Origin of the sequence: Candidatus Symbiopectobacterium sp. NZEC151 (genome assembly GCF_025962655.1) — a bacterium.
GTDB lineage: Bacteria > Pseudomonadota > Gammaproteobacteria > Enterobacterales > Enterobacteriaceae > Symbiopectobacterium.
Window position 1 is genome coordinate 1 of record NZ_JAGFPE010000001.1, and the last position, 115,343, is coordinate 115,343.

100 protein-coding genes (1 of these 100 running past the window's edge) are annotated in these 115,343 nt (G+C 50.3%); 59 read left to right on the forward strand and 41 right to left on the reverse strand.

Features of this window, described 5'->3' with window-relative positions:
• Positions 1-182: 182 nt before the first annotated feature.
• Positions 183-1,184, reverse strand: coding sequence for an NADP-dependent oxidoreductase (locus J5067_RS00005; RefSeq protein ID WP_264650131.1), 1,002 nt, complete (start codon positions 1,182-1,184; stop codon positions 183-185).
• A gap of 81 nt (positions 1,185-1,265) precedes the next feature.
• Complete coding sequence (locus J5067_RS00010; RefSeq protein ID WP_264650132.1) at positions 1,266-2,069, reverse strand: SDR family oxidoreductase; 804 nt, start codon at positions 2,067-2,069, stop codon at positions 1,266-1,268.
• 108 nt (positions 2,070-2,177) lie between these two features.
• Here J5067_RS00010 and J5067_RS00015 point away from each other — a divergent pair, with 108 nt between their 5' ends.
• The 3 genes from J5067_RS00015 (at position 2,178) to J5067_RS00025 (ending at position 4,414) form a co-directional block, all read left to right on the forward strand.
• Complete coding sequence (locus J5067_RS00015) at positions 2,178-3,227, forward strand: aldo/keto reductase (RefSeq protein WP_264650133.1); 1,050 nt, start codon at positions 2,178-2,180, stop codon at positions 3,225-3,227.
• Between the two features lie 83 nt (positions 3,228-3,310).
• A complete protein-coding gene (locus J5067_RS00020) occupies positions 3,311-3,895 on the forward strand; it encodes a TetR/AcrR family transcriptional regulator (protein ID WP_264650134.1) in 585 nt (194 codons plus the stop codon).
• Between the two features lie 87 nt (positions 3,896-3,982).
• Positions 3,983-4,414, forward strand: a complete 432-nt coding sequence (locus J5067_RS00025) for a helix-turn-helix domain-containing protein (RefSeq protein WP_264650135.1) — start codon at positions 3,983-3,985, stop codon at positions 4,412-4,414.
• Positions 4,415-4,462: 48 nt separating this feature from the next.
• Here the strand turns inward: J5067_RS00025 and J5067_RS00030 are convergent, their stop codons facing one another.
• The gene (locus J5067_RS00030) at positions 4,463-5,314 is read right to left on the reverse strand and encodes an SDR family oxidoreductase (RefSeq protein ID WP_264650136.1); all 852 of its coding nucleotides are present in this window, start codon (positions 5,312-5,314) and stop codon (positions 4,463-4,465) included.
• Between the two features lie 271 nt (positions 5,315-5,585).
• Here J5067_RS00030 and J5067_RS00035 point away from each other — a divergent pair, with 271 nt between their 5' ends.
• From J5067_RS00035 to aroG, 3 genes are all read left to right on the forward strand, one after another.
• Positions 5,586-6,302 carry a DUF554 domain-containing protein gene (locus J5067_RS00035; RefSeq protein WP_222160046.1) on the forward strand — a complete coding sequence of 239 codons (717 nt, stop codon included), beginning with the start codon at positions 5,586-5,588 and terminating at the stop codon, positions 6,300-6,302.
• A gap of 167 nt (positions 6,303-6,469) precedes the next feature.
• Positions 6,470-7,198, forward strand: coding sequence for a nicotinamide riboside transporter PnuC (pnuC, locus tag J5067_RS00040; RefSeq protein ID WP_264650137.1), 729 nt, complete (start codon positions 6,470-6,472; stop codon positions 7,196-7,198).
• Between the two features lie 212 nt (positions 7,199-7,410).
• Positions 7,411-8,463, forward strand: coding sequence for a 3-deoxy-7-phosphoheptulonate synthase AroG (aroG, locus tag J5067_RS00045; RefSeq protein WP_264645965.1), 1,053 nt, complete (start codon positions 7,411-7,413; stop codon positions 8,461-8,463).
• A gap of 72 nt (positions 8,464-8,535) precedes the next feature.
• On the opposite strand, the gene J5067_RS00050 is transcribed toward aroG, so the two are convergent.
• The 9 genes from J5067_RS00050 to galE form a co-directional block, all read right to left on the reverse strand.
• A complete protein-coding gene (locus J5067_RS00050) occupies positions 8,536-9,678 on the reverse strand; it encodes a YhcG family protein (RefSeq protein ID WP_264645966.1) in 1,143 nt (380 codons plus the stop codon).
• A 304-nt stretch (positions 9,679-9,982) separates the two neighbouring features.
• On the reverse strand, positions 9,983-10,735 hold the full coding sequence (gene gpmA, locus J5067_RS00055) for a 2,3-diphosphoglycerate-dependent phosphoglycerate mutase (protein WP_264645882.1): 753 nt from the start codon (positions 10,733-10,735) through the stop codon (positions 9,983-9,985).
• A 207-nt stretch (positions 10,736-10,942) separates the two neighbouring features.
• Positions 10,943-14,074 carry an efflux RND transporter permease subunit gene (locus J5067_RS00060; protein WP_264645883.1) on the reverse strand — a complete coding sequence of 1,044 codons (3,132 nt, stop codon included), beginning with the start codon at positions 14,072-14,074 and terminating at the stop codon, positions 10,943-10,945.
• The gene (locus J5067_RS00065; protein ID WP_264650138.1) at positions 14,071-15,591 is read right to left on the reverse strand and encodes an efflux RND transporter periplasmic adaptor subunit; all 1,521 of its coding nucleotides are present in this window, start codon (positions 15,589-15,591) and stop codon (positions 14,071-14,073) included. The genes J5067_RS00060 and J5067_RS00065 overlap by 4 nt, the downstream gene beginning before the upstream one ends.
• Entirely contained in the window at positions 15,588-16,805 is a 1,218-nt protein-coding gene (locus J5067_RS00070) for a TolC family protein (RefSeq protein WP_264645967.1), read from the reverse strand. The genes J5067_RS00065 and J5067_RS00070 overlap by 4 nt, the downstream gene beginning before the upstream one ends.
• Before the next feature lie 73 nt (positions 16,806-16,878).
• Positions 16,879-17,259: a copper-binding protein gene (locus J5067_RS00075; protein WP_264650139.1), complete on the reverse strand. Its 381-nt coding sequence runs from the start codon at positions 17,257-17,259 to the stop codon at positions 16,879-16,881.
• A gap of 64 nt (positions 17,260-17,323) precedes the next feature.
• Positions 17,324-17,734, reverse strand: coding sequence for a hypothetical protein (locus J5067_RS00080; protein WP_264645886.1), 411 nt, complete (start codon positions 17,732-17,734; stop codon positions 17,324-17,326).
• Positions 17,735-17,873: 139 nt separating this feature from the next.
• A complete protein-coding gene (gene galM / locus J5067_RS00085; protein WP_264650140.1) occupies positions 17,874-18,917 on the reverse strand; it encodes a galactose-1-epimerase in 1,044 nt (347 codons plus the stop codon).
• A gap of 19 nt (positions 18,918-18,936) precedes the next feature.
• A complete protein-coding gene (galE, locus tag J5067_RS00090) occupies positions 18,937-19,953 on the reverse strand; it encodes a UDP-glucose 4-epimerase GalE (protein ID WP_264650141.1) in 1,017 nt (338 codons plus the stop codon).
• Positions 19,954-20,760: 807 nt separating this feature from the next.
• Between galE and J5067_RS00095 the strand changes: the two genes are divergently transcribed.
• Together J5067_RS00095 and J5067_RS00100 are read left to right on the forward strand one after the other, a co-directional pair.
• Positions 20,761-21,474, forward strand: a complete 714-nt coding sequence (locus tag J5067_RS00095; protein WP_264628080.1) for a PAS domain-containing protein — start codon at positions 20,761-20,763, stop codon at positions 21,472-21,474.
• Positions 21,475-21,526: 52 nt separating this feature from the next.
• On the forward strand, positions 21,527-22,243 hold the full coding sequence (locus J5067_RS00100) for a PAS and helix-turn-helix domain-containing protein (protein ID WP_264628081.1): 717 nt from the start codon (positions 21,527-21,529) through the stop codon (positions 22,241-22,243).
• A gap of 66 nt (positions 22,244-22,309) precedes the next feature.
• On the opposite strand, the gene modF is transcribed toward J5067_RS00100, so the two are convergent.
• Both modF and modE read right to left on the reverse strand, forming a co-directional pair.
• Positions 22,310-23,791 (reverse strand): molybdate ABC transporter ATP-binding protein ModF, encoded by a 1,482-nt coding sequence (modF, locus tag J5067_RS00105; RefSeq protein WP_264650142.1) that lies wholly within the window; start codon positions 23,789-23,791, stop codon positions 22,310-22,312.
• Positions 23,792-23,892: 101 nt separating this feature from the next.
• A complete protein-coding gene (gene modE, locus J5067_RS00110) occupies positions 23,893-24,684 on the reverse strand; it encodes a molybdenum-dependent transcriptional regulator (RefSeq protein WP_264650143.1) in 792 nt (263 codons plus the stop codon).
• A 237-nt stretch (positions 24,685-24,921) separates the two neighbouring features.
• On the opposite strand from modE, the gene J5067_RS00115 reads away from it, so the two are divergent.
• The 4 genes from J5067_RS00115 (at position 24,922) to modC (ending at position 27,766) form a co-directional block, all read left to right on the forward strand.
• Positions 24,922-25,071 (forward strand): AcrZ family multidrug efflux pump-associated protein, encoded by a 150-nt coding sequence (locus J5067_RS00115; RefSeq protein WP_264645892.1) that lies wholly within the window; start codon positions 24,922-24,924, stop codon positions 25,069-25,071.
• A gap of 174 nt (positions 25,072-25,245) precedes the next feature.
• A complete protein-coding gene (modA, locus tag J5067_RS00120; RefSeq protein WP_264645893.1) occupies positions 25,246-26,022 on the forward strand; it encodes a molybdate ABC transporter substrate-binding protein in 777 nt (258 codons plus the stop codon).
• On the forward strand, positions 26,019-26,708 hold the full coding sequence (gene modB, locus J5067_RS00125) for a molybdate ABC transporter permease subunit (protein WP_264645894.1): 690 nt from the start codon (positions 26,019-26,021) through the stop codon (positions 26,706-26,708). The genes modA and modB overlap by 4 nt, the downstream gene beginning before the upstream one ends.
• Entirely contained in the window at positions 26,708-27,766 is a 1,059-nt protein-coding gene (gene modC, locus J5067_RS00130) for a molybdenum ABC transporter ATP-binding protein ModC (RefSeq protein WP_264645895.1), read from the forward strand. The genes modB and modC overlap by 1 nt, the downstream gene beginning before the upstream one ends.
• 32 nt (positions 27,767-27,798) lie before the next feature.
• Here the strand turns inward: modC and J5067_RS00135 are convergent, their stop codons facing one another.
• Positions 27,799-28,620 carry a pyridoxal phosphatase gene (locus J5067_RS00135; protein ID WP_264650144.1) on the reverse strand — a complete coding sequence of 274 codons (822 nt, stop codon included), beginning with the start codon at positions 28,618-28,620 and terminating at the stop codon, positions 27,799-27,801.
• 96 nt (positions 28,621-28,716) lie between these two features.
• Here J5067_RS00135 and pgl point away from each other — a divergent pair, with 96 nt between their 5' ends.
• Complete coding sequence (pgl, locus tag J5067_RS00140) at positions 28,717-29,715, forward strand: 6-phosphogluconolactonase (protein WP_264650145.1); 999 nt, start codon at positions 28,717-28,719, stop codon at positions 29,713-29,715.
• Positions 29,716-29,885: 170 nt separating this feature from the next.
• Here the strand turns inward: pgl and fdnI are convergent, their stop codons facing one another.
• From fdnI to metG, 4 genes are all read right to left on the reverse strand, one after another.
• The gene (fdnI, locus tag J5067_RS00145; RefSeq protein ID WP_264645898.1) at positions 29,886-30,524 is read right to left on the reverse strand and encodes a formate dehydrogenase-N subunit gamma; all 639 of its coding nucleotides are present in this window, start codon (positions 30,522-30,524) and stop codon (positions 29,886-29,888) included.
• Positions 30,521-31,411, reverse strand: a complete 891-nt coding sequence (fdxH, locus tag J5067_RS00150; protein WP_264645899.1) for a formate dehydrogenase subunit beta — start codon at positions 31,409-31,411, stop codon at positions 30,521-30,523. The genes fdnI and fdxH overlap by 4 nt, the downstream gene beginning before the upstream one ends.
• An 11-nt stretch (positions 31,412-31,422) precedes the next feature.
• Entirely contained in the window at positions 31,423-34,470 is a 3,048-nt protein-coding gene (fdnG, locus tag J5067_RS00155) for a formate dehydrogenase-N subunit alpha (RefSeq protein WP_264645900.1), read from the reverse strand.
• 343 nt (positions 34,471-34,813) lie between these two features.
• A complete protein-coding gene (metG, locus tag J5067_RS00160) occupies positions 34,814-36,841 on the reverse strand; it encodes a methionine--tRNA ligase (protein ID WP_264650146.1) in 2,028 nt (675 codons plus the stop codon).
• Positions 36,842-37,067: 226 nt separating this feature from the next.
• On the opposite strand from metG, the gene apbC reads away from it, so the two are divergent.
• Positions 37,068-38,177, forward strand: coding sequence for an iron-sulfur cluster carrier protein ApbC (gene apbC / locus J5067_RS00165; protein WP_264645902.1), 1,110 nt, complete (start codon positions 37,068-37,070; stop codon positions 38,175-38,177).
• Between the two features lie 287 nt (positions 38,178-38,464).
• On the opposite strand, the gene J5067_RS00170 is transcribed toward apbC, so the two are convergent.
• A complete protein-coding gene (locus tag J5067_RS00170) occupies positions 38,465-38,749 on the reverse strand; it encodes a GIY-YIG nuclease family protein (protein WP_264628710.1) in 285 nt (94 codons plus the stop codon).
• Positions 38,750-38,979: 230 nt separating this feature from the next.
• On the opposite strand from J5067_RS00170, the gene udk reads away from it, so the two are divergent.
• The 4 genes from udk (at position 38,980) to dcuC (ending at position 43,962) form a co-directional block, all read left to right on the forward strand.
• Positions 38,980-39,621, forward strand: coding sequence for a uridine kinase (gene udk / locus J5067_RS00175; RefSeq protein ID WP_196906238.1), 642 nt, complete (start codon positions 38,980-38,982; stop codon positions 39,619-39,621).
• Positions 39,622-39,658: 37 nt separating this feature from the next.
• Complete coding sequence (gene dcd, locus J5067_RS00180; protein WP_222160069.1) at positions 39,659-40,240, forward strand: dCTP deaminase; 582 nt, start codon at positions 39,659-39,661, stop codon at positions 40,238-40,240.
• 44 nt (positions 40,241-40,284) lie between these two features.
• Complete coding sequence (gene asmA, locus J5067_RS00185; RefSeq protein WP_264650147.1) at positions 40,285-42,135, forward strand: outer membrane assembly protein AsmA; 1,851 nt, start codon at positions 40,285-40,287, stop codon at positions 42,133-42,135.
• Between the two features lie 474 nt (positions 42,136-42,609).
• On the forward strand, positions 42,610-43,962 hold the full coding sequence (gene dcuC / locus J5067_RS00190; protein ID WP_264645905.1) for an anaerobic C4-dicarboxylate transporter DcuC: 1,353 nt from the start codon (positions 42,610-42,612) through the stop codon (positions 43,960-43,962).
• A gap of 58 nt (positions 43,963-44,020) precedes the next feature.
• On the opposite strand, the gene J5067_RS00195 is transcribed toward dcuC, so the two are convergent.
• From J5067_RS00195 to J5067_RS00205, 3 genes are read right to left on the reverse strand one after another with little or no spacing between them, the layout of a single operon-like run.
• The gene (locus tag J5067_RS00195; protein ID WP_264650148.1) at positions 44,021-44,422 is read right to left on the reverse strand and encodes a DUF86 domain-containing protein; all 402 of its coding nucleotides are present in this window, start codon (positions 44,420-44,422) and stop codon (positions 44,021-44,023) included.
• The gene (locus tag J5067_RS00200; RefSeq protein WP_264650149.1) at positions 44,419-44,802 is read right to left on the reverse strand and encodes a nucleotidyltransferase domain-containing protein; all 384 of its coding nucleotides are present in this window, start codon (positions 44,800-44,802) and stop codon (positions 44,419-44,421) included. Before J5067_RS00200 ends, J5067_RS00195 begins: the two co-directional genes overlap by 4 nt.
• Before the next feature lie 23 nt (positions 44,803-44,825).
• A complete protein-coding gene (locus J5067_RS00205) occupies positions 44,826-46,412 on the reverse strand; it encodes a TerC family protein (RefSeq protein WP_264645908.1) in 1,587 nt (528 codons plus the stop codon).
• Between the two features lie 594 nt (positions 46,413-47,006).
• Between J5067_RS00205 and wecA the strand changes: the two genes are divergently transcribed.
• From wecA to J5067_RS00290, 18 genes are all read left to right on the forward strand, one after another.
• Positions 47,007-48,095, forward strand: coding sequence for a UDP-N-acetylglucosamine--undecaprenyl-phosphate N-acetylglucosaminephosphotransferase (wecA, locus tag J5067_RS00210; protein WP_264650150.1), 1,089 nt, complete (start codon positions 47,007-47,009; stop codon positions 48,093-48,095).
• Positions 48,096-48,209: 114 nt separating this feature from the next.
• Positions 48,210-49,346: a polysaccharide export protein gene (locus J5067_RS00215; RefSeq protein WP_264650151.1), complete on the forward strand. Its 1,137-nt coding sequence runs from the start codon at positions 48,210-48,212 to the stop codon at positions 49,344-49,346.
• 26 nt (positions 49,347-49,372) lie between these two features.
• Positions 49,373-49,807, forward strand: a complete 435-nt coding sequence (locus J5067_RS00220; RefSeq protein WP_264645911.1) for a protein tyrosine phosphatase — start codon at positions 49,373-49,375, stop codon at positions 49,805-49,807.
• A gap of 15 nt (positions 49,808-49,822) precedes the next feature.
• The gene (gene wzc, locus J5067_RS00225; protein ID WP_264650152.1) at positions 49,823-52,000 is read left to right on the forward strand and encodes a tyrosine-protein kinase Wzc; all 2,178 of its coding nucleotides are present in this window, start codon (positions 49,823-49,825) and stop codon (positions 51,998-52,000) included.
• 195 nt (positions 52,001-52,195) lie between these two features.
• Positions 52,196-52,621 (forward strand): FdtA/QdtA family cupin domain-containing protein, encoded by a 426-nt coding sequence (locus tag J5067_RS00230; protein WP_264650153.1) that lies wholly within the window; start codon positions 52,196-52,198, stop codon positions 52,619-52,621.
• Positions 52,614-53,060 carry a GNAT family N-acetyltransferase gene (locus J5067_RS00235; RefSeq protein WP_264628770.1) on the forward strand — a complete coding sequence of 149 codons (447 nt, stop codon included), beginning with the start codon at positions 52,614-52,616 and terminating at the stop codon, positions 53,058-53,060. The genes J5067_RS00230 and J5067_RS00235 overlap by 8 nt, the downstream gene beginning before the upstream one ends.
• A 2-nt stretch (positions 53,061-53,062) precedes the next feature.
• Entirely contained in the window at positions 53,063-54,001 is a 939-nt protein-coding gene (locus J5067_RS00240; RefSeq protein WP_264650154.1) for a GNAT family N-acetyltransferase, read from the forward strand.
• On the forward strand, positions 53,994-55,106 hold the full coding sequence (locus J5067_RS00245) for a DegT/DnrJ/EryC1/StrS aminotransferase family protein (RefSeq protein WP_264627468.1): 1,113 nt from the start codon (positions 53,994-53,996) through the stop codon (positions 55,104-55,106). The genes J5067_RS00240 and J5067_RS00245 overlap by 8 nt, the downstream gene beginning before the upstream one ends.
• A complete protein-coding gene (locus tag J5067_RS00250; RefSeq protein WP_264650155.1) occupies positions 55,103-56,353 on the forward strand; it encodes an O-antigen translocase in 1,251 nt (416 codons plus the stop codon). The genes J5067_RS00245 and J5067_RS00250 overlap by 4 nt, the downstream gene beginning before the upstream one ends.
• Before the next feature lie 33 nt (positions 56,354-56,386).
• A complete protein-coding gene (locus tag J5067_RS00255) occupies positions 56,387-57,325 on the forward strand; it encodes a glycosyltransferase (RefSeq protein WP_264627470.1) in 939 nt (312 codons plus the stop codon).
• Positions 57,326-57,635: 310 nt separating this feature from the next.
• A complete protein-coding gene (locus J5067_RS00260) occupies positions 57,636-58,613 on the forward strand; it encodes a hypothetical protein (protein ID WP_264627471.1) in 978 nt (325 codons plus the stop codon).
• On the forward strand, positions 58,613-59,773 hold the full coding sequence (locus tag J5067_RS00265; RefSeq protein WP_264650156.1) for a glycosyltransferase family 4 protein: 1,161 nt from the start codon (positions 58,613-58,615) through the stop codon (positions 59,771-59,773). The genes J5067_RS00260 and J5067_RS00265 overlap by 1 nt, the downstream gene beginning before the upstream one ends.
• 120 nt (positions 59,774-59,893) lie before the next feature.
• A complete protein-coding gene (locus tag J5067_RS00270; RefSeq protein ID WP_264627473.1) occupies positions 59,894-60,307 on the forward strand; it encodes an acyltransferase in 414 nt (137 codons plus the stop codon).
• A gap of 21 nt (positions 60,308-60,328) precedes the next feature.
• A complete protein-coding gene (locus tag J5067_RS00275; RefSeq protein WP_264627474.1) occupies positions 60,329-61,093 on the forward strand; it encodes a glycosyltransferase family 2 protein in 765 nt (254 codons plus the stop codon).
• Positions 61,090-62,052 carry an NAD(P)-dependent oxidoreductase gene (locus tag J5067_RS00280; protein WP_264627475.1) on the forward strand — a complete coding sequence of 321 codons (963 nt, stop codon included), beginning with the start codon at positions 61,090-61,092 and terminating at the stop codon, positions 62,050-62,052. Before J5067_RS00275 ends, J5067_RS00280 begins: the two co-directional genes overlap by 4 nt.
• Positions 62,053-62,110: 58 nt before the next feature.
• Positions 62,111-63,277 (forward strand): nucleotide sugar dehydrogenase, encoded by a 1,167-nt coding sequence (locus J5067_RS00285; protein WP_264627476.1) that lies wholly within the window; start codon positions 62,111-62,113, stop codon positions 63,275-63,277.
• A 114-nt stretch (positions 63,278-63,391) separates the two neighbouring features.
• The gene (locus J5067_RS23255) at positions 63,392-63,589 is read left to right on the forward strand and encodes an ash family protein (RefSeq protein ID WP_369076097.1); all 198 of its coding nucleotides are present in this window, start codon (positions 63,392-63,394) and stop codon (positions 63,587-63,589) included.
• Between the two features lie 26 nt (positions 63,590-63,615).
• Positions 63,616-64,077, forward strand: a complete 462-nt coding sequence (locus J5067_RS00290; RefSeq protein WP_264650157.1) for a hypothetical protein — start codon at positions 63,616-63,618, stop codon at positions 64,075-64,077.
• Positions 64,078-64,260: 183 nt separating this feature from the next.
• Here the strand turns inward: J5067_RS00290 and rfbD are convergent, their stop codons facing one another.
• From rfbD to rfbA, 3 genes are all read right to left on the reverse strand, one after another.
• Positions 64,261-65,118: a dTDP-4-dehydrorhamnose reductase gene (gene rfbD / locus J5067_RS00295; protein WP_264650158.1), complete on the reverse strand. Its 858-nt coding sequence runs from the start codon at positions 65,116-65,118 to the stop codon at positions 64,261-64,263.
• Positions 65,118-65,651, reverse strand: a complete 534-nt coding sequence (gene rfbC, locus J5067_RS00300) for a dTDP-4-dehydrorhamnose 3,5-epimerase (protein WP_264627988.1) — start codon at positions 65,649-65,651, stop codon at positions 65,118-65,120. Before rfbC ends, rfbD begins: the two co-directional genes overlap by 1 nt.
• A gap of 83 nt (positions 65,652-65,734) precedes the next feature.
• Complete coding sequence (gene rfbA, locus J5067_RS00305; protein ID WP_264627986.1) at positions 65,735-66,610, reverse strand: glucose-1-phosphate thymidylyltransferase RfbA; 876 nt, start codon at positions 66,608-66,610, stop codon at positions 65,735-65,737.
• Between the two features lie 192 nt (positions 66,611-66,802).
• Here rfbA and J5067_RS00310 point away from each other — a divergent pair, with 192 nt between their 5' ends.
• The 7 genes from J5067_RS00310 to adrA all read left to right on the forward strand — a co-directional run bounded on the left by J5067_RS00310 (position 66,803) and on the right by adrA (position 74,968).
• Entirely contained in the window at positions 66,803-67,705 is a 903-nt protein-coding gene (locus J5067_RS00310) for a sugar phosphate nucleotidyltransferase (protein WP_264650159.1), read from the forward strand.
• 165 nt (positions 67,706-67,870) lie between these two features.
• Positions 67,871-69,277 (forward strand): NADP-dependent phosphogluconate dehydrogenase, encoded by a 1,407-nt coding sequence (gene gndA / locus J5067_RS00315; protein WP_264650160.1) that lies wholly within the window; start codon positions 67,871-67,873, stop codon positions 69,275-69,277.
• A gap of 407 nt (positions 69,278-69,684) precedes the next feature.
• Positions 69,685-69,981, forward strand: coding sequence for a hypothetical protein (locus tag J5067_RS00320; RefSeq protein ID WP_264645928.1), 297 nt, complete (start codon positions 69,685-69,687; stop codon positions 69,979-69,981).
• Between the two features lie 75 nt (positions 69,982-70,056).
• Positions 70,057-70,734: a YjbF family lipoprotein gene (locus tag J5067_RS00325; protein WP_264628788.1), complete on the forward strand. Its 678-nt coding sequence runs from the start codon at positions 70,057-70,059 to the stop codon at positions 70,732-70,734.
• A 9-nt stretch (positions 70,735-70,743) separates the two neighbouring features.
• On the forward strand, positions 70,744-71,523 hold the full coding sequence (locus J5067_RS00330; RefSeq protein ID WP_264628259.1) for a capsule biosynthesis GfcC family protein: 780 nt from the start codon (positions 70,744-70,746) through the stop codon (positions 71,521-71,523).
• Positions 71,523-73,691 carry a YjbH domain-containing protein gene (locus tag J5067_RS00335; RefSeq protein ID WP_264650161.1) on the forward strand — a complete coding sequence of 723 codons (2,169 nt, stop codon included), beginning with the start codon at positions 71,523-71,525 and terminating at the stop codon, positions 73,689-73,691. The genes J5067_RS00330 and J5067_RS00335 overlap by 1 nt, the downstream gene beginning before the upstream one ends.
• A gap of 215 nt (positions 73,692-73,906) precedes the next feature.
• Entirely contained in the window at positions 73,907-74,968 is a 1,062-nt protein-coding gene (adrA, locus tag J5067_RS00340; protein WP_264650162.1) for a diguanylate cyclase AdrA, read from the forward strand.
• A gap of 26 nt (positions 74,969-74,994) precedes the next feature.
• On the opposite strand, the gene J5067_RS00345 is transcribed toward adrA, so the two are convergent.
• Positions 74,995-75,588: a hypothetical protein gene (locus J5067_RS00345; protein WP_264645933.1), complete on the reverse strand. Its 594-nt coding sequence runs from the start codon at positions 75,586-75,588 to the stop codon at positions 74,995-74,997.
• A gap of 305 nt (positions 75,589-75,893) precedes the next feature.
• Between J5067_RS00345 and J5067_RS00350 the strand changes: the two genes are divergently transcribed.
• From J5067_RS00350 to J5067_RS00375, 6 genes are all read left to right on the forward strand, one after another.
• Positions 75,894-76,775, forward strand: a complete 882-nt coding sequence (locus tag J5067_RS00350; protein WP_264645934.1) for a MurR/RpiR family transcriptional regulator — start codon at positions 75,894-75,896, stop codon at positions 76,773-76,775.
• 213 nt (positions 76,776-76,988) lie between these two features.
• Positions 76,989-78,119 (forward strand): ABC transporter substrate-binding protein, encoded by a 1,131-nt coding sequence (locus J5067_RS00355; protein ID WP_264645935.1) that lies wholly within the window; start codon positions 76,989-76,991, stop codon positions 78,117-78,119.
• A complete protein-coding gene (locus tag J5067_RS00360; protein ID WP_264650163.1) occupies positions 78,119-79,249 on the forward strand; it encodes an ABC transporter ATP-binding protein in 1,131 nt (376 codons plus the stop codon). Before J5067_RS00355 ends, J5067_RS00360 begins: the two co-directional genes overlap by 1 nt.
• A complete protein-coding gene (locus tag J5067_RS00365) occupies positions 79,246-80,100 on the forward strand; it encodes an ABC transporter permease (protein ID WP_264645937.1) in 855 nt (284 codons plus the stop codon). Before J5067_RS00360 ends, J5067_RS00365 begins: the two co-directional genes overlap by 4 nt.
• Positions 80,097-80,900, forward strand: coding sequence for an ABC transporter permease (locus tag J5067_RS00370; protein ID WP_264650164.1), 804 nt, complete (start codon positions 80,097-80,099; stop codon positions 80,898-80,900). The genes J5067_RS00365 and J5067_RS00370 overlap by 4 nt, the downstream gene beginning before the upstream one ends.
• Positions 80,893-82,029 (forward strand): Xaa-Pro peptidase family protein, encoded by a 1,137-nt coding sequence (locus J5067_RS00375; protein ID WP_264650165.1) that lies wholly within the window; start codon positions 80,893-80,895, stop codon positions 82,027-82,029. Before J5067_RS00370 ends, J5067_RS00375 begins: the two co-directional genes overlap by 8 nt.
• 3 nt (positions 82,030-82,032) lie before the next feature.
• Here the strand turns inward: J5067_RS00375 and J5067_RS00380 are convergent, their stop codons facing one another.
• Entirely contained in the window at positions 82,033-83,034 is a 1,002-nt protein-coding gene (locus tag J5067_RS00380) for a class I SAM-dependent methyltransferase (RefSeq protein ID WP_264650166.1), read from the reverse strand.
• Between the two features lie 163 nt (positions 83,035-83,197).
• Here J5067_RS00380 and J5067_RS00385 point away from each other — a divergent pair, with 163 nt between their 5' ends.
• Positions 83,198-84,109, forward strand: a complete 912-nt coding sequence (locus tag J5067_RS00385) for a helix-turn-helix domain-containing protein (protein WP_264650167.1) — start codon at positions 83,198-83,200, stop codon at positions 84,107-84,109.
• A 75-nt stretch (positions 84,110-84,184) separates the two neighbouring features.
• On the opposite strand, the gene J5067_RS00390 is transcribed toward J5067_RS00385, so the two are convergent.
• From J5067_RS00390 to J5067_RS00405, 4 genes are all read right to left on the reverse strand, one after another.
• Complete coding sequence (locus tag J5067_RS00390) at positions 84,185-84,922, reverse strand: carbonic anhydrase (RefSeq protein WP_264645942.1); 738 nt, start codon at positions 84,920-84,922, stop codon at positions 84,185-84,187.
• A gap of 305 nt (positions 84,923-85,227) precedes the next feature.
• Positions 85,228-86,691 carry an AMP nucleosidase gene (locus J5067_RS00395; RefSeq protein WP_264650168.1) on the reverse strand — a complete coding sequence of 488 codons (1,464 nt, stop codon included), beginning with the start codon at positions 86,689-86,691 and terminating at the stop codon, positions 85,228-85,230.
• Positions 86,692-87,001: 310 nt separating this feature from the next.
• The gene (locus J5067_RS00400; RefSeq protein WP_264650169.1) at positions 87,002-89,374 is read right to left on the reverse strand and encodes a glycoside hydrolase family 31 protein; all 2,373 of its coding nucleotides are present in this window, start codon (positions 89,372-89,374) and stop codon (positions 87,002-87,004) included.
• 77 nt (positions 89,375-89,451) lie between these two features.
• Positions 89,452-90,759 carry an MFS transporter gene (locus tag J5067_RS00405; protein WP_264645945.1) on the reverse strand — a complete coding sequence of 436 codons (1,308 nt, stop codon included), beginning with the start codon at positions 90,757-90,759 and terminating at the stop codon, positions 89,452-89,454.
• Positions 90,760-91,090: 331 nt separating this feature from the next.
• Between J5067_RS00405 and J5067_RS00410 the strand changes: the two genes are divergently transcribed.
• Entirely contained in the window at positions 91,091-92,161 is a 1,071-nt protein-coding gene (locus tag J5067_RS00410; protein ID WP_264645946.1) for a LacI family DNA-binding transcriptional regulator, read from the forward strand.
• Positions 92,162-92,215: 54 nt separating this feature from the next.
• Here the strand turns inward: J5067_RS00410 and mgtA are convergent, their stop codons facing one another.
• Both mgtA and J5067_RS00420 read right to left on the reverse strand, forming a co-directional pair.
• Positions 92,216-94,924 (reverse strand): magnesium-translocating P-type ATPase, encoded by a 2,709-nt coding sequence (mgtA, locus tag J5067_RS00415; RefSeq protein ID WP_264650170.1) that lies wholly within the window; start codon positions 94,922-94,924, stop codon positions 92,216-92,218.
• A gap of 767 nt (positions 94,925-95,691) precedes the next feature.
• Positions 95,692-96,423 carry a GntR family transcriptional regulator gene (locus tag J5067_RS00420; protein ID WP_319801697.1) on the reverse strand — a complete coding sequence of 244 codons (732 nt, stop codon included), beginning with the start codon at positions 96,421-96,423 and terminating at the stop codon, positions 95,692-95,694.
• A 280-nt stretch (positions 96,424-96,703) separates the two neighbouring features.
• Between J5067_RS00420 and J5067_RS00425 the strand changes: the two genes are divergently transcribed.
• Positions 96,704-98,056: an adenylosuccinate lyase family protein gene (locus tag J5067_RS00425; RefSeq protein WP_264645948.1), complete on the forward strand. Its 1,353-nt coding sequence runs from the start codon at positions 96,704-96,706 to the stop codon at positions 98,054-98,056.
• A gap of 39 nt (positions 98,057-98,095) precedes the next feature.
• Entirely contained in the window at positions 98,096-99,517 is a 1,422-nt protein-coding gene (locus J5067_RS00430) for an anion permease (protein ID WP_264650171.1), read from the forward strand.
• Positions 99,518-99,601: 84 nt separating this feature from the next.
• On the opposite strand, the gene J5067_RS00435 is transcribed toward J5067_RS00430, so the two are convergent.
• Positions 99,602-100,927 carry a GGDEF domain-containing protein gene (locus J5067_RS00435; RefSeq protein WP_264650172.1) on the reverse strand — a complete coding sequence of 442 codons (1,326 nt, stop codon included), beginning with the start codon at positions 100,925-100,927 and terminating at the stop codon, positions 99,602-99,604.
• Positions 100,928-101,275: 348 nt separating this feature from the next.
• Here J5067_RS00435 and J5067_RS00440 point away from each other — a divergent pair, with 348 nt between their 5' ends.
• A complete protein-coding gene (locus tag J5067_RS00440; RefSeq protein ID WP_264650173.1) occupies positions 101,276-101,848 on the forward strand; it encodes a hypothetical protein in 573 nt (190 codons plus the stop codon).
• Between the two features lie 37 nt (positions 101,849-101,885).
• Here the strand turns inward: J5067_RS00440 and J5067_RS00445 are convergent, their stop codons facing one another.
• Positions 101,886-102,482 (reverse strand): DJ-1/PfpI family protein, encoded by a 597-nt coding sequence (locus J5067_RS00445; protein WP_264628602.1) that lies wholly within the window; start codon positions 102,480-102,482, stop codon positions 101,886-101,888.
• Positions 102,483-102,736: 254 nt separating this feature from the next.
• Here J5067_RS00445 and J5067_RS00450 point away from each other — a divergent pair, with 254 nt between their 5' ends.
• Positions 102,737-102,970, forward strand: coding sequence for a hypothetical protein (locus tag J5067_RS00450; RefSeq protein ID WP_264645952.1), 234 nt, complete (start codon positions 102,737-102,739; stop codon positions 102,968-102,970).
• A 13-nt stretch (positions 102,971-102,983) separates the two neighbouring features.
• Here J5067_RS00450 and katG read toward each other — a convergent pair whose 3' ends face one another.
• Entirely contained in the window at positions 102,984-105,182 is a 2,199-nt protein-coding gene (katG, locus tag J5067_RS00455; protein ID WP_264650174.1) for a catalase/peroxidase HPI, read from the reverse strand.
• 516 nt (positions 105,183-105,698) lie between these two features.
• Between katG and J5067_RS00460 the strand changes: the two genes are divergently transcribed.
• On the forward strand, positions 105,699-106,652 hold the full coding sequence (locus J5067_RS00460; protein WP_222160116.1) for a chemotaxis protein: 954 nt from the start codon (positions 105,699-105,701) through the stop codon (positions 106,650-106,652).
• A gap of 65 nt (positions 106,653-106,717) precedes the next feature.
• On the opposite strand, the gene J5067_RS00465 is transcribed toward J5067_RS00460, so the two are convergent.
• Entirely contained in the window at positions 106,718-107,611 is an 894-nt protein-coding gene (locus J5067_RS00465) for a DMT family transporter (protein ID WP_264628115.1), read from the reverse strand.
• 267 nt (positions 107,612-107,878) lie between these two features.
• Between J5067_RS00465 and J5067_RS00470 the strand changes: the two genes are divergently transcribed.
• Both J5067_RS00470 and J5067_RS00475 read left to right on the forward strand, forming a co-directional pair.
• Positions 107,879-109,291 carry a hypothetical protein gene (locus J5067_RS00470; protein WP_264650175.1) on the forward strand — a complete coding sequence of 471 codons (1,413 nt, stop codon included), beginning with the start codon at positions 107,879-107,881 and terminating at the stop codon, positions 109,289-109,291.
• Between the two features lie 80 nt (positions 109,292-109,371).
• On the forward strand, positions 109,372-109,761 hold the full coding sequence (locus tag J5067_RS00475) for a CesT family type III secretion system chaperone (protein WP_264627935.1): 390 nt from the start codon (positions 109,372-109,374) through the stop codon (positions 109,759-109,761).
• Between the two features lie 97 nt (positions 109,762-109,858).
• On the opposite strand, the gene J5067_RS00480 is transcribed toward J5067_RS00475, so the two are convergent.
• Positions 109,859-111,364, reverse strand: coding sequence for a Na+/H+ antiporter NhaC family protein (locus J5067_RS00480; protein WP_264650176.1), 1,506 nt, complete (start codon positions 111,362-111,364; stop codon positions 109,859-109,861).
• A gap of 349 nt (positions 111,365-111,713) precedes the next feature.
• On the opposite strand from J5067_RS00480, the gene J5067_RS00485 reads away from it, so the two are divergent.
• Entirely contained in the window at positions 111,714-113,435 is a 1,722-nt protein-coding gene (locus J5067_RS00485; RefSeq protein ID WP_264650177.1) for a SulP family inorganic anion transporter, read from the forward strand.
• A 9-nt stretch (positions 113,436-113,444) separates the two neighbouring features.
• Here the strand turns inward: J5067_RS00485 and J5067_RS00490 are convergent, their stop codons facing one another.
• Positions 113,445-114,494 (reverse strand): NAD(P)-dependent alcohol dehydrogenase, encoded by a 1,050-nt coding sequence (locus tag J5067_RS00490; RefSeq protein WP_264650178.1) that lies wholly within the window; start codon positions 114,492-114,494, stop codon positions 113,445-113,447.
• A 20-nt stretch (positions 114,495-114,514) separates the two neighbouring features.
• Positions 114,515-115,343, reverse strand: partial view of an aldo/keto reductase gene (locus tag J5067_RS00495; RefSeq protein ID WP_264645959.1) — the 3' portion only. Its footprint extends 161 nt past the window's final position; 829 of the gene's 990 nt are visible here — the last part of the coding sequence; the start codon falls outside the window, past its right edge; the stop codon is at positions 114,515-114,517.

A 115,343-nucleotide genomic window follows, 5' to 3' on the forward strand; every position in this document is an offset into this window, starting at 1 on the left:
TCGTTAGCTCAGTCGGTAGAGCAGTTGACTTTTAATCAATTGGTCGCAGGTTCGAATCCTGCACGACCCACCATTTCTTAGATATCCTCCTGAAATTCACCGTATTCACATTTTCATGCGCGCCTGTCGGGCTGGTAAGACGCTGCGCTCAGGTTCGAGCCGAGCGAAGCGCGACAGCAACGCTATTTCATGCTGATGACAACTTTACCTTTCGCTCTCCCTGTTTCGACGTAAGCCAAAGCGTCTGCTGTCATATCAAATGGAAATACCCGATCAATAATCGGCTTGATTGCGCCGGACTCAATCAGGGCACCTATCTCGCACAGTTGCTCTGCGTGGGCGCGCATAAAGACAAACCGATAGCTGATACCCAAACGTGCCGCTTTCTTTCGGATACGGTAACTGAGAAGCCGTATGACCTGCTGTAGCCACCAGGGCAGCCCTTGCTCTATGGCAAACGCAAGATCGGGCGGTCCAGAGATCGAGATAAGCTGGCCTCCGGGTTTTAGTACCCGTAGCGATTTCTCCAGGGTCTCATTGCCAAGGCTGTTGAGCACCACATCATAGTCATGCAAGACAGTGGCAAAATCCTGTTTGTGGTAGTCAATCACCACATCCGCCCCTAACGCCTTCACCCATGCCAGATTACGCGTACTGGTGGTGGTGGCAACGAAAGCGCCCAGATGTTTGGCAAGCTGAATGGCAATGGTACCTACGCCGCCGGAACCCGCATGGATAAGCACCTTTTGGCCTTTCTTTAGCTTCGCGGTCTCCACCAACGTCTGCCAAGCTGTCAGGCCCACCAGTGGAAGGGCGGCGGCTTCCTCCATGCTGAGGCCATGGGGCTTTACTGCCAGCGAATGTTCGTTCACCGCGATGAACTCGGCAAAAGTGCCGATACGCGCCTGATCGGGGCGAGCGTAAACCCCATCGCCGGGTTTGAATCGACTTACATTCCGTCCAACGCGCACAACAACGCCCGCAACGTCATTACCCAACACTAACGGCATGCGATAGGGCAGTATTAGCCGAAATTCTCCGTTGCGGATTTTAGCATCCAGTAGATTGACACTGGCTGCATGAATCTGCACCAGCACGTCATCGTCGTGCATCGTCGGTTCAGCAACCTGGCCCATTCTGCCAGCATTTTTCTTGCCATAGCGATCGATGATGTATGCCTTCATAGTCGGGCGATCTCCTTGATGAAGAGGGACATCTGCCGACATGCTGGATGGGGCGACGTCGGCAGAGACACTTTGCTGGTGTTATACGGCGTCAGGGTGGGGGTCTGTCCGATAACGTTCAGCGGCATGCTGTTGCGCAAAGCCTGACAGCATCGCTCCGCGTGCTGCCTGATAGGCTTCCCACTGTTCAACCTGATGCAGGGGCGGGATGGTGACGGATTCCCGCCGATCGAAACCGACTAATGCGGCATCAACTAATTCATCGACTTCCATCACGGCGGGAAGCGTATTCACATCTGTCCCAGAACGTTCCCAGATTTCCGTGCGCGTTGCAGCGGGAAGCACGGCCTGAACGTAGACTCCTTTCGGGGACAGCTCGAGGCTAAGTCCCTGAGACAAAAACAGCACGAATGCCTTGGTGGCACCGTAGACGGTCAGCCCGAACTCCGGCGCTAATCCAACCACTGAACCAATATTAATGATTGCACCTGCGCCAACGGTCGCCAGTCTAGGTGCGATCGCGCTGGCAAGACGCACCAGGGCAGTGGTGTTGAGTGTGACAAGCTTTGCTATATCGTCGGTTGTCTGTTCAACAAAGCTCCCCGCGATATTCATACCGGCGTTGTTCACCAGGATCCCGATGCGATCGTCATCGCGTAGCCGCGCTTCTACGGCAGCAAGGTCGTCGGGCTGGGTGAGGTCTGCGGGAAGGATATCGACGGCAACACCATGCTCTTGGCGCAGCCGGGTGGCCAAGGTTTCCATGCGTGTCTGATCACGGGCGACCAGTACAAGTCTATGGCCGCGACGGGCGAAGCGTTCAGCATAGGTTGCACCAATGCCAGATGAGGCGCCAGTGATGAGAACGGAAAGGCGTGTGTTCATAAATAGGCTCTCGTGTCTGATAAATAGAGGATGAATATCATGCTTGCATTATAGATGATGCATGACATATATTTTAAATGTCAATCGACATTTAAATGAGGTGCCAACATGAAATACACGACATTTGGTCGTAATACGGGTTTACGCGTCTCTGAACTGGCGCTTGGTACGGGCAACTTCGGTACGGGGTGGGGCTACGGTTCTGAAAAAGAGCAGGCGAAACAGGTTTTCGATCGCTATGTGGATGCCGGCGGTAACTTTGTCGATACCGCAGATGCCTATCAGTTTGGCGAATCTGAGCAAATGGTCGGGGAGTTTATCGCTGCCGATCGCGATCATTTTGTCGTGGCGACAAAATACACCCTGAGCGCCTTGCCCAACGCGGGTATCTCTCGCACCGGTAACAGCCGTAAGAATATGATTTCTTCGGTAGAAAATAGCCTTAAACGGCTGCATACCGATCGCATTGATGTGCTGTGGGCCCACTTCGATGACCAACTGACTCCCCTTGAGGAAATCGTTCGCGCTTTCGACGATCTTATCCGTGCAGGGAAAATCCAGTATGCCGGATTATCCAACTTCCCGGCATGGCGTATTGCACGCGCCGACACGATGGCGGAGCTGCGGGGCTGGTCGCGTATTGCTGGCGTCCAAGTGGAATACAGCCTGGTACAACGTACCGCCGAGCGAGAACTGCTGCCGATGGCAGAGGCGCTGGGGCTGGCGGTGACGCCGTGGTCGCCGCTGGGAGGGGGGCTCCTGACGGGAAAATATCGCCAAAGTTCAGAAGGACGATTGAAGGGGTTTGGCGGACGGTTGATCCACGTGGAGCAGGACACGGCCTTGCTGGATACCGTCTTTGCCATTGCACAGGAATTGAACGCGATCCCCGTGCAGGTTGCTATCGCCTGGCTGCGTTATAAAGCCGCCCGTGCCAGTACCAGCCTGATTCCTATTCTGGGCTCGCGCACGCTGGCGCAACTTAACGACACGCTGCTGGCCTTGGATATCACACTGAGCGACGCTCAGGCCGCACGGTTGGATGAGGTCAGCGCGATCTCACTGGGAACGCCACACCAACAGATTGCCGGTACGCGGCCTCGCGCGCAGGGCGGTGAGGGTGTTCACTATATCTCTGGGTGGGCACCTCGAGCCTGAGTGGATTATTGATGAAAGGCATCATCTATTGAGTCTTGTTTTTCCATCCCCTAAGATGATGCCTGACTGAAAAGGAGAACATCATGGCCCGTGTATCAAAACAGCAGATGGCGCGTAATCGCGAGGAAATTATTCAGGTTTCGTCGCAGCTTTTTCGTGAACGCGGTCTGAATGGGGTCAGCGTAAATGATTTGATGGCGGCTGCGGGATTAACGCATGGCGGTTTTTATGGGCATTTTTCCTCTAAAGATGAGCTGGCCGCGATTGCCAGCCGTAAGGCGCTTGATGATTCCGCCTCCCGCTGGCAGGAAATCAGGCATCAGTCACAGCATGATGATTTTCGCACGTTGGTGGAGGCCTATCTTTCCCCGACACACCGCGATGCGGCGAAGGATGGGTGTCCAATAACGGCGTTAGCCAGCGATGTTGCCCGCGAGGAAGAAGATAAACCGGTGCGCGACGTCTATCGTGATGGCGTCATGGCAATGCTGGAGCGGCTGGAGTCCGTTTCCGATAGCCAAGACGCTGAACAGCGCAGGCAGCACGCGTTGGTGCAATTATCCTTGCTGTTGGGCGCGTTGACACTGGCGCGAGCCACTGCCGGAGACGCATTGTCTGATGCGTTTCTTGTGTCGGCTAAAAAAGCCTTGGTCGGTGATGCGGTATAAACGCATCTGGTCAGATTGACGTTTGGGCAGCGACTGGCGTAGCATTCAATTACTTTTAGTTAGTACGAACATCCAGGTAAGCTAACCATGACCACATCTCCTACCCCACACGCTGATATTGATCGGCAAACGCTCACGCTCTCAGAGAAACTCGATCGCGGGGATGTATTGGCGGCAAACTGCCCTTCACGCGAGGTGCTTAAGCATCTCACCAGCCGCTGGGGGGTGTTGGTGATGATTGTGTTACTGCCGGGCACACAGCGCTTTAGCGCATTACGACGCGGCATTGAGGGCATCAGTGAGCGCATGCTGTCACAAACGCTACAATGGCTGGAAGCCGATGGAATGGTTCATCGACACGTCTACAACACCGTTCCCCCTCATGTGGAGTACACCCTGACGCCCTTAGGACGCGCAGCGGCGGAAAAAGTGCGCGACCTGGCTGATTGGATAGAAGTCAATTTACCGGCCATTTTGCAGGAACAGACGCCTCTGTCAGCGGAGAACCCGTTGAAATAGCCGGTAGTTGACCTGAACAGCCCTGCCGGGAAGGCAGGGCGGGTGACATCAGAGTGCTTTTAATGCCTGCGCTACCGAAACGGACAGCGGCGTGGTTGGGCGGCCAATCAGCGCGGAGAGCTGATGTGACGCTTCATATAACCCACCTTGTGATGCGCCCACATCCCACGATGCGATAGCGGCTGCGAACCCTTCCGGCAGGCCCGCGCCTTTCAGTGCTGCGGCGTAATCAGCTTCAGGAATATTGTTGTACGGAATCTGCTTGCCGCTCTGCTTGGTGACCTCAGCGGCCAGTTGCGCCAGTGTATAAGGTTCATCGCCAGCTAACTCATAGGTTTTCCCGCTGTGACCTGGCTGAGTGAGCACCGCCACAGCGGCTTCAGCAAAATCTTCACGTGCGGCGGAGGCAATTTTCCCCTCTCCGGCGCTGCCATAGAAAGCACCGTTAGCCAGCGCTGGGGCGATAGAGCCGGTATAGTTTTCGGTGTACCAGCCATTGCGCAGGATAGTGTAGTCAATGCCAGACGCTTTCAGCGCTTTTTCCGTCTCAGCATGCTCTGGTGCCAGATTGAGCGGCGAAGTGTCCGCGTGCAACAAGCTGGTATACACAATGCGCTTTACGCCGCTCTTTTTCGCCGCAGCGATTACATTGGCGTGTTGTACCGCGCGCTGGCCGATTTCATTCCCTGAGATTAACAGCAGAGTTTCTATACCGGATAAGGCGGCTTCAAGCGTGGCCGGTTGTGCATAATCGGCTGCGCGGGCGGTGACACCCAGGCTTTTGGCTTTTTCTGGGCTGCGCACTAACGCGACAATATTACTGCCAGCCGTTTTTTCTTTGAGTTTGGTGATAACTAACTGGCCCAGTTGGCCGGTGGCTCCCGTAACGGCAATCGTCATGATCCTACTCCTTCGCCGGATGGCGTGATTGATATAGAACTCACTATAAGGCCTTAAATAACTTTTAGTAAGTACTTACATAAACGTAAGTGCTCAATTATGATGACTCACCTAAGCGCGTCTGGTTGACTTATACCTGATATTGCATCCTGCCGGGGTCTGGTGGGAGTATAGTAGGTTCTTTGTATTTTTCTGCCCGCCTGTGATTGCCAGGGCAAACCCACTGAAGTCTCGTTGTCTGTAACACGCAGATGTGGGTGTAAGGAGTGTTATGATTGGTCCTCTGATTAACGGTTCCGCCATTATTATTGGCGGCGTACTCGGCATTTCCCTGAGTCGTTTTATTCCCCAGCGCCTTCGCGATGGTCTTCCCCCTGCGTTTGCCATGATCTCTATTGCGATGGGGATAACCTTGGTTATCAAGGTGCATCAATTACCCGCTGTTGCACTGGCAGTGGTGCTGGGTGTTGCATTGGGCGAACTGTTGCGATTGGAGCACGGTATTCAGCTGGCAGGCATCTGGATCCAACGGGTGTTAAGTCGTGTTCTGCCACCGCCCCGGCACAAACTGCCGACGGACGTGTATACGCAGAATTTCACTGCCTTAATCGTGCTGTTCTGTGCCAGCGGTACGGGGGTGGTTGGCGCGCTGACGGAAGGGCTGACGGGGGACTATCAACTGCTGATTATTAAATCGGCACTGGATGTGTTCACTGCGCTGATTTTTTCCATTACGCTCGGCGCAGCGGTAATTTCAATTGCTGTGCCGCAATTTCTGGTTCAGGCGCTGCTGTTTTTTTCCGCGCAATTGATCATGCCGTTTATGAATGACATCACCATGGGCGATTTTGCAGCCTGTGGCGGCATTATCATGATGGCGGTAGGCTTGCGTATTGCGCAGATCAAAATGTTTGCCGTGGTGAATTTCCTACCTGCGCTGTTATTTATTATCCCGTTGTCGATTTATTGGCATCGCTGGTTCGGTTAGTTTTATATCCGCTAAACAAAAGAGGATAATTAAACGTATTATTCATTATTTGTTTAGTATGAAAAACTTTAAGTGCCTTCTTGCTAACCGGCTGCTACCATATACCCCGCCTGGGAGTCTGGCAGAAGCAGGATTTCCTCATTTGATGATAAACATGGGGTGGCAAGATGGACTTTTTCAGTACCAGCAACATTTTGATTCATATCCCGTTCGGTACGGGAGGGTACGATCTTTCCTGGATTGAAGCCGTTGGTGCGCTGTGCGGCCTGTTGTGCATCTGGCTTGCCAGTCTGGAAAAAACCATTAATTACCTGTTTGGTTTGATCAACGTCTCGTTGTTTGCCGTAATTTTTTTCCAGATTCAGCTCTATGCCAGCCTGCTGCTGCAAATCTTTTTCTTTGTGGCGAATGTCTATGGCTGGTATGCCTGGACGCGGCGCACGGAACAGCAGGATATCGCCTTGAAAATACGCTGGCTGCCACTCCCCAGATTACTTGCCTGGTCAGTGCTGGGCGCACTCGCGATTGGTTTGATGACGGTCTACATTGATGCGGTGTTTGCCGCGCTGACTGGCGTCGCAGTGACCGTGATGCAGAGCATGGGCATTCAGGTGACCATGCCGACATTGCAGCCGGATGCATTTCCCTTCTGGGATTCCTGCATGATGGTGCTCTCCATGATCGCCATGGTGCTGATGACGCGTAAGTATGTAGAAAATTGGATACTGTGGGTTGTGATTAACATTATCAGCGTGGTGATCTTCACCTATCAGGGCGTTTATGTGATGGCGCTGGAATACCTGATTTTGACGGGGATTGCCCTCAACGGCACCTGGTTGTGGATCAAGGAAGCGCGCCAGCGTCCAACGCCATCGTACCTACAGCGTCGAGCGTAACCAACGCGTTGGAAAACGCGGCGTAGCGCTAAGCTAACAGCATTTTATCGCGTAAAATTACGCGATATTGTTGTGGGTACGCCATACGCTTGACTTATCATTTGTGCACTGCAATATGGACAGTTCCGTTTTAAACGCCAGGGTAATCACCCTGCAACCGTTTCCTATTGGCAAGATGTGGCATGTTCTGCGCAAGAATCGATGGATGAATGATGAATTACCAAAATGATGACTTAAGAATTAAAGAGATCAAAGAGTTGTTACCTCCTGTCGCGCTGTTGGAGAAATTTCCGGCCACCGCGCGTGCGGCAGAAACGGTCTCATTTACCCGCTCGGCAATTCACAAGATTCTGCATGGCACTGACGATCGTCTGCTGGTGGTGATTGGCCCGTGCTCGATTCATGATACCAAGGCTGCAAAAGAATACGCCGCACGTTTGCTCACGCTGCGCAATGAATTAAGCGACGAACTGGAAGTGGTGATGCGTGTCTATTTCGAGAAACCGCGCACTACTGTGGGTTGGAAAGGGCTGATTAACGATCCGCACATGGATAACAGCTATCAGATTAACGATGGATTGCGTATCGCCCGTCAACTGTTGGTAGAAATCAATGATAGCGGGTTACCTGCTGCGGGTGAGTTTCTGGACATGATCTCGCCGCAGTATCTGGCAGATTTGATGAGCTGGGGTGCCATCGGCGCACGCACCACGGAATCTCAGGTACACCGCGAACTGGCTTCTGGTCTCTCTTGTCCGGTTGGTTTCAAAAACGGCACCGATGGCACGATTAAAGTGGCGATCGATGCGATTAACGCCGCGAGTGCGCCGCACTGCTTCCTGTCAGTGACCAAATGGGGCCACTCTGCCATCGTCAACACCAGTGGTAACAACGATTGCCACATTATTTTGCGTGGTGGAAAAGCGCCTAATTACAGCGCCGAGCACGTTAGCGCCGTTAAGGATGGGCTGGAAAAAGCCGGACTGCGCCCGCAGGTGATGATCGATTTCAGTCATGCCAACAGCAGCAAACAGTTCAAGAAGCAGATGGACGTGGGGACGGATGTTTGCACGCAGATTGCTGGCGGTGAACGCGCAATCACCGGTGTGATGGTGGAAAGCCATCTGGTGGAAGGCAATCAGAGCCTGGAAAGCGGCGAGCCGCTGGTTTATGGCCGCAGTGTGACAGATGCGTGTATCGGTTGGGAAGATACTGAAACGCTGCTGCGACAGTTGGCTGCGGCGGTTAAAACGCGACGCGCGTAAAAAGTGGTTAACGAGCACATCGCTTGTTCCTGACCCCTGAAAGGGTCAGGAACGTCTGATGAATAGGAATGTTTACTTTTTGGCATCCGAGACGGGTTGTGTCACCCCGCGCGAGGCCAGCATACGTTGTGTATTTTCAAGCTCTTCTTGCAGTAACTCAGCATTTGGCAGCACCGTGCGAAAGTTTGCTGCCATCACCTTGGTAGGGAGTCCTTCCAAGGCATATCTTGCTAAAGCATGACCTCTGTCAGCACAGAGAATTAAGCCCACGGGAGGATTCTCGTCAGGCAAGGTCCAGTGTTCTTTGGCATAGTTACAGTACATATGCATCTGGCCTACATCCCCATGAGTCAGACTACCGAGTTTTAAATCAACGATGACCAGACAGCGCAACTGGCGATGAAAGAATAGCAGATCAACGCGATACCAGGTCTGATCAATGCGTAGTCGTCGCTGTCGTCCGATAAAGGTAAAACCATCACCGAGTTCCAGCAGAAAGTCCTCTAATCGATGGATTAACGCTTCTTCCAGATCGGACTCTGAATACTCGTCTTTGAGATCGAGAAACTCCAGCACGTAAGGATCTTTGATCGCCTCATTGGGAGTAACAATGTCTTGTTGCTTCGGTATTGAGCCAGTGACCAGCATGGCTGCTTTATCACGGGAAAGCGCAGTGCGCTCATAAAACTGGCTACTGATTTGTCGGTCGAGTTGTCGCACACTCCAGCCGCCTTGTAGCGCTTCGGTTTCATAGAATTGGCGGGCATAGGCATCCTTGACCGATAACAGACGAACATAGGCTGACCACGGCAGTGTGAAAAACTGTGCCAGTTCAGTGAGTTCAAAATTCCGAGACAGTGTCTCGGAATTTGTCGGATCGCGTTGCTTGCCAGATTTCCGAGACACTGTCTCGGAAATCATTGAACGTGAGTAGGTGAGGAAGAATCGGCGCATATTTTCCAGATTATCCACGCTGAAGCCGCGCCCAAACCGTGCTGTCAGATCATTGGATAAGCGCGCAATCAATTGCTCGCCGTAACCGGCTCGACGTCTGCCCTTCTGCTCGGCCTCAATAACGCGTCGGCCAATATCCCAGTAGCTCGCTGTCATCAATGCATTGACGCTGTAGGCTACGGTGTGGCGAGCATCATCGAGCAACGCTACGATACCATTGTGGATACTGGCATAACCCGAGGGTAATGCGGTGCGCTTCATCGCTACAGCAGATTTCTTTTTTTACTCAAGGCATCACCTCCGCAAAACACAGCCTCCTGCCATGTCATAGCGATGATGTTACGGCCTTGAACAGGCCTGACACTATCAAGGCGTTGGGCCCGTTGTTAACTTTTGAATCGGCATTCCAGAGAACGCCGTTATCAAGCCGATGCGTTGACGTTTTATACAGGCCCTGTTGGCAATTAACAGGGCGTGCCTTCGCCTGACGCAGAGGGCACGGTGCTAAAGCAATAAAAAAACCCGGCATATGCCGGGTTTTTTGTTACTACACATCAAACAGAACTTATTTAGCTTTGCCCTGATTGGCAACAGCAGCGGCTTTCGCTGCGATTTCGTCAGCGTCACCCAGATAGTAGTGTTTGATAGGCTTGAAGTTTTCATCGAACTCATACACCAACGGCACGCCAGTCGGGATATTCAGCTCAAGGATTTCGTCTTCGCCCATGTTGTCCAGGTATTTCACCAGCGCACGCAGGGAGTTACCGTGCGCAGCGATAATAACGCGCTCACCGCTTTTGATGCGTGGCAGAATGGTTTCGTTCCAGAACGGCACAACGCGTTCAATGGTCAGCGCCAGGCTTTCGGTCTGCGGCAGCTCAGCGTCAGTCAGAGACGCGTAGCGCGGATCGTGGCCAGGGAAACGCTCATCTTCACGGGTCAGCGCAGGCGGAGTGATAGCAAAACCACGACGCCATTGTTTAACCTGATCATCACCGTATTTTTCTGCGGTTTCTGCTTTGTTCAGACCCTGCAACGCGCCGTAGTGGCGTTCGTTCAGTTTCCAGCTCTTTTCCACCGGCAGCCAAGCCTGATCCAGCTCGTCCAGGATGTTCCACAGCGTGTGAATGGCGCGTTTCAGCACAGAGGTATAAGCGAAATCGAAGGAGAAACCTTCATTTTTCAGCAATGTACCAGCGGCTTTGGCTTCTGAACGGCCCTTATCGGACAGATCAACATCGTACCAGCCTGTGAAGCGGTTTTCATTGTTCCACTGGCTTTCACCGTGTCTCACCAGTACCAGCTTAGTTACAGCCATAGCTAAACTCCTTCATTCCTAAGATTTCAGTGATAACTGATCTCATTATATTGCTGCGCTGCAATTAACGGCAATCAATAGTCACCGATAAACCTGATTTATCTGCATTAACTTTGCTCATTATCACGTTATGGCTTGCTCGTTTCAGCTCACAGCAATAGCCTGTCGGCCCAAGATGAGTATGGGCCGACATCACGGGATTGCCACTCAGGCGCTATCGCCTCGTTTACGGTGGGTCAGCAAGTAGAACGCGGGGATCACCAGCATCGACAGCAAGGGGGCTGTTACCATGCCGCCCACCATCGGTGCGGCAATGCGTTGCATCACCTCCGCTCCCGTGCCACCGCCCCACATAATAGGCAATAGCCCGGCCATGATGGTGGCGACTGTCATCACTTTGGGGCGCACGCGCAACACGGCACCTTCATGAATGGCCTCGCGCAGCAAAGGGAGCGCCAGCGTCTCATCGGATTGTTGACGTTTTTCAATGGCGTGGTTGAGGTATAACACCATGATAACGCCGAACTCGGCCGCTACCCCGGCAAGCGCGATAAAGCCCACCGCCGCCGCTACCGATAAGTTATAGCCCAGCAGATAAAGCAGCCATACGCCACCAATCAGCGAAAAGGGCAGGGTGCCCATGATCAACAGCGCATCCTTCACCTTGCTGAACGTCACATAGAGCAGGATAAAGATAATCAACAGTGTGAACGGCAATACCACTTTGAGTTTGGCAGTCGCGCGCTCAAGATACTCAAATTGTCCAGACCAGCTTAGCGACACGCCTTCTGGCAATTGCACCTGCTGTTCTACCGCACGTTGCATATCCTGCACGGCAGATTTCAGATCGCGGCCGCGAATATCGACATAGATCCAATCCGAAAGACGTGCGTTTTCACTTTTCAGCATGGGCGGCCCGTCGCTGATGCGAATATCGGCCAGTTCCGAGAGCGAAATTTGCCCACCGCTTGCGGTAATGACCGGTAAATTCTTGAGTTTTTGCAGCGAATCGCGGATCTCACGCGGATAGCGCAGGTTGATAGGATAACGTTCGCGCCCCTCAATGGTTTCGCCAATATTTTCCCCACCAACCACTACAGACACGATGGATTGCAGCTCTTTGACCGACACGCCATAACGCGCCGCCTTGGCGCGATCGATATCGATATCAATATAGCGACCACCGGCCAGACGCTCTGCCAGCGCAGAGGTGACGCCGGGAACGCCGCGCACCACCTGTTCAATCTGCTCGGCCACGGTTTCAATTTGCGCGATATTGCTGCCGTTCACTTTGATGCCCACCGGGCTTTTGATCCCCGTCGCCAGCATATCCAACCGGTTGCGGATGGGCGGGACCCAGATATTGGCGATCCCCGGTACTTTCACAATGCCGTCGAGTTCACTGACCAACTTGTCCATGGTCATGCCGGGCCGCCACTGATCTTTGGGCTTAAAACGTATGGTGGTTTCGATCATGGTCAACGGTGCGGGGTCGGTGGCGGTTTCTGCCCGACCCGCTTTGCCGAACACGGTGTCGACTTCCGGCACGGTTTTGATCAGCCGATCCGTCTGTTGCAATAACCGTCCTGCTTCCCGTGCGGATATTCCCGGCAGGGTGGAGGGCATGTAGAGCAAGTCGCCTTCATCCAACGCGGGCATAAATTCGCTGCCCAATTGAGAAAGTGGATAGAGCGTCGCCAGCAGCAACATTCCCGCTACGGCCAGCGTCACTTTTGGCCACTGTAATACCCGATCCAGCAGCGGCTCATAGGCACGGATCAGCCAGCGGTTGAGCGGATTGGCGTGCTCATCAGGAATTTTTCCACGAATAAAATAGCCCATCAGCACCGGCACCAGCGTAATGCCCAGCCCGGCGGACACCGCCATGGCGTAGGTTTTGGTGAAGGCGAGCGGGGCAAACATTTTGCCTTCCTGCGCTTCGAGCGAAAACACCGGAATAAACGACAGAGTAATGATCAGCAAACTACAGAAGAGTGCGGGACCCACCTCCACTGCGGCCTTTTCGGCTATCTTCCAATAGTCATCAGAGGCGGGTTGCTGGTTTGGATGCTCATGTCGCCACTGTTCCAGCACCTTGTGCATGTTTTCTATCATCACAATAGCCGCATCCACCATGGCTCCGATGGCGATGGCGATGCCGCCCAACGACATGATGTTGGCGTTCACCCCCTGATAGTGCATGACAATGAAAGCGCCGAGAATACCCAGCGGCAGTGTCACAATGGCGACCAGAGCCGAACGGAAGTGGAACAGAAACAGCGTACACACCAGAGCAACGACAATAAACTCTTCGATCAGCTTGTGCGTGAGCGTGGTGATGGCGTTTTCAATCAAGTGCGAACGATCGTAAACCGGAACAATTTCCACGCCTGCGGGCAGGCTGCGCTTGATGTCGTTCAGCTTTAGCTTGACCGCATCGATGGTTTCCAGCGCATTTTTTCCTGATCGCATCACGATAATGCCGCCTGCGACCTCACCTTCACCATTGAGTTCAGCAATGCCACGCCGCATTTCTGGACCGATACGCAAGGTGGCGACATCTGACAGCATAATGGGGATGCCGTCTCGGGTGGCGATCACCACGTGCTTAAAGTCATCAAGCGTTTTGAGATAGCCCGAGGTGCGCACCATGTACTCTGCTTCCCCAAGCTCGACAACGGAACCGCCGCCTTCCTGATTCGCGTTTTGTACCGCGGTCATTACCATCTCGTGGGAGAGGTTTAGGGCGCGCAATCGGTCTGGGTTGAGCACTATCTGGTACTGTTTAACCATGCCGCCGACGCTCGCGACTTCCGAAACGTTAGGTACGGTCTTTAACTCATATTTGATGATCCAGTCTTGAATGGCGCGCAGGTCGCCAAGGCTGTGCTGGCCGGTTTTGTCTACCAATGCATATTCGTATACCCAGCCGACGCCGGTAGCATCGGGGCCAAGGGAAGCCTTCGCCTGAGGCGGCAACGTTGACTGCACCTGACTGAGATACTCCAGCACGCGCGAGCGCGCCCAGTAGGGATCGGTGCCGTCTTCAAACAGCACGTAGACATAAGAATCGCCAAACATGGAGAAGCCGCGTACCGTTTTGGCACCGGGTACGGAGAGCATGGTGGTGGTGAGTGGGTAGGTTACCTGATCTTCCACCACTTGCGGCGCTTTACCGGGGTAGCCGACTTTGATAATGACCTGAACGTCGGAGAGATCGGGTAACGCATCAAGCGGCGCTTTTTGCACTGCCCACCATCCCCATGCCGCCATCAGCATGGCGCTCAACAGCACCAATAGCCGATTGCGTAGCGACCAACGAATAATGGCTGCAATCATTGTTGATGTCCTTGGTGGTGGTGGGCATTGCCGTTAGACACGGAGATGACACTCACTAACCGTGCACCCTCTTCTGGCAGCGCAAAGGTGAAGCTGACCTGTTGACCGATGGTCAGTGAAGGGCGTAGTTCAGCAGAGGCAACAAAGTCCATGGTCATCGGGTCCCAGTTCAGTGCGGCAACCGGGCCGTGCGAAATCGTAATCGTGTCGCCGTCGATCGCCTCGATTTTCCCTTCCGCCTGGTAGGTGGGGGACGCGCTGGCCGCCGGGGTATCCTGTTTAGGTTGATCGTCTGCCATTTGTGGCAGTGCACTTTTCAGGCTCGCTTCTGAATCAATCAGGAATTGGCCGGACGTAACCACCGACTGGCCCGCGTTAAGGCCGTGAGTAACTTCTACCCAACCATTTTGGCTACGGCCTGTTTTCACTTCGACCGGCGTGAAGTGACCGTTACCGTCAGCCAGCAGTACTCGATTGTGCGTGCCAGTGGTGATGAGTGCTTCGTCGGGAATAGCGACCACGGGAGACGTGGTGATGGGATGCGTCAGTGTCACGTTGAGGATCATGCCAGGTTTGAGTAAGTGCTCTGGATTTTCCAGTGTCAGCCTGGCCTTTAGCGTGCGCGTTGAGGCTTCCAGATTGGGCAACAGTTCGTCCACCTTGCCATGAAAGGTTTTCCCCGGCCAACTGTCCGTGCTGGCACTGATGTCACTTCCGCGCGACAGTAGGCTGGCCTGACTTTCTGGGTAATCCACCACAATCCATACCGGGTCGAGCGTTGCCAGTTCAAACAGGGATTGTGCGGCGTTGACCTGCGCGCCTTCACGCACGTCCAGCTTATTGATATAGCCCTGTGCGGGGGCGCGCAGCGTGATGCGGGTTTGCGGTTTTCCCGAACGCTCAACGGCTTTAACAATCTCTTCTGGCATAAACTGCAATTGCAGACGTTCGCGTGCGGCGGTAACCAAAGACGCATCGCCCCATTGGCGAATGGCGAGGTATTCCTGCTGTGCGGCCGACCACTGCGGCATCCACAGCTGTGCCAGAGGATCGTTACGTTGAACAAACTGCTGCGGTGCTTTCACATACAGTTTTTCGACCAGCCCGTTGGCGCGCGCCGAAAGAGTCTCAATACCACGTTCATCGGTGGCGACAGTACCAAAGGCGCTCAGTTGCAGATCTAACGTGCGCTGCGTTGCCTGAGCCGTTTTCACGCCCAGATTTTGCTGTTGGCGTGCGCTGATGGTGATGCCACCGTCATCCTGAGTTTCATCGGCGTAGCGCGGCACCAGATCCATGTCCATAAAGGGGGACTTACCCGGTTTATCAAAGCGCTGCCCTGGCGTCATCGGATCATACCAATAGAGTACTTTTCTTGGTGTTTCTTGTGGCGCAGTCGTTACTGTGCTGGCAACCGGGGTAGCACGATGGCCGGAGGAGGCTCCCAGTTGGTATCCCACGGCCAGCGCAGCGGCAACGGCAATAGCGACGACGCTTAACGTAACGATCGGTTTCATTGTTTGGTTTCCTGCGGTAGTAGCTTGGTATCCTGAGGGATCAAATAACGAATAGCGGCCCAACTGGCAGCGAGCGCTTTTTGCGCGTTGATCTGTTCAATTTCGCTGTTCAGCAGTGCGCGTCTGGCATCAAGGTTTTCTGCCAGCCCGCTGCTGCCAGTGCGATATTCGGCATCCAGCAATTTGAGCCGTGAGCGTTGCAGCGGGATCACCTCAGTGGCCTGACGATCGTAGATGGATTTCGCCGCCTGATACTGTGCGATAAGCGCATCCAGTTCGGCCTGATGTGCACGCGTCAGTAAGGTCAATTGATCGTTGGCTTCATAGGTTCGAGACATATCGGCTGCATAATCTTTATCCTGCCGCCGTGATTTGAATAACGGCAGATCGACCGTCAACATCACGCCGCCCATGTCCTCTAATCCATCTGCCCGCTTGCCGTAGTACACTTCCACCCCGACATCCGGGATGGCAGCGACGGCGGACTGCGCTGATTTTGCCTTGGCGGCATCCGCTTCGCGTGCGGCCTGAATGATTTCGGGGTGCTGCTTGATGGCATCAATCAACGCACTCTGACTGGCGGGAAGCCGAGTGATGGTAGGGAAATCGCCGCTGACGCGCGTGATGTCCGCCCCCGTCAATTGTTTGAGCCGGGAACGTGCCACCTCAACGTCACGTTTGGCGTTATCCAATTGGTTTTTCATCTCATTGACCGTGAGTTGCAGCGCCAGAACGCTGCTGGCGCTGTTGCTGCCACTCGCGACCCCGGCTTTTTGCATGCCAAGCTGCCGCTGAGTGTCGTTCAGCAGGCGTTCAATGGCTTGCTGCGCATGTTGCCCCAGCGCCAGCGCGAACCAGGCCAGAGAGGCTTCTCGTTGCAACGTGGCGCGAATCACGTCCTGATTGGCCTCCGCTTTACGCGCTTCTGCGCGAATGGCATCTGACTTGCGTTCGCGTTTAGTGCTGCTGACATAATCCTGCATGATGCCAACACGTTGCATGGTCATGTCAGAACGGGTGAAGCGATGCGCATTGGCGCCACTGACCGGAAAGTTCTCAATCCCGACTTTAAGTTTAGGGTCGGGCAACTGCATGGCAGAATCCGCCATATTATTCAGGGCGTTCACCTGGTGATGATTGGCAGAAATTTCTGCTGAATACTGTTCAGCGGCCGCCAGAGTTTGATCGAGCGTTGTGGCCTGAGCGGTAAACATCGCGCAGCCAAAGAGCCACGGCAGGGCATAGCCCGCCTGTTGTAGACGAAGCGTCAACATATCGACCTCGAAATCAGTTAGCGGATGCTGAAATCAGATCGTAGCCGGAGGCGCTTTGGATAAAGGTGAAGTTCACCGTTTGTCCGACGCTTAACGGGCTGCCCTTGTAGGCACTGAGGCCAAAACGCATGGTCATGGCGGGCCAGTTAAGTGCGGGAATCGGTTGGTGAGCGAAGGTGACGCTGGTGTTCGACCAGGCTTTTACCACACCGGTGCCGTGATACACCGTCGCGGCGCTGGTGGGTTGAGTGCCGTGGTTCATGCTACTGTGATCCATCGGCATGGACATCATGGCATTGTGATCGTGTGCGGAGGCAGACGAGGTTTCGGCAAATGCGGGGGCTGTAGTAGCGATGGAAGCAAACAGGGCTATAGCGGTCAGTAACGTGCGCATAATCAATATCTCCAGAATAAAACATAACCAATGATTGAAAATCAATATGTTGTTATATCTGGATTTATTCTCTGAAACGGCAGTATACGATCTCGGCCGGTGGCCCGGTTCGCGGTGGGGTTAACCAGGTGTGTTGGTCAGGAATGTTGGTATCGTTCGCCAACACCAGCAGCGTGCTGGTGTCATGTGTCATGGCATCCAGGTGCAGCGGTGAGGCAGTCTTTTGCGCAGTATCCGGCGTGCAGTGTTTATCACACAGCGGCGCTTTCACCATGGCTGAGGCGTGGTGAGACGTCTGCGTCATGTTCATGCCGTGGTGACTGACCACTTGCGTGGTTTGCACCACCGGTTGGACATCGCACAGATGGGCTGCCAACGCCAGTTGGGTATTAAGCATCAGCCAACAAACAATCACGCCAAACGCCAATAGACGGCGCTTGCGTTGCGGTAATTGTCTGAAAGGCAACCCAAACATGCGGAGCTTCCTGCGGAGTAGTCGAATAGCCCTACATATAACAATAAATTTTGCGTAAGCGAAAGCGTGAATTGTTCGCTGCGCACGCTCTTGACATAAATTTACGGTGCAAAAGCGTGCCCAGTCTGTCGTGGTGGCGTTATGTAAAGAATTGATAACTTGTCAGGGAGCAGTACTGCTTACCGGGTTTCAGCCAACAGTCTGGCTGGGGCCAGTCCGGATGATTTGGGCTGTCTGGCAAAAACTCACTTTCTAGCGCCACACCGGCGTAGTTGTCATACAGATTGCCTCCGCGGGCGGGAGTGCCTGAAAGAAAGTTCCCACTGTAAAGCTGCAAGGCTGGCGCGCTGGTAAAAACGCTCATCATCACTTTCTCATCCGCAGACCACAGATTTGCCGCCGGGCACTCGCTGGAGCCGCAGGTGCGATGCAGCAGATAAGCGTGATCGTAGCCGCTGACCGCTTTCTGATCGTCGTCGCGCAAAAAATCCTGCAATAGCGTCTTGGGCTGGCGGAAATCCAGACCCGTGTGATTCACCAATGCAAGGCCACCCACCGGGATCCCCTCGCTGTTCACGGGTAAATAATGATCGGCGAACAGTTGTAAACGGTGGTTGCGCACATCGCTGGCATGCCCGTCCAGATTGAAATAGGCGTGGTTGGTCAGGCATACCGGGCAGGTTTTTTCTGTTAGCGCGGAATACTCAATTTCCAGCGCATTGTGTTCTGTTAACCGATAGCGTGCCTGCGCGGTCAATTGCCCCGGGTAGCCCTGATCGCCATCGGGCGAGACCAGCAGATAGGTTATTTGCGTGGCATCTTGCTGCACAATGCGCCAGCGACGCGCATGAAACCCGTCGTGCCCACCGTGCAACTGGTGTTGACCCTGGTTGGGCGTCAGCGCATAGGTTGCGCCGTTACGCTGTAATTGGGCGTGGTCAATGCGGTTAGCATAGCGCCCGATAGACGCACCGAGATAGGCCTGTTGGCGCAGATAATCCGCAGGTGTCGTGCAGCCGAGCAGTACTTCGCGCACTTCTCCCTCCGGCAGAGGGACCTGACAAGAGAGCCAGGTTGCGCCCCAATCCATCAACACAACGCGCATTCCTGCGCGGTTTTGTAGCGTAGTCAGGGTAAAAGGCTGGCCATCGGGGGCCAATTCAGCACTTTTTTCGTTCAGCATACACCTGCTCCTCAGGGTATCAGTCGGGATAGCCATTGGGATGTTTGGATTGCCAGCGCCAGGTATCCTCCGCCATTTGCGCTAACGTCCGGGTAACGCGCCAATGGAGTTCATTGGCCGCTTTTTCCGGGTCGGCCCAATAGGCAGGAAGATCGCCCTCGCGGCGCGGGGCGAAGTGATAGGGCAGCGGTTTGCCGCATGCCTGACTAAATGCTTGCACAACGTTTAATACACTGTAGCCGACACCTGCGCCAAGGTTGTAAATGTGTATTCCCGGGCGTTGATGCAGGGCTTTCATCGCTGCCACGTGACCCTCGGCCAGATCGACCACATGAATGTAATCTCTGACGCAGGTGCCGTCTTCCGTCGGGTAATCATTACCGAAGACAGACAGCGATTCACGGCGACCAACGGCGACTTGCGCGATAAAAGGCATCAAATTGTTGGGGATGCCTTGCGGATCTTCGCCCATCTCTCCTGAAGGATGGGCTCCTACCGGATTGAAATAGCGCAGCAAGGCGATGCTCCACTCCGGATGGGCTTTCTGTAAATCCGTCAGGACCTGCTCCACGATCAACTTGCTGCGCCCGTAAGGGCTGGCAGGCATACCGGTAGGAAAGCTTTCCTGATACGGGATGCGTGGCTGATCGCCATAGACCGTTGCCGAGGAACTGAAAATCAGGTTTTTGACACCCGCCTTTTTCATCGCTTTAACCAGCGTCAGGGTGCCATAGATGTTGTTGTCATAGTATTCAACAGGCTTGCTGACGGATTCTGCGACTGCTTTTAGCGCAGCAAAGTGGATCACGGCATCGATATCTTCAGTGGCGAAAATGCGGTCTAACAAAACGCCATCACGAATGTCGCCTTGATAAAACGTCACAGCCTTGCCAGTGAGACGGGTCAGGGTCTCCACCACGCTGGCTTTACTGTTGCACAGATTGTCCAGAATAATCGGTTGATGCCCGGCTTCTAAAAGCTGAACACAGGTATGGCTGCCGATGTAACCGCTACCACCTGTCACTAAAACATTCATAAGAACCTCGATGACCAATGTTGAATAAAACTAGCATAGCCTGTGGGGTGAAAAGGTGATCTGCAACGAAGAAATTCGCTGAAATTATGAGGTTTTTCATCAATCTTGCCGAGAAGAATAATCCGTTTCACACCTGAAAAATCCATCAAATATTGACGCGATAAAAGCGTGGTATCGCTATCACTTTGATCCGTCAATAAGAAACCCCGCCTCCTGTGCTGCGGAGGCGGGGAAAAAATACCATATCTGCTGGGGGAGGGGTACTTGATGATGAGCTAAAAGGGAGATGAGAAATGAAGCAGCGCGCCGAAGCGCGCGTGAAAATGCAAAAGGATCCCTGGTGTAAGTGAAGGGGATAGCTCCCATAAATATTTTTAGTTTGGTTTTCCCTTCGAATACACAGATTCTACATAAAATATCTGTGTAACGAAGATACACATATTTTTGATAAGCTATGACCAGCATGTTAAAACATTTTATTGAGTTTTAAATCGTATATTACCATATTCACTAAGGGGGAGTGCTACTGCTCTGACAGAGTAAACATTACTATAATAATTCACTTGTTATCACTTTTGTCAATGAAGAGCGGAATTTTGTTGATTTATTTCAATGGTCATATGTATTAAGTGTAAGGCTATTAGGTGGTTGTGTTCTCAAAATATGATTTTAAAGCATTTTTATACACTCATTTAATGTTGATTTATTGTAGTAATGTATTTTGTTATGTTTTTTGATATACAGGGTTTTGAGTGTGCTTTTGCATTATGAATTTTTGTTTCTGCTGCCTTTAAATGAGAGGTGACAATGAATAGTAATATGCAGGAAAACATTATCCTACCTAATATGCTGATAACGTTACTCGATCAGCATAATGATGCTTATTTTATCAAGGGGATGGATTCTAGGTTTATTTATGCAAATTTATCGGTTGCGAAAAAAGTGGGCGTGCACTCACCGAGTGATTTAATTGATAAGACAGAAGATAATATTCAGTCACGTTTAACTGAAGATTTGAGTATTGTAAAAGAGTGGCAGTGGCAAGATAATTATGTGATTACTTCCAGAAGAAAACTTGTTACATTAGAGGTCAATCCAAAAGCGGTGGATTGTCCTTATATTGTTAGGAAATTCCCCTTTTACAATGAGAATAACCAGTGCATTGGTGTGTTAACTAATTGTCGGACATTGGAAACATTTTCTCCTAGTGAATTTATTAACGGTCAGCGTCCCGGTTCTTTTCTTTTAACTAAACCCAATGATTTTTTCACTGAAAATGAATGTGAGATAATATTCTTAAATCTTCAAGGGCGAACGTCAGAAAGCATTGCTAACCGACTTTCATGCTCGATATCTTTTGTGGAAATTGTTTTGCAAAAAATATACCTCAGAGCAAATGTAACACATTTCGATGATTTTACTGCTTTTTGCCACCATCGCAATTACCATAGATATCTTCCGAAGCGGTTTGTTGAAAGCAATAGCATCCTATTTGATGATAATATTAATTCTGTTGTTTGATTTTTATTTGAGTAAATATTGACGAATTTATCAGTTTAAAAGGAGGTGTTTTATGAGTGATGATATTCACGATGACGATTATCTTCCACGAGTATTGGTAAATGTGTTGGACCAGCATCATGACCCCTATTGTATTAAGGGGTTAGACTCTAGATATATTTACGCCAATCTTTCATTGGCAAAACTTATAGGAGTTAGAACACCAAATGATTTCTTACACAAAACTGAGTTTGAGTTTAATTCGAGGTTGACAGAAAATGAAGATGTAGTAAAAGAATGGCAATATCAAGATAAATTAGTGAGTGACTCTAAAAATACATTAAGTACTTTAGAGGTTCATCCAGATGCTGTTGATTATCCCTATATTGTTAGAAAAATACCCTTTTATGATAAAAATAATCAATGTGTCGGTATAGTGACCTATGGTAAGACGCTACAAACCTTCACTCCCAATGATTTTGTCAACGGACGATGCCCCGGATCTTTATTACTCAATCGGCCAGATGGTTTTTTTACGGAAAAAGAGTGTGAAATTATTTTCTTAAAACTGCAAGGCCGAACCTGTAAAGCTATAGGCGATATATTATTCCTTTCACCTCGTACCATTGAAAGTGCCCTGCAAAGACTTTACACCAAAGTCGGTGTATCTCATTTTGATGATTTTGCTGAGTTTTGTCACAACAAAAATTACCATCGTTACCTTCCGCGGCGATTTCTTGAATGCAAACGTGCGATGTTTGAAAATAATTACGATTTGGACGAGTGGTGATGTGTCTTATAACTTACGCTCATTCAGCCGTTAAAATAACAAAGGCCGCTCAGCGGCCTTTGTTATTTATTTCGGGTTACCCGCCAGCGTTTCAAACTGATATCCGTAAATATCACCTTGTGCCACAAAGGTGAGGCGGTTTGTGATGCATTCCGGTGCGTCTTCTGCGTGGTGGGAAACAAACAGCAACTGCGTTTCGCCTTCGCCGATCAACACATCCAGCCAGCGCCGCACCAACTGCCGGTTGAGCGGATCTAACCCTTGTAACGGTTCGTCAAGAATCAACAGTGCCGGGTGTTTCACCAGCGCGCGCGCAATCAGTACCAGACGCTGCTGCCCCCATGACAATGCGTGGAACGGGGAGTCCGCTTGTGCTGCCAGCCCCAGCAGTTCGAGCCATTGCTGCGTTAAGAAACGCTGACGATCGGACACGGCCTGATAGATGCCAATCGAATCAAAAAAGCCTGAGGTAATAACATGGCGCACACTGCTGCTGACGCGATATTCCAAATGCAGGCTGCTGCTGACGTAACCGATATGCCGCTTGATATCCCAAATGGTTTCGCCACTGCCGCGACGGCGACCAAACAGCGTTAAATCGTTACTGTATCCCTGCGGGTGATCGCCAGTAATCAGGCTCAGCAATGTTGATTTCCCGGCACCGTTCGGGCCGACAATTTGCCAGTGCTGACCGGGTAACACTTCCCAATCAAGGTGATGCAGAATGGGGCTGTCGTTATATTGCACCACACCATCTCGCAATTGAATACGTGCCTGATCGGCTGGCAGTGTCGGCGTATGTAGTGGGTCTTCCGGGGCTGGTAATGCTGTGCCGGCAAGCGTTTCGCTAAACGCAAGCTGGGCGATCAAGGCATCGGCCAGTACCGCTTCACGTGTGCCAGTGCGTGTCAGGGTGCAGTCAGCCAGAATGCCAACATGATCAATAAATTCAGGAATATCATCGAAGCGGTTAACGATGATCGCCAGCGTGTAGCCGCGCTGTGCCAACTCAGCCAGATGTTCTGCCAACTGTGCGCGGGAAGCCACATCAAGGCCATCGAAGGGCTCGTCCAGAATCAGCAGATCGGGCTTTGGCATCAACGCCTGGCACAGCATGACCTTGCGTGTTTCACCGGTAGACAGGTATTTGAAACGGCGCGAGAGCAGGGGAGTGATGCCGAACAGAGCGGCCAGCGTGGCACAACGGCCAGGATCGTGAATCTCATCCTGAATCACTTCAGCGGTAGTCCGTCCGGTATCGTCTTCATCAGCGCTGAGCATATCGGTATTGTTGCGCTGCCACTCTTGCGTGACCAGTTGTTGCAACTGTTCGAAGGACAGACGAACAACGCGAGGAAAATCGCCGTGTTGCGACCCCTCCAGCAACGGGAGTTCACCCGATAATGCGCGCGCCAGCGCAGATTTTCCGCTGCCATTGGCGCCCACAAAGGCCCACTGCGATTTTCCTTCCAGCGTCAGGGCATCAAGGCGCAAAACGCGTGTGTCATTTATGCGAAAAACACCTTGCAAAATTTGCAACGACGACATTCTTTATCTCTTTTTTAGCAAGTAATACACTCAGAAATAAAGGGCATTGCCGCCATTGTCAAGCCGTACCTAGGGTGATGTCTGTCGCGCGCGTTCAGGGATCAGCACAAGGTAGCGACAATCGCACGATCGGCATTAAAGCAGGCTGTCACCGCCATTCCCACGCGCAGTTTTTGCTGTGCAACTTGCTCGTTTGGCACCGTGGCGCACAGCGTCTCGCCGCTTGCCAGCGCGATCAGCACTTCACTGCTCTCTTGTCCCGCTTCCAGAGATGATACTGTGCCAGTCAGTTCGTTATCGGATTTAGGCCGGGCTGCTGCGGCATCGTATACCGCAATCCAGGGCGCTTTAATCAATACCAGCACTTCTTTGCCTTCATTAAGCCCCAATCGCTCGGCGCTCTGTTGGGTCAGCAATACGTTCACCGCTGTTTTCCCATCGGCCAGCAGTACACTCAGGTGCTGTTGAACCGTATCCCGGCTGCGGGCTTGCACCGTGCCAAAGAACTGATTGCGGGCGCTGGTTTGCAGTGAAAAACGCGCGATGGCGGCCAGCAGGCTGTCCAGCGGCAAATTATCATCTTGCAGAACGTCAAAGGCCTTTTGCTGTATTTGTGCCAGCAAATCATAGAGCTGAATCAATCGTTCGCCATAGCGCGTCAGCGTGGCCCCGCCGCCGCCTTTGCCGCCGGTCATGCGTTCTACAATGGTCTGCTCTGCCAGTTGATTCATTTCGTTAATGGCATCCCAGGCGCTTTTGTAGCTGATGCCTGCGAGTTTGGCACCTTGGCTGATTGAACCGGTGTGACGAATCTGTTTGATCAGCTCAATGCGTCGTGGATCGGCAAAAAGACGTTGTTGTAATTTGAGTGTCAGAAGGATTTCAGCTTGCATGGTCACGGTCCAGGGAGATTAAAAAAGACAAAAACGAGCGTGTATTACGCTCGGAGCAGCGCTATTGTCGCGCGTTTGGGCGGTGTGGGCAAACCGCACAAATGGTCGCATTAATTCTTACAGTTACGGTACACTATTCATCATCACCCGTAATGATTTTTCGTTGCGGTACGTTGAGATTCGCGATGAATGTCGCGCGCATTAATCAGCGCACCGTTGCCGATAAGTGAGGTAAGCATGTTGGAATTGCTCAAAAGCCTGCTGTTTGCAGTGGCCATGGTGCCCGTGATGATGGCGATCATCCTCGGCGCTATCTACGGTTTAGGCGAAGTGTTTAACGTCTTTTCCCGCATTGGCCATGCCGATGAAAGCAGTGTAAGAAAGTAACCCCACTAGGTTTTCATTTCTTCTGATGCCCGGTCAAACAGACCGGGCATTATTTTTTTGTATGTACTCTCTTCGGATTATGCGAGCAAAAGCGCATGACATTGCGGGGTTTATCGTTATATTATTCCGAATACAACGATAACGTCCTGATGTAATTACTCTTGGGAGAGACCGATGAAACAGCAATGGATGAAATGGGGTGTCGCATTAACCCTGAGCGCAACATTGGCGATGCCTGCCTTTGCGGCAGAACAAAAAGTCACCGTGTTTGCCGCCGCTTCGCTGACCAATGCGTTGCAGGAAATTGCCGCACAATACAAAAAAGAGAAAAACGTCGATATCGTTTCCTCTTTTGCGTCCTCTTCAACACTGGCTCGCCAGATTGAACAAGGCGCGCCTGCGGATCTGTTTATTTCTGCCGACCAGCAGTGGATGGATTACGCTCAGGATAAAAAACTGACGGATACTGCGACCCGCTATACCCTGCTGGGCAACGCGCTGGTGGTGATTGCACCGAAAACCAACGATGTGAAGCATTTTGCCATCACGGATAAAACCGACTGGAAGAGCCTGTTGAAAGGGGGCCATCTGGCGGTTGGCGATCCGGACCATGTACCTGCCGGGATCTATGCCAAAGAAGCGCTGCAAAATCTGAAAGCCTGGGATGAACTCTCTCCGGTAATGGCGCGCGCCAACGATGTGCGCTCCGCCATGGCGCTGGTAGAACGTGAAGAAGCCCCTCTGGGCATCGTGTATGGCTCTGACGCGGTTGCCAGCAACAAAGTCAAAGTGGTCAGTATTTTCCCGAAAGAAAGCCACAAGCCGGTCGAATATCCGATGGCTATCATCAAAGATCATAACAACGCAACGGTGACCGGTTTCTACGAGTATCTGAAAACGCCTGCCGCTACGGATGTGTTCAAACGCTACGGTTTCTCGCCGCGCGGATGATGCTCACGGATTACGAATGGCAAGCCATTGAACTGAGTCTTAAAGTTTCCATCACCGCTGTAATATTCAGCCTGCCGCTAGGGATCCTGGCGGCATGGGTGTTGGTACGCTGCCGTTTTCCCGGTAAATCGCTGTTGGACAGCATTATCCATTTGCCGCTGGTGTTGCCACCGGTGGTGATTGGCTATTTGTTGCTGATTGGGATGGGCAGAAAGGGCATTATCGGCCAATGGCTTTATGAATGGTTCGGCCTCAGCTTCAGTTTCAGCTGGCGCGGTGCCGCGCTGGCCTCCGCAGTGATCGCATTTCCCCTGATGGTGCGCGCAATTCGTCTGGCGCTGGAAGCGGTGGACACACGGCTGGAACTGGCTGCCCGAACGCTGGGTGCCAATCCCTGGCGTGTTTTCCTGACTATCACGTTACCACTTTCATTTCCCGGCATTGTGGCAGGCACGGTATTGGCGTTTGCCCGTTCGCTGGGTGAGTTTGGTGCAACCATTACGTTTGTGTCCAATATTCCGGGGGAAACACGCACTATCCCGTCGGCAATGTACACATTGATTCAAACACCCGGTGCAGAAGCCGATGCGGCGCGCCTGTGTGTGATAGCCATTCTGCTCTCAATGGCGTCGTTGCTGCTCTCTGAGTGGTTAACCCGCTGGGGCCGTAAACGGTTGGGGGTGTAATGCTGGAGCTCAATTTTCATCAACGCCTCGGCGATCTTGATTTGCGTGTGGATACCCAATTGCCTGCGTCAGGTATTTCTGCAGTGTTTGGCGTATCTGGCGCCGGAAAGACGTCGCTGATCAATGCGGTAGTGGGCCTGACGCGCCCGCAGTCTGGCCGAATTGTGCTCAACGATCGCGTGTTAATGGATGCCGAAAAACGTATCTGCCTGCCGCCCGAAAAGCGCCATGTGGGTTATGTCTTTCAGGATGCGCGGCTGTTTCCGCATTACCGTGTGCAAGGCAATCTGCGTTATGGCATGGCGTCATCCATGAAATCGCAGTTTGATGCCATTGTGGCACTACTGGGCATTGAGGCACTGTTAAACCGCTTACCGCTCACCCTCTCCGGTGGCGAAAAGCAGCGTGTAGCGATTGGCCGCGCCTTGCTGACCGCACCGGAACTGCTGCTGATGGATGAGCCGCTGGCATCGCTTGATTTGCCGCGCAAACGTGAGCTATTACCGTATCTGGAGACGTTGGCGAAAGAGGTCAACATTCCTATCCTGTATGTCAGCCACAGCATGGAAGAGATTGTGCGGTTAGCCGATCGGGTAGTGGTGCTGGATAAAGGTAAGGTCAAAGCGGAAGGCCGGTTGGAAGAGGTGTGGGCGAGCAGCGCGATGCGTCCCTGGCTACCGAGCGATGAGCAAAGCAGCATTCTCAACGTGAAAGTGATGGAGCAGCACGAGCGTTATGCCATGACGGCGCTGTCGCTGGGCGAACAACGACTGTGGGTGAATCGGGTTGCGATGCCGTTGAAAACGCCGCTGCGGATTCGAGTCAACGCGGTCGATGTCTCTTTGGTGTTGCAACCGTCAACGGCGAGCAGTATTCGTAACGTGTTGCCCGCTAAGGTGTTGGAATGCATCGACGTCGATGAGCAGGTCGAAGTGAAGCTGTCGGTAGGAGGGCAAATCCTGTGGGCGCGAATTTCACCCTGGGCGCGCGATGATCTGAGACTGCATGCGGATATGTGGCTTTATGCGCAGATCAAAAGTGTGTCGATAACGGCCTAATTATTCCCCGGCTTGCGCCGGGGATAACGTTGTTACTGCAATACGCGCTGGCGGATTAACTGCGCAATAGCAGGCTCTTCATTGTGTCCGATAACCAGATCGGCGTGCGCTTTAACCGCGTCATCACTGTTGCCCATGGCAACGCCAAGCCCGGCGGCTTCCAGCATACTGATGTCATTGAAGTTATCGCCAAAGGCCACTACCTCGCTCATGGCATAGCCCTGAGACGTGACCCATTCACTCAGCAGCTTGCCTTTGTTATTTCCGCTCTGCGCCACGTCAACCTGATCCTGCCAGGACCACTCACAGGTCAAGCCAAACTCATCCATGACCCGATTGGCAAAGTTGTCTAACGCTTGCGTATCCGAATGGGAAAGGGCGAATTTCCAGATATTTTGCACCCGATCGGCGGCGTTCAACAGGCTGTCAACGTGAAGGAACGTGGGGCGCTGGTGTGGCGGTAGGGTTTCGCCCCACGCCTGGGTACGAATCACGTGGCCGGTCGGTTCTTGATACAGCATGCCGTCATCGGCGTACATCAGACCGTGAATGCCGTATTCACCTAACAAGGTCAGCACGCTTTTAGCCTGGGTCGCGGTCAATGGATTGGCTTGCGATGTCTGTTTTTTCTGGTAATCGTACAGGTAGGTGCCATTGCAGCAAATGGCCGGCGTATCCAGATCCAACGCCTGATAGAACGGATGAATCGCGGAATGGTGCCGCCCGGTGACGATCACCACTTTGACACCCTGTTGGCGTGCCAGCGCCAGCGCAGTGAGGGATTCCGGTAAAATTTTCTTTTGCCGGTCAAGCAATGTGCCGTCCAAATCAAGAGCAATGATACGATACGTCATAGCGGTCCTATTAAGAGAGTCTAGAATTGCGTTAATGCCCATAATGTTACACCCTAAGTGGCATGGCGCAAAATGCGACAAACCAAGGAGAAAAGCATGCAGCAAGTGGTCTATATCGCCAGTCCGGAAAGCCAGCAAATTCACGTTTGGCAGTTGGCGTCCTCGGGGCAGCTAACGCTGTTACAGGTTGTTGATGCGCCGGGTCAGGTGCAGCCGATGGTGATAGCACCCAACAAACAGCATCTTTACGTCGGGGTACGTCCGACGTTCTCGGCCATCAGTTACCGTATCGATGCACAAGGTTTGCTGACACAGGTCGGTTCTGCCTCGTTGCCGGGAAGCCCGACGCATTTGTCCACAGACCGCCAAGGGCGCTTTCTGTTCAGCGCCTCCTACAGCGGTGAAACGCTGAGCGTCAGCCCGATTGATGCCGATGGCATTGTGGGTGAGCCGATTCAACAACTGGATGGTTTGTCAGGCTGCCACTCCAGCAATATCGATCGCCAAAACCGGGTACTGTGGGCGCCGTGTTTGAAAGAAGATCGCATTCGTTTGTATGACGTTTCTGCCGAGGGTGAGCTGTCCGTCGCGGCGCAAGCGGACCTGCATGCGGTGGAAGGTGCAGGCCCACGGCATATGGATTTTCACCCAAATCAGCGTTTTGCCTACTGCGTGAATGAGCTGAACAGTACGGTTGACGTGATTGAGCTGCACTCGGTAGAGGGCAAAGCACGTACTGTGCAGTCACTGGATGCCATGCCGCAGGGCTTTGCGGATACCCGTTGGGCGGCGGATATTCATTTGACGCCAGATGGCCGCTTCCTTTATTGCTGCGATCGTACCGCCAGCCTGTTGAGTATTTTCCAGGTGTCAGAAGATGGCAGCAGCTTGACGCTGGTTGGACATCAGCCCACGGAGACGCAGCCGCGTGGTTTCAATATCGATAATCTAGGTGAGTTTGTGATTTCTGCCGGGCAGAAGTCACAGCACATTGAGGTGTATCGTATCGATCAGGAAAGCGGAAAGCTGCAACCGTTGGCGCGCTATGCGGTAGGGCAGGGGCCAATGTGGGTGAGTATTCTGGCGCTTGATTGAGCGTTGTGGAAACTATAGGCGTCATCCCCGCCGTAGACCGAGGATCTCTTACAAGACCACTCGGTCATCCCCGGCGTAGACCGGGGATCTCTTGAAGAAGGAACGCCTCTTTCTGTAAGAGATTCCCGCCTGCGCGGGAATGACGTGAGAAGGTGCGGGAATGAAGAGATTTACTTCTTCTCTTCTTCTTCGTTCAGCACCTGACGCGCCCAACGCGGGTGGTGTTTACGCGCCCACCTGGCGGACACTTTGCCTTCGATCATCCCCTTGATGGAACCGCGCACCCAGAACGCCATGTACATGTGAATCAGGATGGCGTGGATCAACACGATAGCCGCCGCCGCGTGAACCAGAATGGCGTAGCGCACGATATCGATCGGGAACAGGTGAGCAAAGTAAGGCCGCCACATGATGATGCCGGTAACCAGCAATACCAGCGTCAATCCCATGATGCTCCAGAACATCATTTTCTGGCCTGGGTTGTATTTGCCCACATCCGCAACGTTGTGTTCATTGCCTTTCAGAACCTCAACGATATGCAGGAACCAGGGCAGGTCGCGGCGTTTCGGGATGTTGTGGCTCACAAAACGGAAAAACATCGGCACCAGACAAATCACGATCAGAATGCCGAAGAACGGGTGCATGATGCGCCCCATCTGCGGCGTACCGAAGGTTTGCGTCAGCCATTGCAGCGTTGGGAAAAACAGCGCAATCCCGGAAAGCGCCACCAGGAAGAAGCTGATCACCACAATCCAGTGACAAATGCGGTCAACGAATTTGGTGCGCACAATCATTTTCTGCTTGCTCATTGCTTCTCCTCCTCGTCGTGGTCGTGCTCCGTCTCTTCCGTATTTGGCCCGATGCCAACATAGTGGAACATCAAACCGGCAAAGGTAGCGACAAAGCCAAGCGTTGCCAGCGGTTTGAGGATACCTTTCCACAAGTTGACCGGTGTGGAGATCTGCGGATTGTCGGGCAGATTGTTATAGAGCGACGGTTTATCGGCATGGTGCAGCACGTACATGACGTGAGTGCCGCCCACCCCTTGTGGATCGTACAGGCCCGCGTTGTCATAACCGCGTTTTTTCAGGTGCGTGATACGCTCTTCCGCCAGCAGTTTCATCTCTTCCTTGGTGCCGAAATGAATCGCGCCGGTCGGACAGGTTTTCACACAGGCCGGTTCCTGGCCGGTGCTCACGCGATCGACACACAGGGTACATTTGTACACCCGGTTATCGTCTTTATTGAGACGCGGCACGTTGAACGGGCAGCCAGCGATGCAGTAACCGCAGCCGATGCAGTGCTCAGACTGGAAGTCGACAATGCCGTTCGCGTACTGAATGATGGCGCCGGCAGACGGGCACGCCTTCAAACAGCCCGGATCGCTACAGTGCATGCAGCCATCTTTACGGATCAGCCACTCCAGACGGTCGGCGCTTTCCACTTCGGAAAAGCGCATCACGGTCCAGGATTTGGCGCTCAGATCCATCGGGTTGTCATACACCCCGTGGTTATGGCCCACGTCGTCACGAATGTCGTTCCACTCGGAGCAGGCTGCCTGACAGGCCTTACAGCCAATACAGGTGGTGACGTCAATCAGTTTCGCCACTTCGCTTTTGTCGTTTCTCACGTGCGGTGGCGGTGTCAGGCTACTGGTAGCCGAACGTTGGATAATATCTTGAGATTGCATTGACATAGCGCGCTACCTTACACCTTTTCCACATTCACCAAAAACGCCTTGAACTCTGGCGTTTGCGAGTTAGCGTCACCGACGCTGGGCGTGAGGGTATTTGCCAGGAAGCCTTTACGCGTGGTGCCTTCAAAGCCCCAGTGGCAAGGTATCCCGACCGTTTCAATCGCTTTACCGGCGACGGTCAAGGTCTTGATACGCTTGGTGACCACCGCTTTGGCTTTGATGTAGCCGCGCTGACAGGAAACCTTCACCTCATCCCCCGCCTTGATCCCTTTGCTCTGCGCCAGGTTTTCGCCAATTTCCACAAACTGCTCGGGTTGGATAATGGCGTTAATGCGCGCATGCTTGGTCCAGTGACGGAACAGCTCGGTAATGGAGTAGGTGGTGGCGACATACGGGAAATCGCTCGCCTTACCCATGGTTTTGGCGTCGCGCGCAAACAGCCGTGCCGCCGGGCTGGAGATCACAGACGGGTGCAGCGGGTTGGTATCGAGCGGCGTTTCAATCGGTTCGTAGTGTTCAGGGAACGGACCATCAACCAGTTTATCGACCGAGAACAGACGCGCCACGCCTTCCGGCAACATGATAAACGGCATGGTGTCTTTGCCAGGCGGCACGGTCGCCGCGAAATCGGGCACGTCAATGCCTTGCCATTTCTGGCCGTTCCACTCCAACAGCTTGCGCTTGCTGTCCCACGGTTTCCCTTGCAGGTCAGCGGAGGCGCGGTTGTACAGAATGCGGCGGTTTTGTGGCCAGCACCAGGCCCAGCCCGGCGTTGCCCCCAGACCGGCATCGCTGTTGTCGCGGTTAGCCATCTGGTTGCCTTTTTCCGTCCAGCTACCGGCATAGATCCAGCAGAAGCTGGACGTGGTGCCATCGTCGCGCAGCTGTGAGAAGTCAGCCAGTTGCTGACCTTTTTTCAGGATCAACGTGCCTTTGTCGTCATAAACATCGGCCAGCGCCATACCGTTACTTTCGCGCGCAATCTCTTCCGGCGTTGGATCTTCCGGGTCCTGATAGTTCCAGTTGATGTTCATCAGCGGCTCAGGGCATACGCCGCCTTCTTCGCGATACAGCTCGCGCAGGCGCATCAGCAATTTGCCGAGGATCTTCCCGTCGTGCAGCGCTTCTGCCGGTGGTTCAGCCGCCGCCCAGTGCCATTGCAACCAGCGGCCAGAGTTGGCGATAGAGCCGTTCTCTTCTGCGAAACAACTGGAAGGCAAACGGAACACTTCGGTCTGGATGGATGCGCTGTCGACGTCGTTAAATTCACCGTGGTTCTGCCAGAAGGTAGAGGTTTCGGTCGCCAGCGGATCGATAACCACCATGTATTTCAACTTGGACAGTGCTTGCGTCGCCTTGTTCTTGTTGGAGAACGCGGCGAGCGGGTTGAAGCCTTGCACGATGTAGCCGTGCATTTTGCCTTCAATCATCAGTTCGGTTTGTACCATCACGTCGTAGCTGCGGTCCCACTTCGGCAGCCATTCGTAGCCCCACTGGTTGTCCGCTTGCGCATGGTCGCCATAGAAACTCTTCATCATGCTGATAAAGAATTTTGGCGTATTTTTCCAGTAGTTCACCTGATCCGGCAGCAGCGCATCCGGCGTGATCTGCTTGAGGTAGGTTTTCAGGTCAGCCTGCTTTTCGGACGGCAACGGCATATAGCCCGGCAGGTTAAGGCTCAGCAGCCCCAGGTCGGTATAGCCCTGAATGTTGGAGTGACCGCGCAGGGCGTTAACGCCGCCACCGGCCATGCCGATATTGCCCAGCAGCAACTGGATCATGGCAGCGGCACGGATGATCTGCGCGCCGTTGGTGTGGTGCGTCCAGCCCAGCGCGTACATAAAGGTCGCGGTTTTATCGGGGGCGCTGGTTTCTGCCAGAGAGCGGCAGATCTCTTCATAATGGTGCGCGGGCGTGCCGCACAGCGAGACCACCATCTCTGGGGTATAACGGGCAACGTGCGCTTTCAGTAGGTTCCAGACGCAACGCGGGTGCGTCAGCGTCATGTCACGTTTGGCAAAGCCGTTGGCATCCAGTTCGTAATTCCAACTGGTCTTGTCGTACTGGCGGGCATCCGCATTATAACCGCTGAACAGGCCTTCATCGAAACTGTAGTCGTCACGCACGATCAGGCTGGCGCTGGTGTACGACTTCACGTATTCATGATGAATTTTATCATGCGTGATCAGATAGTTGATGATGCCCAGCAGGAAGGCGGCATCCGAGCCAGCGCGGATCGGAGCATAAAGATCGGCCACGGCGGCGGAGCGGTTAAAGCGCGGGTCCACCACGATCAGTTTGGCGTCGTTATGGGTTTTCGCTTCGACGGCCCATTTAAAACCCACCGGATGGGCTTCTGCGGCGTTACCGCCCATCACGATAATCAGGTTGGCGTTTTTGATATCCACCCAGTTGTTGGTCATGGCACCGCGACCAAACGTCGGCGCGAGTGCGGCAACGGTCGGACCGTGGCACAGACGTGCCTGACAGTCGATCGCCACCATGCCCAGTGAGCGGGCAAATTTCTGATCGAGGATACCGGTTTCATTGCTGGCGGCAGAAGAACACAGCATGCCGGTGGTCAACCAACGGTTAACCACCGTGCCTTTGGCGTTGACGCGCTCAAAGTTGGCATCGCGGTCAGCCTTCATCAGGCGCGCAATGCGGTCAATGGCATCATCCCAGCTAATGCGCTGCCATTTATCGGAACCCGGAGCGCGATACTCGGGGTGCTTTAAACGGCCTTCACTGTGGATGTAGTCAACCAGCCCCGCGCCCTTCGGGCACAGCGAGCCACGGCTTACCGGATGATCCGGATCCCCCTCGATATGATAAATGGCGGGTTTGGCGTTTTTCGCGCCATCACCCAGGCTGTACATCAACACACCGCACCCGACGGAGCAGTAGGTGCAGTTGTTACGTGTTTCCTTGGCGCGCAGTAACTTGTACTGACGCACCGATGCCATTGCTTCCGTGGGGGCAAAGCCCAGTGCGGCGAGGGTAGTGCCAGCCATACCCCCCGCACAAACTTTAAAGAAACCTCTTCTATTGATTTGCATTAGTTTCCCTAGGTGATGGTTTGTTTATTTTTTGTTGCAGGCAATTTAACAACACTCACGATAGGGGTTTTGCGCGAAATCAAAATTTAAGTATTTAAAACACCTTTTTACTCCTTTAAAGGTATGTTTTTATGGCGATATATAATAGATTATATAGCGTTTGGTTTCAGTTTTGTAATCTGACGGTTGTTTTTTCGCTGCAAAAATAGCCAAAACGGCAAAAAACCGCCGTACAAAAAAGACACAATTGAGCAACAGGAAAGAGGGAGAGATGCTACCTCTGTGAGATGTTTTGCGGGTAAAAAAGGGCGATAAAAAAGCCGCCCGAAGGCGGCTTGATGGGTTATTTCACTTGCATTCCCGGCTGAGCACCGCTGTCCGGGCTGAGCAGGAAGATTTCCTTGCCGCCAGGGCCTGCTGCCATCACCATGCCTTCCGACACACCGAAGCGCATTTTGCGCGGGGCCAGGTTGGCGACCATGATGGTCAAACGGCCTTCCAACGCTTTCGGATCGGGATAAGCCGTGCGGATGCCGGAGAAAATCTGGCGAGTTTCACCGCCGAGATCCAGCGTCAGGCGCAGCAGCTTGTCAGAGCCTTCCACGAAATCTGCCTGTTTGATCAGCGCTATGCGCATATCCACTTTGGCAAAATCGTCAAAGCTGATGGTGTCCTGAATCGGATCGTCAGCCAGCGGGCCGGTCACCACGTTCTTGGCACTCATGTCCTCTTTCGAGGCGTCAACCATCGCATTGACCTTGTCGAGATCGATACGGTTGAACAAGGCTTTGAACGCTTTCACGTCGTGACCCAGCAGCGGTTGTGCTACCGCATCCCATGTCAGCGTCGTGTTGAGGAACGCCTCGGTGCGCTCAGCCAGTGACGGCAATACCGGTTTCAGGTAGGTCATCAGCACGCGGAACAGGTTGATGCCCATAGAGCAAATCGCCTGCAAGTCCGCATCGCGGCCTTCTTCTTTTGCCACTACCCACGGGGCCTGTTCGTCCACATAGCGGTTGGCGATATCGGCCAGCGCCATGATTTCACGGATGGCTTTGCCGGATTCACGGTTGGCAAAGGCGTCGGCAATGCTGTCTGCCGCATTGGCGAAGGTGGCATAAAGCTCGGCATCGGCCAGCGTTTCTGCCAGTTTGCCGCCAAAACGCTTATTGATAAATCCGGCGTTGCGTGACGCAAGGTTAACCACTTTGTTAACGATATCGGCATTAACGCGCTGCACGAAATCTTCCAGATTGAGGTCGATATCATCAATGCGTGACGACAACTTGGCCGCGTAGTAATAGCGCAGGCAATCGGCATCCAGGTGTTGCAGATAGGTCTCGGCCTTGATAAAGGTGCCGCGCGATTTGGACATCTTGGCGCCGTTTACCGTCACATAGCCGTGCACAAACAGGTTGGTCGGTTTGCGGAAGCCGCTGCCTTCCAGCATGGCAGGCCAGAACAGGCTGTGGAAATAGACGATGTCTTTACCGATGAAATGGTACAGCTCAGCGCGACTCTCTTTACCCCAGAATTCATCAAAATCGATATCACCGCGTTTGTCGCACAGGTTTTTAAACGACCCCATGTAACCGATCGGCGCATCCAGCCAGACATAGAAATATTTGCCCGGCGCGTCCGGCACTTCAAAGCCGAAGTAGGGCGCGTCACGGGTGATATCCCACTGTTGCAGGCCAGCATCAAACCACTCTTGCATCTTGTTGGCGACTTGCTCCTGCAACGCACCGGAACGCGTCCAGGCTTGCAGCATTTCACTGAATGCAGGCAAATCGAAGAAGAAGTGTTCTGACTCGCGCATCACCGGCGTAGCACCGGAAACCGCCGATTTTGGATCGATCAGTTCTGTCGGACTATAGGTCGCGCCGCACACTTCGCAGTTATCGCCATACTGATCGACCGCTTTACATTTCGGGCAGGTGCCCTTGACGAAACGGTCCGGCAGGAACATGCCTTTTTCCGGATCGTAGAGCTGAGAAATGGTGCGGTTTTTAATAAAACCGTTCTCTTTCAAACGACCATAGATAAGACCGGACAGCTCCCGGTTCTCTTCACTGTGGGTGGAGTGATAATTGTCGTAGCTGATCTGAAAGCCAGCGAAATCCCGCTGATGTTCCTGACTCACGTCCGCAATCATCTGCTCCGGTGCCACGCCCATCTGCTGTGCTTTCAACATGATTGGCGTACCGTGGGCGTCATCCGCACAGATAAAGTGAACCTGGTGACCGCGCATTCGCTGATAACGGACCCAGATATCAGCCTGGATATGCTCCAGCATGTGGCCGAGGTGGATTGATCCGTTAGCATAAGGCAACGCGCTGGTTACCAATATTTTCTTAGCGACTTGAGTCATAGTGGGGAACTTACTTTCTTTCATGATGATGAGAGGGAATCCCGATGTTAACCGATAGCCCCTTGCGGCGTAAACCGCTGTAAGCGGAAAACCCTGTCAAACGCGGGCAACGCGGCGTTCACGTGGCTTGGGCCGATTTTTTCACTGAGGTCAACGATCGAGGCGGGGCATTCTGTTATGCTATGGCTGTTTTTCCACAAAATAATGAGAACGATAAGGAGCCGGGATGAACGCAACAATCCCTGAGCAAACCCCCGATACGCTGAAGGCACTGGTGACCGGTGTCCTCTCCACGTTTAAGCACCCGACGCTGAAAAATAACCTGACGACGCTCAATGCCTTGCATCACTGCGCCTTGCTGGATGAGGTGCTGCGCATCGAACTGGTGATGCCGTTTGCCTGGTTAAGTGGGTTGGAAGTATTAAAAGAGACCGTCAGCCCCGAGTTGATGCGTTTAACCGGTGCCAAAGATGTGGAATGGCGCCTGACGCACAGTATTGCCACGCTGCGCCGCGTTAACAATCAGGCGGGTGTCAAAGGTGTCAAAAACATTATTGCCGTTAGCTCTGGCAAGGGCGGCGTGGGGAAATCCAGCACCGCGGTGAACATGGCGCTGGCGCTGGCCGCAGAGGGGGCATCGGTGGGTATTCTCGATGCCGACATCTATGGTCCGTCCATACCAACCATGCTGGGCACCGCCAGCGAGCGTCCAACCTCGCCGGATGGTCAGCACATGGCACCGATTATGGCTTACGGCCTGGCGACCAACTCTATCGGTTATCTGGTCACGGACGATAACGCCATGGTGTGGCGTGGCCCGATGGCGAGTAAAGCGCTGTTGCAACTGTTGCAAGATACACTCTGGCCGGATCTCGATTATCTGGTATTGGATATGCCGCCGGGCACCGGGGATATCCAATTGACGCTGGCGCAAAATGTGCCTGTGACGGGCGCCGTGGTGGTGACGACGCCGCAAGACATTGCCCTGGTGGATGCCATGAAAGGCATCACCATGTTCGAGAAAGTCAGCGTGCCGGTGTTGGGTATTGTCGAGAACATGAGCGTGCACATTTGCAGCCACTGTGGTCACCTGGAGCCGATTTTTGGCACCGGCGGCGCGCAGAAACTGGCGGAGAAATACAACTGTGCCCTGCTGGGGCAACTGCCGTTGCATATCTCCCTGCGCGAAGATCTCGATCGCGGTGAACCCACCGTTGCCAGCAAGCCGGACAGCGAGTTCACCTCACTGTATCGCGAACTGGCCGGGCAAGTTGCTGCGCAGCTTTACTGGCAGGGTGAAGTCATTCCGACCGAGATTTCGTTCCGCGCGGTGTGACCGGTTACTGGAGTGGGAACGTATGGCGTTCCCACCCTTTACTTCGTCATTCCCGCGCAGGCGGGAATCTCTCACCAACGAAACGAGTTACTTCTGCCAGAGATCCCCGGCTGTCGCCGAGGATGACGAATGAGTATTTGTCATTCCCGCCCTTTACTTCGTGATTCCCGTGTAGGAGGGAATCTCTACCAGACGAAACGCGTTCATTCAGCCAGAGATCCCCGGCATTCGCCGAGGATGACAGTTAGGGGGAGCCTCATTTTTCGCTGAAGATGACGGAGGGGCACTCAGAACAGCGTAAAGAACAAGTCATTCCACAAAGGATTAGCTGCCTCGATCAAGTGAGTTTTCCACGCTCGCCTCCATTTTTTTAACTGCTTCTCCCGCTGAATCGCCACGAGCATATTTTCAGTATATTCATGATAAAAAAGCTGATTTAGATTGTATCGCTGGGTAAATCCTTTGGCTTTTAGATTCTTATGCTGCCAGATGCGTTGTATCAAATTACTGGTTACACCGACATAAAGCGTGCCATTTGGTTTGTTGGTTAATATATAGACACTTGGCGACATTCTTATTTACCTGGCATATTAGGAACCCCGTTGTAACTGATCTTCACCGTGACATCTTTCGTTATCATCAAATACAGCGACCGTGCTCGCTTATCATTTTGCAAACCAGAAATGACCATGAGTAGGGCTGGCGCTACCTGCCTTAACTCCCTATAATTCGCTCGTTACTGTTTGTTTACCCGTTACTATGCCATTCGGCATTTCCCTCATTTATCAGGTCATTAATTGTCATGGCTGCGACGTCTCACCAGTGTGTCATCATCGGAATTGCAGGAGCATCCGCTTCTGGCAAGAGTCTTATTTCCAGTACGCTCTATCGCGAGTTGCGCGATCAGGTGGGGGATGAGCATATCGGGGTCATCCCGGAAGACAGTTATTATAAAGATCAAAGCCATCTGAGCATGGAAGAGCGGGTGAAAACCAACTATGACCACCCCAATGCCATGGACCATGACCTGCTGTTAACGCATCTGAAAATGCTCAAGGCCGGACAAGCGATTGAGTTGCCGCAGTACAGTTACGTCGAGCATACCCGCAAGCAAGAGACGGTACGCTTGCTGCCGAAAAAAGTAATCATTCTGGAAGGTATCTTGCTACTGACGGAAGTCCGACTGCGCGCTGAGCTGAATTTTTCCATTTTTGTCGATACCCCGCTGGATATCTGCCTGCTGCGTCGTATGCGCCGTGATGTGAACGAACGCGGTCGTTCCATGGATTCAGTCATGGAGCAGTACCAAAAAACGGTACGCCCGATGTTTTTGCAATTTATTGAACCGTCGAAGCAATATGCGGATATCATCGTGCCACGCGGCGGTAAAAACCGTATTGCTATTGATATTCTGAAAGCCAAAATAAGTCAGTTTTTTGAATAACTCACCAGTGACGGCTTAAACGTGAAAAGGGAACAACATGAGACTGTGCGATCGTGACATAGAAAGCTGGCTAGACGATGGACGCCTGGTTATCACCCCCCGTCCTCCGGTTGAAAGAATTAACGGCGCAACGCTAGATGTGCGGCTGGGCAATCAGTTTCGCGTTTTTAGTGGCCATACGGCTGCATTTATCGATTTGAGCGGCCCGAAAGATGAAGTCAGCGCGGCACTCGATCGCGTGATGAGCGACGAGATTAACTTGCCGGAAGGCGAAGCGTTTTTCCTGCATCCCGGTGAACTGGCACTGGCGGTAACGCTGGAATCCGTGACGCTGCCGGACAATTTGGTGGGCTGGCTCGACGGTCGCTCCTCTTTGGCGCGCCTGGGATTAATGGTTCACGTTACTGCACACCGTATCGATCCCGGCTGGCAAGGTAGAATTGTGCTGGAGTTCTATAATTCAGGTAAGCTACCGTTGGCATTACGCCCTGGCATGATTATCGGTGCATTGAGTTTTGAACCGCTCTCTGGCCCGGCCGCACGCCCCTACAACCGTCGTGAAGATGCGAAATACAAAGATCAACAAGGTGCTGTGGCGAGTCGAATCGATAAGGATTGATCGCCAGTGCATAATGCTGTTGCACTGATTGTTGGGAGGATGGCATGAAAAGAGTGTTGACGACGCTGGCGATTCTGCTTGTGGTGCTGGCTGTTGGTATGACGGCGCTAGTCATGCTGGTAAACCCCAACGATTTCCGCGCTTACATGGTAAGCCAGGTCGACGCCCGCAGCGGATACCGCTTGCAGTTGGAAGGAGATCTGCGCTGGCACGTTTGGCCGCAGCTCAGCATTCTTTCCGGCGGGATGTCGCTAACCGCACCGGGAGCGGCGTCGCCGATTATCAGTGCAGAAAACATGCGTCTGGATGTCAAACTCTGGCCGCTACTGTCACATCGTCTGGAAGTGAAACAGGTGATGCTCAAAGGGGCCGTGGTGCGCTTAACGCCCGAAAGCGAAGCGCATCGCGCCAGCACAGCGCCGATTGCGCCAGCCGGTTCGTCAACCCCGGAAGAGACGCGTAATTGGCGACTTGCCGTTAATCAGTTGAAAATCGTGGATAGCCTGTTGATTTTGCAACGCGGTGACGACGAACAGCTCAACGTGCGCGACATCAACCTCACGCTGGAACAGAGCAGCGAGCGCCAGCTAGCGTTGGAACTGACCAGCCGCATTAATCGCGATCAGCGTGACCTTGCGGTGTCACTTCAGGCAAATCTGGATATGCAGCACTATCCACAGCAAATAGATGCAACCATCGAGCAATTCCAATACCAACTTCAAGGCGCGGGTATTCCCTCTGGTGGCATCAGCGGCAGCGGTAGCCTTCAAGCCAGTTATCAGCAGGCTGCTGGCACGGCCCAGCCAGAAAAGGTCACGGTAAGTCAGTTCACGTTAGCGGCGAGCGACAGCCAACTGAGCGGGAATGCGGCGGCAACCCTGGGTGAACACCCGGAATATACGCTGGATATCAACGCGGCGCGGCTAAATCTCGATGCACTACTGGGAAGTGCGCCAACGTCACAAACGCAGAACGCTACGCCTGTGGCGATCAAGACCGTTACGCCGGTAGTATCGACGGAACGTGGGCTGAGTGAAGGGGATGCCTTATGGCAATCGTTCAGCGCGCGGTTGGCATTGCAGGCAGACACGCTTATCTACCGTGGCCTGACCTTCAGCAAGGTGAACCTCAACGCGGTCAATCAGGCTGGTGTGTTCACCCTTTCCTCATTGCAGAGCGAGCTTAACGGCGGGCGTATTGCTCTGACCGGAAAAATGGATGCAAAGGCAACGCCGAAAATCACCCTGCAACCTGCTATTGAGAATGTACAGATCGAGCCGCTGACAGTAGCGTTTGCGTTGCCGCAAACGGTGAGTGGCAAACTGTCGTTAAAAGGACAGTTTAGTGGCGATACCTTCTCGCTGGATGCGTTGATGCGCCAGTGGCGCGGCAACGCGGCGTTGAGCGTGGACAACCTGCGCTTTCAGGGCGTGAATATCCAGCAGATGATTCAGTTGGCGGTGGTGCGCAACAACAGCAATGTGCAGGCGTTAGAGCGCTACGATCGCTATACCGATATTACTCGGTTGACCGGCAATGCCGATCTCAATGCTGGCAAACTGCGGGTGAGTGATATCACCGGTCAATCCGCCTTACTTTCGTTAACCGGCACCAGCCAGTTTGATCTTCCGGCTCAACAATGTGACATGAACTTTAACGTGCGCATTACCGACGGCTGGCGTGGTAACGAGCAGTTGGTAGAGATTTTAAAATCCACCAGCGTACCGCTGCGTATTTACGGTCCGATCAATAACCTGAGCTATCAACTGCAAGTCGATCAGTTGCTGCGCAAACGCCTTCAGGATGAGATGAAAAAGCGGCTCAATGATTGGGCTGATAAAAATCAACAGAGCCAGACCAGCAAAGGGCTAAAACAGCTTCTCGACAAGCTTTGATCGCCTATGACGCTTTCTTAGACCGAGGATGACAAAGAGGGGGAACTCGTTATTTACGTTCCCCTCCGCCAATCAACACGCCATTCATCATTCCCATGCACCATTCGTCATTCCCGCACTTCACCCGTCATTCCCGCGTAGGCGGGAATCTCCTACAGGAGAAACGCGTTCTTTCTGGCAGAGATCCCCGGCTTTCGCCGAGGATGACGGATGCATGCTGCGCCGAGGACGACAGAGATGGCTGCCACGTTAACCATGACCGTTAATGGTTTTTTTTCTTTCAATACGCCAATAGGCAGTTTATTAACCTCACCTCGTTTAGGGAAATAAACTTTACTTCTTTGATCTTTGCCATTTGTAGTTTTTCTACAAATCAGTACACTCCCCTGCTTTTATCGCGTTTTCTTATACCAGAGCGTTATCTGATGTCTGCCCGTCAGGCGCTTTTACGTTCACTTTCAACAGAGAAACATCATGATCGAACTCCTTATAGGTGTTGTTGTGACGGTGCTGGTGGGCCGTTACATCATTAAAGGCTATTCCGCGACTGGCGTGCTGATGGCGGGCGGGTTGTTGTTGCTGCTGATCAGCGTGCTGATGGGGAAAAGCGTACTGCCCGCCAGTGCGAAATCCACGGGGTGGGGCTTAACGGATATTGTTGAATACGTCAAAATTCTGCTGATGAGCCGCGGCGGCGACCTCGGTATGATGATCATGGTACTGTGCGGTTTTGCCGCCTACATGACCCACATTGGCGCCAATGACGTGGTGGTAAAACTGGTTTCACGCCCGTTGAAAGTGATCAACTCCCCTTATTTGTTGATGATTGCCGCCTATTTCGTTGCCTGCCTGATGTCACTGGCCGTGTCATCCGCCACCGGGCTGGGTGTGTTGCTGATGGCAACGCTGTTCCCGGTCATGGTGAACGTGGGCATCAGTCGTGGCGCGGCGGCGGCTATCTGCGCCTCGCCGGCGGCTTTGATCCTGTCGCCAACCTCCGGTGATGTGGTGCTGGCAGCACAGGCTTCGCAAATGAAGTTGGTGGATTTTGCCTTTAAGGTGACGTTGCCGATCTCCATTGCCGCCATTGTATCGATGGCGATTGCACACTTCTTCTGGCAGCGCTATATCGACCGAAAAGAGAACATCAGCCACGAAATGGTCGAAGCAAAAGACATTGAAACCAATGCGCCGCGCGTTTACGCCATTTTGCCGTTTACGCCGATCATCGGTGTGCTGATTTTTGATGGTAAGTGGGGGCCGGAATTGCACATTATCACCATCCTGGTGATCTGCATGCTGCTGGCTGCCGTGTGTGAATTCCTGCGTTTCTTTAACGCCAAAACCATTTATGCCGGGCTGGATGTTGCCTACAAAGGCATGGCAGAGGCCTTTTCCAGCGTAGTGGTGCTGCTGGTTGCCGCTGGTGTGTTTGCGCAGGGGTTAAGCACCATCGGTTTTATCAGTGGGTTGATCGGGTTGGTGCAATCCTTTGGCAGCGGCGCATTGCTTATCATGCTGGTACTGGTGGTGATCACCATGCTGGCGGCAATGACCACGGGTTCAGGTAACGCGCCGTTCTATGCGTTTGTCGAACTGATCCCCAAGCTGGCTTCACAAATGGGCATCAATCCAGCCTATCTGGCAATCCCGATGCTGCAAGCCTCTAACCTTGGCAGAACCATTTCTCCGGTGTCAGGCGTGGTGGTTGCAGTGGCAGGGATGGCAAAAGTCTCGCCGTTTGAAGTGGTAAAACGCACGTCAGTGCCGGTATTGGTCGGGCTGATTGTGGTGGTGGTTGCTACGGAAATTTTGATTCCGGCGTAAGGAAAATGGGCATCCCTCACTGTTTATTCGGTGGGGGATGTTTTGGAAACAAAATCAATTAACGGGCGAGTTGCTTAATGAACGCTTCAAAATCAATGAGGTGATGCTGCACAACATAGATAACGATATCCAGGTTCAGCGTTTGATAGTCATGAACCGAAATGTTACGTAACCCAACCATTTTCTGTAGTTTCTCAGCCAACTCCGGCGTAATAATGTGGTGATTTGCCAGCAAGGCAAAGCTGTCGCGGCTGCTTTGCGGAATACCGAGTTGATGTACGCGAATAGTATGATTGGCTAAATCAATGGCGGCTTCACAGGCGCGCAGCAGGTTTAAGATAACGGAATCTTGCCGGGTAAAGTCGGTAGTGAAGTGTTCTGCATCATGATTGAACTCTTCCCTAATTCGTTGCAAACAGCGACGTATCGCTGCACTTTTGTTAATGATGATATCTGTCATTGATGCAGGCTCTGTTTGAAATCCGCCAAGATCTCCGCACGCTCTTGCTGTAAATGTTGATACATGGAAAGCGTGGTCATTTCGAATTGTTCTGCTTCCTGATTGCGCTGATACAGGCAAACTCCGTGGCGAATAATCTCCATGCGCAATACCGTTGAGGCTTGTCTAAGGTCAACCAGATCGACATCACGATGCAACGCGGTGGCTATTTTGCCAGCAAGCTCCCAGCGATAAACAGGATCGAGAGGGTCTTGTGCCAACACGGCAACATCTATATCGCTGTCAGGGCCAGCATTTCCTGTCGCATGAGAGCCGAACAGGTAAATAAGGCTGACAGTGGGTATTGCCTCTTTTATCAAACTGATTAATGCATCACGCATAAGATATCTCCGCTTTGCGGTAATTATACCTCATAATCCTGCTCAGGCGCGTGCTCCAGAGTGATTGCCACTTTCACAATGCGGTGGCTCTCCATGCTTAATATCTTGAAGCGATAACCATCGATGGTGAGTTCATCACCTTCTTGCGGCACGCGCTGTGAATATTCCATCATCAACCCGGCCAGCGTGTAATACTCGCGTTTTTCATCCAGCGTAAGGGGGATGTACATCGCGAGATCTTCGAGCGGTGTGTAGCCGTTGGCCGTCCAACTCCCGTCTTCGTTTTGCGTAATGTCGTGACGCGCATCGACATCTTCTCCCTCGACCGGCAAATTACCGGCGATGGTTTCCATCACATCGCTCAGCGTAACAATGCCTTCCACCGAACCAAATTCATCCACCACAAAAGCAAAGTGGGTTTTTGCCGCCCTGAACTGTTCCAAGGCCTGTAGCAAAGAGATCTGCTCAGGGAACACCAGCGGCTGGCGCACCAGCTTATGCAGATCGAGCGGTTCATGGCGCAGCTGTTGTTGCAACAGGGAGGCCACGTGCACAATGCCTACCGGTTCATCCGAGGTCGGGCTATCCATCACTACCAACCGAGTGTGCGGACTTTTTTCCAACAGCGCTGCCAGCGCATCGTGGGGCGACTGAAGCTCTACGGCGATGATATCGTGGCGGGATGTCATGATGCTGCTCACGCTACGTTGCCCCATGCCGAGCACGCGTTCGATCATGCGCCGTTCCTGACGGTTGAATACCGCATTACCGCTTTGCGCATTGTCGCCAATCAAGTCTGAGGTTTGGTTATTCAATTCCGCATCTTCATGCTCACCGCGCAGAATTTTCAGGATTACATCGGCGGTACGCTGGCGCAGTGGCACATCAGAGGTGAGGAAACGGCGGCGGTTAAACTGAGCAACCTGGTTTAGCACCTCAATCAATACCGAGAAACCAATCGCTGCATAGAGGTAGCCTTTGGGAATATGGTAACCAAAGCCATCCGCGACCAGACTAAAGCCGATCATCAGCAAAAAGCTGAGACAAAGAATGACAATGGTAGGGTGGGCGCTGACAAACCGGGTTAATGGTTTGCTGGCGAGCAGCATCAGCCCAATGGCGATGGTCACGGCAGACATCATCACCAGCAGGTGATCGGTCATGCCGACAGCGGTGATGACCGAATCCAGCGAAAAGATGGCATCCAGAATGACAATCTGCGTTACAACCGCCCAAAAACGCGCTCGTTTGCGCTGTCCATGCTGCTCCTGATCTCGGCCTTCCAACCGTTCATTAAGTTCTACCGTGGCTTTGAACAGCAGAAACAGCCCGCCGACCGCCATGATGATATCGCGTGCGCTAAACGGCTGTTGAAACAGGGTGAAAAGCGGGGCAGTGAGCGAAACCAGCCAGGACATAGAGGCAAGCAGCACCAGACGCATCAATAATGCGAGTGACAGGCCAACGACGCGGGCGCGATCTCTTAGTTTTTCGGGGAGTTTTTCCGCCAGAATGGCAATAAAGACAAGATTATCGATACCTAATACCAGTTCCAACACCACAAGCGTTGCCAAACCGGCCCAGATAGTGGGATCAGCGATCCACTCCATATAAATTTTTTCACCTGTATCAACCAGAACCGATATAGGGTAGCAGCGCAGCCCGCATTGAACCAGCATTTGTGGGGATATTACCAGCCTGACAACATCTTCATACAATCATTGCAAACACAATTACTTTATTTACAACTATTTAGCATTATAACCTGCTGATTTAAAATCGCTAACTTTCAAAAAACGGTATCTAGCCACACGCAAGAGTGCTAGCATTTGTAAGGAATTATTAAATAATACCGATTTGTTTAAAAAACACTCAAACATAAAAAGACATGTGATTTCTTAAGGTTATTGCGGTTTTGTTGCGCGGGATAGGCCTAATCTGAAAATCTTTGTAAATCCACGAACTTCCTGTACAGAGTGAAATGTGCTCCATACTATAGTGGCGTACGCGGCACTATAGGGTCCTTTTCTGAAAGTTTCGCGGTTTTTTTTTCTTGACTAGCCCGTAAAAATAAATACGTACACAGGAATCATAATGTGGCCCACGGGTGGTATTCCGTATTTTAACAGCACGTTGGCGGCTATGAGCCAAGGGCGGTAGCGTGCCTGGTGCGAAGTAACTTCACGGTTGATGATGGTGCAAAAATGCAAGAAATTACGGTTATCTTTATAAGCGCTTTTATTGCGCTTTTTCTGGCAAGAAAAACGGCAATAAAAGTAGGGTTAGTTGATAAACCGAACTCGCGCAAAAAACACCGCGGGCATATTCCCCTGGTGGGAGGCGTTTCTATTTATCTCGCCCTCTGGATCCTCTATGCCCTTCATCCTGAATGGCTCCCTGATTTTTCCCTCTATATGGTCTGCGCCAGCGCATTACTTTTCGTCGGCGTGCTGGACGACCGCTTCGATCTCCCTGTTATGCCTCGTATCTTCCTGCAAGCGCTGGTGGCCAGCATCATGATGTATTCCGGGCTTCACCTTGCGAGCCTGGGTAACATTCTATTCGGTTATGAGCTGGTGCTGGGCTGGGCGGGCTACGCGGTGACGCTGCTCGCGGTCTGGGGCGCTATCAATGCTTTCAACATGGTCGATGGCATCGATGGCTTACTGGGCGCACTCTCTTGTGTCACTTTTGGTGCGCTTGCTGTGATGTTTTATCTGGATGGTGAGCATGAACTGGCGCAGTGGAGTTTATGCCTGTTAGCTGCATCCATTCCTTATATTCTTCTCAATCTTGGTATCCCCTGGGGACAAAAATTCAAAGTCTTTATGGGCGATGCTGGCAGCACCTTGATTGGTTTCACCGTTATCTGGTTGCTGATTGTTGCCACGCAAGGGCATGACGCTGTAATACGCCCTGTGACCGCATTATGGTTTATCGCCGTGCCGTTGATGGACATGGTCACCATTATGACACGTCGCATTCGCCGTGGCGACAGTCCCTTCAAGCCCGATCGCGAGCATCTTCATCATATTTTACTGCGTGCTGGGCTGGGACCGCGTCAAACCCTGTTAGTCATTGTTGGCGTAGCGTTTATGTTTGCGCTGGTAGGAATTATTGGTGAGCGTGCAGGAATCAGAGAGTCTGTTATGCTTAGCCTGTTTTTACTAGCATTCGTCGGCTATTTCTGGTCAATTACCCGGGTATGGCGCTTGCTGACGTGGACCCGCCGTGGTAGCGGTCAGTCTGGGCATGTGCACGGCAAAGTAAGCCAAACGCCACTGAACAAGTAAATTACCCGTTTTTACAGCCGTAACTCATGGAATCAATAGCACCCGAATTCTTTATGATAGAGGCAGAGGATCGGCGGCGACTTATAACTTATTAAAAGTGATGGCATAAACAGGATGATAGCTTACAAAAGAAAAGTGATACCGTTGATGGTGTCTGCCGTGTTGCTGAGCGGTTGTACCATTTTTCCTGGTTCGCATTTGACGACCAGCGGCAAAGAAGTGATTAAACAACAGGATGCAGATTTCAACATCAGTAAACTGGTTAACGTTTACCCGATGACACCTTACCTGATTGAGAAAATGCGAGCAAAACCGCTGGTAGCCCAGACTAACTCTGCATTGGATCGTGAACTGCAAAGCTACGAATACCTGATTGGCGTGGGTGATGTGTTGATGGTTACCGTTTGGGATCACCCCGAATTGACGACACCCGCAGGGACGTATCGCACCGCAGCAGACACCGGTAACTGGGTACATTCTGATGGCACTATCTTCTACCCATATATTGGCAAAGTGAAAGTGGCGGGGAAAACCGTCACTCAGGTGCGTGAGGAGATCATGGGCCGCCTGGCGCAGTATATAGAATCGCCTCAGGTTGAAATCAGTATTGCGGCGTTCCGTTCGCAAAAAGTGTATGTCTCTGGGGAAGTGGCAACTTCCGGCCAACAGGCCGTCACTAACGTGCCGCTCACTATTCTGGATGCCATCAATAAAGCGGGTGGGCTGACGGAAAACGCCGACTGGCGTAACGTGGTGCTGACGCACAACGGGCAGGAAAAACGCATTTCCCTCCAGGCGCTGATGCAAAACGGCGACCTGTCTCAGAACCAACTTCTCTACCCTGGCGATATCCTTTATGTGCCGCGTAACGACGGCCTGAAGGTGTTTGTGATGGGGGAAGTGAAAAAGCAAAGCACCCTGAAGATGGACCGCAGCGGTATGACGCTCACCGAAGCGTTAGGCAATGCGGAAGGGATGGATCAGGCCATGTCTGATGCCACCGGTGTGTTTGTTATCCGTCCGCTGCGTGGCTCACAAGGCCCGAAACTGGCTGATATTTATCAGCTCAATACCGCTGATGCCACTGCGCTGGTGATGGGTACCGAGTTCCAGTTACAGCCCTATGATGTGGTCTACGTTACCACTGCACCGATTGTGCGTTGGAACCGCGTTGTAACACAATTGGTGCCGACCATCTCCGGCTTCAACGACCTGACCGAAGGCGCATTGCGTATTCGCACCTGGCCGTAACCGTTCACTGATACGCGAAGAACGTCATGTTTGATTCCATTTTAGTGGTATGCGTAGGCAATATCTGCCGCTCCCCAACCGGGGAGCGGTTGTTAAAACAGCTATTGCCGAGCAAAAGAATTGCCTCCGCAGGGCTGGGCGCGTTAGTGGAGCATGCTGCGGATAACACCGCCAGTGACGTGGCCAGTGCGCACGGCCTTTCACTGGAAGGGCACTCAGCCCAGCAACTTACCAAATCCTTGTGCAGAGAATATGACCTGATTTTGGTGATGGAAAAAGGCCACATCGATGCCGTGGGGCGCATGGCTCCGGAAGTGCGTGGCAAGACCATGTTGTTTGGCCACTGGCTGAACCAGCGAGAAATTGCTGACCCTTATCGCAAAAGCCGTGAGGCTTTTGAATTTGTTTATTTGCAATTAGAGCAGTCGGCCCAAAAATGGGCGCAGGCTTTAAATCGATAATTTTCAGAGAAACCGATGGCAGAGAAAAATTCAGTGAAAACATCTGAAATTGATCGTTCAGATGAGATTGATTTGGGGCGATTGCTTGGAACCCTGCTAGATAATCGTTGGCTAATAATTGGTGTGACGGCGCTGTTTACCATTGTTGGTATTGCTTATGCCATGCTGGCTACACCGATTTATAAAGCGGATGCGCTGATTCAAGTGGAGCAAAGCGGTGGCGATTCTTTGATAAAAGATATCTCCAGCATGTTGCCGGATGCTAAGCCACAATCAGCTGCTGAAATTGAGTTAATTAAATCGCGTATGGTAATGGGGAAAACCATTAACGATCTGGCGTTGGATATTGATGTACGTCAGAAGTATTTTCCTCTCGTTGGGCGAGGCGTTGCGCGGTTAACGGGTGCTGAGCCGGGTAAAATCGCCATTTCACGTTTAGATGTACCTGAAAGTTGGCAAGATGAAGTGATTACGCTCGAGGTGCTCGATAACCAAAGTTATCGTATATCGGGCGGTGACACACTCAGCTTTGATGGCAAAGTTGGTCAAGTAGAAAGCCATAACAGCATTGAAATACTGGTCAGTGATATTGAAGCTGAAAAAGGGACGGTTTTCCGAATGAGAAAGCTCAATCCTTTAACGGCCATCAATAGTTTGTTGGACGATTTTACCGTCGCAGACAAAGGGAAAGACACTGGTGTGTTAGGTTTAAGTCTGGAAGGTACCGATCCGACGTTAACCACTAAAGTTTTAAACAGTGTTAGCCAAAACTATTTGCAGCAGAATGTAGAGCGTAAATCAGAAGAGGCGGCGCGCAGCCTTGAATTTTTAAAAGAGCAATTGCCGAATATCCGTGGCCAGTTAAATGATGCAGAAAATAAATTAAATACCTTCCGCCAGCAGAATGACTCAGTAGATTTATCCTTGGAAGCTAAAGCGGTATTAGACACCATGGTGTCTGTTGAATCTCAGCTTAATGAATTGACGTTTAAAGAAGCTGAAATTTCAAAGTTATATACCCGTGAGCATCCAGCTTATCGCGCCTTGATGGAAAAACGAAAAACCTTACAACAAGAGCGCGATAAAATTAACAAACGTGTAGGGGCTATGCCGAAAACGCAGCAAGAAGTCTTGCGTTTAACACGTGATGTTCAATCTGGGCAAGAAGTTTACATGCAGTTGCTGAATAAGCAGCAAGAGTTAAGCATTAATAAAGCCAGCACGGTTGGTAATGTGCGTATTATCGATAAAGCCGTTGTTCAGCCCAAACCTGTTAAGCCTAAAAAACCATTAATTGTTCTGTTAGCAATGATTTTGGGTGGGATGATATCTACTGCATTTGTGATTCTGAAAACCTTGCTACATAAAGGCATCGAAAGCCCTGAACAGCTTGAAGAGTTGGGCATTAACGTTTATGCCAGCGTCCCCCTCTCTGAATGGCAACAGAAGAAAGATAAGGCCTTGTTGTCGAAGGGTAAGAAAAACAATACCCGTTCTACTGAATTGCTAGCCATTGGCAACCCTGCCGACTTAGCCATTGAAGCCATCCGTAGCCTGCGCACCAGCCTGCACTTTGCGATGATGGAAGCTAAAAACAATGTGCTGATGATCTCGGGTGCTAGTCCCTCCATTGGTAAAACCTTTATCAGTGCTAACCTGGGAGCGGTAATTTCACAAGCAGGTCAGCGAGTGTTAATTATCGACTGCGATATGCGCAAAGGCTATGCCCATGAACTGATGGGCGTGCAAAGCAACAATGGTCTTTCTGATATCCTTTCAGGGCAGATACAAGCAAAAGATGCGGTGCGAAAAACGCATATGGAGGGCATGGATTTTATCCCTAGAGGGCAAGTTCCTCCGAATCCTTCAGAGTTGTTAATGCATAGCCGCTTTGCTGAGTTTATTAAGTGGACGGCAGAAAATTATGATTTGGTGCTACTCGATACACCGCCGATTCTGGCAGTAACAGATGCTGCTATTATCAGCCGCCATGCAGGAACATCACTGCTGGTTGCACGTTTTGAAATGAATACGGTGAAAGAAATTGAAGTGAGTATCCGCCGCTTTGAGCAAAATGGTGCTGAGATTAAAGGTGTGATTCTTAACGCCATTGTTAAACGTGCCGCCAGTTATTATGGGTATGGTAATTATCATTATTATACTTATGATTATAAATCAGAAAAAAATAAATAAATTAGCGTTAATAATTGTTGATACTATTCTAGGCCGGGCGACGTCCGGCTTTTCTATTATTGAATTTATAATTTTATTGATGCGCGCATCAATACTGTATCCTTTATACATCATACTGCTGATAATTAGTAATGCATCTAATTTATAACAGTTCTAATTCTTGAGTGTATTGACTGATAGTAATGGAGTATTCTCATGCATATAAAACTTATCCCATTGCAAACACATGGCGATGAACGTGGCGCCTTGATCTCTCTTGAAGAGGGTAAAAACATTCCTTTTAGTATTAAGCGAGTTTATTATTTATTCAAAACCAAGGAAGGGGTGCGCAGAGGTTTTCACGCTCATAAAGTTTTGAAGCAAATAGTAGTGGCAGTAAGAGGTTCGTGTCGTTTTTTATTAGACGATGGCTGTGAAAAAGTTGATATTTTATTGGATAATCCTGCTCAAGGGTTATTAATTGAATCATTTATATGGCGTGAAATGTACGAATTTACAGAAGACTGTGTTTTGATGGTTTTAGCTGATCAAATATATGACGAATCTGATTATATTCGTAATTATGAGGTTTTTTTAGAAAATATTGGGAGCGCCAAAAATACTGGGGGCGCGGATGCTTAGTTTAGTTAAATATGATGATGAATTTCTTGAACTCAGCTGGTTTTGGTTGAATGATTTAGAGATAAAAAACTTAACAATGACCCCGGATTTTACTCGAGAACAACAAAAAAATTTTTATAATACTCTTGGTGCGCGAGGCGATTATAAAATTTATGGAGTCGTTTATGATGGACATAAAATAGGGGCTGCTGGAATAAAAAATATAGAAGGTACTACCGGAGAGTATTGGGGATATATCGGGGATAAATCCTATTGGGGAAGAGGGATTGGAACTACTTTAATAAAAGAAATTATTCAAGTAGCTCAAAGAGATGGAATGAAAAAATTAACCTTAAAAGTTTTTTCAACAAATCAAAGAGCATTTTTTTTATATAAAAAATGCGGGTTTGTAGTAGATGGTTTGGATAACGGTATTTATAAAATGTATATCGGTGTATGAGCATGCAATTATCGAAGTTGACGGAAGTAAATTTTTGCGATTGGGATAAAGTTGTCGACTCATCAAAAAATGGTGTCTTTCTATTCAAAATTGATTTTTTTAAGTATCATGAAGAAAAATTCAATGATGAATCACTTATTATTTATAAAAAAAATAAACCAGTCGCAATCTTCCCCGCTAATGGCATAAGTGATGTGTTATATACGCACTCTGGGCTCACTTATGGAGGGCTGGTTTATGGTCAGGACCTGCATGCAAAAGATGTAATATTAATATTCCAGAGCTTACGGTTGTATTATAAAGACAAGGGCTATAAGAAAATAATTTATAAGTTAATTCCGTCTATTTTTAGAAATTATCCGTCTGATGAAGATGTATACGCTTTATTTATTAATAAGACCTCATTGATAAGGCGAGATTTGTCATCAGTAATTGAGCTGAAAAACAGACCTAAATTTTCAGACTCTAGGAAAAACACGATTCAAAAAGCAAAAAAAAATAACGTAATAATTAATTTGTCTGCTGATTTTGCTAGTTTCCATTTATTGTTAAGTTCTGTTTTAGCTAAATTTGGTGCGCAGCCAGTACATTCAGCTGAAGAGCTAATACTATTAGCTTCTCGATTCCCTAACAATATTAATTTATACACAGCTAAAAAAGATGAAGAAATCATTGCCGGATGCTTGGTTTTTGATTTTGGATGTGTAGTGCATACTCAGTATCTGGCTTCTAGCCCCGAGGGACGCACTCTAGGTGCATTAGATTACTTACTAGCGACGTTGATTCAGCAAGTGTATCAAGAAAAAAAGTATTTTAGTTTTGGAATATCTACAGAACAAAGTGGAACTTTTTTGAATGAAGGCCTAATTGCCCAAAAAGAAGGGTTTGGTGGAAGAGGTATTGTTCATGATTTTTACGAATGGGATTTAAGTAATGATTGATTTTTTGAATCTAAAAGATGTAAATGCAGTATACAAAGAAGAGTTAATTGCTGTTGCTGAACGCATTATTTCATCTGGATGGTTTATCGCCGGGAAGGAATTAGAACTCTTTGAGAAAGAGTTCTCTAACTATTGTGGCGTTAAACATGCAATCGGTGTAGCCAATGGGCTAGATGCTTTGATCCTCACTCTTCGTGCGTGGAAAGAACTTGGAAAGCTGAAAGCTGGTGATGAAGTTATTGTCCAGGCAAACACATATATCGCTTCTATATTGTCAATTACTGAAAACGATTTAGTTCCAGTACTTGTTGAACCTGATTTTGATACTTATAACATATCTTATGAGGGGGTTAAGAGTGCAATCACTAAAAAAACTCGTGTTATCCTTCCTGTTCATCTATATGGACGGATTTCTCCGATGTTGGAAATCATGGAGTTGGCAAAGGAGCATGATTTATTAGTTCTTGAAGATTGTGCTCAGGCTCATGGTGCGATGTCCGAAGGGATCAAGGTTGGCGCTTGGGGTGATGCGGCGGCTTTTAGTTTTTATCCAGGAAAAAATTTAGGTGCTCTGGGTGATGCTGGTGCAATAACTACAAATGACGATGAATTAGCCCAAGTACTCCGAGCTGTTAGAAATTATGGTTCACATAGGAAATACGAAAATTTATATCAGGGTGTCAATAGCCGCCTTGATGAATTACAAGCAGCATTTCTTTCTGTAAAATTGAAACATTTGGATAAAGCTAATTTGCGAAGGCAAGAAATTGCTAATAAGTACATTGGTAATATTAAAAATGACTTGGTTTCGCTACCCAGCTTGCCAAAGTCAAACACTGAGCATGTCTGGCATCTTTTTGTTATAAGATGTGAAAATAGATATAATTTAAAATGCCATCTCTCTGAAAGAGGCATAGAGACATTGATTCATTATCCCACGCCACCACATTTACAACCAGCATATCGTAAACTTGGGTTTGAGTCTGGAGCGTTCCCAATAACAGAGTGCATCCATCAACAGGTATTAAGTCTTCCAATGGGGCCGACTATATCGAATGACGAAGTGGAAACGGTTATTTCTGTAATCAATGAGTTTAGAGGATGAAAAAGCTACTTTCAGTCACATTTTTTAGCGCTTTACTGACATTAGTGAAAATGGGAAGTGGTTTTATCATCGCCAAAGTGGTCGCTGTTTATACTGGACCCAGTGGAATGGCTATGTTGGGACAGATCCAAAGTATTGTTGCTAGCTTGAATGGTATAGTCAATGCGCCTGTCAGTAGTTGCATCGTTCGTTATACTGCGGAAAATGAAAAGCAAGGTATTAGCGCATGTAGCCCTTGGTGGAAAGCAAGTGTTTGGTGGCTTTGTTGCATTCAATTAGTAGTTATGCCCCTAGGTGTTGTATTTTCAGAACAGATTTCTTTATGGCTCCTTGGTACAGCCGATTATAAATGGCTCATATGCTCAGCGACAATTGCATTGCCTTTGGTTTCTGTAGGTACATTGATTAATTCGATCATAAATGGCTTCCAACAGTATAAGTTCTACATTGGTATAGGCGCACTTTCAAACATATTTTCATGTGTGTTGATGGTATTTTTAATTGTATATAAAGGGATTGATGGTGCTTTATTTGCAGCCACTATTCAGGCAGCATTAATTGGCATTATATTAATGTGTTGTGCTTTGAAACAACCATGGTTCAAATTTTGTTATTTATGGGGTAGGGTTGATAAATATCATAAAAAAAAAGTCGCTGGGTATATCCTCATGGCTGTTACTACTGCGTTAACTGCCCCTGTTGCTTTAATATTCGTTCGTCGCATCTTAGTAGAAAATGTAGGTTGGGAATATGCTGGGCATTGGCAAGCTGTATGGAAAATATCAGAAGCCTATCTTGCTGTTATAACAATTTCATTAAGTACATATTATTTGCCTAAGCTTTCATCTTTAAAAAATAAAAAAGAAATTCGTGCTGAAATTAATAAAACTGCATTGATGATAATTCCTGCTGTAGGGTTGATGGCCTTGGTTGTATATCTATTTAGAGATTTCGCTATAAAGATATTGTTCAGTAATGAATTTTCTGATGCTAGAAAATTATTCGCGATTCAATTAATTGGTGATGTGATAAAAATTGCGAGTTGGCTGTACGCCTATCCCATGCTATCGAGAGGTTCGACGGTATGGTATGTATCCTCGGAAATTGTATTTTCTATTACCTTTGTAATATTAGTCTTTATTTTAGTTCCTCATTACTATACGCAAGGTGCAAATATTGCATATTTGATTAATTATATGTTTTATTTTTTATTTCTCTATCTTAATTTGGAAAGATATGCAAAATGAATTTTTTAAAAATATTGTTGCTGGTGCCATCTAGTGAATAAAATAGATAAAATAACTGTTGCTGTAATTACATATAATTCAGGGACGACTGTGAGTGAAACCCTGGATAGTATTTATAACCAAACTTATGGTGTGAAAAATATCGAGTTAATCATAAGCGATGATTGCTCAAGCGATAATACAGTACCGATTATAAAAACTTGGTTAAAAAATAAAACTGATGATTTTTATAAGGTTGTTATTCTTGAGAGCTCAGAAAATAAAGGTGTAGTTAAAAATTGTAATCAAGCATGGAAAAATGCCACATCTAATTGGATCAAATCTATAGCAGGTGATGATATACTTCTACCAAATTGTTTAAAAGATAATTCTGAAATTGTAGAAAATAAAGATGATCTTGCTGTTTTGTTCTCCTTAATGGATGGCTTCTGCGTTGATGCCTCTGGATGTAAAATTAAGACGCGTGTATATCCTCCTCTTTATCAACAAAGAATATTAATGAAGTCGGCTAGTGAACAACTAGCATACTTATCATATGGTGATTTAGGAGCAGCTCCTAGTTCATTTATTAATAGAGAAAAATTGCAGCGCATCGGATATGCAGATGAGCGCTTCAAATTAATTGAAGATTTACCTCTGTGGTATAAATTTGCAAAAGCAGGTTACAGCTTATCCTTTTTATCACAAAAAACAGTTTTATATAGAATGAGCGGAGATTCTATATCGAATTCTTCAAGTTTTTTGCTTAACGAAACTTTTGTTAAAGATTTAATATTGATTGATAAGTTAATTATAATTCCAGATTTACATAAAATAAAAATACTACTAAAAATTAGAAAGTTGCTATGGCCTCGCCTTGCATTGTTAATTATTTTCATTTTTGGGAATAAAAGAAATTATTTATCAAAGAAATTGCTTTCGTTATGCTTACTTGTGAAGCCTAATGGAATACGAAGACTATTTGAAAAATAATACAGTGTAAAATAAAAACATTGAGGCCGATACTGTGACTTTGCTTAACAAACCGAAAAGTAGAATGTTCTTTGTTTTTTTATTACTGTTATATTTTGTTTATGGGGTGTCTTATAAATTTACATTTTCGGTTCCAACTACGTACATTTGTGCATTGATATTATTGTTTTATTGTTCCATTGACATAATAAAGAATGATTTAAAAGTCAATATTAACCATGTTAAGTTTCCTTTGATTTTTGCTGTTTTTTTGTTTTTTATATCTTTTTTTAATTATCTGTATAATTCCGATGGCACTCCGGATTTATATATGATTAAAATATCTTTTATGTATATAATTATTTTGTTCTTGATACCATTTGTTGTGGAGTGCATATTTAAAGGTCAGGTTGAAATATTACTGTATTTGGGTGGTGTAGGAGTTGTAAATGCTATATTTATTATACTGATGCTTTTTGTTAAGCCTTTTCAGTCTTTTTATCTCTCTTTAATTGACAGCGCAACATTTGATCTTGTAGGTGGCAGTGAAGCAATTGATAGCTTAATGTCGTTGCGCTTGGTCGGGATAACTGGTTTTTCAGCTTATACAACTGGCTTTTTACAAAATATTCTTGCTCTTTCTATGATTTGTTACATTCATCTATCCTCAAAGAAAATTCATGTTTTTTATTATATTTCGTTAGGCTTGATAATCATTTCAGCGATAGCAGTAGCGCGATCAGCAATAGTTGGGACATTTATTATAGCTATAATTTCGCTTTTTTATTTCAGTTTTTTTAGAGTATTTAAAATAATTTCCATTATCACATTTTTAAGTTTTTTATCTGTGTGGGGGATTATTAATATTTTACCTCAGGAACTTAGTTCGTTTTTTATTCACTGGGTCACCGAGCTTTTTTCATCCGGTATGGAGACTGGTTCTGTAAAAAGCAATGTATCCATGTTCATATATTCACCAAGTGATTTTAATATATTAGGTTTTTCAAAATGGTATGGCGATTACGGTGGGTATTTTATGAGTACGGATATCGGATGGTATCGAGTTCTTTTCTCAATTGGGTATTTAGGACTCTTTATTTGGATGTTTTTTCTTGTGTCATTAATTGGCTTCGATACGTTAATCAAAAAAAATAAAACGTGTATATTAGGATGGTGTATTCTTGCATATGTCTTTATTATGATGTTCAAAGGTGCCGTATTATTTGATAGCTATCAATCCATCTTCGTGGTTGGCGTGATTTTTTATATTATCAAAAGAACCAGGGTGAATAATTATAAGAGGTGTTAATGAACATTGGTTTATATTGTAACTGGGGGGTTGTTTTAAAAAAAGATGGTTTTTATATATCAGCGATTCATGCTAAGTATATATTGGCCTTTTTGGACAAGTCTGAAAAAATAACTCTGCTTTCTAAGGTAAAAAAAAATGGAGTAGAAGATGGTGATGTTTTTTTAAGTTATAATAGGATAACGGTAATATCCTTACCTTCTTTCCATAATTATGTCGGCGCAATAAAATATTTTAAAGAAATTAAAAATGGAATAAAAGAACTGCAAGCTGTATCAAGTTTTATATATGTAAGAACACCAGAACCATTTTCCTGGCTTCTGATGAATCATAAAACAACTTCTGTTAATTATCATTTCACATCAAATCCTATTCAAGTTATAAAAAATAAAAAAATATCAAAATTTAAGAAAGTTATATTGTTAATGCTTTTTTATCCCGAGTATTTATTAACTTGCTTCAGTGCTTACTTTTCATTATGCTCATCGAACGGGGATTCAGTGAAAAGTAACGTGCCTTTTTTCTTGCGTAATAAATTAAAAATATTGATCGAAAGTTCAATCACTTCTAAGGAAATGCGCACTGCTCTAAGTAGCAAAAAAGTTATAAATAATAGCGGTGATAAATTAATTAATTATATATGTGTTTGCCGATTTGTACCAGCTAAAGGAATAGAAGTACTAGTTGATGCGATTTTTAGATTAGTAAATGAAAAGAAAATACACAATATTTCATTGACATTTGTTGGTGATGGTCCAATTTATCAAGATGTTAAAAATCTTGTGGAGCAATATGAGTTACAAAAATATATAATCTTTAAAGGATTTGTTGAAAATGGACCTGAGTTGTTCGAAATATATAAAAAATCAGATGTGTTTATTAATCCTTCTTTGTCGGAAACAGGCCCTAGAGTTATATTGGAGGCCATGGCTTATTCATTGTATTGCATAACAACAGACGTTGGTTATTGTAAGCGTGTTTTAAGTGATGGAAATAAAATATATGGCTATGTTATCAATAGAGACAGTAGTAACGAGTTGATGGATGCCATGCTCTATGTGCATAATAATTTCGATTCGTGTTTATTAGATGGTCTTCACTGTCAAAAAATTGTTCAAGAATATACCTTAGATAATTTTATTAATGAAGTTATAAGGTGATTCGGTTTTATTACGAGATGAATAATGACACATAAATTGCTACTTGTTTACTCGTGGTTTGTGAGAACCCTATTTATTATATTACCAGATGTGCCCTTGATAATGCGATTTAGAGGATTCATGTATTCTCTAGCTATGCCTGCATGTGGTAAAAATTTTCAAGTTTCAGCAAATGTCATTATAAAAGGATTAGACTTGCTGAGTGTTGGATGCGATGTGTATATAGCTCCAAATGTTGTGATTAATTGTCATGCACAAGTTATTTTGCAGGATCAGGTAATGATTGGTTTTAATTCTGTAGTGGTTTCAGGGAACCATACGTATTTGAATGGTTCCTTTAGATTTGGTATTTCAAGTCCGTCTCTAATTCAAATAGGATTCGGGAGCTGGATTGCGGCTAATTGTACTATATGTGCTGGTGTTAAAATTGGATCAGGGTGCTTAATAGCTGCGAACTCAGTGGTTAATCGGAACTGCGATGGTGGTTTTATTTATGCCGGTGTGCCTGCAAGAAAAATAAAATCTTGTATATAATAAGAAGGTTTAAAGTTATCAATGAATAGTAATTCTGACCTGATATCAATCATAATGCCGACATACAATTCATCTAAGACTGTGTGTGAGAGTATTGACTCTGTTTTGGCACAGACCTACCCTAATTGGGAGCTGATTATAACTGATGATTGCTCATCAGATGATACATATGCGTTAGTGTCCAGTTACGCAAAGAATGATCAAAGAATTAAAGTTTTTGTGAACGCTATAAACAGCGGCGCAGGTGTATCGCGTAATAATTCTATTGAAAATGCTAATGGTAGGTATATAGCATTTCTTGATAGTGACGATCTATGGAAAAATAAAAAACTTGAATTGCAAATTTCTTTTATTAAAGATAACAATTATCAGCTTGTTTACTCTGGATATGATAAAATAGATAGTAATGGTAATTATATCTCTAGGATTATCCCTCCTGCTAAAGTAAGTTATGATAGGTTATTGAAATCAAATGTTATTGGCTGTCTCACTGCTCTATATGATACACATACGCTTGGTAAAGTATATATGCCGACAATCCGCAAACGTCAGGATATGGCATTATGGCTAAAAATTCTTAAACAGACTGATTATGCTTATTGTATCCCTGAAAGTTTAGCATTATATAGGGAAGGGCATCAAAGTTTGTCCTCTAATAAAGTTAAGATTCTTTTCACTCAGTGGTTATTTTATCGCCATTACTTGAAATTCGACGTTTTTAGATCAAGTTACTATTTTTTGAATTATATATTTTATGGTTTAAAGAAACATGGAGTAAAAAAATGACAATTAACATTGCTATCATTGGCGGGTCGGGGTTCATTGGAACTCGCCTATCTGGCTTACTTATTGAAGACAATATTTGTTTTACAATTATTGATAAAGTGAAAAGTGAAAGTTATCCTGATAAGTGGGTCTATGGTGATGTGACTAAACCTGAAACCTTGAGACAAGTATTGTTAAATAGCAATGTTGTTATCAACCTGGCTGCTGAGCATAAAGATAATGTCTCTCCAGTTAATTTGTATTATGATGTGAATGTTCTTGGAGCTAAGAATGTTTGTGACATTTGTAATGAATTAGAAATTAAAAAAATTATCTTTACTTCTTCAGTTGCTGTTTATGGTTTTGTAGATAAAGAGACTGGTGAGGATGGTGAGTATAATCCATTCAACCATTATGGAAAATCTAAACTCGAAGCAGAGAGTGTCTACAATGAGTGGCAATCTAAAACACAAGGAAATAGTTTAATTACTATTCGGCCTACGGTCGTTTTTGGCGAGAGAAATAGAGGGAATGTTTATAATCTTTTTCGACAAATTGCAACTGGAAGATTTTTGATGATAGGTAACGGCGAAAATCAAAAGTCAATGGCTTATGTTGAAAATGTAGCTGCTTTTATAAAATATTCCATCAGCATTCCTTCAGGATACCACGTTTTTAATTATGTTGACAAGCCTGATTTTACAATGAACGAACTTACAGATATTATTTGTCAATCATTAGGGAAGAAAAAAAATAACACCCATGTACCCTATGTAATCGGATTGTTCGGTGGTTACTGTTTCGATCTTCTGTCTAAGGTGTCAGGCAGAGAATTCTCTGTAAGTAGTGTGAGAATCAAAAAATTTTGCGCACGTACACAGTTTAAATCTAATTTTATTGATTACACTGATTTTACGGCTCCTGTTGCACTTTCTATTGGTATACAAAATACTGTCAAAAGTGAGTTTTTAAATAACTAACCTGCTATTGCAGGTAGGGATATCATAATTACTTATATCCTATAGGTGTGGTGTATAAATGAAAATAACCATCATTGGCACTGGTTACGTAGGCCTTTCTAACGCTATGTTGTTGGCTCAAAATAATCAAGTTGTTGCATTTGATATTGATGAGGAAAGGGTCGTACTACTTAATGAAAAAAAATCCCCTATTCAAGATAAAGAAATTGAAGGGTTTTTATTATGTGATTATTTAAACTTTTCGGCTACGAGTGACAAAAAGTATGCTTATGAAAATGCTGATTTCATTATTATTGCTACACCTACGGACTATGATCCAAAAACAAATTTTTTTAACACACATTCCGTTGACGCAGTAGCATATGATGCATTAACTCTTAACCCTGGTGCGTCGATTATTATTAAATCAACTGTCCCTGTAGGTTATACTAAGCATCTGTGCCAAAAATTCGGAGTGGATAACATAATTTTCTCCCCTGAATTCCTACGCGAAGGCAAGGCACTGCACGATAATCTCTACCCATCGCGTATCGTTGTAGGGGAACGCTCAGCGCGAGCAGAGCAGTTCGCTAATCTGCTGCTTGAAGGTGCCATCAAAAAAGATGTGCCGGTTTTATTCACAGATTCAACAGAAGCAGAAGCCATCAAGCTGTTTTCTAATACCTATTTGGCAATGCGTGTAGCCTATTTCAATGAGCTTGATAGCTATGCACAGATTAACGGTTTAGATAGCAAACAAATTATTGATGGCGTGGGGCTGGATCCTCGCATCGGCAGTCACTATAACAATCCCTCCTTTGGTTACGGTGGTTATTGTCTGCCGAAAGATACCAAGCAACTGCTTGCCAACTATGCCAGCGTACCGAATAGCCTTATCAGTGCAATTGTTGAAGCAAACCGTACCCGCAAAGATTTTATCGCTGATTCCATTATCGATCGTGAGCCCAAAGTGGTGGGGGTATACCGCTTGGTGATGAAAGCGGGCTCAGATAATTTCCGTGCATCAGCTATTCAAGGGGTGATGAAGCGTATTAAAGCCAAAGGCATTGAAGTCGTTGTTTATGAGCCGGTACTTAAGGAAGACACGTTCTTCCGTTCCCGCGTTATCCGTGACCTTGATGCATTCAAAGAAATGGCAGATGTGATTATCTCTAACCGAATGACATCGGAATTGGCGGATGTCGCGGATAAAGTGTATACCCGCGATCTGTTCGGTTCAGATTAATTAAGTTTGCAATAGAAGTGCAAATTTGCGAACACGCATTCAGCTACTGGAGCAGTAAACCCCTTGCCACTCACCGCCGATGGCGGTATCGTTAACGTGCACCTGCAAAATCAGGTGCCAGGATTGGAACCCTGCCGGACATCACTGACGACACCAAGCGCGTTTGCGCTTTTTTTGTGTCGTGCGCTTAGCTGCACTTCTATGGTGGGCCGGGCGGGGGCATCGCAAGATGCGCCGGTGTCAGTGAGGCCGGTAGTTCCAACCCCGTCCGGTTCCACCACCCAAGAGATTGGAACCTCTGGTGGTGGGTAAATACGATACTCGCTGGAGGCTGCCTTATGGCTACAATCCTCGACCAGACTCACCCGTTATTGACCCTTCCTTTTAACGCGGATACTGATTTTACCGTGCTGGCCGATCACTGTGAGCATTTTTCAGATTCTATGCTCGAATGTGATGATACTGTGTTGAAGCTGGCACTGTGTGGGCGACTTGCTACCTGTCTCAATTTGTTGAAATCCACACTGAATGCGCCCATTCCGCCTCATCTTGTCGAGAGCCTTGCCGTTGATGCGCTCCCTGCTACTTCTCCGCGCTTTGAACCTGATTATGAATCTCTCTGTCAATATTGCCAAACTTTAGTGCAACTGCTCACCGAGCAGAACTTATCTTCCGAAACGACTCCGGTTGTCATTGAGCTATTAGCTGAGCTGGTTTGGTTTTTTGCGGCTGGTCTTAAAGCCCCTCGTTGGTTGAAAACAGAACAAGGGCTTAAAGATATTGATGAAAAGCTAATGTGACGCAGTCAGGCATGCTGAGCTGCATAAAATAACGCTGTGGTTAGAGGTTGGTTTCCTCACAGGGAATAAGTTTTCCCTGTGGGAGATTCCCGCTTTCGCGGGAATGACAGGAGGTGCGGTATGACAGGTGATACGGCATAACAGAAAACGTAGTGTGTAGATGGCTGGGTAAGAGAAACTCGGTTAGCCAATAGGCTGAATGGTTTTCTGTAATGCACCTTGCCAGTCAGATAACGCAATACCTAACGTTTTGATTTTTTCCCCAGCCAGCGTGGAATACGCAGGCCGGTGTGCAGGAGTGGGATATTGCGCTGTAGTAATCGGTGTGAGCGTCGGTGCTTTACTCAGAACCGCTTTCTGCACTGCGGCAGAAAAGATAGCCTGAGCAAATTCAAACCAACTGACTTCTTTATCACCGGCGTAATGATAGATTCCCCCGGCGGCATTTTGTTGTAGCAGTGCAATAATCGCCTGTGCCAAATCACCCGCATAAGTGGGGCAGCCACGCTGGTCGTCAACAATGCTTAACGCATCCCGCTCTTTGCCTAAACGCAGCATGGTTTTCACAAAGTTATTGCCGTATTCGCTAAATACCCAGGCGGTGCGCACGATAATCGCATCAGGTGCCGCCGCGCTAACGGCGCGCTCACCCGCCAGTTTGGTGATGCCATACACGCTAAGTGGATTGGTTGGACTCTCTTCGGTGTAGGGCGTGGTGGTGTTGCCATCGAAAACGTAATCGGTTGAGACGTGCACTAAACGAATGCCGTGCTGTGCAGCTACACTTGCCAAATTAGCCGGGCCAGCAGCGTTAATGCGTTCCGCCAATTCTACTTCGCTTTCTGCTTTATCCACTGCTGTGTAGGCCGCTGCGTTAACAATAGCATTTGGTCTGAAAGCGGCTACAGCCGCAGTGAGTGGTTCAAGATCGGTAATATCCAATTCGGCAAAATCGGTGGCAAGAATTTGCCAACCAGCAGGCAGCCTATCCTGGAAACAGCGCCCAAGTTGGCCGTTGGCACCAGTCAATAGCACTCTCATTAGCTCAACTCCTTGAAGCGTTTACCGAGTTTATCCTTTTCTGAAAGCAGAGGGGATTCCAGCGGCCACTCAATGCCCAAATCAGGGTCGTTCCACAGTAGGCAGCCTTCGTCAGAAGGTTGGTAATATTCCGTGCATTTATATTCAAAATCCGCAATGTCAGAGAGCACGGCAAAACCATGCGCCAACCCCGGCGGCAGCCAAAGCTGGGTTTTATTCTCTTCCGTTAACAGCATGCCAAACCATTTTCCGTAGCTCGGAGAATCACGGCGAATATCCACTGCCACATCATACACTTCACCTCGAACTGCACGGACTAACTTGCCCTGAGGGTGCGTTTTTTGATAATGCAGACCGCGTAACACGCCTTTGCTGGAGCGAGAGTGGTTATCCTGCACAAAATCCAGATCGATGTTGAGCATTTGCTGATAACGGTTTTTCTCAAAAGTCTCCAGAAAAAAACCGCGCGCATCGCCAAATACTTTGGGTTGAATAATTTTTGCGCCGTAAATGGGGGTGTCGATCACTTGCATAGTGTTTGTTAAATCTGTGTGAGGGTTATTATCTGCTTCTGCCATAAGCAATCCTCGGTGTACGCTGAGGAATATGGGGAAACCTACTGGCGAGCATCTTCAAGTAATCGCGCCAGATACTGCCCATACTGCGTTTTGCATAGTACACGCGCTTCTTCAGCGACCTGTTCACGTGAAATCCAGCCTTTCCGGAAAGCAATCTCTTCCAGACACGCGACTTTCAGCCCCTGGCGCTTCTCGATAGTGTGAATAAACTGTGAGGCTTCAATCAGGCTATCATGGGTTCCGGTATCCAGCCAGGCGAAACCACGCCCTAGCAGTTCAACGTTAAGCTTGCCTTGCTCCAGATACATCTGGTTGAGCGTAGTGATTTCCAGCTCGCCACGGGCAGAAGGCTTGACCTGTTTGGCCATTTCAACAATATCTTTGTCATAGAAATAGAGCCCGGTCACCGCCCAATTAGATTTGGGCTTAAGCGGTTTCTCTTCAATCGAAAGCGCTTTGAAGTTGGCATCAAATTCCACCACGCCAAAACGCTCAGGGTCGGTTACCTGATAGCCAAATATCGTTGCACCTCGTTCCTGTGCCACTATACTTTCTAGTTTGTTGCCGAAACTTTGGCCGAAATAGATATTATCACCCAAAATCAATGCACAACGCTCACCGTTAATAAACTCTTCACCGATGATGAACGCTTGAGCCAGTCCATCCGGGCTCGGTTGCTCCGCATAGCTGAGGTTGATGCCAAAGTGGCTGCCATCGCCGAGCAAGCGCTGGAAAGAAGGAAGGTCTTCCGGGGTGCTGATAATCAGAATATCTCGAATGCCTGCCAGCATCAGTACGGAGATGGGGTAATACACCATCGGTTTGTCATAAATGGGCAGGAGTTGTTTTGAGATACCACGGGTGATGGGGTAAAGCCTTGTGCCAGACCCACCCGCTAATACGATGCCTTTCATTAGCTAGCCTTCGTTGTGTATGCCAGGGATAGAGAGTAGGGCAGCGAGTATACAATATCGATGCAGAATTGTCTGATCTATCAGAAATCTGAAGTTGTTCAGGTAGCGTTGTGGGCAATTGGGTGTAACCTTATTCTCACAGCCACGTTATGATGGCAAGAAAATGACAACGGATAACAAGAGAGTTAATGCATGGCAACAACATTGAAAGCGATTATCCCCGTCGCCGGGCTGGGTATGAACCTGCTGCCGGTAACAAAAGCGATCCCAAAAGAGATGCTGCCGTTGGTGGATCGTCCGGTAATCGAGAAAATCGTTAACGAGTGCGTCAATGCCGGTATCAAAGAGATTGTGCTGGTCACGCACGCCTCGAAAAACGCCATTGAAAACCACTTTGATACCTCTTTCGAGCTGGAATCCTTGCTGGAAGAGCGGCAAAAGCGTCAACTGCTGGCCGATGTGCAAGCCATCTGTCCTAAGGGCGTGACCATTATGAACGTGCGCCAGGGCGAAACGCTGGGGCTGGGCCATGCCATCAACTGCGCGCGTCCTATCGTGGGTAACAACCCGTTTGTGGTGGTGTTGCCTGATGTGGTGATGGATGAAGCCAGTGCCGATCAGAGTAAAGAGAATCTGGCACAGCTGATAGCGCGTTTTGAAGAAACGGGCCACAGTCAGGTGTTGGTGAAACATCGTCCTTATGAAGTGCTGCCGGAGTACTCCGTGGTGGAGTGCGCTAAACCATTGAACCACGCACGTGACGCAGCAGTAATCACTTCCATGATCGAGAAACCGGAAGTGCCGCCGGAAGAAGGGTCAGATTTGTCGGCGGTCGGGCGTTATGTGCTGTCTGCTGATGCCTGGTCTATTCTGGAAAAAACATCCGTGGGTGCCTGGGGCCGCATCCAACTGACGGATGCCATCGCCGAACTGATTGAGCAAAACCATCAGGTAGATGCGGTGCAGATGGCAGGGCGCAGCTTTAACTGTGGGCGTAAGCTCGGTTACATGCAGGCCTTTGTCGCTTATGGTTTGCGCAATCCTGAATTTGGTGATGCGTTTAAAGCCAGCATTAAAGAGTTACTGAATAAATAGTTAGCATTGGCACCCTGTTCAGCCCTGCCATCGAGCAGGGCTTTTCTCTTCTTTAGACCTATCACTATCCACATGCCTTAAGCTGAGTTACCATATCCGCCTGCTTTTGCGTGTCTGTCGTCGTCGTGATACAGGCAGGTTATCCTTCAGACAGGAGTTGCTTTAATGTCCAAACAGCAAATTGGCGTGGTGGGTATGGCGGTGATGGGGCGCAATCTGGCGCTTAACATCGAAAGTCGTGGTTACACCGTGTCCATTTTCAACCGCTCTCGTGAAAAAACCGAAGAAGTGGTGGCCGAAAACCCCGGCAAAAAACTGGTGCCTTACTATACCGTTGAAGAATTTGTGGCGTCGCTCGAGTCTCCGCGTCGTATTCTGTTAATGGTCAAAGCGGGCGAAGGCACGGACAAAGCGATCGAATCCTTGAAACCTTATCTGGATAAAGGCGACATCATCATTGATGGCGGCAACACTTTCTTCCAGGACACTATCCGTCGTAACCGTGAGCTTTCCGCTGAAGGGTTTAACTTTATTGGTACTGGCGTGTCCGGTGGTGAAGAAGGCGCACTGAAAGGCCCCTCTATCATGCCGGGCGGTCAGAAAGATGCCTATGAGCTGGTTGCCCCGATTCTGGAAAAAATTGCCGCCCGCGCCGAAGGCGAAGCCTGCGTTACCTATATCGGGCCAGACGGTGCCGGTCACTACGTGAAAATGGTGCACAACGGCATCGAATACGGTGATATGCAACTGATTGCCGAAGCCTATTCACTGCTGAAACACGGCTTGAATTTGTCCAATGATGAGTTGGCAAAAACCTTCTCTGAGTGGAATGCCGGGGAACTAAGCAGCTACCTGATCGACATCACCAAAGATATCTTCACTAAGAAAGATGAAGAGGGTAACTATCTGGTTGATGTGATTCTGGATGAAGCAGCCAACAAAGGCACCGGTAAATGGACCAGCCAAAGTTCGCTCGATCTCGGCGAGCCGCTGTCGCTGATCACCGAATCGGTGTTTGCGCGCTATATTTCTTCACTGAAGGATCAGCGCGTTGCTGCTTCCAAGGTACTGAGCGGGCCGCAGGTAAAACCGTTTAGCGGTGATAAAGCGACCTTTATCGAGAATGTGCGCCGTGCGCTCTATCTGGGTAAAATTGTTTCCTATGCGCAAGGGTTCTCGCAGTTGCGTGCGGCTTCAGAAGAACACCAGTGGAACCTGAACTACGGTGAGATCGCCAAGATTTTCCGTGCCGGTTGCATTATCCGCGCCCAGTTCCTGCAAAAAATCACCGATGCCTACGCGGCAACGCCGGACATCGCTAACCTGTTGCTGGCACCTTACTTTAAGAAAGCGGCCGATGACTACCAGCAGGCATTGCGTGATGTTGTGGCCTATGCGGTGCAAAACGGTATCCCGACACCGACTTTCTCTGCGGCCATCGCTTATTACGATAGCTATCGCTCGGCGGTGTTGCCTGCAAACCTGATCCAGGCGCAGCGTGACTACTTTGGCGCGCATACTTATAAACGTACGGATAAGGAAGGCGTATTCCACACCGAGTGGTTGGAATAAGTTATTTCTTAAATTTACGTTGTTAAATAAACGCCGAATAGTACTGCTATTCGGCGTTTTGCATCTGTTTTTATCATTAAATCAAAGATAATCATGCTGTTATGATTGATTTCAATTTTGCTGTTCCCCGTTTTTGTTAACGTAGACAGAAGCGTTATTTACAATTTCTCTGTTTATTGTAGCGAGATCTTGCTATTTTTAAGCTTGTGTAAAAAAACAGAGTTAGATGATGGGGAGCGTTAAGACTCTCTGTCCTATAATCTATTGCTGAGAGTCTCCTCAGTGGAGCGATGTCGCCGCGGTCGGAGTGGGCTGTGCCGCGCATCGCGGTAAAGAAGGTTGGGATGCGGTTCTGCTGAACGGTATTCCTCCCTGAAGCGCTTCATTTGTTAATAAAGGAAATCGTAATGAAGAAGACGTTACTTACGTTGGCCCTGGCAGTCGCCATGTCCTCCAGTGCGTTTGCTGTTGATGGCGTGAGCTCAAGTACTGCTGCTGGCACCTCCACCACTACCACCACGTCCGCAGCTGCTGCGGGTGCGGCAGGTGCGGGCGGTGCCGGTTTTGCTGCTGGTACTACTGCGCTTATCGCTGTGGGCGCGGCGGCAGCGATTGGTGTTGCTGTTGCCGTTGCTGTTTCCAGCAATGACGATAACGGCACTACTGGAACTACAGGTTCAGTTGTTCCCGGTACTGTTCAGTAAGGTCATTTGACAATCAAGGCCACTTCGGTGGCCTTTCTTTTATTGCATCTGGCCGTTTCGCGAGACATTCACCTAATGATAAAAATAACGCTCGTGGCAAAACGCAGCGCGCTGATATTACTGCCACTGTTCGCGCTGGCATTGACTGGTTGTTCCCAAAATATGGATGCGGTCCAAAAAACCGCTAAGCTGGCGATTTGGGGAACGGATGATGTGCAGGTTTCGGCTGAGCAGGTTGAAAAAACGCCTTACGCTTCTGCTTATCTTAAAATGGGTGATGCTTCTCAGGCTTTTGTCGTGCTGGCGTTTGCAGAAAATAATCAGCTCAAATGGATCGGTGCGGACAGCAACCTTCTGGTAATGCAGCAGGGCCGCATTGTTAAAACCCAGGGTTTTGGTGAGGATATCGCCCACGTCATCAACGTGACGCCGGACCCGCTGGCCGTTGGCCTGCTAAAGCCGTCAACGTCGCTGCATTGGCAGGGGAAAATGGCCTGGTCGCAGGTGCAACGCGGTGATTATGCGGTAGAATCCGTGTTTCAGGTGCGCGGTAAAGAAACCGTAACCATTCTGGGCAAACCGCGCCAACTGCTGAAGTTTACCGAACAGGTTTCGGTTCCTGCGTTAAACGCGGAATACACCAATTCCTATTGGTTGGAGCCAACCACGGGGCAAGTAGTGCAAACCTGGCAATATATGGGGCCGGACATGGCACTGGTTAAATTCACGGTATTAAAACCCTACGTACAATAAGGGACTGACATGTTGGCATTTTCCCGTATGGCACTCCTGATGCTGCTCACGGCGGGGGCTGCACAGGCCGCGCAGTTAACAATAAAAACCCCGCAGCAAACGCTGGCGGTGGTAAAGCAAGCAGACGGCACGCGATTGATTGAGTTTTATCAGCAGGTGGCGTTTCCTGCTGACGTTAACTGGCGCACCGCGTTGATTTCTGATTATGCCAGTACGCAAAAGGTGTATGCGCAGGCAGAAGCGCTGCGTAAATCGCTGGCCGAGTTGGAAACCCGTTGGCGCAACTCCGGCGATGGCGATCTGGCGATTTCAGCCTGGCTGATGCGTAAAATGCTGGATCAGGTCGATGTAGCTGGGAGAATTTCAACGCCGCTCGATCCCGACAGAATTCGTATAACCCCGCGCGCTAATCGCCCGCTGGTGGGTGACTATGCGCTCTATATCGCACCGCTAGCATCGCATTTTACCCTGGCCGGGCTGATCAATACCGATGCTGATATCGCTGAACTGAAAACCGTGGGGGATGTGGCGTTGCAATCCGGCGGGACGGTTAGGGATTATGTGCTGGATCGTCGTTTTCTGACCGGTGCCAATCGGGATGCGGGTTACCTTATTGATGGGCAAGGCGCATGGCGTAAGGTGCCACTGGCGCTGTGGAATCAGCAACATATCGAGCCTGCGGCAGGTGAAACGTTGTTTATTGGTTTCGACCCCAGCGTATTACCCAACGAATTCGCTTCTTTAAACGATCAAATTGCTGATTTTCTGGCTAACCGGATCCCGCACTAATGACAAAGAACAGAAAATTTAAAATAGGGTATCTGTCGTTGGTCATCAGCGGCGTACTGAGTGGTCAGGCTGTGGCACAAGACGTGGCGCAGCAAAGTGATATCGTAAAAAATGTCACCAATTCGAATACCCGCTTCGACAGTGCGGGCGTATCCCAGTCAGATTTTGGTGGCACCGGGTTGCTGCAAATGCCGACGGCACGTATGGCGCGCAGCGGTGAATTCAACCTGAACTACCGTGATAACGAGGAGTACCGGCGTTATTCCGTATCGTTGCAACTGTTTGACTGGCTGGAGACTACAGTACGTTATACCGATATTCGTACTCAGCCTTATAGCGATGTCGCCAGTTTTAGCGGCAAGCAAAGTTATAAAGATAAATCCTTTGATGTCAAAGCGCGGCTATGGCAAGAGAGCGCATGGATGCCGGATGTCTCTTTTGGCTTACGTGATATAGCGGGCACTGGGTTGTTTGACAGTGAATATCTGGTGGCCAGCAAACGCATGGGCCCGTTTGATTTTACTCTCGGCATTGGTTGGGGCAATATGGCCGAGAGCGGCAATATAAAAAACCCTGCCTGTGAGTTCAAAACCAGTTTCTGCCAGCGAGGTGGTAGCTACAAAACGGGCGGTGGGCAATTCGAGGTGGGGAACCTTTTCCACGGCCCGGCAGCGCTGTTTGGTGGGGTAGAATATCAAACTCCGTGGAATCCGCTGCGCTTTAAACTGGAATATGACGGTAACGATTACAGTAATGAGGCTTCGGAGACTATTGGTTCCCGAAAAAAAGCTGACGGAAAAATCAAACAAGACTCCCCCTTCAATATCGGCATGGTCTACCGCGTCAGTGATAACTTTGATACCACCCTTTCCTGGCAGCGCGGCAATACCTTGATGTGGGGCTTTAGCCTGCACACTAACTTTGACGATTTACGCCAATCGCATCCGGAAGATGTTCCTCCCGTATATGCTCCTGTCCATTCAGCCAACGGCACCAACTGGCAGCAGGTGGCGCGTGAGCTGGATGAAAAAGCCGGTTACAGCAATGCCGATATTTATGCCGATGGGCATCAAGTGACCATCGTTGCCGATCAGGATAAGTATCGCGATAAAAATGAAGCCACTCAGCGTGCGGCGACCGTGCTGGCGAACCATGTACCGGAGAGCGTAGGGGAATACCACATTGTACGTCGCAGCCAGCGTCTGCCGGTAGAAAGTACGGCGGTGGATACCAAAGCATTCCGCGATGTGCAATCGGCGTCTATTCCGTTAGGGCAGCCGGAGCCGGTTACCCAGCGCGCAGAACCGCTCTCTGATATCAACGGGCAACCAGTGTTACGCAGCGAGCCATCGCGCTTGACCTACGGTATCGAGCCGACCTTGACGCAATCCGTAGGCGGCGCGGAATCGTTCTATATGTATCAGGTGGCGCTGAAAGGCAGCGCGGATTATCGCCTGAGCGATCACTGGTCGGTCGGTGGCGCCGCGTCATTGAACCTGATCAATAACTACGATCGCTTTAATTATAAAACGCCGCCTAATGACAGCAGCTTACCGCGCGTCAGAACCTGGATTCGTGAATATGTAACCTCTTCCGATCTACTGCTGACCAACCTGCAACTGACGCGTATGGATAACCCGGCGACAGACTGGTATACCCAGGTGTACGGCGGTTATCTGGAAATGATGTATGCCGGGGTCGGTTCTGAAGTGCTGTACCGTCCGTTCGGTGAGCGCTGGGCGCTGGGGCTGGATGTCAACTACGTCAAGCAGCGTGACTGGAATGACATCATGCGCACGGCGGATTATGACGTGGTGACCGGGCACCTTACCGCGTATTGGGAAATGCCATATGTTGACGGATCGTTTGCGAAAATCAGCGTCGGGCGCTATTTGGCTGGAGACTATGGTGTAACCGTCGATCTGTCGCGTCGCTTTGACAGCGGCATCACCGCCGGGGTGTTTGCCACCAAAACCGATGTCAGCAGCAAAGACTACGGTGAAGGCAGCTTTACCAAGGGCTTCTATATCTCCATTCCGTTCGATCTGATGTTTACCGAACCTACCGTGAAACGCGGTGCTGTCGGTTGGGTGCCGCTGACGCGTGATGGCGGTCAGATGCTGCAACGGCGTAACGGCCTCTATGGCGTAGCGGGTGAAATTCGTTAGTCGTAATATGTAGAAGACATCAATCTGCGGCCTTACTCTTTGGAGTAAGGCCGCATTATTTTTATCTGATAAAGGAATATCGTCGGCTTACAGTGGACGTTATGCGAGTTTCAGGTAACGATATAAATAAGAAATTAACTGCGTTAATGTGCAGTGAATGGCATGATTTAGGTCATACTGTACACCCTTTGATGCAATGGAATGGGAGAGGCGTCATGTCTGTTAAATCGCCTACATTATTGACAGTGGACTCTCGTCTTTCCGGGATACGCTTTTCCAAGCGGGTTTTCCTGCCGCGCATTACCGGTACGCTGTTGTGCTCCCTCTTTATCGCGTCCGTGTTGGTGACGAAAACCACCCCGTTTTGGGTGTGGGTGCTGCTTTTTCTCAATGTGTTTGTATGGCCCTACCTTGCCTATTACCTTTCAACGCGCTCCGCAGATCCCATGCGCTTTGAGCGAGGGAATTTGCTGGTGGATGTCGTTTATGGTGGATTCTGGATTGGCATGATGGGGCTTAACTTGCTGCCCAGTATCATTATCATCGCCATGGTTGGCATGAATAGCATGGCGGGGGGCGGCATCCGTTTGTTTATCCAGGGGCTCAGCTTGCAACTGCTTAGCGCTGCCTTGGTTGCTGGCCTTAATGCACACCGCATCGATTTAGTGACTACATCAACTCAGCTCTACGCCTGTTTGCCCATGCTGCTCGTCTATCCGATTGCGCTTGGCTATGTGACTTATGTGACGGCGACCAAGCTGGCTGAACACAAGCGTAAACTGATGTTGATGAGCACCCACGATGGCATGACCAACGTCTATAACCGGCATCACTGGGAGCAGTTGTTGCATAATGAATATGAAATCTGTCGCCATATTGATGAACCTTCAACATTGGCTTTGATCGATATCGATCATTTCAAAACTATCAATGATAGCTTCGGTCACAATGTGGGTGATGAAGCAATCCTGTTTTTGACGGAAGAGCTGCGCAACGGTTTACGCGCCACCGATGTGATTGGTCGCTTCGGTGGCGATGAGTTTGCGGTGATTTTGCCTGAGGCGCGAGCAACAGACGCGGTTGAGATCATTAATCGCATTCGTACTCGCCTGGCCGCCAAGCGCTTAACGCAAACGCCACAGTTGGGGATTCGTATCAGCGTCGGCGTAGCTGAATATCGCCCAACCATGAACCAGTATCACGACTGGCTCAAAGCGGCGGATATCGCACTTTATATGGCGAAAAACAAGGGTCGCGGGCGCACGGAAGTGGCCTGACGCCTCCCCCTCATGAATGGCGTTTACTACGGCAGCGAATTCAGCCGATGATAGACGTTGAAGTCAATAACCCGGTTGGTTATCTCTCCCAGGGGTTTTCCCGCATCAATCATTGTATGAATATCCTTGGTGAGGTGTGTGAAATTCTCTAGATTTACTGTGCGCTTTTTTTGATCGACATTCTGACTGATAGCGTAAATAGCGGCTTTTATTGCGTAAACTCTCGTTGCATTTTCATAGGATTGTGTCAGGTGCTGGTTTACTTCACGGCGTAGCGTGACCGCCGGGGAGGGGGGCGCTGGTTCTATTGGTGAAAAACCGTTTAAAAACAGCCGTATCTCCTTAACCCGATCAAGCGCATTGCCAAGATATTGATACTTATCTTCCCGAATACGTTTTTCATACGAGCGTGAATGGCCGTTTGAGTAGGCGTCGAAACGCGTCAATGACTCGAGGTGGGTGTCTGGTGCTGCTCTTTTTATCTTCAGCAGCGTTTCTGCAAAGGCAATGTGCTTGGGGGATTTGGTTTGTTCAGCAAGTTTGACGGCCGAGGTCAAACTGTGAGTAAAACGTGCCTTAAAAGAAAGCAGCAGCGTTGATGTTGCAATATTGCTTACCATGATGACTTCTTGTAATTGCTGTGGTGGCGGGGTGTTAAAACTGTAGCCCACCACCGCTAATGCTTTCTTCTAAATTCCGTCTCCTGCTGCAAGCGGCTTTTCTGAAGCCTCATTCGCAAGCGTTTGTCTGCAAGTTGGCCTAAAATGTTTTGTGTCTGAAACAAATACAACCATTCTTTCATGAATGGTTTATTAATAGCCTGCTACTTATTTTTTTATGCGTTAATAAGAAAAAATAAAATGCAGTGTTGCAATTGCTACATTTTTGATTTTAAATGTAGCAACTGATTCTTTAAGGGGGCAGTATGGAGTTCACCGCTTTATTGAGGGAACGTTTCTCGCGCTTGACCCCGTCACAGCAGATGATTGCACGCTACATCGAACGCAACAAAGAGCGTGTGGCGTTCATGACGGCCCGTCAGTTGGCCGCTGTGATGAACATCAGTGATGCCGCCGTTGTACGCTTTTCACGTGCAGTGGGGTATGAGGGCTATGCCCACATGAAAGAATCATTGGGTGATGCTTTGATTGAGCGCACTGGCGCCAGCGGCATCTTGCATCGCGAACCCGCGCTGCCCAGTGAAACAGAATTAAAAGAGAGCGTGTTTGCCAATGCCAGCCAGCTCTTGAAAGCCACGGCAGAACTGAATGAGGACCGCATCGTCTCAGCCGTTGCCGGACGTATCGCCGCCGCAAGGCGTATTTGGGTGAGTGGTAACGGAACGTCGTTTTCCATGGTCTCTTACCTGGCGATGCAACTGAATCATTTCCTCGGCAACACTGAGGTGTTCAATATCGGTCACGGTGATGTGGCAGACCGTATATTGCAGGTTAATGAGCAGGATGTGTTTATTGGTATCGGGTGGGAACGTTATATCCCCTATACCATTGAGTTGATGAGTTTTGCCCGGCAACGGGGAGCCTACGTCGTCGCGATGACGGACCGAGCCAGCTCTCCGTTAGCCAATGAAGCTGATGAAATGTTGTATATCGTGCGCAGTTCATCCGCAGTGGCATGGTGGTCTAAAGTGAGTCCGATGATCGTCGCCGATTGGCTGATGGCGCAGGTAATCACCAAAGATGAGGAGAAAATCAAAGCGAATTTAAAACTTTCCGATGATGCCTGGCGTCTTCTGGGCCATTGGAAAAATGCCAACACCAGGGAATTATTCAACAATAATAAATAGATATAAATATAAAGCAGTAATACAGCGGTGGTTATTGCCACCGCTGTAACATTATAAAGAAATACCTTCGCGCCTTCGTTTCATTGTTTGACTAATCAATGTGTTGCTAGAACATCATTTTTTGTTTAATCCTTGTTTTGATTAAACCGTGTCTTATGTTGCTGACATCAGAGAAAAGTAGTTTCTTACCGTTTGTTTCTCAAAGGAAAACATATGAACAAAGGAAACGAAAAGCAACAGGGTTTCATGCCGTCAAGCGTTGATGAAGGGGTTAATGCCGATCGTCGTCGCTTAATAAAACAAACATCGATTATTGGTGCAGGGGCTTTGCTCGGGGCCTTCTCGCCTGCGGTTTTTGCCGCACCCAGCAAAGAAGTGATTGTTCGCGGGATTGGTGGAAGCTATCAGGAAGCACTGGAAAATGCGGTCTATAAACCTTTTACGGAATTGACCGGCATTAAAGTGATCATTCAGCCTTCTACTGCCGCACAAATCATGGCAATGATCAAAGCGGATCGTGTGACGCTTGATGTGCTGGATATCGGCGATGTCACGCAAACCAACCTCAATGCGGCCGGGGCGTTGATGCCAATCAACTACGCGGGCATGAAGTTTACCAATCCCGACGATATTTTCCCCGAAGTACGACGCCCCAATATGGTCGGTAATCTGTTCTTCTCTACCGTGATGGTCTACAACACGGATGTGTTCCGTGATGGTAACCACCCGCGTACCTGGGCAGAATTTTGGGACGCAGAGCGTTTCCCCGGCCCACGTACCTTAACGGATCTGCGCACCAGTTCTACTGAGCTGGAATTTGCCTTGCTTGCCGATGGCGTAGACATGAAAGACATCTACCCGATTGATATCAAGCGCGCGTTTGCTTCTCTGAGCCGCATCAAACCCCATGTCGTGAAATGGTGGGATACTGGTGCGCTATCCGTGCAATTGATGGAGCGCAAAGAGGCGGTGTTGGGCGCATTGTGGAACGGGCGTGCACAAGCGTTGATCGATCAGGGCGCACCGTTAGCCATTGAGTGGAACCAGATCAAACAGCAGTTGCAGTATTGGAGCGTGCTGAAAGGGTCGCCAAATCCGGAAAATGCGCAGTTGCTGATTGATTTTGCGTTGCAACCTGAAGTTCAGGCGAAAATTACCCAGTTTATCGCTTATGGTCCCACCAATAAAAAAGCCTTCCAGTTCGTTCGCCCAGAGGACTTGGTGAAACTGCCTTCCAACCCTGAGTATTACTCGCGCTCCTTTGTGCAAAATGCGCAGTGGTGGACAGATAACATTGAGGAAGTGGGTAAAATCTGGCAACCATGGATCTTGGGTCAGGGGTAATGAAAGCGGATTCAACACACCACAGCTCCCGGCGTCAGCCGGGAGCTGCACTGCGCCTTGAGGGGCTGACCCGGCGCTACGAACAGGCGGCCGTCGTCGATAATCTGGATTTAGCGATCGCACCAGGCGAGTTTGTGACGCTGCTCGGTGCCAGCGGTTCAGGGAAAACCACCACGCTGATGATGGTGGCGGGCTTTACCGAACCCAGCCAAGGGCGCGTGCTGATTAACGATCGGGATATCACGCATCTGCCACCCGCAAAACGCGACCTCGGCGTGGTGTTTCAGCACTACACGCTGTTTCCGCACTTATCGGTGGCGGATAACCTGGCGTTTCCGCTGGAAATGCGCGGCGTTGCGCGTGGTGATATCAAGCAGAAAGTGGCGGATGCGCTCGCGTTGATCCAGCTTGAGGATAAGGGGCATCGTCTGCCGCGAGAGCTGTCCGGTGGGCAGCAGCAGCGCGTTGCGTTGGCGCGCGCATTGATCTTTTCCCCGGCGGCACTGTTGATGGACGAGCCGCTGGGTGCACTGGATAAAAAGCTGCGTGAACACATGCAGTTGGAAATAAAACGGCTGCATGCGGCTTCCGGCTCTACCGTGGTGTTTGTCACCCACGATCAGGAAGAAGCATTGACCTTGTCCGATCACATTGCCGTGATGCAACAGGGGCGGATTGCTCAAATCGATACCCCGCACGATCTCTACACCAAACCAAAGAATCGCTGGGTGGCTGAATTTATCGGCCAGTCCAACTTTATCGACGGCCAGATAAGCGCCATTCAGCAACCAGGCTATGACGTGCGCCTTTCAAGCGGTGAAACCGTGTGCGGTCAGGGCGTAGCGCACCTTAGGGTAGGGGAGTCGGTATTAGCGGTTCTGCGGCCAGAACATATTCGCATTGGTTTGCCGGGGGAGGCATCAGCACATTTGCCGATTACCGCCACCATCGCGGAAATGCTCTATCTGGGGCACACGCTCAAATTGACACTGGTGCTGAGTGATGGCGCCAGGTTGCTGGCTCAGTTACAGAACTCGGCGCTGGAGGGAACTCTGCGACCGGGTGCCACCGTGCGTATCGGGTGGGCAACGGAAAGTCTCTGGTTTATTCCCTCCGAGGCTAAGCGATGAGCGGGCGTGACGACAGGCGCGTAGGTCGCTGGAAACCGTGGCTGTTGCTGGCACCGACGCTGCTGGCCCTGACGATTTTCTTGCTGATTCCGCTGGCAAAAATGCTCGGGTACAGCCTGTTCGATCCCGGGCTTACCAGCAAGCACTTTGCGCGCATTGTGCAGGAACCGGTCTGGCTACACGTGCTGTGGATTACGTTGCGCACTTCGCTGCTGGTGACGCTGGTGACGCTGCTGTTGGGCTATCCGGTGGCCTGGGTGTTGTGCAAAATCCCTGCGCGCTTAGCCAGTATTGCGATTGTCATCATCATTATTCCCCATTTTACCAGCGTGTTGGTGCGTACCTATGCCTGGATGGTGCTGTTAGGCAGCGATGGCTTTGTCAATCAGGTGCTGCGCGCGCTGGGGCTTATCGATACGCCGCTTAAACTGATGTATACCCCGCTCGGCGTGTTGATCGGGATGACCTATATTTTACTGCCCTACATGGTGCTGGCGCTTTACAGCGTGATGCGCGGCATCGATCCGCAACTGCTGCGGGTAGCGTATAGCCTCGGCGCTTCGCGCTTTCGGGCCTTTTGGCGCATATTTTTACCGCTGTCGCTGCCCGGTGTTGCCGCAGGCAGCCTGCTGGTGTTTATTCTGTCTATCGGCTTCTTTGTGACACCGGCGCTGATGGGCAGTCCGCGCGACACCATGATCGCCATGGTTATCGAAAATCAGTTGGAAGTCTATTTCAACTGGGGCTTTGCGTCGGCGCTGTCGGCGCTGCTGCTGCTGTGCACCTTAGTGCTGTTTTGGGTCTATGTTCGGGTCGTGGGATTGGAACGACTGTTTGAGGCGAAAGGATGAACGGAAACCGACCCGGCTGGCTGCCGCTGCTGATCACGCTGTTAACCCTCGCTTTTTTGCTGGTCCCTATTGCCATGATTTTCCCTCTGGCGTTCAGTACCAATAGCTATTTGTCGTTCCCACCGCAGGGGTTCTCCTTGAAGTGGATGCGCGCGATTTTGCAGGACTCACAGTGGCTACAGGCTATCGGCCTGTCGTTTACTATTGCGCTGATTTCCACTGTGTTGGCTATGGCGCTGGCGCTGTTTGCTGCGCTGGCACTGGTGCGCTGTCGTTTTGTCGGTAAAAGTCTGGTGTATGCGCTGATTGTGTTGCCGATGATTGTGCCCAACGTGATTGTTGCGCTGACGCTGTTCTTCTTCTTTTCCGAGTTGGCGCTGTTTAACAGCTTCACCCGTATTGTTATCGGGCATGCCCTAATTGCGCTGCCTATTGCCACCATTATTTTGTCTTCGACGCTGCAAGGCATGGATTATCGGTTGGAGCAGGCGGCAATGAGTCTGGGTGCCAGCCATTTCAACGTATTACGCCGTATCACGCTGCCGCTGGCCGCACCGGGCATGTTCTCGGCAGCGATTTTCTCATTTCTCAGTTCGTTTGATGAACTGCTTATTGCGCTGTTTCTTTCCGATCACGGCAGTCAAACGCTGTCGGTGCGGATTTGGAACACGGTACAGTTTCAGCTCGATCCTTCTATTGCGGCCGTCAGCGTGCTGTCGATCGGCGTGACCATAGTGACATTGGGGATTACGAGTGTGGTGAATAGAAAAAAAACGACATCAGGTAACCGTTATGAATGAAAGTTGGCTTTTCCCGCTCCAAGAGTATCAACAGCGCGTCGCAAAGATCCGCGCTTACATGCAAGAAAGGGAGATATCCCTGTTGCTGATTGATCAGACTGAATTCCTGTTTTATCTCACCGGATTCGGCATTTCTGAAAACATGTACCGCGCCTGCCTGCTGCCGTTGACGGGCGACCCGGTGATGGTGTTCCGCGCCATGGACGAGCGTGCGTTCAGCGAAAACAGCTGGATCACTGACACTGTAACCTTCCATGACTGGCAGGATCCGTTAACGGTGCTGACCGATACGGTGCGCGCTCGCGGCTGGGAAAGCGCGACGCTCGGCATCGATTTCGATTCTTACTGCATGACCATCAACCGCTTCCAACGTTTGCAGTCGATGTTGCCACAGGTGCAGGTAAAAGATTTTTCCGGTGTGCTTAAGCAATTACGCACCCGCAAAAATCTGCAGGAAATCGAGTGCATCAAGCAGTCCGCTGCGGCGAACGATCAGGCGATCCGTGAAGTGGTTGCCGAAATGGGGGTGGGTAAGACGGAGCGTCAGGCGGCAGAGATTATCCACCGCGTCCTGATTCGCCACGGGATGGATTCCAACCGCTGTGGCATTGTCACGACCGGCGGCGGCAACAGTTTTCTGCATGCCAACATGCAAGAACGGCCGCTGAAGCAGGGGGATATTCTGCATCTTGAAGTGGTCTCCTTTAAACGCGGCTACAGTTCCAAGATCATGCGCTCGGTGATTATCGGCACCGCGTCACCGGCACAGCAAGAGATTGCTCAGCAGTTGATCGCTATCCAGGATAAGCAGCTTGCGGCCATGAAGCCCGGCGTTGTGGCTAAAGACATTGATGCGCTGGCGCGTAACGCGGTGCTGAAAGCGGGGCTGCGTCAGGATTACGCCAGCATTACCGGCTATACGCTCGGTTATTATCCGAAGACGACGCCGCGCACCAGCGATTTTAGCCACGTGTTTTTGCCCACCTCCGAATGGCTGCTGGAAGCGGGCATGGTGTTTCATATGTATCTGTATGCGGCGGGCCTCGCCATCAGCGAAACGGTGCTGGTGACGGAAAACGGCTGCGAGCGTTTGACGAAGATTCCGCGCCAGCTGTTCGCAACCGCATAACGCCTATTTTCGTGCGATCAAAACGGTCAGTGGCGACATCGGAAACGGTTGATGTCGCCGTGTTTCTACACGGCTGAAACCGGCATCACACAGCAACGATGCCAATTCCCCTTCTCGCGTTACCCGACGTCCGCGCAGCATCAACGGCAGGTAGAAGGGCAATACTGACGCGGCATCCTCTGGGGTGGGCGCTATTTCTGCATGCACGGCAACCAGCACGCCGCCCGGTGTCAGCGCGTTGAACAGTTGCGCAATGCTGGTGGTAATGTCCTCGACAAAGTGCAGGTAGGAAGAACACCAGATAATATCGGCATAGCCAGCGGCAAACGGCTGAGCGGCAAAATCGCCGCTGGCGGTGCTTAACCGCGGGTGCAGACCGGCGGCAATGATATTCTCCTGCGCCACTGCGACGGTTTGTGGCAGATCGAACACCACCCCTTGCAACGAGGGATGGCGCTGCGTCAGACCGATGGCGATCATGCCGGGGCCACCGCCCACATCCAGCAGCGTTTTGGCCTGGGGGAACTCCGGCAACGCCCCCACGATGTCGCAGGCACGGTCAACCGTCATAGCGCGCTGCTCCTGAGCAATCTGCTTTTGCGCAGCTTGCGCCCAACCAGCGTCCATGCGAGCAGCGGGAGGTGGCGTGCCGGGGGCTTGCTGCATGAGCGCGGCCAACTGCTGCCCGACGTCACGCAGGGATTGATAGCGGAAACGCCAGCTGTCACCAATATAACGCTCGCCGGTTTGGCACAGATAAGGTTGCATCTCAGCGGTCGTTTGATAGCCTGCTGCGTCGCGCGTCAGCAGTTTGATGCTCCACAGCAATTCCAACAGCGCTGAGGCTTGCTGTGGTTCCCACTGTTGGTGCAGCGCGCACTGCTCAACCGTTAAGGATTGCGCCAGTTGATCAAACAGTGCGCTGTCCAGAGCCAGTCGAACCGCCTCTGTCTTGATGTTGGTGGCAGTCAGTGCCCATAAATCGGTCAACGCGGTGGGGAACATGGTGGCTCCTTGCAGGCTGGGTTGCGGCGTTAATCACGTCGCGTTGGTTAACGTGGGCGTTGCCGCCAGGGATAGCCTTATGTTATCTATAAATGAGAATTATTATTGTCTTGGTTTGTCTGCGTGACGGCGGTTTTTCTCTGAGGACAGGAGGAGAGAGAAAATGGGAGAAGGGCGAGGTGCATCAATGCAGCGTGTGATGCCGCGTATGGTATTGCGCGAGGGTAACCGTCGCCAGTTACCGGATCAGTTTGGTCAGTGCTGGTCGCAATCGGATGCGCTTGCTGATGGGTTGACACTGGTGACCTCCTCCTATCAGCCGCTGAAACCGCTGGTGGAGGAAGCTGAAACCGCACACTCTCAGCCGGTGCTGGTGATGACCTTTGGTTTGAACGGCGAGTCGAACTACAGCGAAAAGCGGGGTGCCAGCATGATGTTTCGTCAACAGCATGTGACCATCGCCAGCTTTCATCACAGTCTGGGCGAGCGTTATTATCCGGAACGACAAAAAGTGGATCAGTTGCGCCTGTTGGTGAGTGAATCGATGCTGGAGCGCTACATTGGCGGTGCGGCAACGCAGCGTCTGTTTGGTGATTATAAATTGCGTCAGCATGCCTACAGCCGGGTGGCACCGGTTGCACAACAGCACCTGCACGCACTGCAACAGGCGCAGGGCGACATGCTGTCCATGCACATTCATGCGCTGAACCTGCTGGCTGCGCATCGCTATTTGTTTGAGGAGACGCGGGAAGCACCCCGGTTACACCCTCAGGATGTGGTGGCGGTGGAGCGTGCCCGTGATTGGATGGTGGCAAACCTGAGTGAAACCCTCTCTCTCGGTGCGCTGGCGTTGGCGGTGGGTTTAAGCGAATACAAGCTCAAGCTGGCGTTTCATCGCCATTTCAACACCACACCGGGACAGATGTTGTTGCAATTGCGCATGGAAGAAGCGCACCGTTTGTTGGAGCAAGGCTTACAAGTGGCGCAAGTTGCCTGGCGGGTGGGATATCGTCACGCCAACAATTTTAGCGTGGCGTTCTGGCGTTATTATGGGCGCTACCCGAAATCCATTTAACGATGCATATATGCCGTGACAGCGTGGCTGCCACGGCAGGATACCGATTAAGCACATGTCTCGCTTGAGAATGCGTTAACTCAGAAACTCAACCTCGCCGCCAACCAGGTGGTACATACTGCCGACAATCTTGATTTTACCCTCTTGTTCCAGTTTTTTCAGAATCGGGCTGTGTTCACGAATGTGTTCGACGGTGAGCGCCACGTTGGTTTTTGCCACTGCATCGACAAACGCCATGTTTTTGCCCGTGCGGTCACCCTCATAAACGGTTTTCTCGACGGCGGGTTTAATCTTGTTCAGCAACCCGGTCAGGTTGCCCAACTCGACATTATCTATCGCACCGGCCACGGCACCACACGCGGTATGCCCCATCACCAGCACCACTTTGGCTCCCGCTGCGGCACACGCGAACTCCATACTGCCCAGAATGTCTTCATTTTGCACGTTGCCCGCTACGCGCGCGTTAAAGGTCTCACCAATGCCCGTATCCAGCAAAATTTCAGCGGGAGCGCGCGAGTCGATGCAGCTCAAAATCACCGCCGCAGGGAATTGCCCCTCTTGGCTACTGATTTTTTGCGCCACAAAGTCATGCTGTTGCATCTTGCCTTCCCGAAAACGTGCATTGCCCGCTTTAAAGCTTTTGATCACATCGTCAGGTGTCATGCTGTCACGCTGCGCTTGGGTCAACGACGCGGCATAGCTGACGTGGGGAACCATAAAACCACTGATACCCGTGAGTGCCAGAACAGAGAGGGCGGCGGTGCGCTTGATCACTGCACGGCGCGATGGCTCGGGAGCGTCGAACTTACTCATAATAATACCTCATTGTTATTGTGGTTATGACGCCATGGCAGCCTGGTGCAGGACGTCAATGACATGCCAGCCACGTGACAGGTGGCGGTGCTGATAATAACTTTCAGTAATTAATTGCAGTAAGTGTAGTAGCGCCACATGCAGGGTTGTCGACGGTGGGAGAGCATCAAGGGGGAATGCAGCGGGTTTTTGAGTTTTTTTGACTATAAAACAAAATGTTAGTGCTATTTTTCTGTTTGTGTCCGGCAATTCTGATAATAAACCGGCGCTTGTTGTCGGGCCCTGCAGGGCCCGACAACGGGCAATCAGCGAAACGGTGGCTCGTTGAACGTGCGAAGTTTGCGTGAATGCAGATGGTCGCCTTCTGCGCGTAACAGATCCATCGCGCAGATACCGATTTGCAGATGCTCGGAGATGGCACCTTCATAAAAACGGTTGGCCTGACCAGGCAGCTTTATTTCACCGTGTAGCGGTTTGTCCGAGACGCACAGCAGCGTGCCGTAAGGCACTCGGAAGCGATAGCCTTGTGCTGCAATCGTCGCGCTTTCCATATCGACGGCCACGGCGCGGCTCAGGTTGAAACGCAGGGCGGAGACGGAGTAACGCAGTTCCCAATTACGATCGTCGGTGGTCACCACCGTACCGGTACGTAGCCGCTGTTTCACCGCTTCGCCCGCCATGCCGCTCACCATTTTGGTCGCGTCATACAGCGCGCGTTGCACCTCGGCGATGCTTGGAATGGGGATATCCGGCGGGAGCACGGCATCAAGCACGTGATCGTCGCGCAGATAGGCGTGCGCCAACACATAGTCGCCAATGGTTTGGCTTTCGCGCAGCCCACCGCAGTGACCAATCATCAGCCAGGCGTGCGGGCGCAGCACGGCAAGATGGTCACAGATGGTTTTGGCATTGGACGGCCCGACACCAATATTGATCAGGGTAATGCCCGGCCCTTGCTTGGCGATCAGGTGATAAGCCGGCATCTGGTGTTTCTTCCAGGCAACATCGGAAACGCACGCTTCGGCGGTAGCGTCTTTGCCGGTGAGGAAGATGCCGCCAGCCGCAGCGAGCGCCTCGTAAGGGCTATCCGGATCGGCGATTTGTTCACAGGCCCAACTGACAAACTCATCCACATAGCGCGTGTAGTTGGTGAACAGGATATAAGGCTGAAAATGCTCAATGGCGGTGCCCGTGTAATGGCGTAATCGCGCCAGAGAGAAATCGGTACGTAAGGCGTCAAAATGCGAAAGCGGGAAACGGGTATCGGTGGCGTGAAACAGACCATCAGCGGTTTCATCACCAATTTGCGCCAGTTCCGTGGTGGGAAAGTGCTGCGAAATCCCGGCAGACATCGAGCGTTCCAGCGTCAAATCAGAGCCGTCAATCACATAAGGAAAGGGGATTTCCTGTTGCGACGGGAACACCTCAATGTGCGCGCCATACTCTTCTACCAGTAAGGTCAGTTGCTCAGAAAGATAACGGCGGAACAGTGCGGGTTGCGTGACCGTGGTGCTGTAACTTCCGGTATGCGTGAAACGCCCGTAGGCGCGGGTGCGGCTTTTCCCTTGCTGTACGCCATCCCAGCTTACGCGCAATTCCGGGTAGACGAACAACCCGTTGCGGCGAGCTTCTGCATCGGGCAAGGAGCCATCTGTCACGTAGGCTCTAATGGCTGCGCGTAACGCGTTGACCGCATCATCATACTGCGAACTCAGTAAGTCCAGCGCTTGTGCGGCCGTGAGGGGGGCAGGGGAACCACAATGCTTCATCGCTCTTCCATCCTTTTTGGGTTATCTCCCGCAATGTGATTGCGGTGGTTACACCCAGCATAGATCAGCCACGTGACGAAACGTATAGCCATTGTTCTGTTTGGTGAGGCTTTGAACAATATCTCGGTAGCTCCCTGCGCCATTCCCACCCCCACCGTCATTCCCGCCCCCCACCGTCGTTCCCGCGAAGGCGGGAATCTGCTACAGGGGAAACGCATTCCTTCTGTCAGAGATCCCCGGCTTTCGCCGAGGATGACAAGAGTGATGCCGAGGATGACGAGGGGTAAGTGACCTAGTCGATGAGGTACTATTACGCGCGATCCCAGTGAGATTGAGCTTCACCGTTAATGTAGAGCGTACGCTGGTCCTGCGCAGGCAGGCGAACATGCAGGCGTTTCCAGGCAGGAGCAAAGTCACCTTCCTGCGTGAAGGTCACATCAATGCGTGAGTTGTCACTGGTGATGTTCCAGCGCAACCACAGCGCATTACCTTGCTGCCAGCCATGGGTTTCGCCATCATCTTCAAACAACAGGCCGCTGTCCTGACCTTTGCCGCACGGTGGGAACAGCAGCAGATCGCGCTGATCGTCCGTTTGGTGATCGACGTGCTTCAGGCGTGTAGAGGTCGGCAGCATCGCCCCGGCGCGGACCAGCAACGGCAGGCGTTCCAACTGCGCATCCAGAGTGATGGTTTGTCCGCCGCTGAACCAGGTGCCGGTGTAGAAATCGTACCAGCCAGACGCGTTCTTCGGCAGGTAAACCTGACGCTGACGCTGACCTTGTTCAACCACGCTGGCAACCAGCAGATCGCGGCCCAGCAGGAAGTCGTCGGTTTCCTGGAACGTGACGGCATCGTGTTCGTGGTCGAGGAAGGTGGGGCGCAGCATCGGCTCATCGTCCTGGCTGGCGTGCCACAATTGGGTGTACAGGTAAGGCAGCAGGCGATAACGCAGCGCAATGGCGTCGCGGATTGCCGGGGTGACTTCCGGGTACATCCAGGGTTCGTTGACCGTGTGATCGTCATTCCAGGAGTGAATGGTGAAACGTGGGTGCATCACGCCGTTTTGTACCCAACGTACGAACAGTTCCGCATCCGGCTTATCGCCAGAGAAACCGCCGACATCGTGACCGACGTTGTACAAACCGGAGAGACTCATACCAACACCCATGCGGGTGTTATAGCGCAATGTGGTCCAGTTGGTGCGGTTATCGCCGCTCCAGGTCTGCACGTAACGCTGCATCCCGGCGCAGCCGGAACGGGAGATCAGGTAAGGGCGTTTTTCCGGCGCAAAGCGCTGTTGCGCTTCCATCGACGCACGCATCATCAGCAGCGGCATTACCGGGCGAATGTGCTTGATGGCAATCGGTTTGCCAAAGCCAAAGCAGCGCGCTTCGCCGTCCCACACTTCATATTCGTTGTTGTCGTTCCAGGTGGAATCGATACCCATTTCCAGCAGTTGCGAGGTCACGTTATCCTGCCACCATTTCACCGTTGCCGGGTTGGTGAAGTCAAGGTGTGAGCCTTCATCGTCCCAGAAACAGGAGCGTTCTGGCGCATCTTGCTCGGAATCACGGATAAACAGTTGTTGCTCTGCCACCTGTTGGTACATCGGGTGGTCTTGTAACAGGCACGGCTTGATGTTGGCGGCCAGTTTCAGACCGGCATCGTGGAACGATTGGCTCAGCACCTTCGGTTGCGGCACTTTGTCGTAGTTCCAGTTAAACACGTAACGTTTGTTGCCAATCGAGGTGTAGCCGGATGACAGCTGGAACGAATCACACGGGATAGCATGCTCTTTACACAGCTCGATGAATTTCAGCAGTTGTTGCTGCGCATCGGGGGCGTCGGTGTAGTGCATGGTCGAACCGCTATAGCCCAGGCTCCATTTGGGGCCAAACAGGGTTTTACCGGTCAGACGCACGAATTTCTTGGTGACATCCAGCACGCGTGGGCCGAGGAACAGGTAGTAGTCGAGATCGCCTGCTTCTGCGCTGTAGCGACGGTAAGCAACGTGGTAGTTATCCAGCTCGTTACCCAGATCCAGTCGGGTGCTGCTCAGGTTGTCGTAAAACATCCCGAAGCTGACGTCACCGCGACGAGTGATGGTGAAGGGCACGTGTTTGTAGAGTGGATCGGTTGACTGCGCGTTGTAACCCATGGCATCGAGGTTACGCATTTCGTAACGGCGGCCAGCGCGGTTCAGATCGCCCGCCTTCTCACCCAGTCCGTAATACTGTTCCTGCGGATGGCGACGCTGATAGTGCTCAACGCCATCACCGTGGGCATTCAGCAGGTACGCACTGGTGTGGCGGTCGGCGGCCAGCGGCTGCCAAACACCTTGTTGATCGCGGTATTCCCATGACAGCCACAGCGGTTGATGCACGGTAACGCGCAGTTTATCGGTAGCGACTTGCAGACCGTCGTCAAGTGTGGTCAGGGTAAAACCGGGCAGGGCAAAGCCCGCGGTGCTTTCGCGCTCACGTCCTTCCCATGCCACATCTTTCCCTGCTTCCGGGGCGATGCTCCAGGTGCGATCCAGGGCAAGTTCCCCTTTGCGTTTGATCAACACACGAAACAGGTCATTTTCCAGCACATACAGGCGAAACAGATGCTGGTTGTCCACGCTGATTTCAACAAACGCTTGTGTTTGTTGGTTTAGCACCCAGTTTTTCAAAATTTTCATAGCAACGTTCCAAACTAAACAATCGAAGACATCACAGTACGACAGGCCTTGTGGTAACAAGGCCTGTCGACAACACGTTATGCAGCGCGCGCTTTGTTACGACGCTCGGCGATGAAGGTAACCAGGAAGATGGCACCAATCAGGTCAAAGAAGCCCATCGCGATAAACAGCGGGTTGTAGCCGATTTTGTCTGCTGTCACACCAATCAGCAGTGAGAACAGGAAGCTGGCGATCCAGGCAAAGGAGCCGCGCATCCCGTTGACCGTTGCCATTTGGCCTTTTTCGAACGACTCAACCACCAGCGCACTCAGCATGCAGGAGATGATCTGGTGACCAAAACCACCGATGGAGATCAGCAGGATGGTGATGTACGGGTCTTTCGTCAGCGCCACCATTGCCAGAGAAATCATCAGGAACGCGCCGGTCACGGAGCTGGCAACCACGGAGTTGACGCGGCTGCAACCAAACAGACGGGTATAGACGCGGGTCAGATAGCCACTGGCGATACTGCCCAGGTCAGCGGCCAGGAAGGGCAGCCAGGCGAACATGGCGATCTGTTTCAGATCCATCCCGCGTTCTTTCGCCAGATACAGCGGCACCCAGAAGCTCAGCACGGCCCAGGCCGGCTCTGCCATAAAGGCCGGAATCGCAATACCGTAAAAACGTTTGTTTTTGCCGACGGTTTTCAGTGCGGTGAAGAAAGGCAGCTTGACCGGTGCCGCTTCGTTATCCTGCTTGATGAATTCCAGCTCGGTTTTGCTCAGGTTCGGGTGCTTCTCCGGGTCATAATAGAACAACCACCACAGAACCACCCACAGCAAGGCCAGCGCACCAGAGAACATGAACGCACCCTGCCAGCCGAGGAAGCTGTGTGCCACCACGATGATAGGCGGTGCTAACATGGCGCCGATGGAGAAGCCGACACCAGCCCAACCGGCGGCGATCGGACGTTCTTTTTTCGGGAACCATTCGCCGAGCGTTTTGGCGTTGGCTGGGGTCGCCGCTGCTTCTGCTGCGCCCATAAAGAAGCGCAAAATCGCCAGATGTAGCCAACTGCCGGCGCCAGCATGGAGCATACACATCACTGCCCAGATGGAAGCACACACCAGAAAGCCGATTTTCAAGCCAATGACATCAATCAACCAGCCGCACAGGGGTTGGAAAATGGTATAGGCCAATTGGAATGCGCCAACGATCCAGGAGTATTGCTCCGTGGTGATCCCCATGGTGGCTTTCAGTTCAGGCGCCAGGATACCTAACGCGTTACGTGTAAGGTAGTTAACAGTAACGCCTAAAAGGAACAGCCCCAAAACCCACCAACGCAGGTTTTTGATTTTCCGTTTCCCATGCACTGCGGGTGCAGCGTTGTCAATATTGAGACTCATGATAATCTCCGTCAGAGGGTGATGATTGATTTGGCCTGATAAGTTATTCTTTCTGTTACACCATCAGTAACCTAAAATACTCACCCTATCGCTATATTCTGATTATTTATATTAAAATTCAGGTTGTTATATAAGACTCTTTTTGAGGTGCTGTTTTCTCAATTGGTCTACCAATTAAGCCTAAATGAGATAATCGATGTGGGATACGCTCTTTTTTGCAAAAATTTTCATAAGGCTGGCTTATTTTAGCGTTGGGCATAAAAAACGGTTAGGATATGGGCAGTTTTAGCATGAAAATTTTTTCATCTTCAAATTTGAAGGGGATCACAAAATGAATGGAAAGCTTAAAATCAAGGAAATTGCGGCACAAACTGGGCTTTCTATCAGTACGGTATCTCGCGTGTTGTCAGGCAAATTTAACACCAGCGAAAACGCCAAGCAGCGCGTGATGGCCTGTGCGCGAGAGTACGGTGTGCTTGATGATATCGCCTCTGGACGCCTGTTAATCAACGGAATTATGGTGTTTGCGCCGTCGCGAGCGTTTGATTCGCGGTCTGACATCTTTTACTACAAAGTGATCCAGGGCCTGGTCAATGCGCTGACGCCTCATGAGGTGCGTTTGCGCTACTGCGGGCTGGAAGAAAACAACAGTGATGCGGCCCTGTTTCTGGAAAAGATGAACGATCCGTTGACGGAAGCGGCCCTGCTGATTGGGATTGATGACCCCTATATTCACGCCCTGGCGGCGGATTTGGGCAAACCCTGCATCCTGATTAACAGCTATGACAGAAAGATGCGTTTACCCAGCGTCTCGCCGGATCACCGTTTGATTGGCGAGGTGGCGATGCACTATTTGATTGAGCAAGGGCACCATAACATCCTCAATCTGGTCTGCCTGCGGCGCTATACCATGGAGTGGCGTTTACAAGGGATACGCGAAGCGCTGAACGCCCATAATCTCCCCTTTGATGAGACCTGCCATCTGCTGCTGGCCAACGGCTTCAGCGCGGCGGAAAGTGAACGTGCATTGACTGAATTTCTCGCGCAGTGCCCGGAAGAAAAGCGGCCAACCGCCATTCTGGCAGGCGGCGATTTTATGGCGTTAGGGGCAATGAATGCGTTGCAACGTGCGGGGATTCGCGTACCGCAGGATATCTCCATCATGAGCATTGATGGTTTTAATTTGTTGGCGCTGCATGATATTCCGCTGACCTCGCTGCATGTGCCGCGCGATGAATTGGGAGAAGAAGCGATCAGGTTATTGCAGCAGCGTCTGGCATCGCCCTTACGCCCTGCCAGCAACATTTTGCTGCACGGCACCATGGCGCTTAATGCCTCCGTCAAACGACTGCGCGCCAGCCGAACACCAGCGCGCGGAGATGAAGAGAAACTCTACGATTAAGACGACTCACGCCGCAGCGCAGAGCAATGTTGCGTGAGTGACCGCTTGCTCAGCTTAGAACCACTGGCCGAAACGTCGGATATAGATGCGTTTCATCACCTGAGTGAGCAGGCAGTAGCTCAGCAGGGTAGCGACCAGCCAGGGGAAATATTCCCACGGCAGCGGCGTTAAACCGATATACGCCCCCAGCGGAGAGAACGGAATATAGATACCAAGCGCCATGACCAATGCGGTGGTCAGCATCACCGGCAGGGCCGCGGTGCTTTGGATAAAGGGAATTTTCTGCGTGCGCAACATATGCACGACCAGGGTTTGCGACAACAATCCTTCAATAAACCAGCCTGACTGAAATAATGCCTGATGCTCGACGCTGTTGGCGGCGAACACATACCACATCACAGCGAAAGTGGTAATGTCAAACAACGAAGAGGTTGGGCCAATCCATAGCATAAAGCGACCAATATTCTTCGCATCCCATTTGCGCGGGCGTTGCAAGAACGACTTATCCATTTTGTCCCACGGCAGGCTGAGCTGGGAGATATCGTACATCAGGTTTTGCAGCAGCAAATGGATGGCCAGCATCGGTAAAAAGGGAATAAAGGCGCTGGCAACCAACACGGAAAATACGTTACCGAAGTTGGAACTGGCAGTCATGTTCAGGTATTTGATGATATTGCCGAAGGTCTCACGCCCAGTGATCACCCCTTGTTCCAACACCATCAGGTCTTTTTCCAGCAGAATGATTTCTGCCGACTCTTTGGCGATATCCGTAGCGGTATCCACCGAGATACCGACATCCGCATCACGCAGTGCCGGGGCATCGTTGATGCCATCCCCTAAAAAGCCGACGGTATGGCCGTTACGCTGCAACATTTTCAGTACGCGCGATTTTTGCATCGGCGTCAGCTTGGCAAACAGCGTACGCTGCTCCACTTCGCGCGCCAGCGTGGCATCATCCATTTTATCGATATCAGCACCGAGCAGCGGCTGGTCTGCATCAAGCCCGACATCGTTGCACACTTTGCGGGATACCACCGGATTGTCACCCGTAAGCACTTTAACTTGCACCCCGTTTTCTCGCAGTGCGGTGATCGCGCAAGCGGATGAGGGCTTCGGGGGATCGAGGAAGGTCAATAGGCCATGGATTACCAGGTCCCGCTCATCGGCTTCGGAGAGTGGGAAGTGGTAATCGCTGGCACCAAATTCACGTGTTCCTATCATTAATACACGGAAACCTTGCTCGTTATAACGCTCAGCCAGTGCAAGCAGCGCGCTACGACGGGCATCATCCAGTGGAAGTCTTTCGCCGTTATCGTCGATATGGGTCGCAATGGTGAGCATCTCTTCTACCGCGCCCTTACAGATCAACTGGTACTGCTGGTTTCCGCTGTTGATTAAAATGGACAGGCGGCGGCGAATAAAATCAAAGGGCAGCTCATCGATTTTGTCATGCTGGGTTAGCGCCGCAATGTCCGGTTTTTCCTTGCCGAAGCGGATGATGGCCTTGTCCATCAGATTTTTCATCCCGCTTTGGTGGAAGCTGTTCAACCAGGCCAGTCTCAGCACCTGCTCGCTCTCTTTCCCGTTGACGCACAGATGGTGTTCGAGAATGATGCGATCCTGCGTCAATGTGCCGGTTTTGTCGGTGCAGAGCACATCCATGGCACCAAAGTTCTGAATGGCATTCAGATGCTTGACGACCACTTTGCTGCGCGACATTCTGATTGCCCCTTTCGCCAGGTTGGCGGTAACAATCATCGGCAACATTTCTGGCGTCAGCCCAACCGCGACGGCCAGCGCGAAAAGCGCCGCTTCGGCCCAGTCACCTTTGGTAAAGCCGTTAATCAGCAATACCACTGGCACCATCACCAGCATAAAGCGGATCAACAAACGGCTCACGCTGTTGACACCGCGATCGAACGCGGTTTGCGCACGGGTTCCTATGATGGATTTAGCCAACGAACCAAAGTAGGTGTGATTACCGGTAGCCACCACCACGGCTTTGGCGATGCCGCTGGAGACATTGGTGCCCATCAGGCAGATATTGCCCATTTCCAGCAGCGATTCTCCTTCCTGGCCGCTATGCGTCTGACACGATTTCTCTGCCACATGGGCTGAGGTGTCATATTTCTCGACGGGAAGGGATTCACCGGTGAGGACCGCCTGGCTGATAAACAGATCGCGCGATTCAACCAGTTTTACATCCGCAGGCACCATGTCCCCTGCCGAAAGCAAAATGATATCGCCAGGCACTAACGCTTGCAGCGGGATCTCCTGGCATTCTGCGCGGGCATTGGAATGGGCACGGCGCAGTACGGTGGCGGTGGTGCGCACCAGCGATTTCAACGCTTCTGCTGCCTGATTGGTGCGGAATTCTTGCCAGAAACGCAGCAGACCGCTCAGTGTTACCATGACCAGAATGATAATGGTGCCCGTTAAATCGGTCTCTTCTCCACGCTGCAAGGGCAGCCAATAATCGGTAAACGTGCCGATGGCGGCCAACGCCAGCAAAATAAAAATAAAAGGGTTATTAAAGGCGCCGATGAGCTGGGTCAACGCGGGGGGCGCTTTCTCTTGTGCCACCTGATTGGGGCCGTTTTCAAGTAAGCGCTCTTTGGCCTCTGCCTCAACCAAACCGTCCAGGTTGGTAGAAAGTGAGGAAAGGGTGCTATCAAGGCTTTTTACCGCTTCGTCTGCAATAAGGTAGCTTTTTTTTACCGACTGCTTACGGCGAACGGGCAAGTTTTCTAACATCTGAGTCATAACCGTTACTCATTTTTTAGCACATCGCTTTCAGGACGTCTTTTCAAGGGCCGTGTTTTTTAAGGGCGTAAAGAAGCCGTCCTTCAAAGGCATGATGTGCAAACGGACTAATTGTTATGCGTGACAGAGAGGACGGAGAAGCAAACGTGCTAGCGTGTCATCCCTTGCTACGCGTTGTAGATTGCTGACTGGGGTGATCGTCCATTTCGGCTCCTTAACCGCTGAGAAGCGATAGATTGAACGTAATGATGCCGGAACGCCGGGATCGCAGGAATCTCCGAAGAAACCAGACGTGTATTCAGTATCATCGCTTGAAGGTAAGACGGGTGAGCGTTGTCATAACGGCTCCGCCGCTGCCTGAAAGCGAGGGATTACTGGATATAAAGGCGCTGTTGGCCGGGAGGAAAGAGTGCGTAAGTGTAGAGATGCATCCTGATGCTTCCTGTGTGTACGGCTTTTCATATCCGCCGTCTTGGATGAACGTTTAACAGGGATGCAATTGTGATCGTAATGCTGATTGCGTCGCCCGCCGTTACCGGCAAGCAACGCACATTAGGGTGTGTCAGTTTGCCGGAGAGGTAATGCTGTTGTTGCTTCTGTTTTTACCATCGATGTTTTCACGAACGATGTTTTCACAACGTGTATCGCTTTGACTGTCCAAAAAAACGCTCTCCGTAGTTATACTGCGCGTACTATAACGGTTGAATTATAAACGTATCTGCAACGCGTGAGTGATTCATATCCGTTTCACGAGAAATGTGAAGCCTTCAGCCTTTTGCCCGCGTCAGTACGATAGAACACGCATAGCGATCGGCGGGGTGCACCGAGATGGTGGTTTCAAACGTATTGCCGTCTCGATCCAGATAGCGGCGAACAATCTTCAGCGCTGGCGATCCGGGCTCAACGCCCAGCACCTTGGCAATTTTCGCCGACACGGTGACCGCAGAGATGGTCTGCCGTACCTCTTCGCTTTGAATGCCGTAGTGGGTTTCGATCAGATCGCTGATCAGCGCGAAGGGATCGCTGCGTACCAATTGGCGCACTTTGGTGAAGGTGGCACTGGCGTAGCTGTCCGTCCAACATATGGGCGCATCTTTGTTTTCACTGTCTTCCCGAATGCTGGCAACGTGTAGCCAGCGAGATCCCGGCTCACAGCCGATGGTCTGTGCCAGATCGTAGTCAGCAACGACTTCATCAATCCTTTTCACGACACGCGGATTATTTTTCGCCAGAAAAAACAGATCTTCCAGACAGGCCAGCGGGTGATTCAACCCTTTATGCTGCGCTTTGTCTGCCACTTGTGTGCCCAACCCCTTGCGCCGCGTGATCAATCCCTGCTCGGTCAAATCGCGCAGCGCCTCCCGCATGGTGTGTCGGCTGACCTGATAGTGTTCGCACAGCGCCATTTCCGTCGGTAACAGGGAACCCACCGGGTATTGTCCGGAGAGGATTTGCTGTGCAAGTTCACGCGCAATGCGTCGATACAACGATTCTTTTATAGGCAACGGTTTTTTTCCCGCATAACTGATCAATATCACAAAGCTGCGCTAAAGCGCTTTCGCTTTTATGTCCGTACATTCTATCTTGTTCGTACATTCACAATGTCCGTACATTTGTAATTGTTCGTACATTTAAACGTGCTTGTACATAAACAATAGTACAGATAGGTGAGTACCCGATGCGCCTGTCATGCCTGTTAACAGTATTGGCTTACTGGCAACCCCATTGCGGCATGACAGGCGCAGTTTATCACTCTTACTCTCATTTCAGGATGCTTTTATGGCTTCGAATGTGCTTGATTCCGTACTGTTTCGTGATGCCTTTGGCACGCCAGCAATGCGCGCCGTTTTTGACGACCACGAACTGATTAGAAAATATGTCATCGTTGAGGTAGCGCTTGCCAAAGCGCAGGCACGCTGTGGCGTGATCCCTGAGGCAGCGGCGCAAGAAATTGCCCAGCGCTGCAATGCCGATACGCTGGATTTCGATCTGCTGCGCCATGAGACCGAAATTGTCGGTTACCCGATTCTGCCGCTGGTGCATCAAATCTCCAAACAGGCGGGTGAGTCCGGTGGCTTTGTTCACTGGGGGGCAACCACTCAGGACATCATGGACACCGCTGTAGTGTTGCAAATCCGTGATGCTTTCGAGCTGATTGAGCAGGAAATCAAGACATTGCGTGGGACGCTTGCCGGTCTGGCTAAGCGTTACCGTACTACGCCGATGGCGGGGCGCACCCATTTGCAGCAGGCGTTGCCGGTAACCTTCGGCTATAAAGCGGCTATCTGGCTGGATATGTTCGATCGCCATCAGGAGCGTCTGGATCAGGCGCGTCCTCGCATTCTGGTTGGGGAATTTGCCGGTGCCGCCGGAACGCTGGCCTCTCTGGGTGATAAAGGCCTGGAGGTTCAGAAAGCGCTGATGGAAGAGCTGGGATTGGGTGTGCCTGTCTCTACCTGGCATGTGGCGCGCGATGGTTTTGCCGAAGCGGTTAACCTGCTGGCGCTGATGACCGGTTCGCTGGGCAAGATTGCCTATGACGTGATGTTGATGGCATCCAATGAGTTTGGCGAACTGTATGAACCCTTTGTGAAAGGCCGCGGTGCCAGCAGCACCATGCCGCAAAAACGTAATCCTATTTCGAGCGAATTGATGCTGGCATGTGCCAAAGGCGTGCGGCAGCAAGCCGGTTTGATGCTAGATGCCATGGTGCAGGATCTCGAACGCGCCACCGGGCCGTGGCATGCAGAATGGATCGCCATTCCTGAAAGCTTCATTCTCTCCGCCGGTGCTCTGCATCAGGCCAACTTTATGCTCAGCGGTCTGATCGTGGACGAGCAGGCGATGGCGCGTAATCTCGATATGACCAAAGGACTTATCGTAGCAGAAGCCGTCATGATGGGGCTGGCGCCTTATATTGGTCGGCAGGATGCGCACGATATTGTCTACGACGCCTGTCGTATCGTGAATGAGAAGGGCGGCAGACTGGCGGATGTGCTCAATGCGATGCCGAACGTGGCGGACCGTCTGGCTCCGGAACTGATTGAGCGTTTGACCGATCCGACCAACTATCTGGGTATGGCGCCAGAAATGGTCGATCAAGTGCTGAAAAGCTCTGCCAGCCGGTCGTAATGTCCGGCGTTCACCCGCTCTACGAATGAGGAGATGATTATGTCATCGGATTCATCCACAGGGAAAAAGGTGTTCGCCGTAGCGGTGCCCATTGTGTTGGGCATCGCTATCTGGCTTGCTCCCGTACCTGCCAACCTTTCGCCCCAGGCATGGCATATGTTCGCCATTTTTGCTGCTACCATCGCAGCCATCTTGACGCAGCCATTGCCCTCGGGGGCGGTGATGCTAATCGCGCTTTGCGTGGCTATCTTCACCCAAACGCTTACCGAAGCAAAAGCGCTGTCTGGTTTTGCCAGCGGCACCGTGTGGTTGATTTTCTGCGCTTATATCCTGTCTTTGGGCTTTGTCACTTCAGGGCTGGGTAAGCGTATTGCTTATAAGATGCTTTCTTTGTTTGGCGGAAGCAGTCTGGGTATTGCCTATTCACTGGGTATTTCCGATTTGATTATGGCACCCGCAATGCCCTCGGTAACCGCCCGTTCAGGGGGAATCATCTTCCCCATCGCGCGCTCTATCAATACCGTATTGGGATCGGCTCCGGGTGAAAGCGGCAAAAAGATCGGGGATTTCCTGACCATGGTCTGCTTTCAGTTTACCCCGATTACCGGTGCCATTTTCCTGACCGGTATGGCCGCGAATCCCTTAGTGAGCAGTCTGGCAAAAAGCTCGCTGGGCGTTGAAATCACCTGGAGCGGTTGGTTTATTGCCGCTGTGGTTCCTGCCCTGGTCTGCTTTTGTTTGATGCCGTTATTGGTGTACAAGCTGGTGAATCCTGAACTGAAGCGCACGCCTGAAGCCAAAGTGATGGGACGTGAGGCGCTGTCTCAGTTAGGTCCGATGACCACAACGGAAAAGAAAGTGGCGTTTGGTTTTCTGTTGGCATTGGTTGGGTGGGGAACCAGCCTGATTACCGGTTTGTCGGCGACATCCGTAGGGTTAGGGTTGGCGGCGTACCTGTTTGCCGTCGGCGCTGTGGATTGGAAAGCCTTGCTGAAAGATCATGCGGCCTGGGACACGGTTATCTGGTTTAGCGTGATCATCAGTCTGGCTACCGGACTTTCCGATCTGGGGTTCATCAAATGGCTGGCGGGCTTGCTGGGCAACCTGATCCACGGGTTTGGTGCCATGCAGACCTTTGTGCTGCTGGGCGTGCTCTATATCTATGTGCACTACCTGTTTGCCACGGCTTCCGGGCATGTCGCTGCCCTGTATGTGCCTTTTGCTGCCACGGCCATCGCGGCGGGGGCACCACCGATGATGGTCGCTATCTGCTTCGGGATTTTCAGTAACCTGATGTGGGGCAATACTGAATATGGCGGCGGGCCGGGGCCTATTTATTTCGCTCAGGGCTATTTCACGCGACCGCGCTTTTATAAAATTAACGCGGCGGTGGTCACCTGTAACGTGGTGCTGACCTTCAGCGTGGGCCTGCTGTGGTGGAAGCTGCTTGGCTTCTATTAAGGTAGTGCTTCTCCCGCTCCTGATGACGGTGGCAGTATGATAAGACAGGTTGCCTTGGGCGGTATCAGGCAACCTGCTTTGCGCTTACTGTACCGTCCGGTTGCGGCCTTCCCGTTTGGCGATATACAGGTTTTTATCGGCGGCAGCAAAGAGCTGGTGCACATGCTGCGTCAGGTCCATCGCTGAAGAGGGCGCATGGGCAATGCCGATACTCACCGCAACGGATATCGGCGAGCCGTTAATGAAGCAGGGCGTGTCGTGAATTTGAGTGCGCAACTGCTCTGCTAACGCAAAAAAGTCTCGCTCTGAGAAATCAAAACACACTACCGCAAACTCCTCTCCACCGATACGGCTCACCAAACCCGGTTCCGGGATCGATTGTTGAATCAGGTTCGCAACGTGTTTCAAGACAATGTCGCCGTTATCGTGCCCGTAACTGTCGTTGATGGTTTTGAAGTGATCGATATCAACCAGCATCATGTTGATGGCCGCTTGCCGATAACGGGGAATTTTCGCGTAACGGTTCAGCGCATCGTTGAAGCCATAGCGCGAAAGCAGGTGAGTGAGGAAATCGTGGCTGGCCTGCATCAACAAGCGCTGGTTAAGCTGGCGAATGGTCTTGGCATTCATGGCCATCAGCAATGGGCTGAAGATGATCGCGGCGATACTGATGCGGGCGATGGTGATCTCCTGCATAAACAGGGCGTCCTGATGGTCATAAATCCCCTGAACATGAAGCGCTGTGGCGATCAGCTCAACAATGCCCGTGCACAAGGTGATCAGACGTATCGCCCACAGCGGGTACACGATGGCGCACCAGGTGAGTGCGGGCAGGGGAAACGCCAGAATAGCAATCGGACCAATCAGCGTGCCCAATCCCAGTGACAGCACAAGAAACACCAAGGGGATGCTGCTGCGCCAGTCCGCTGTGGGCATGCGCAACGTGAAATCGCTACGCAGTGTCAGCAGTAACGGCAAAAACAGCACAGCGGTATAAAACTGATCGCTGAACCAGTTAAGCACATCCTGTTGAAAAGACTGTCGTGTTTGCTCGGCCAGGTGTTGCGTGAACGCACCGACCAGTGCACAGCTAAGGGCGGCGATCATGCAGGAGGAAAACAGGTGTAATGACGTGGAAATATCAGCTTCCTGCTGACGATATCGCCCCGGCCAACACAATAATTTGACCAGCACAAAGATAAACACCAGGTTGGCACTATTAATGGTGAAGGCGCTGATGCCCCAACCATAAAGCAGGCCGTCTTGCGCGATCATGGCGCTATAGGCAACGCCGTAATACCACGGGGTATTCAGATAGCGACAACGATAAAACAGAGCGGCAACCAGAATGTTGACGGGCCAGAGAACAGAGAGATCGATGCCTGACATCCGCGCATGAGAACCCAACATGCAGCCCAGTAGTGTCAATATAAAAACGTTAAAGCTGTTTAAAAGCACATTGTCACTTTTAAACAGTGTCAGGTTTACACGCATAATCTCTGCCCATTTCTCCACGGGATAGTGCTCGGCCTCTCAAATAGCGTGCAATCATACACGTAAGCCTAAGAGCAAACAGTACTCTGCATGAAACCTGCTGGTTTTTAACGTATTGTTTTTGATCACAGTAGATGCAAATTGTCGGCGTTTCGGCAAAAAAAGCCCTTAATAGCAGGATGGAGAATCCTTTTAGGCGCTAGTGTTATAACCTGAATACTGCGTGATGGCATGCGCATACTTTTTCACTGTCAGGAGTTCATCATGAAAATAAAACAGGGTATGTGTGGGTTGTTGCTGATGCTGCCGCTGTGTGGCTTTGCACAGACGGCTAATTCCGACGTTATCGAGGGTTTCACCACGCAGCAGATTGCCGATGCGTTGCCGAAATCGGTCGATGGCTTGCAGCGGCGCTCGGTTGAGGTGGTCTCGGATTACCATACTTTTCAGGTGGAGTACGTAGACCCTGCCACCATGCGTAAAGTGCTGGTCACGCTTTATACGTTACCGGCAGATGCAAAGGGCAATATACCCGTGGCCTCCAGCGATCGAGATCTGGATGCAGTGGTCGCCAGTGCTGAAAAGGAAATGTTGCGTCAGCGTATCAAACCGGAAATGAAAGATCTGACGGTGCCCGGTGCGCCCAGATTTCGCTGCCTGCAAACGGTAATGAATGAAAAAGTGGTTCACCAGGTGTGTTCAACCTTGTTTAAGGGCCGCGTGCTGGAGATCCAACCGGTCACCATGGTAAACGACAAAGCTTACGCGCCAGCGATGCAACGCGGTGAGGAGTTGGTGGTTACTCTCGGTAAAATCATGAGCGATGCAGTGAAGTAAAGCCCAGGAACAGGCTGGCGAGCCAGCCTGTTTCGCATCATTCAGGGTTTTCTGTCCAATCAAACTCCAGCTGTCTGGCGGTGCTTTCTGCCAGCGCGCGCCCGGCAAAACGCTCGACCAGATGCAGGCTCATATCAATACCAGCGGAAATCCCCGCCGATGAGACCAACGCCCCTTGATCAACCCAGCGCACATCGCTTTTCACGTCTAGCGTCGGGAACAGTGCTTTCAAGTCGGCAATGTCTTCCCAATGGGTGGTGACCGAACTGCTGTCGAATTTTCCGGTTTTAGCGAGCAAAAAAACGCCAGTGCAAACAGATGCAGTAATGGTTGTTTGCGGGATTTGGCGAGCAAGCCAGTCGATAACCGATGATTTTTCCATTTCGGCGGTAACCACCCCGCCAGGCACGATCAGACAATCCAGCGCCGGGTGATCGTCGAGAGCATAATCTGGATCGATCTTTAATCCTGCACGAGCCCGCACGGACGCACGCTTCTCACCGAGTGTGAACACGTTAAAACGCGGTTCGGGTCCGCCTGCGACACGCGTTGCGCAGGTAAAGACTTCATAAGGCCCAGCAAAATCCAATACCTCAACGTTATCAAAAACATAAATACCAATTTGCAGTGTCATTGCCGGGTCTCCACGGGAAGGCTTATCCTGTCGATGGTATAACCTTGCGCATAAAAAAGAAACGTCAGTCCAGCGAGAACATAGTGCTTATCAACCGGGGTATGGTAGTTGCTTATTCCGAAAAATAAGAAATCCTACATATTTTCGCTCTGCCATTATCACTCTGTTGTAGTATGTGCTGGTATGTATTTCTTGTTTACTTGGTATCAAATTTCGGCACGCTTTATTGCGTGCCAATTTAGCGTGAGGTATTTATGCAACGACAGAAGTGGTTTAGCGTGTTTGTCCTGACTATTCTGCTAATGACGACAGGAACCTGGACTTTGCACTTTTTCCTGGATGGCGGGGTTGTAAAAGGCATTGCCTGTTACTTTGTGAAACTGATGAGTGGAATTACGCCACTGGCGGCGATCCGCTCTGTGGTGATGCCCCAACATGGCCCGAAGGCCACATTGGGGAGCCAGAAGCGTCTTATGGCACGACCCTAGCTCCGAATAACCGCTATACCAGATCGAAACGATCCAGATTCATCACTTTATTCCAGACAGCCACGAAATCGTGCACGAACGATGCCTGCGCATCAGCACTGGCGTAAACTTCCGCCAACGCCCGTAGCTGTGAGTGTGAACCAAAAATCAGATCTACGCGTGTTCCCGTCCATTTCGGCTGACCCGTGGTGCGATCGCGCCCTTCGAACAGTGTGTGCGATGCATCAATCGGGTGCCAGGTGGTACCCATATCCAGCAGATTAACGAAGAAATCAGTGGTCAAGACACCAGGGCGTTGGGTAAAGACGCCGTGCGCGGTTTGCCCGGTATTGATGTTCAGTACGCGTAACCCGCCGAGCAGTACGGTCATTTCCGGCGCGGTTAAGTTAAGCAGTTGCGCTTTGTCCACTAACAATGCTTCCGGGCTGGTGCTGTAGTGCCCTTTCTGATAGTTGCGGAAACCATCGGCAATCGGTTCAAGTACGTCGAACGAGGCGACATCGGTTTGTGCCTGAGAGGCATCCATCCGTCCCGGTGTAAAAGGAACGGTAATCGAATGGCCTGCTTGTTGCGCAGCGTGTTCAACACCCACGACGCCACCCAGCACGATGATATCGGCCAGTGACACGCGTTTGTTGCCTGATTGTGCAACATTAAACGCGTGTTGCACGCGTTCCAGAACGCTCAACACCTGCGCCAACTGTGCGGGCTGGTTCGCTTCCCAATTATTCTGTGGTGCAAGACGCAGACGTGCGCCGTTAGCGCCACCGCGTTTGTCTGAACCACGAAACGTCGATGCGGATGCCCAGGCCGTGGCGACCAACTGCGAAACGCTAAGCCCCGTTGCCGCAATTTGCTGTTTCAGCGCGGCGATATCCTGCGCCGCGATCAGTTCGTGATCGACTGCGGGGATAGGGTCTTGCCAAATCAGCTCCTCGCTCGGCACTTCCGGCCCAAGGTAGCGGGCACGCGGTCCCATATCGCGGTGAGTCAGTTTGAACCAGGCGCGTGCAAACGCGTCGGCAAATGCTTCGGGATGTTCATAGAAGCGGCGTGAGATTTTCTCATAGACAGGGTCAACGCGCAGGGAGAGGTCGGTGGTCAGCATGGTGGGAACGTGGCGCTTGGCCGCATCGTGAGCATCGGGAATTTCTCCTGCGCCCGCGCCGTTTTTGGGTTGCCACTGGTGTGCACCCGCCGGGCTTTTGGTCAGTTCCCACTCGTAGCCAAACAGGTTTTGAAAGAAATAGTTGCTCCACTGGGTCGGGGTTTGTGTCCAGGTGACTTCCAGTCCACTGCCGATAGTATCGCCACCTTTTCCGCTGCCGAAGCGGCTGTTCCATCCTAACCCCTGTTCTTCGATGCCAGCGGCTTCCGGTTCGGGCCCGACCAATGCAGCATCGCCTGCGCCGTGGGTTTTACCGAAGGTATGGCCGCCAGCAATCAACGCTACGGTCTCTTCGTCATCCATTGCCATGCGGCTGAAGGTGTCGCGAATGTCTTTGGCGGCAGCGAGAGGATCGGGGTTGCCACCGGGACCTTCCGGGTTGACGTAGATCAGGCCCATTTGCACCGCAGCCAGCGGGTTTTCCAGATCCCGTTCACCAGAATAGCGTTTATTATCCCCAAGCCAGGTCGTTTCTGCGCCCCAGTAAACGTCTTCTTCAGGTTCCCACACGTCAGGGCGACCGCCAGCAAACCCAAAGGTTTTAAAGCCCATGGATTCTAATGCCACGTTGCCGGTCAGAATCATCAAATCGGCCCAGGAGATGTTTTGACCATACTTTTGCTTGATCGGCCACAGTAAACGCCGCGCCTTATCGAGGTTTACGTTATCCGGCCAACTGTTCAGCGGCGCAAAGCGCTGCTGTCCGGCACCTGCGCCACCGCGGCCATCGCCAGTACGGTAGGTCCCGGCGCTGTGCCAGGCCATACGAATAAACAGCGGGCCATAGTGGCCGAAGTCCGCAGGCCACCAGGGCTGGGAATCGGTCATCAAGGCGTGGAGATCTTTTTTAACTGCCGCCAGATCGAGACGGTTAAAGGCGGCGGCGTAATCGAAATTTTTACTGAGAGGGTCGGAGAGCGAGCTGTGTTGATGGAGTACTTTCAGACTGAGCTGATTTGGCCACCAATCCTGATTCGTGGTGCCGCTGCTGGCGGTGGGCTTACTGCCGCCACCAGAGAATGGGCATTTGCTTTCAGTTGTCATGCGATATCTACCTTTGCTGATGAGTTCCATGGGTCCTGGCGCAAGGTCGCCCGGTACAGTGCTGTGGACACATTAAGCGTAGTCATCTTGTGGGCATTGTTAAAATCGAAAAAGGCAACTATTACGATAGTTATGATCTATGTTTATTTATAAATCGATAGGTCGAGTGGTTTATGGCAAGGTAGGTGATGACAAAACACGGTGGATAGCTGGCACACCAGCACGTCGGCAGATGTTTATGTCTGAAGAGTGAACACTATGTGAACAGTAAAAAACAAAAACCACTGAAATAAATTCATAAATATTATAGTGTTATTATATCTTGCTGATTTTAATAGCATGAGGTTGTTACTGAAACGCTCATGTTTTTGTCGATAGCGGTCGATAACGGATAACAGGGAGTTGAAGAATGCCACGGATAGCTTACAGTGAAAGGGCTGTATCTTGTCATCTGAACTCGGACGACGCGCGACACCTCGCTACTGCACATAAATACGCATTCTTATTGAGGGTATAATGGATAATTTTCAAAAAGAGATAGATGAGAGAACAAATCTCACTTCCTCCAATAAATTTGAACTGCTGTTGTTCCGTTTGGGCCCCGCAACGCAGGGTGCCGAGTCTGAGTTGTACGGTATCAATGTGTTCAAACTGCGCGAAATCGTACCGATGCCGTCGCTGACCAAAGCGGCGGGCATGAAACCGCCGATGATGGGTATGGTTAACATTCGCGGGCAGGTCATTCCGGTTATCGATCTGCCAGCATTGCTGGGCTGCGAGCCAAGCACGGGGTTGAACATTCTTCTGATTACCGAATACGCGCGCAGCACACAGGCTTTTGCCGTGGAATCGGTGGATGATATTGTGCGTCTGGACTGGAGCCAGGTGCTTGCCGCCGAGAATGGGGTTAATTCGACCTATATTACCAGCATCGCACGGTTGGATGCGGATAAATCCAGTAACCGCCTGGCCTTGGTTCTCGATGTAGAACAGATTCTGCACGACATGAATCCGGTCGATCGCGACATCAAAGAAGATAAACTGAAAACCAAAGGGTTCCGCCTGAAACCTGGCACGGTAGCGATTGTGGCAGATGACTCCAAGGTGGCACGTTCCATGCTCGAACAAGGCTTGAGCGTGATGCAGATCCCCACGTTGATGCATGTTACCGGTCAGGAAGCCTGGAACAAGATTCAAGCGATGGCAAAGGAAGCTCAGCAGGAAGGGCGCCCGATTACGGATAAGATCTCCTTTGTGCTGACCGACCTGGAAATGCCAGAAATGGACGGTTTCACGCTTACCCGTAATATCAAGCGTGATGAGTTCCTTAAAAAACTGCCTGTGATTATTCACTCTTCACTGTCTGGCAGCGCTAACGAAGATCACGTGCGCAAGGTGGGCGCGGATGCTTATGTGGCGAAGTTTGAAATTAATGAATTGGCAGAGGCGATTCACTCTGTTTTAGATTGATATTGTTGCCAATGTAGAAGATTCATGCCGCGGGTGCTTTGCAGGTGCATCAGCGGCATTTTACTTTATGCCTGTTGCGGCGTTTTGGAACACAGCCAGATGCCAAAGACAATCAGTAGTGCGCTGACCAGATGAAAGGGTTCCAGCGTGGTATTGAGGAACACCAGACTAAACACCCCGCCCGATAACGGAATCAAGTGCGTGTAGATTTCTCCCCGCGTTGCACCAATGTCACTGATGCCTCTGTTCCAAAATACATAGGAGAGCCAGGACGGAAATATCACCAGATAGGCCAATCCGGTTAAAAAGTCCCATTGAAAGTAAGGTGCTACGTCGAGAGAAGGAAGATCGACGACATAAACAAACACCAGGGGGATAAGCAGTATCGCGCCGAGCAGTGCGCTAACGGCCACGAAGGCATTGCCCGGTATGCTTTTGTCTTTTTTCCGTAAAAAGGTGCAATAGAATGCCCAACTGAGCGCCGATCCCATGGTCCATAAATCCCCCTGATTGAGCGCGTTAAAGGTCTCTGAGGTGGGGATTTGCCCCTTTACCACCAGATACAACACGCCACCGGTACTGAGGATGACTCCGAGCATATTGTTACGCGAGATAGGATCGTTGAACACCAGGCGGTTGAGCAATAACACTACCGCTGGCGTGGCTGACATGTAAATTGCGGCATTCAACGATGTGGTATATTGCAAGCCGATATAGAGCGTCAAGGGAAACAGGACTTGCCCACACACGGAGAGGAAAAACAGGATCCCCAGAGACGTTCGCATCGTTGACCAATGCTGCCGTACCTGCCTGAAATAAAGGGCCATCAACAGTATCGCTGTGATGGCCCAGCGCGCTTGTGTCATGATGATAGGATCAGCGCGTACTACCAGAACATGACCAACAACGTAATTTCCCCCCCAGAACAGGGCTGCCAAGGTGAGTAAAAGATAAGGCATGATTCCATTCTCTTAATTAGCGTATTGGCGATGATTTATCATTGGTAAAAGATTGGCAATGATACAAATCAATAACGATTAATTTAAATAATTGTTTATTTGTGGAGGCGCCGTTTCCATTTATTTGAAAACAATCCATGTCATGGTTTTGGTTATTTTTATGATTTTATAGTGTTAATGCCTGATTATAAAATAGTGAGTGATGATTATTATTCGTTTAGATATTAATAATATATCATTGATTATTTAAACGGTGTTGGAGGGGAAATGTCTCATTGTATAACTCTTAAAGAAACCGATCTTGGTTATTCTCACTTTGTGAGTGTTTGTGATAAATTAGAGTCTGATGATATTATCCGGTTAATAAGAAATAATAATGGGGGTATATGTTTATCATCGAATTACTCCATAGCTGATCGTGTTATATTGTTTGTTTCTAATATCCCATGGCTCTCTGATTTTGAATGCATATCTAGCTATAAACAAAAAATTGAATCCCAGCAAAACGATGCAGTTATGGTTTTTTTAGAAACTTTAAATAAAGGGTTTGGCAATACGTTTTCACTTGACCGTTTGCCAAAGATTAAATCTGGAGCGGATTATCTGAAATGTAGGAATGTTACTACGTACTTAACATTAGCATCTACAGTGAATCCTTCATCATTTACCGCCAAATATTGTAATCAAAAAAACCTTATCGTTATGAAAGAAGGGCTGGTTAATAAATTCCCGGAAATTAAAAGGGAGTTTTATGATTGTCTCATGGAAAAAAATGATAGCGTATTAAAAAAATTTCATGATGAAATAAATGTTCAGGTGGATAAAATTTTACAAACTGCTAGCGTCCCTGAAAGTAGTTATGATGTCATTAAGGCCCGCATATTGGAATTTGTAAATATAAATGCATTGGGGAATAGTTATCCGTTGGACGCTTTGAAATGCTATTTGTATACCTTGTCTGGTTCGGATAAGGAGAAAGAGAGCCTTAACCAAGTTCCTGGTGAACCGTTTGCGTTGAAAATGAATGAAAGGTTAGCTCTACTCAATATATCGATGAATAATGATTCGGGGGTATTAGATAACTTGCTCCGCGATGTTTTTTTACTCAATGATGAACTAAAGTTAAAAAGTAGTGAAGATAAAAATCTATTATGTAGCGGTATATATGCGTATTTAGCGAAACAGTTCTATGAGGGTCTTATAAGAAACTCTATTGATAAAGTGAAGGTCGAACGGGGAGGCGCTGAACATCTGGTCCCATTATCAGTTCCGGTAACACCTTATGGTTTGCAAGAATCGTTATCGGATACGTCAAGTATTGACAGTTTTTTTAGTTCGGTATGCAGTGAAGACTACAACACTGAAGTGATATCTTGGGCGGATAGTGATTATTTTCCTCTACCGCCGACGCCAGAAGAACTTAAGCTTTTTCAGGGGGACTTGTCAGATATCGATGATTTTCCTCCACCGCCAACGCTAGAAGAACTTAAGTTTTTACAGGGTGATTTGTCAGATATTGATGATTTTCCTCCACCGCCAACAGCAGAAGAACTTCGTTTATATCAAGATGGGTCATCACGGTCCGATGAAGTAGATAGTCTTTATGGTTCAGCATCAGACGAATCCAATAGCGATAATGACGTCTATTTAACCGGCAGTGAAACTGCGAAGCTATTATAAGCAGTAGTGTATTTTGATTTCACACTTTCAGATAAGTTAGAGGAAGAAGTAAAATTGTACCTCTATCGGGAGAGGGATTAATGACAGGAAATGGATCGGAAAGACAAATTAATTTTTTGGGTGAAAAGCTAGGATTAGATCTAAAATTAGACGAAAAACAACAGGTTTTATTATTAATCGATGGTAAATGTCCCGTGTCACTGCAACTTGATGATGGAAAATGGTATTTTTATGGCATGGTTCGCCATTTGAAAAATGAAGATAATCCATGCGCTTTCTATCAAAAAACTCTCAAAGAGAGTTTTGAAACATTACGCTCGGGGATTGGGGGGCTGTGCCTAAATGAATCATCGGATATTCTCATGTTCGTCGGCGGGGCCCGAGAAACGAATTACAATGCGGATGAGTTGTACGAAAGTTTAAATCAATTTGTGCAGCGTTTGGATATGTTACGTGAAACGCTGGAATAAGATTGGCTGGAACAGGCCATGCGTTGTCATGGAACCCGAGAAGTAAGCCGAATAACCTTCCCTGCATACCGCCGTTAAGCAGGGAAGGTGATGACGCTTATAGTGACTTTTTCTCATCATTTTCTTGCGGTGTGTTCGCCGCAGTGACGAGAATGCGCCGAATATTTATTCCGGTGATGCCCAATGCCAGCGTGATCAGCGGGGCAGCAATATTAAAGATGGCAAACGGCATGTAGGCCATGGTCGAGACACCGAGCACGGCTGCCATATAAGCACCGCAGGAGTTCCAGGGAATCAACGGTGAGGTGACAATACCGGCGTCAGAAACTGCTCTGGAAAGGTTTTCCGGTGCCAACCCTCGTCGGGCAAATTCAGATTTAAATAAGCGAGTGGGTAACAGCAGAGCGATGTATTGGTCGCCAGCTGCAATGTTTAAACCAATAGCGGTAGCAACGACCGAAGCAATCAAGCGGCCGACCGTTCTGGCCCGTAATAACAGCGGTGTCACCAGCTTGTTGAGCAGACCAAAATCATCCACCATAATGCCAAAGGTAACCGCGCCGATGATGAGCCAAATGGTTAGCAACATGCTATCCATGCCACCACGCGACAGCAACGCATCTATCTGCTCAATCCCTGAATTCTCCTGAAAGCCGGTTGCCATTGCTGTCCACATGGCTTTTATGGCAAGCAGTGGTGCCGCGGTATCTGGCTCAGCAATAAAACGCAGCACCACTTGCGGTTGCATTATCGGCGTCATAATGCCCGCCAGTAATGCGGAGCACATAATCGCCAACGACGCAGGCACCTTTAATACCGAGAGCGTAAGTAAAAAGAACAAGGGCAGCAGGTTCCAGGGGGTAATGTGGAACAGCTCGTTAAACCGTTTCAACTCATTATCCGTGACGCTGGCATCGAAGGCACTGTGTTGATTAATACCCAGCGCAATAAACGCTATCAGGGCAATAGCTGCTGCGGGTAGGGTGGTCCACATCTGAGTACGAATATGTTTATACAGTTCGACGCCATTAAGTTGGGCAGCCAATACGGTGCTTTCAGAGAGCGGCGATACTTTATCACCCACATAAGCACCGGAAATGACGGCACCGGCGGTGATCTCAGGCGATAAGCCGAGCATATTGGCCAATCCGACCAAGCCAACACCCAATGTACCTGCGGTTGTCCATGAACTGCCGATACTGAGTGATACGCCAACACACACCAAAAAAGCGATAGGGTAAAACCAGTTCGGCATGATCATGACGATGCCGTAATACACCATGGTTGGAATGGTCCCGGACATGTTCCAGGTGCCAATCAATGCACCTACGGAAAAAAGAATAAAGATGGCACCGGAGACGGTGGCAATTCCTTTTCGTCCTGATTCAGAAATCTCTTCCCAACTGTGGCCATTTTTTAATATGACCATCGAGGTGATCATGGTGCTAACAATAATTGCCACTTGCAGCGGGCCATTTACCGCATCCAGGCCGAACAGGGCAACAGACGCGCCCACCAGCAGGATCAAGGTGACTACCGGGATCAACGCATCAAAATAACTGGGCGCTTTTATTGTGCGGGGAGGCTTGGGATCGCTGACCATATATGCTCCATATCCCGTTAAGGTAAAAAGTTTTTTTAAATTCGGAATGATCGTGTTGCGCGGTTCGTTCTGGCTTAAGCATAGTCGCTTTTTGCAATCGTATAGAGAATGTAATGAGGCTGAATGTTGGAAGGGGGGCTGCACACCCTACGTTCGCTCTGGGCCAAAAAAATCAGATGTCGCAGTACAGGGCGACTTCTGATTTTTATTTTATCTCTGCCATACTTCCAATCATTAGTGCGTTGTTTGTATGCAATCCATTCCCGCTGTGCAGCGCGTTCTGTCGCCAGTCAGCGAAAGGATTGCATGATGCAATTTATTGCGAAAATGATAATTAAAGGGAAGAAGTATGCAGTGGAAATCCCTGACGCCTGGCCTGACAAATCTGCTTGCTTATGAACGCACCTGGTTAAAGCACGACATTCGTGCGGGGCTTTCAGTGGCGGCCGTCGCATTGCCGGTGGCGATCGCTTATGCCGAACTGGCCGGGGTAAGCGCAATCGTTGGGCTCTACTCCTGTATTTTGCCGATGGTCGCCTACGCCATTTTCGGCTCTTCGCGGCAATTGATTGTTGGCCCGGATGCCGCTACCTGCGCGGTTATCGCGGCGGTCATCACCCCCTTGGCGGCGGGAAATACGGAGCTTCACTGGCAACTGGCGATTGTAATGACGTTGATGATGGGGACATGGTGTCTCATTGCCAGTCGATTCAAGCTGGGTGCCATTGCGGATTTGTTGTCCCGCCCGATATTGAGTGGATTGCTCAACGGCGTTGCGCTAACCATCATAGTAAACCAGATCAGCAACGTGTTTGGTTTTTCATCTCCCTCCAGTGAACTGATTGAGCGTATTTATGCGCTACCGTCGAATCTGGCAAACAGCCATTGGCCGACGGTGGGCATCTCGTTGCTGACGCTGCTATGCCTGTTTGGCGTGCGCTATCTTCGTCCGAATTGGCCCGCACCGCTCTTTGCCATCGTATTGACGACAGGGCTGACCTGGGCGGCAAACCTGCCGCGCTTTGGGATAGAAACGGTTTCTGGTTATACCGGTGGCGGTTTGCCTACCGTATCCTGGCCGGATTTCAAACCCGGCTTGCTGCGAGAACTGGTGATCCCTGCGTTGAACCTCGCGGTGGTCAGTTTTGTGAGCATGATGCTGACGGCGCGCAGTTTCGCGGCAAAAAATGGTTACGAGGTGGATGTAAACAGTGAATTCCGCGCACTTGGACTGGTGAATATCGTCTCTGGTTTATCGCAGGGCTTTGCCATTAGCGGGGCGAATTCGCGTACGGCGGTTAACGATGCCAACGGTGGCAAAAGTCAGTTGGTGTCTGTGATCGCCGCCTTGGCGATTGCTCTGGTGGTCGCATTGTTAAGTGAGCCCCTGCAATATATTCCTATTGCGGTACTCGGCGTCATTTTGATTTATGCGTCGTGGGGGCTGCTGGATTTACGCAGTATATCCCAATTGCGGAAGCGCAATCGCCCGGCATTCTACCTGGCTCTGTTTACTTTTCTGAGTGTGCTGCTGGTGGGCATTATTCCGGGGATTGGATTGGCGGTGTTGCTGGGGTTGTTGCAATTCCTTCAGACAGTATTCCGACCGACGGAGCATTTGCTCGGCGTCAATGCCGAAGGCATGATCCATTCATTAAATAACGGCAATGATTGTGATATCAGAGCGGTGGACGGCGTTATCATGTACCGTTTCAATTCTCCATTAACCTATTTCAACGTTGCCTATTTTAAGCGTCGCATTACCGATCTGGTGGATGGCGATACTTCTCAGCCGCGCTGGGTGGTGATTGATGCGGTAGCCAGCTTTACCCATGCCGATGTCAGCGTGCTGGCAGCCATCGACGAATTGAAACGCGAGCTCAAACAGCGTGGGATTAATCTGGTGCTTGCAGGACGACGGACTGAATTAACCCGCTGGTTCCGTATGAACCGTGCCGACAATAAGGTGCACGATTTGATTCTGGTGCCGGACCTGTATTTGGCATTACGGTTGATTCAGAGTAAAGAGTGCAAGGAGTCAAACACGCTAAGGGCGGACAGTCCGCCCTGATGACGTAAGTTATTGCAGCGTGGACATATCCAGCACGAATCGATATTTCACATCGCCTTTTTTCAGACGAGAAAACGCCTCATTAATCTGACTGGCACTGATTAATTCGATATCAGCCGTAATACCGTGTTCAGCGCAAAACTCAAGCATTTCCTGGGTTTCTGCAATGCCGCCGATATTCGAGCCGGAGAAACTACGACGTCCTTTAACGACATTAAATGCCCCAATTTCGATCGGCTCCGGTGGCAACCCTACCAGCACCACGGAGCCATCAATTTTCAGTAAGTTAAGGTATGCATTGACATCATGCTTTGCGGAAACCGTATCGAGGATCAGATCGACCTTACTGGCAAACGCTGCCATCTGCTGTGGATCGGTCGATAGCACTGCCTGATGTGCGCCAAGGCGAGTGGCATCTGCCACTTTGGCTTGCGATGTGGTAAAGACCACCACATGTGCGCCCATCGCTTTGGCAATTTTGATCGCGACGTGTCCGAGTCCACCGATGCCTAGAATGCCCACCACTTTCCCCGCGCCGGCCTGCCAGTGTTTGAGCGGTGAGTACACCGTAATACCGGCACACAGCAGCGGCGCAGCTGATGCCAAATCCAACGCAGCGGGCATTTTCAACGTGTATTTTTCACGACAGACGTAGGTTTGTGCGAAGCCACCGTAGGTCATTCCCCCCAGATGCGTATCCGGTGAGTTAAAGGAGAGCGTAGTGCCGGATTCACAGAACTGTTCGAGGTCGCTGCGGCAGGTGGGACATGTACCGCATGCGTCAACAATGCAGCCCACCGCAGCGTAATCGCCTGGTTTAAATCGGGTTACGTCACGGCCTACCGCGATAACGCGGCCCACTATTTCGTGTCCGGGGACCATAGGGTAGTGTGCTGCACCAAAATCATCGTTGAGTTGATGGAGATCGGAATGGCAAATTCCGCAGTAGAGAATTTCCATCTCAACGTCATCGCTCAGTAATCCGCGGCGTTTAATACTGAATGTGGTTAACGGGTTGGTTGCCGCATCGGTGCCAATGGCTTTGATGGTTTTAAACATAATTATTATCTCTATGAAAATTAACGGCCAACATGCGCTTGCAATGCTGCCGGATAACGTTCACCCACGATTTTTACCGTTTCCAGCACCTGGGTAATTTTCTGCAAGTCTGCTGGCGTAAGCGTGATTTCTGTTGCGGCCAAATTTTCCTCCAGCCGATGCAGCTTCGTGGTGCCTGGAATGGGAACAATCCAGGGTTTTTGCGCCAGTAACCAAGCCAGTGCGATTTGTGCGGGAGTGGTGCGGCGTTCTGTTGCCAGTTCGGCCAGTAATATCACCAATTTTTCGTTGGCTTTCAGAGCTTCTGCGGCGAAACGGGGAACCACGTTGCGGAAATCATTCTCTGTAAAGGTGGTTTCGGCGTTGATTGTGCCAGTCAGAAAGCCCCTGCCCAGCGGGCTGAAGGGCACAAAACCAATGCCGAGCTCTTCAAGCAGTGGAAGTATTTCTTGTTCTGGCTCGCGCCACCATAAGGAATATTCACTTTGTAACGCGGCAACGGGTTGCACTGCATGAGCACGACGTACGGTCTGCGCACCGGCTTCTGAAAGACCAAAATGTTTTACCTTGCCTTCGGCTATCAGATCTTTCACCGTTCCCGCGACATCTTCAATCGGGACATCGGGATCAACCCGGTGTTGATAGAGAAGATCGATAACATCTGTCTTAAGGCGACGTAGTGAACCTTCTACGGCTTCACGGATATGCTCCGGGCGACTGTTCAACATCTGCTGTTTATTGTCGTTGCCTATGTTAAAGCCAAATTTTGTAGCGATAACCACGCGATCGCGTAAAGGTTTCAAGGCTTCACCGACGACGTCTTCATTTAAATAGGGTCCATACACTTCA

Bases quoted from the DNA above. Each gene is read 5' to 3' on its own strand.
- J5067_RS00440 (WP_264650173.1), top strand. From the start codon at position 101,276: ATGAAAATAAAACAGGGTATGTGTGGGTTGTTGCTGATGCTGCCGCTG.
- apbC (WP_264645902.1), top strand. From the start codon at position 37,068: ATGAACGCAACAATCCCTGAGCAAACCCCCGATACGCTGAAGGCACTG.
- J5067_RS00200 (WP_264650149.1), bottom strand. From the start codon at position 44,802: ATGCGTGATGCATTAATCAGTTTGATAAAAGAGGCAATACCCACTGTC.
- J5067_RS00195 (WP_264650148.1), bottom strand. From the start codon at position 44,422: ATGACAGATATCATCATTAACAAAAGTGCAGCGATACGTCGCTGTTTG.
- J5067_RS00285 (WP_264627476.1), top strand. From the start codon at position 62,111: ATGAAAATAACCATCATTGGCACTGGTTACGTAGGCCTTTCTAACGCT.
- modC (WP_264645895.1), top strand. From the start codon at position 26,708: ATGCTGGAGCTCAATTTTCATCAACGCCTCGGCGATCTTGATTTGCGT.
- J5067_RS00060 (WP_264645883.1), bottom strand. From the start codon at position 14,074: ATGATTGCAGCCATTATTCGTTGGTCGCTACGCAATCGGCTATTGGTG.
- asmA (WP_264650147.1), top strand. From the start codon at position 40,285: ATGAAAAGAGTGTTGACGACGCTGGCGATTCTGCTTGTGGTGCTGGCT.
- J5067_RS00330 (WP_264628259.1), top strand. From the start codon at position 70,744: ATGTTGGCATTTTCCCGTATGGCACTCCTGATGCTGCTCACGGCGGGG.
- J5067_RS00335 (WP_264650161.1), top strand. From the start codon at position 71,523: ATGACAAAGAACAGAAAATTTAAAATAGGGTATCTGTCGTTGGTCATC.
- wecA (WP_264650150.1), top strand. From the start codon at position 47,007: ATGCAAGAAATTACGGTTATCTTTATAAGCGCTTTTATTGCGCTTTTT.
- J5067_RS00230 (WP_264650153.1), top strand. From the start codon at position 52,196: ATGCATATAAAACTTATCCCATTGCAAACACATGGCGATGAACGTGGC.
- J5067_RS00325 (WP_264628788.1), top strand. From the start codon at position 70,057: ATGATAAAAATAACGCTCGTGGCAAAACGCAGCGCGCTGATATTACTG.
- J5067_RS00375 (WP_264650165.1), top strand. From the start codon at position 80,893: ATGAATGAAAGTTGGCTTTTCCCGCTCCAAGAGTATCAACAGCGCGTC.
- J5067_RS00235 (WP_264628770.1), top strand. From the start codon at position 52,614: ATGCTTAGTTTAGTTAAATATGATGATGAATTTCTTGAACTCAGCTGG.
- J5067_RS00005 (WP_264650131.1), bottom strand. From the start codon at position 1,184: ATGAAGGCATACATCATCGATCGCTATGGCAAGAAAAATGCTGGCAGA.
- J5067_RS00470 (WP_264650175.1), top strand. From the start codon at position 107,879: ATGTCTCATTGTATAACTCTTAAAGAAACCGATCTTGGTTATTCTCAC.
- J5067_RS00310 (WP_264650159.1), top strand. From the start codon at position 66,803: ATGGCAACAACATTGAAAGCGATTATCCCCGTCGCCGGGCTGGGTATG.
- J5067_RS00365 (WP_264645937.1), top strand. From the start codon at position 79,246: ATGAGCGGGCGTGACGACAGGCGCGTAGGTCGCTGGAAACCGTGGCTG.
- J5067_RS00435 (WP_264650172.1), bottom strand. From the start codon at position 100,927: ATGTTGGGTTCTCATGCGCGGATGTCAGGCATCGATCTCTCTGTTCTC.
- J5067_RS00170 (WP_264628710.1), bottom strand. From the start codon at position 38,749: ATGTCGCCAAGTGTCTATATATTAACCAACAAACCAAATGGCACGCTT.
- J5067_RS00290 (WP_264650157.1), top strand. From the start codon at position 63,616: ATGGCTACAATCCTCGACCAGACTCACCCGTTATTGACCCTTCCTTTT.
- J5067_RS00430 (WP_264650171.1), top strand. From the start codon at position 98,096: ATGTCATCGGATTCATCCACAGGGAAAAAGGTGTTCGCCGTAGCGGTG.
- rfbA (WP_264627986.1), bottom strand. From the start codon at position 66,610: ATGAAAGGCATCGTATTAGCGGGTGGGTCTGGCACAAGGCTTTACCCC.
- J5067_RS00100 (WP_264628081.1), top strand. From the start codon at position 21,527: ATGAGTGATGATATTCACGATGACGATTATCTTCCACGAGTATTGGTA.
- J5067_RS00250 (WP_264650155.1), top strand. From the start codon at position 55,103: ATGAAAAAGCTACTTTCAGTCACATTTTTTAGCGCTTTACTGACATTA.
- J5067_RS00395 (WP_264650168.1), bottom strand. From the start codon at position 86,691: ATGAAGCATTGTGGTTCCCCTGCCCCCCTCACGGCCGCACAAGCGCTG.
- gndA (WP_264650160.1), top strand. From the start codon at position 67,871: ATGTCCAAACAGCAAATTGGCGTGGTGGGTATGGCGGTGATGGGGCGC.
- J5067_RS00280 (WP_264627475.1), top strand. From the start codon at position 61,090: ATGACAATTAACATTGCTATCATTGGCGGGTCGGGGTTCATTGGAACT.
- J5067_RS00480 (WP_264650176.1), bottom strand. From the start codon at position 111,364: ATGGTCAGCGATCCCAAGCCTCCCCGCACAATAAAAGCGCCCAGTTAT.
- J5067_RS00275 (WP_264627474.1), top strand. From the start codon at position 60,329: ATGAATAGTAATTCTGACCTGATATCAATCATAATGCCGACATACAAT.
- rfbD (WP_264650158.1), bottom strand. From the start codon at position 65,118: ATGAGAGTGCTATTGACTGGTGCCAACGGCCAACTTGGGCGCTGTTTC.
- pgl (WP_264650145.1), top strand. From the start codon at position 28,717: ATGCAGCAAGTGGTCTATATCGCCAGTCCGGAAAGCCAGCAAATTCAC.
- J5067_RS00015 (WP_264650133.1), top strand. From the start codon at position 2,178: ATGAAATACACGACATTTGGTCGTAATACGGGTTTACGCGTCTCTGAA.
- J5067_RS00490 (WP_264650178.1), bottom strand. From the start codon at position 114,494: ATGTTTAAAACCATCAAAGCCATTGGCACCGATGCGGCAACCAACCCG.
- J5067_RS00405 (WP_264645945.1), bottom strand. From the start codon at position 90,759: ATGAGTCTCAATATTGACAACGCTGCACCCGCAGTGCATGGGAAACGG.
- mgtA (WP_264650170.1), bottom strand. From the start codon at position 94,924: ATGACTCAGATGTTAGAAAACTTGCCCGTTCGCCGTAAGCAGTCGGTA.
- J5067_RS00020 (WP_264650134.1), top strand. From the start codon at position 3,311: ATGGCCCGTGTATCAAAACAGCAGATGGCGCGTAATCGCGAGGAAATT.
- J5067_RS00030 (WP_264650136.1), bottom strand. From the start codon at position 5,314: ATGACGATTGCCGTTACGGGAGCCACCGGCCAACTGGGCCAGTTAGTT.
- J5067_RS00320 (WP_264645928.1), top strand. From the start codon at position 69,685: ATGAAGAAGACGTTACTTACGTTGGCCCTGGCAGTCGCCATGTCCTCC.
- fdxH (WP_264645899.1), bottom strand. From the start codon at position 31,411: ATGTCAATGCAATCTCAAGATATTATCCAACGTTCGGCTACCAGTAGC.
- modB (WP_264645894.1), top strand. From the start codon at position 26,019: ATGATGCTCACGGATTACGAATGGCAAGCCATTGAACTGAGTCTTAAA.
- J5067_RS00355 (WP_264645935.1), top strand. From the start codon at position 76,989: ATGAACAAAGGAAACGAAAAGCAACAGGGTTTCATGCCGTCAAGCGTT.
- J5067_RS00240 (WP_264650154.1), top strand. From the start codon at position 53,063: ATGCAATTATCGAAGTTGACGGAAGTAAATTTTTGCGATTGGGATAAA.
- dcuC (WP_264645905.1), top strand. From the start codon at position 42,610: ATGATCGAACTCCTTATAGGTGTTGTTGTGACGGTGCTGGTGGGCCGT.
- J5067_RS00025 (WP_264650135.1), top strand. From the start codon at position 3,983: ATGACCACATCTCCTACCCCACACGCTGATATTGATCGGCAAACGCTC.
- J5067_RS00205 (WP_264645908.1), bottom strand. From the start codon at position 46,412: ATGGAGTGGATCGCTGATCCCACTATCTGGGCCGGTTTGGCAACGCTT.
- katG (WP_264650174.1), bottom strand. From the start codon at position 105,182: ATGACAACTGAAAGCAAATGCCCATTCTCTGGTGGCGGCAGTAAGCCC.
- J5067_RS00220 (WP_264645911.1), top strand. From the start codon at position 49,373: ATGTTTGATTCCATTTTAGTGGTATGCGTAGGCAATATCTGCCGCTCC.
- J5067_RS00265 (WP_264650156.1), top strand. From the start codon at position 58,613: ATGAACATTGGTTTATATTGTAACTGGGGGGTTGTTTTAAAAAAAGAT.
- J5067_RS00450 (WP_264645952.1), top strand. From the start codon at position 102,737: ATGCAACGACAGAAGTGGTTTAGCGTGTTTGTCCTGACTATTCTGCTA.
- J5067_RS00400 (WP_264650169.1), bottom strand. From the start codon at position 89,374: ATGAAAATTTTGAAAAACTGGGTGCTAAACCAACAAACACAAGCGTTT.
- fdnI (WP_264645898.1), bottom strand. From the start codon at position 30,524: ATGAGCAAGCAGAAAATGATTGTGCGCACCAAATTCGTTGACCGCATT.
- J5067_RS00215 (WP_264650151.1), top strand. From the start codon at position 48,210: ATGATAGCTTACAAAAGAAAAGTGATACCGTTGATGGTGTCTGCCGTG.
- J5067_RS00360 (WP_264650163.1), top strand. From the start codon at position 78,119: ATGAAAGCGGATTCAACACACCACAGCTCCCGGCGTCAGCCGGGAGCT.
- gpmA (WP_264645882.1), bottom strand. From the start codon at position 10,735: ATGGCTGTAACTAAGCTGGTACTGGTGAGACACGGTGAAAGCCAGTGG.
- fdnG (WP_264645900.1), bottom strand. From the start codon at position 34,470: ATGCAAATCAATAGAAGAGGTTTCTTTAAAGTTTGTGCGGGGGGTATG.
- J5067_RS00380 (WP_264650166.1), bottom strand. From the start codon at position 83,034: ATGTTCCCCACCGCGTTGACCGATTTATGGGCACTGACTGCCACCAAC.
- J5067_RS00350 (WP_264645934.1), top strand. From the start codon at position 75,894: ATGGAGTTCACCGCTTTATTGAGGGAACGTTTCTCGCGCTTGACCCCG.
- J5067_RS00475 (WP_264627935.1), top strand. From the start codon at position 109,372: ATGACAGGAAATGGATCGGAAAGACAAATTAATTTTTTGGGTGAAAAG.
- J5067_RS00050 (WP_264645966.1), bottom strand. From the start codon at position 9,678: ATGAAGCGCACCGCATTACCCTCGGGTTATGCCAGTATCCACAATGGT.
- modE (WP_264650143.1), bottom strand. From the start codon at position 24,684: ATGCAAGCTGAAATCCTTCTGACACTCAAATTACAACAACGTCTTTTT.
- J5067_RS00485 (WP_264650177.1), top strand. From the start codon at position 111,714: ATGCAGTGGAAATCCCTGACGCCTGGCCTGACAAATCTGCTTGCTTAT.
- J5067_RS00095 (WP_264628080.1), top strand. From the start codon at position 20,761: ATGAATAGTAATATGCAGGAAAACATTATCCTACCTAATATGCTGATA.
- J5067_RS00425 (WP_264645948.1), top strand. From the start codon at position 96,704: ATGGCTTCGAATGTGCTTGATTCCGTACTGTTTCGTGATGCCTTTGGC.
- J5067_RS00080 (WP_264645886.1), bottom strand. From the start codon at position 17,734: ATGTTTGGGTTGCCTTTCAGACAATTACCGCAACGCAAGCGCCGTCTA.
- adrA (WP_264650162.1), top strand. From the start codon at position 73,907: ATGTCTGTTAAATCGCCTACATTATTGACAGTGGACTCTCGTCTTTCC.
- modF (WP_264650142.1), bottom strand. From the start codon at position 23,791: ATGTCGTCGTTGCAAATTTTGCAAGGTGTTTTTCGCATAAATGACACA.
- dcd (WP_222160069.1), top strand. From the start codon at position 39,659: ATGAGACTGTGCGATCGTGACATAGAAAGCTGGCTAGACGATGGACGC.
- J5067_RS00070 (WP_264645967.1), bottom strand. From the start codon at position 16,805: ATGTTTACCGCTCAGGCCACAACGCTCGATCAAACTCTGGCGGCCGCT.
- wzc (WP_264650152.1), top strand. From the start codon at position 49,823: ATGGCAGAGAAAAATTCAGTGAAAACATCTGAAATTGATCGTTCAGAT.
- galE (WP_264650141.1), bottom strand. From the start codon at position 19,953: ATGAATGTTTTAGTGACAGGTGGTAGCGGTTACATCGGCAGCCATACC.
- J5067_RS00245 (WP_264627468.1), top strand. From the start codon at position 53,994: ATGATTGATTTTTTGAATCTAAAAGATGTAAATGCAGTATACAAAGAA.
- J5067_RS00460 (WP_222160116.1), top strand. From the start codon at position 105,699: ATGGATAATTTTCAAAAAGAGATAGATGAGAGAACAAATCTCACTTCC.
- J5067_RS00445 (WP_264628602.1), bottom strand. From the start codon at position 102,482: ATGACACTGCAAATTGGTATTTATGTTTTTGATAACGTTGAGGTATTG.
- J5067_RS00065 (WP_264650138.1), bottom strand. From the start codon at position 15,591: ATGAAACCGATCGTTACGTTAAGCGTCGTCGCTATTGCCGTTGCCGCT.
- J5067_RS00010 (WP_264650132.1), bottom strand. From the start codon at position 2,069: ATGAACACACGCCTTTCCGTTCTCATCACTGGCGCCTCATCTGGCATT.
- J5067_RS00465 (WP_264628115.1), bottom strand. From the start codon at position 107,611: ATGCCTTATCTTTTACTCACCTTGGCAGCCCTGTTCTGGGGGGGAAAT.
- modA (WP_264645893.1), top strand. From the start codon at position 25,246: ATGAAACAGCAATGGATGAAATGGGGTGTCGCATTAACCCTGAGCGCA.
- J5067_RS00035 (WP_222160046.1), top strand. From the start codon at position 5,586: ATGATTGGTCCTCTGATTAACGGTTCCGCCATTATTATTGGCGGCGTA.
- J5067_RS00075 (WP_264650139.1), bottom strand. From the start codon at position 17,259: ATGCGCACGTTACTGACCGCTATAGCCCTGTTTGCTTCCATCGCTACT.
- J5067_RS00410 (WP_264645946.1), top strand. From the start codon at position 91,091: ATGAATGGAAAGCTTAAAATCAAGGAAATTGCGGCACAAACTGGGCTT.
- J5067_RS00260 (WP_264627471.1), top strand. From the start codon at position 57,636: ATGATTAAAATATCTTTTATGTATATAATTATTTTGTTCTTGATACCA.
- pnuC (WP_264650137.1), top strand. From the start codon at position 6,470: ATGGACTTTTTCAGTACCAGCAACATTTTGATTCATATCCCGTTCGGT.
- metG (WP_264650146.1), bottom strand. From the start codon at position 36,841: ATGACTCAAGTCGCTAAGAAAATATTGGTAACCAGCGCGTTGCCTTAT.
- galM (WP_264650140.1), bottom strand. From the start codon at position 18,917: ATGCTGAACGAAAAAAGTGCTGAATTGGCCCCCGATGGCCAGCCTTTT.
- J5067_RS00385 (WP_264650167.1), top strand. From the start codon at position 83,198: ATGGGAGAAGGGCGAGGTGCATCAATGCAGCGTGTGATGCCGCGTATG.
- J5067_RS00345 (WP_264645933.1), bottom strand. From the start codon at position 75,588: ATGGTAAGCAATATTGCAACATCAACGCTGCTGCTTTCTTTTAAGGCA.
- J5067_RS00390 (WP_264645942.1), bottom strand. From the start codon at position 84,922: ATGAGTAAGTTCGACGCTCCCGAGCCATCGCGCCGTGCAGTGATCAAG.
- udk (WP_196906238.1), top strand. From the start codon at position 38,980: ATGGCTGCGACGTCTCACCAGTGTGTCATCATCGGAATTGCAGGAGCA.
- aroG (WP_264645965.1), top strand. From the start codon at position 7,411: ATGAATTACCAAAATGATGACTTAAGAATTAAAGAGATCAAAGAGTTG.
- J5067_RS00270 (WP_264627473.1), top strand. From the start codon at position 59,894: ATGTATTCTCTAGCTATGCCTGCATGTGGTAAAAATTTTCAAGTTTCA.
- J5067_RS00370 (WP_264650164.1), top strand. From the start codon at position 80,097: ATGAACGGAAACCGACCCGGCTGGCTGCCGCTGCTGATCACGCTGTTA.
- rfbC (WP_264627988.1), bottom strand. From the start codon at position 65,651: ATGCAAGTGATCGACACCCCCATTTACGGCGCAAAAATTATTCAACCC.
- J5067_RS00115 (WP_264645892.1), top strand. From the start codon at position 24,922: ATGTTGGAATTGCTCAAAAGCCTGCTGTTTGCAGTGGCCATGGTGCCC.
- J5067_RS00135 (WP_264650144.1), bottom strand. From the start codon at position 28,620: ATGACGTATCGTATCATTGCTCTTGATTTGGACGGCACATTGCTTGAC.